The organism is Rhizobium tumorigenes (genome assembly GCF_003240565.2).
Taxonomy (GTDB): domain Bacteria; phylum Pseudomonadota; class Alphaproteobacteria; order Rhizobiales; family Rhizobiaceae; genus Rhizobium; species Rhizobium tumorigenes.
Map to the genome: position 1 here is coordinate 173,015 of NZ_CP117257.1, position 115,343 is coordinate 288,357.

The following is a 115,343-nucleotide window of genomic DNA, read 5'->3' on the forward strand; positions in this document are numbered from 1 at the left end:
ATCGGGAACACGATTCTCCTAAACTGGAGAACTGTGGACATGCCGACAGCGCGCGCCGCTTCGATCTGCCCGAGAGGAACCGCCTGTATGCCGCCCCGGATGATTTCGCTGGTATAGGCCGCGGTATTGAGGGCCAGAGCGAGGATCGCACAAAACCACGGTTCGCGGAACGACGACCACAGACCAATTTCCGTGAGAAACCCTCTGAACTGAGCCGACCCGTAGTAAATCAGGAACATCTGCACCAGAAGTGGGGTCGATCGGATCAGGTAGACGTAGCCGTATGCTACCGAAGAAACGATGCGGTTTTTCGAAAGCCGCATAAGCGCGACAGGTACCGAAACAACAAATCCGATGAGGAGCGATATGAACGCGAGCGCCAGCGTCGTGGGGACGGCAGCAATGAGTTTGGGGAACGACTCGATGATGAGTTGAATATCCATATTATTGGCTCCTCACACCGCGGTTCGCCCACTTTTCAGCTTTAAGAAAGCCCCGATTTGACACGGAGGAAAGAAGAAGGAAGATCACGAAGGCGGTGATATAGAAGGTAAAGGGCTGCTTCGTCGAACCTGCCCCCATCGCTGCTGTCCGCATGATTTCGACCAGGCCGACAACGGAAATTAGCGACGTGTCCTTGAGCGTGAACTGCCAGACATTTCCAAGGCCTGGGAGGGCGAACCTAGCCGCTTGTGGGATCAGCACCCGCCGCAGCCGCAGCCACGGACCCATCCCAATGGACTTCGCCGCTTCGATCTGGCCGGGGGGAACAGCGAGAACGGCAGCGCGAATGACCTCGGTGGCATACGCTCCGGCACTCACGCTGATGCAGAGGACGCCGATCACGAAGATTGGAGGCTCAATGTACCCCTCGTATCCGAACAGTCCATTGGCGACGGTGCGCAGGAGTGTGCCGCCACCGAAGAATACCAGAAAGATGATAAGCAGTTCAGGCACCCCGCGAACGACCGTCGTATAGACGTCACCGAGTAGGCGTAGCGACCAGAAACGGGATAGCTTTGCGGCAGCAAAAAGCGAACCAAAGATGATTCCGAAAAAGTACGAACAGGCTGCGACGACAACAGTCATCATCGCCCCGCGCACCAATTCATCGCCCCAGCCGGCATCTCCCCATTGCAATAGTGTCAAGTCCATCGACCACGCCTCAAGCTTGCTAAACAGATAGAGCGCCGGCCACACGAGTGCCGACGCTCCTATTGAAAGTAATTACTGCTTGGGAGACGCGTCGTAACCGAACCACTGTTGAGACAGCTTCTGAACGGTCCCATCGGCAATCGCGGAATCAATTGCTTTGTCGAACAAGGCTTTGAGATCGGTATCCTCTTTGCGGATGCCAACGCCGACACCCTTGCCGAACACTCCCCCCGTCATCCTCGGACCAAACATCTTCAGGTCCTTGTTGTCAGGCTTGTCCGTTAGCGGCTTCAGGAAGCTGACCGAAGCCAGGCTCGCGTCGATACGGCCGGCCTTCAGATCCATTACGACATTGTCGATGGTGTCATAGGTGGAAATCTGCACGCTCGGCATCATTTGTTTCATGAACGCTTCATGAGATGTACCGGCTTGAACGCCAAACTTCACGCCCTCGAAGACCTTGGTGAACTTATCCAACTCGGCTTTCTGTTCGGGGGTGATATTGTCTAGCGGAAGGTTCTCGATTGCCGCTTGGGTTTTCAGAAGCGGGCTGTCCGCTGTCGTCAGGAACATCATCGGCGTGAGGAGATACGGGCGGGAGAACGAAATGACCTTTTCGCGCGCCGGCTGGATGCCCATCGCTGCCATAATGGCATCGTAACGACCCGCGGTAAGGGAAGGTATGATCCCGTCCCAAGCCTGCTCGACGAATTTGCATTCGATGTTCATGCGCTTGCAAAGGTCGTTTCCTAGATCGATGTCGAAGCCGATCAGTTTTCCGCCCGCATCCTTGAAGTTGTACGGCGCGTAGGATCCTTCGGTTGCAATCGTAATGCTCTTGTAGTCCTTGGCCTGTGAGGGGCCTGCCGCGACGAGGACGCCGGTCACAACTGCCGCAAGCGCATTTAAGTTGAAGAATTTCATAACGTTCACCTCTGTTGCTGTTATTTTTTATTTCGAGTGTTGACTCTTCTGCGCGCTTGCGCGCTCACAGAACGCTGGAGAGAAAGGCCCGACACCTTGGTGACGTCGGGTTCTGGAACACTTCTTGCGGCGTTCCCTGCTCTTCGATTTGCCCCTTTTCGAGGAAGAGAACCTTGCTCGATACGTCGCGAGCAAAACCCATTTCGTGCGTCACCACGACCATCGTCCGCCCCTCCTCGGCGAGCTTCCTGATCACCTTCAGGACTTCACCCACCAATTCCGGATCGAGGGCAGAGGTTGGTTCGTCGAAGAGAAGCGCGCTCGGCTGCATAGCCAGTGCGCGTGCGATGCTGACGCGCTGTTGTTGCCCACCTGACAATTGAGACGGGTAGGCGTCGTGCTTGTCGGCAATACCGACCTTGTCCAGGAAATCCATTGCACGGTCGCGCACGTCGCCCTTGGGCTGCTTGAGAACGTGTACGGGGCCTTCCATGACGTTCTGCAGGACAGTCATATGCCCCCACAGATTGAAGCTCTGGAACACCATCCCGAGTTGCATCCGCATGCGTTCGATCTTTTTGCGATCGACTCCGACCAATCGGCCGGCCGCATCGGTTTTGACGACAACCTCCTCCTGCCCGACCGCGATACGGCCCTTATTCGGCGTTTCGAGGAAATTCATACAGCGAAGGAAAGTACTCTTACCGGAGCCGGAGCTGCCAATTATCGAAACGACGTCACCCTTATTGGCCGTGAGTGAAATCCCCTTCAGAACTTCGAGCGTTCCGAAGTTTTTATGCACGTCTTCTGCCACCAAGGTGGGTTGAGTAGCGTCCATTCGCGTTCCCTTGTTTTTCATTCCTAATCTCTTGCAATGCAGCGGAAACTCTCACGGCAGGACAGCCGAGAATGACGCCGCTGGCATCTGCCAGCATTTATTTTCAACGATGCAGCACGTGTTAACATGCCCGCCGAAGTGCAATTCGAGATTAGGACCCAGTTTTCTATTGTTACTAAAAGCTTGCCTTCCATATCGCAAGGGCAGTAATAAGTATGCGCCCATGCGCATATGTTATGGAGGGGACAATGATTCAATCGCGTCAGTTGGAAGCGTTCCGGGCTGTGATGCTGACGGGAGGTATGACGTCTGCAGCTGATCTTGTGAGGATCACACAGCCCGCAATTAGCCGGCTGATCAGGGATCTCGAAGACGAAATAGGGATCAGCCTGTTCGAGAGAACGGGCAACCGCTTACGACCCACTCGTGAGGCCGGTATTCTGTTCAAAGAAGTGTCACGACACTTCAACGGGATTCAGCACATCGATAAAGTCGCTTCCGAATTAAGGAAATCTCACATGGGCTCGTTGAGGGTGGCCTGTTACACCGCGCCGGCCCTGAGTTTCATGTCTGGTGTCATTCAGTCATTCATCGCCGATCGACCCGATGTATCCGTCTACCTGGACACGGTCCCCTCGCAGACGGTCTTGGAACTGGTCTCGCTACAACATTACGATCTTGGAATATCGATACTAGCCGGCGACTATCCCGGACTTACCGTCGAACCCGTCCCTTCGTTTCGCGCCGTCTGCCTACTGCCGCCAGGCCATCGTCTCGAAGAGAAGGAAACGGTTCATGCGACGGATCTTGAAGGAGAGTCGTTGATTTGCCTCTCTCCAGTGAGCCTCCTGCGCATGCAAACAGACGCGGCGCTTGATAGCTTCAATGTTCATTGCACCCGAAGAATAGAGAGTAGTTTGGCGCTGAACCTCTGTGATCTGGTGAGCAGGGGGTTGGGGATTGGCATCGTCGACCCGTTCACTGCCGACTACTACAGTGCCAATCCGATTGTTCAGCGTTCCTTTGATCCAGTCGTTCCCTATCATTTCGCTATCGTCCTTCCGACCGACAGCCCGCCGCCTCGTTTGGTTAGCGAATTCCGGGCAGCGTTGCTCGACGCTTTGAAAGCCTTGCCCTATGAAACCATTTGATCGTCAGCTTTGACGCCATTGATCAGTCATCTGGGGTCTTAGCCCGGCATCGTGGTCGAAAGCCTGCGAAGATCGCTGTGGCCGCTTCCGGTGTTGCCGGCAGCGAAGAGGATGCTCAGACGTCCGCATATCTCATAGATAAGCTCCAGGAAAGACGATGTCCTGATCGACAAGGACATTGAACTTATAGCCAGGGCGAATTTCAAGCGTCGGCTGAACATCCATGTTCCGTTGGATGGTACGATCAGCTACCCGCCCGAACGTCTCGGCGAAATTCCGCCGCGCCGCATCCGAGGCCGTGTCCTGGGTCGCGAGGGTCGAGCTTTCCGGAACGGCCATGTCGATCCCTGTTCCGATCAGGGCAATCATCACCGCCGAGCCGAACGTTTTCAAATAATGGTTGTTCACCTTGTCGCTGAAACCGCCATATCCTTGCGCATCCGTCCCCGACATGCCGCCGATCTGTAAAGTCGAGCCGTTCGGGAAGATGATGTCGGTCCACACGACGAGAACGCGTTTCTGTCCGAAGGAAACCTTGCTGTCATAACGGCCAAACAGCTTCGTTCCTTGCGGAATGAGCAGATGATGCCCTGTCGCGCTGTCGTAAACGCTCTGGCTCACCTGGGCGGTGATCCGGCCGGGAAGATCGGAATTGATACCCGTGATCAGTGTTGCCGGAATGACCGAACCGCGCTTTAGCTCGAAGGGCGATTGTTGGGGCACGACACGGTTCGGCAAGTAGCCAAGCTCTTTCAAGTCCGCGTTGAAGAAGTCCTCCTTGGCGCCTTGGGCAGTGGGATCAACGTTTTGACCACCGAGCCCGGCGCGCAACGCGGCCGCATAGAGATCGGGACCACTTGCCGTGTTTGTCGACGTCGTTGCGGCTCTTGCTTTCGTGTCCGCGGTCGCATCATGCGTTTCAGCACGCCCATCCAGTTTGCCGCGATCGATGGCAAGCGGCGCATCATAGGCAGCGTTGTTTGCCTGCAGGCGGGCCATCCGCTGGCGCTGCTGCTCACGCAGAAGCTGCTCCTGTTGTTCTCGCTGAAGACGGGCACGCCAGACCCCTTCCGCTTCGAGATCCTGACCGCGCTGCTGCACCTCGTGTTGCCCCGGCTGCGGCGTGAAGGGATTGCTGGCCTTTTCATCGACCTGTTTTGTTTCGACCGGCGTCGGCTGGAAGGTGGTCTGCTGCTGTGGCTCGCCGATGATACCGTCGGTGACGCCGCGTTTGATCTGGTCGGCAAACGTCGAGGCGGGGTTTCCCGAACTTGTCTCCGGGCCGCCTTTACGTGTGGCCGCACACGACCACTGGCCAAGATGGTTTCCGCAACTCGTGTTCCTAACAGACTTGCGACCCTTGACGGCCACCGGGCAATGCGGAGTTTCACGCGTCTTGGATCGATCGATCACACCATCTGCTTTCTCTTGCAAGTTCAGAGCATTAGATCAGCACGGTAGCATTCATATCATGCTCACCGAGATGGCCAATCTCCTAAACCGCCTGTGTCTGTCCTTCTGCCCGTCTGTACCTTTCGCCGCTCACCATGAGCTTCCAGGCGATGCGGGCGATCTTATTGGCGAGCGCTACAGCCACCAGCTTTGGTTTCTTGCGTTGCAGGAGTTCAAGCAGCCACTGGGTGGTATGTCTGCTTCGACCTGCCCTGACATATTGAAGAAGGGCGGTTGCTCCAACCACCAATATGCTCCTGAGCATTTCGTCGCCAGCTCGGGTGATCACCCCGAGCCTACAGGTTCAGGTGGTGCAAGAGGGTGCACGTTGCGCACCCTCGTGCACTTAGATTCCATGAGCATCACCGCGGACGCGAACACGCTCGTCAAAATCCCGTGTCAGCCGATCCATGTCATTTGCGACCTTCGGCAAAATCTCTCGTAGCGTTGCGTTACTCACTTTCGGTAAATCGGATTGGGTGCTCCGCGCCTCGCTGCCTGCAGTTCCTTGCTCTTCCGTCGAGATTGCGTCAAGTTCCGGAGTTTTCTCGCGATTGGTTTTTATCCGTTCGGACAAACGGATGATTGAGGTCTCACCATCGACGGTGGCTTGGACGTGCAATGGTTCGGGCGATTTCAATAAGTCTTCCTGCTCAGCGTGGCTCGCTTCCGTACTCTGGTGAAGTTCGAGCGCTTCGGTCTGCACGATCGGCTTGACCTCGCCACGTGCTGCTCGAACTTCCTGACGCTTTGCGATCCGGTCGAGCGTGGCTGCATAATCCGGCAAAGCCGGGAATTTGTCCTGGTAGAGCTCGCTACCGGACTTGCCCAGTTGGCTGGCCAAGATGTCCCTGTCGGCCGTATCCGCACGTGCGGTGAAGAGTTGCGTCCGCTCGTCGGCCTTGCTCAGCAAGGCGCTGTTGGCGTTGATACCATGGGCAGCATTGTGCAAGAGATAGACTTGGTCAACACGTTTGCCATCATCATGTCGGGTGAGTTCATAGGCGGAGCCGATGATTGTCGTCGGGCCTTCGATCTTGTAGCCCTTAACGCCCCTATCGCCCGGCTCGCCGGTGCTGGCCTCGAAGGTCTTGCTCTGACTGCTGCCATCGGGTTTGAAGGTAACGAATTTGCCGTCGACCTTTTCGATCCGGCCAGCTTCGCCCGCAACGAGATTCCTATAACTGCTGGTGACGCTGAGCCTGTCGCCGACCCTGAAACGAATATCCTTGTTGTTAAACGCCTTGAAGGTGACAGGGTCGCCGCTCAGGCGGCCGGATGCGAGACCCCGCTCTTCGATCTCCTTGGCCAGTACATCCACATCGACGCGCCGGTTGGCATAGAGCATGCGGACCTTCCCGGGATCGGCGTTAATGTCTCTTTCGTAAGCATTCGCCATCGCTTTCAGGGCAGACCCTGCATCCGCATTCTCGACAAGCGAGCCGGTTGCGACCAATGTTTCCACGAGCTTCTTGTGATCACCACCCTGCAGGGCTTCGACGACATATTTCTGACTGTCAGGCGTCCAATGACTCGCCTCGGCGGACGTCTGGTGCGCCACCTCTATTTGGATAGCGGGTTTTTCTTCGCCACGCGCCGTCACACGTTCCTGACGTTTCGCGATCCGGTCGAGAGCGGCTGTGTAATCCGGCAAGGCCGGGAATTTGTCCTGATAGAGCTCGCTATCGGACTTGCTCAGCTGGCTCGCCAAGATTTCTCTATTGGCCGTGTCGCTGTGCAAGGTAAAAACCTGTGTTCGCTCGTCAGCCTTGCTCAACAGCGCGCTCGCAGCATTCAAGCCGTAGATGGGATTGTGCAAGAGATAGACCTGGTCAACACGTTTGCCATCATCGTGTCGGGTGAGTTCATAAGCGGAGCCGATGATTGTCGTCGGGCCTTCGATCTTGTAGCCCTTAACGCCCCTATCGCCCGGCTCGCCGGTGTTGGCCTCGAAGGTCTTGCTCTGACTGCTGCCATCGGGTTTGAAGGTAACGAATTTGCCGTCGACCTTTTCGATCCGGCCTGCTTCGCCCGCAACGAGATTCCTATAACTGCTGGTGACGCTGAGCCTGTCGCCGACCCTGAAACGAATATCCTTGTTGTTGAACGTCTTGAAGGTGACAGGGTCGCCGCTCAGGCGGCCGGATGCAAGGCCTTGCTTTTCGATCTCTTCGGCAAGTCGGTCGACATGGTCAAGCTTGTTGGCGTAGAGAGCGCGGACCTTCTCAGGGTCTGCGCTGATGTCTCTTTCATAGCTCTGCGCTATCGCTTTCAACGCTGAAAAAAGGTTTGAGTTCTCGACAAGGGAGCCGGTTGTAGCCAATGTTTCCACCAGCAATTTGTGGTCGCCGGCCTGCAAGGCCTCCAGGATTGATTTCTGATTATTGAGCGTCGCATGGTCAGCATCGAGCGGCGTTTGGGACGCCAGTTCTACCGGGGCGGAGATTTTCTCCTCGCCACGTGCTGCTCGAACTTCCTGACGCTTTGCGATCCGGTCGAGCGTGGCTGCATAATCCGGCAAAGCCGGGAATTTGTCCTGGTAGAGCTCGCTACCGGACTTGCCCAGTTGGCTGGCCAAGATGTCCCTGTCGGCCGTATCCGCACGTGCGGTGAAGAGTTGCGTCCGCTCGTCGGCCTTGCTCAGCAAGGCGCTGTTGGCGTTGATACCATGGGCAGCATTGTGCAAGAGATAGACTTGGTCAACACGTTTGCCATCATCATGTCGGGTGAGTTCATAGGCGGAGCCGATGATTGTCGTCGGGCCTTCGATCTTGTAGCCCTTAACGCCCCTATCGCCCGGCTCGCCGGTGCTGGCCTCGAAGGTCTTGCTCTGACTGCTGCCATCGGGTTTGAAGGTAACGAATTTGCCGTCGACCTTTTCGATCCGGCCAGCTTCGCCCGCAACGAGATTCCTATAACTGCTGGTGACGCTGAGCCTGTCGCCGACCCTGAAACGAATATCCTTGTTGTTAAACGCCTTGAAGGTGACAGGGTCGCCGCTCAGGCGGCCGGATGCGAGACCCCGCTCTTCGATCTCCTTGGCCAGTACATCCACATCGACGCGCCGGTTGGCATAGAGCATGCGGACCTTCCCGGGATCGGCGTTAATGTCTCTTTCGTAAGCATTTGCCATCGCTTTCAGGGCAGACCCTGCATCCGCATTCTCGACAAGCGAGCCGGTTGCGACCAATGTTTCCACGAGCTTCTTGTGATCACCACCCTGCAGGGCTTCGACGACGGATGTTTGTGAAAAATGACGCTCGTTGCCTGTAGAGCCGGCGTCTTGCACGTCTTGGTCATTCGAAGGCATAATTTTTTCTCCTGAGTCTTCGGTCGATCGGTTTTCTGAAAAGTTTGAGAGGGCGTCCGTTGATGACGATTCCCAATTTGGTTCCTGAACATCTTGCTGGTGGGCTATGGAACCAACTCGGGAACCGGCAGCACTGGTGTCGGGATCGAGCCCCGCATAGGTCGGTTGAATTCCGTTCGCGAGGGATCCTCCCAAGTTCAATCGTTCGACTAGGGAGGTGATATCTTCGACAGCCTCGGCAGAACTGATTGAGCGCCGCGCCATTTTTTTGTGAGGTTCAATTTCTTCCTTCGTCGCGACGCGTTTCCTTTTCTCGACCGCAGTCTCCGGTTTTGTATCCGCTGTGATCCAGGGCCGCTGTCCTCGACGGGCTGAGGTGTTAGCCGGCAATCCTGGCCCATAGAATTCCGGCTGCATCCGCTCTTCAGTCGTGATGACGGACGCCTGGGATGCCTCTAAATCAATGGCCCTTTGGTAAAGGGGTGTGCTTTCCGGCATATCCACGTCCGTTATGGATGGCCCGTGAAACTGGTTCTCTCCAACGGAGCTCTCTTGCGTGGCCAGGGATGAACGAGGTGTCGTTGGAAAGATTTCCATCCTGCCGGCCGGCCTCAGCAACTGCTCGTTCGAAATCGAAGAGCGCTCCTCTAGGGCTATGTGTTCGGACACTGGGAATTGAATGGAGTTATTAGGTACGATTTGCTGAGTGAGCTTTTCACTGAGAACTTGAACGTTCTTTGCCACGAGAGGAGACGCAATGACGTCGAGGCGACTGCGATGCCTTGTCAAGCCGACATAGGTCAGCTTATCTGAAAGAGCACCGTCACAGAGGAGGATGGCGTGATCAACTGTGGCCCCTTGGCTCTTGTGAATTGTAGCAGCGTAGCCATAGGTAAAGCCTGCAAACTCATTATCGGTCCAAGTGACCGTGCGCGAAGATCCGTCAAGCCGTGCACTGATACGGACCGTCGCATTTGTGCCAATATCACGTCCGGAAGGTTCTGCGCTATGCAGTCCGACTACAGTTGCAAAAGTACCATTCCGAATATCAGCCTGCAGACGGCTCTCACTGAATAAGATTCTGTCTCCTAAGGCGAGATTGATTTTTTGCTGGACCCGCCTCGACGACCCATCATCTATTTGAAATTCAGAATCTCCCCCATCTATCAGGCTTGACCACACGCTCATTTGCTGGTCTTGCAATCCCGATTTATCGACGAAACTCTGATGGAGAGCGATATTGGCGCGGTTAACACTCCTGTTGGAATGTGCCATGACAAGACGATCATCCACCGGGTATTGATCGCAAACTCTATTCATCTCCCCGAGCATGCGGTCGATGATTTGGTCTGATGCCCTTACGTTTGCGCCGCGAGGGCCAGCAGATACGAAACGGACATGGCCCGTTTGTTGGAGCGCTGTCAGATAGTTCCCGACAGCGCTCTGGGCATCGTTTCGTATGTCACGTCCGAGCTTTTCAGTTTCTAATCGCGACCCAGCATCGAGTTGTCGAAGCGGCTGGACTAGGTCATAGCAACCGGCTTGCTGCATAATGATCGGCAGCAGGTCACCGGGTCCAACCGGAGGCAGCTGACGATCATCCCCCACGCAGATGAGTTTCGGCCTTTCGGTTGGTTGGTAGGAATCTGCACTTGCGATCTTGTCGATTAGCTGCGCAATCTCCTGCGTCTTGACCATTGACATTTCGTCGATGACGACAATGGTATTTTTTCCGACGGTCCGATCTTTGGCCTTAAACGTCGTGGCGACGTCGCGAAGCCCTTTTTTACGAAGCTCCTGAGCGGCACGGTTGGTAGGTACGAAGGCAACCAACTTTATTTGCTCGGCCGGGAGCCTATCTTCGTTGAACCGGTCCACCGCTTCGTTCAGGGCTCCAAGTACACTTGTTTTGGCGGAACCCGCCACGCCCACCATGGTGGCAGCGCGATTAGACCTGGACAGGTAATGCAGCGCTCCTCTGAGTTCCGGTGTGAAAAAGCCTCTGTCGGCGACCATATCAACAATGGTACCTGGAACGGCGAAGCTTTGTTCCGCGGACAGGTTGCTGACATGCCGTATAATATTCTCTTCCGCATTTCTGAGCTCGGTAGAGGTATAGAGAGGTTGGCCATCGGGCGATTCGAGCTGGGTAAGCATGTCGCTTGCGATGACCTGCTGAAAAAGCCGGTCGATTTCTTGTGCCGGTCGCTTGAAGCGCGTGAGCGCCCGGGTCGTTGAAATCTTGAGCTGGTCTTGTCCGAAGACCGCAGTGCGGTTGGTGGCGTGGTTTACGACCCATTCCGCAATATTGCTCCGGTCCAGTGGGTTACTGGACTGGCGGAGTTCCGCCTGCGATCGCGCGGGCACAGACGTGTCAACAGCAGCCATTCCGGGATCGGACATTATAATGTCATCGACTGGCATGCTTACCACTCCTACTCTTCTCACTTTTCAATCCGTTGAGTGATCATTCACCCGAGCATGGGCATTTCGGTAGGTGCTAATTCAAAACGCAACAAGTATCCGCTGCAACCTCAAAGCCGGTTGGAGGGAGCATGGTGATCATCAAAATCCGGAAGCACGGGCTCGCTGTGTCGCGCGGCCTTCAAGTATTCTTGACGAAGGATTGAATTCATTGACCTCAGATGAAAAATCTTTTCTACGATATTATCCATTGGGAGAACTATAACTCGGCATCAAGCAATTTCTACATATCGGCGCAGTCAAAATCGCTACAGATGAAACTTAGGATGTTTACATTTAAAGGCGACGAATTGCAGCTTTCTGAGCGGTAGCGTCTGGATCTGAGCGGCGCGTTGCCGGCGGTGAAGACGATCTGTCCGTCGGCGCGCATGCGCAGGACTTCGTGCGGCTGGATCAGCGGTCGCGCCGCGAGCTGCTTCGAGCGTGTTCGCGACGATCCCCTCGCCTAAGAACTGCGGCTGACCTGATCGATCTCGACCGTGGTCATGCCGCAGCGTTTAGATATGTAGTCGGCGGTCTCCGGATCGTTGATCGCGGCGAACGAGATCCAGCTGGCACTCTCGAACCACTTGCTCGAAGCCTCGCGGTCGCCATAGGTCTCGCGCATCTGGGCGATCGACTGATAGATCATCGCGAGCGTGATCCCGTATTTGCGGCCGGCGTCGCGCGCGGTCTCTATGATCGCATGTAGCCGAGGCGCTCGACCTCATCGAGGAGAAACAGCGCGCGCCCATTGAGCTGTCCGTCGCGATTGTAAATCGCACTCAGAAACGAGCCGATGATGAGTCGCACAAGACCCGAATGGGTCTCCAACGTCTTGAGGTCGATGTTGATGAAGACGTCGGCCTTTCCCGCGTCGATGTCGCTTGTCGAGAATTTTTGGCGGGACACGCGCGCGGCGTAAATTCGGATAGGAAAGCCAGTGCGTTTCCTTGACAGTATTGGCATAAACGCCCGAGAAGGTTTCCGGTGTCATGTTGACGAAGGCAGCGACGTTCTCCTTCACGAACCCTCGCGATCGGCTCGCTGGGTGAGTTCAGGCCACAGACGTGCGAAGGTGGGAAGCCGCAAGCTCGTCAGCATGAGCGGCAGCTTTGCGATGTCGACAGATGCGGTGTTCATTGTACTGTCCCTCCTGTCAGCAACCGGTCGTAGGCCGCGGCTGTGGGTAGAACGGCATCGATGCCCGGAACCTGTTGGTCGGCGACATCGAAGCGCACTTCCAGAGCTGCCAGATCAGGCAGTTGCCTGGCATCGAGGCTGTCTTCCAATGCCAATGCGAGTTCGGCTTCACAGGCGTTCGAGTGGGCAAGCCCGAGCAAACCGACCATGATTTTGCAGGCAGCGCGCTGGTCGAGGGCTCAGATATGACTGCCCAAGTCTGGGCATAGGCCGATCGAGGGAACAACTGGTCGCGATAGACGAGATTGGCGAACGCCTGTGGCTTGCGGCGAAGGCTGTGAATGACGTGCCGATAGTCGACGACGTGGCCGCCTTGACCGTTCCCACGGGAGGAAGGTCGTCCACGCGGAAGCGTGAATACCCGGACTTGCCCCAAGATAGCATTCCAGGCGGTCGTTATAGAGCCGAACCCGCAGGCGATGGCCGATATAGGTGGAGGGTGCGGTATAGAAGACCCGTCGCAAGGTGAAGCCGCCGGAGGAGGTCACCACAACGACGGTCAGTAAAAGCCCCGAATGTTGGTCGCGATCGCACTGGCCAACAAGATGGCGCGCACGGTCTGGGCATTGCTGACAAAAACATGAGGATTATCGAGTGCCGGCACAGCCAGCAACATGATGAAGGTGTTGTAGGTAACCTAATGTCGGAAAAAGGGGTGTGAGAAGGCGACGACCCGAATGGGCAAATGATCGAAAAGATCTGGATCGGGAAAACCAGCCTTGAATCATGAGCAGAAGAGCTCGGGATTCAGATTTGGACCCGACCTGCAGATCACCATACCGGCCAGCGGCTTCTGTAAACGCCGTATCTGCAGGCCTCACAGAAGACCGCACTCGATCACATGACCTTCGGTTCAAAGACTTCTTGCATCACGGGCGGCAACCACAGAAGATTCAAGAATCTGATGGTACAAGCCAGCGATCCTGACATTGCAGTGCTGATGGCGCGGTTGGCGGCAAATGCTGCCGAAATCGCTGCGCTTAACAGCGTGCGGAAAAAGGCCCTTACTGTGAACGGACTGCCGTGATTCCATGCCTGAGTGATTGGTCGGCAGGAGCAGGACATGCGTGGCAGTGATATGCAGACGGCGGGTCTGTTTTCTTATGTGAGCTGCGAAGCCCGCGTTCCGACAAGCCATCCGCTGCGGGCGATCAGCGCCATTGTGGACGAGGCGCTGGAAGTTCTGTCGCCAGATTTCGAGGCGATGTATTCAGCGATCGGCCGCCCGTCGATCCCGCCGGAGAAGCTGCTGCGTGCCCTGTTGTTGCAGGCCTTTTACACGATACGCTCTGAGCGTCAGCTCATGGAGCAGATGGATTACAATCTGCTGTTCCGCTGGTTCGTCGGCCTGTCGATGGACGCGCTGATCTGGAACGTCACGGTGTTTACCAAGAACCGTGAGCGGCTTCTGGCAGGCGACATCGCCGCCAAGTTTCTGGCCGCCTTGCTGGGCCAGCCGCGGGTGAAGGCGCTGCTGTCGGACGAGCACTTCTCGGTGGACGGCACCTTGATCGAAGCCTGGGCCAGCATGAAGAGCTTCAAACCCAAGGACGGCGCAGATGGTAGCGACACTGACGACAGCGGCTCTGGCGCTGGAGGGAAACGGCCGCCAAAGGCCGCAGGCCGCAACTCTGAGCGCGATTTCCACGGCGAGAAGCGCAGCAACGCAACCCATGCGTCGACCACCGACCAGGATGCCAGGCTTTATAAGAAGGCCCGTGGTCAGGCGGCCAGGCTTTGCCATATGGGCCACGTCACCATGGAAAACCGCAATGGTCTGGTTGTCGACGCCACGCTGACCCATGCGACCGGAACCGCCGAGCACGAGGCGGCACTGGATATGGTGGGCCGCATGGATGGTCGTCATCGCATCACATTGGCTGCAGACAAAGCCTACGATACGGCCGACTTCGTCGCCGCCTTGTGGGACGCAAAGGTGACGCCACACGTCGCCTAGAACACGACGAACCGACGCTCGGCCATCGACGGTCGGACCACACATCACTCCGGCTACGCTGTCAGTCAGCGCATTCGCAAGCGTATCGAAGAAGTGTTCGGCTGGGCCAAGACCAGCGGCGGAATGCGCAAGACCCGCCATCGTGGAAAGGATCGCGTCGGCTGAATGTTCACCCTGACAGCGACGGCTTATAATCTGCTGAGGCTGCCGAAGCTGCTGACGACGGCATAATCGCGCCCGGAATGCCGAACCAGGCGGATTACGACAAAATGGGCCGACAAGGCCGCTGAAAAAGCCTCATCACGGCCCGCCTTCCAGCCGTCTAGTGCTACAGTGCGTTTACATTCAAATTGTGATTCACTTCCGATGTTTGATGGGAGGGATTTCGATGTCTGTCGCGGGTTGGTCCGGGCGGCATGGCAGCAGGAACTCGATACACTGAAGCAGCGGCTAGGCCCGGTCTTTGGTCGACGTGAACTTCGGGCATCGGCCAGTGCTTTCCTGGACGGTTTGTTGTCCGGAGTTGAGCGCAAGACCGGCTGGTTGATGGCTGAACAGGCAGGTCTGGAGAGCCCGTATCGAATGCAATCGCTGTTGGGGCGCAGCCAATGGGATGCCGACAAGTTGCGCGACGTCGTTCGCACGTATGCAACAGAGGCACTTGGCGATGAGGACGGCGTCCTTGTGGTCGATGAAACAGGATTCCTGAAAAAAGGCACACACTCGGTCGGCGTCGCACGACAATATTCGGGCACGGCTGGACGTATTGAGAACTGCCAGGTCGGCGTCTTTCTTGCCTATGCAAGCCGTTTTGGTCAAACCCTGATTGATCGGCAGCTTTATTTGCCCAAAGACTGGAGCGAAAGCGAAGCGCGTCGTGCTGCGGCTCATATCCCAAACCTATATCCTCCAGGACCATGGCCTACGCAATTCGCACCAAGATCAAAGCCTAGAGTTGAGGAGTATTCGGGAAACTTAACGTCTGTTCGGCGCGCCTAAGACAGATGGTCAGGCCGAGATAGCTGTGGTTTCTTCCAGTCGCTTTCGGCAGCCTGTTGTGGCGGTCGTTTCCCGAGACCCAAAGGTTGGCGATTGTCTGCTGGGCCTTTCGATACGGTCTTCGGTGAACAAGGCAATATTGTTCACTAAGCTCACACGCAGGATAGTCGCTATGGGCGGACAAACAGCCGTCTATCGAGAACATCTGCATGGCGTAATCACCTAAATGTCTTTGTTCGTTTCGAGCGTCGTAGCGGCTGTCCGACTAAATAAGCGACGGAGTTGCGACAACCCATATGACGACCCCGCTTTGCTTCCCGCGGGTCTGATCAATGTTGTTGTTTCTGGCTTTTTGCAAAGCCGGCTTTTCCGAGCGTTCGGCGCCGAGCGAGTTTAGCGATACGCTCCTGGACAACATCGCTGCTGATATCGGCGGAATCAAACCGGCCGCCATACCAGCGCATGAATTCGCGATGCTGAGGATGCCGCGGTTTGGCCATTTCTTTCAGGAAGTCCGTGAAGCCGGATGTTCGGCCAACATCCTCCGGCGGCGCCCTGAGCTCACCATCGAGGAAGCGCGGATACTCCAGGAACGGATTGCGATCCTTGATGGCTTCGATTGTGATGGCGTGCTGCCAGTTATCACCGAAGTCGTAGGTATAGGTGAAGGTCTACACACCGCGATCGATGAGTGCTGCAATGCAGACGTTGCGAGCGGCATAAGTCTTTGCGGTCGTAGGCGTCTTCAGGATCAGGATCAGGTACATCATATCGTCTACCACCGGCCTTAAACTCGACGAGATGATAATCCTCAAACAGCATCGTGGCCTGAATGACGTCGTGGAGACCCTTGAGGCTCAAGTCAAGTGGCACCTCGATCCTGCGCCAGATCGCTGGTTCCATCCCGTGAGTTGAACGAGCAGGCGAGCTAAAGCGATCGGGCGGGGTCATGGGGCCAAAACCAAGGTTGCGCGTTGATCTTTCCAACTCTGGGGCAGCAATTCCTCGATATGTGTGGTTGGCATGCGCCAGAGCATGCGGAGCAGCCATGCCTGACCGTCGATCTCGTTGAGCTTTGCCGTCACGACTACCTTCGCTACGCAAATGACACTATCGACACCCTGATCGGAATCTGCGAAGAACCACAGTTCATTGAAACCATCTCCCGTCCATTTCGCCCATATCGACCCGATATCGACAGTGAGATCGCAGTTCAACATCGTTGCCGATAACGTTAAGCCGTACGAATTCACAGCTTGTATTGGAGCCACCGCCGTCTAGGCTTGATGGCAAGTTGCATGTCCGGCGAGAATCATCGCCTGCGTGCTGGCAAGGTCGCCAGGAGGCTGATCGGCCAGATCGGTCATGAGAAACGGAACCATATTCCCTCCCATCTTTCCAGTCATATCGCGATCGTACGCTTAAGCCTCGATTTGCTACGTCTGGAATTGCATCGGAAGGCGACCGTCACCCAGCGGTACGGAATTCAACTGCGATGGCATTCCAGATCCTCGCCGTCATCTTGGAGGGCCATCTTTCGCCGGCAGACCTTTGAGCACTTGGAAGGCGATTCCTGCTTCAAATGAAATCGAAAAGTAGAAAACAAAAATCCTGGAGTAACCGATCCTCCCGATAATCATGAACATCAGTTGGCAGCATTTCTTCCGACCGAAGGAGCTGTGTTGGTTATGAGCTTGGGGAGACGAGGAATGCTGAAGGCAACGGGACCGCTGTCGATCGTGTTGCTGGCCTCCGTGTGCCCATCGAGCGACGCCGCCCCACTTTCATCAGCCGAGTTTAACTATTTCGCACGCGAATGCGCCCCATCAGTGGCTCCATCTACGCTTGCTGCGATCGCTCAGGTCGAAAGTCGCTTTGATCCGCTTACTGCGCATGACAATACCACCGGCGAAACACTTCTCTGGCAGAACCAGGCACAAGCAAAGCAAATTGTGACGGACCGTCTCGACGCACGGCATTCGCTGGATGTTGGGCTCATGCAGATCAATTCCAGGAATTTTTCCATGCTCGGTCTGACACCTGAGGAAGCCCTTCAACCGTGCACGTCACTATCTGCTGCAGCAAATTTGCTTGGGAGCCGCTACGCGGGCGGCGACACGGCTGAGGAAGAGCAATTGGCGCTTCGTCGGGCAATCTCTGCCTATAACACCGGTGATTTCACGCACGGCTTTGCGAACGGATACGTGCGAAAAGTCGAAACGGCCGCTCAACAGCTCGTCCCTCCGATAACCGAGCGTCCAAAAGACGATCATGAGAGGCCGAGATCCGAAGAAACTTGGGATGTTTGGGGTTCATACAAGCGCCGTTCTCCGGAGGGCGGGCCCGGCGGTTCATCCGGTCCGCCACCGCCGCCAGACCAGGACAAGCGTAAAGACGACAATCAACCCATATTCGACTTAAATGAAGGAGGTCAGCAATGATGCGATGCTTTGAGAGATACCGTGTACATCTGAATCGCCTTACCCTTTCGAACGCGGTGATGCGCATGGTATCTGGCTATGCGCCGAGCGTGGGTGGTGCAATGGGGTGGAGCATTTTCTCCTCCGGGCCAGCCGCAGCACAATCTGCAGGCGGCGGCACTGACCCGGCCACAATGGTTAACAACATATGCACGTTCATCCTTGGTCCCTTCGGCCAGTCGCTCGCCGTTCTTGGTATCGTGGCCATCGGAATTTCCTGGATGTTCGGGCGTGCTTCGCTCGGCCTCGTTGCCGGTGTTGTCGGCGGCATTGTCATCATGTTTGGAGCTAGCTTCCTCGGCAAAACGCTGACTGGCGGTGGCTGATGAATGATCGGCTAGAAGAAGCGACCCTTTACCTGGCGGCGACACGACCCGCATTGTTTCTTGGGGTGCCACTGACATTGGCAGGGCTATTCATGATGTTTGCGGGCTTTGTCATCGTTATCGTTCAGAACCCGCTGTATGAAGTCGTTCTGGTGCCCTTATGGTTCGGAGCGCGGCTTGTTGTGGAGCGAGACTACAATGCGGCCAGCGTCGTTCTACTGTTTTTGCAGACGGCGGGAAGGAGCGTTGATGGTCTGATTTGGGGCGGCGCAAGCGTTAGCCCAAATCCGATCAAGGTTCCCGCGCGAGGGAGGGGAATGACGTAATGCTCGGCGCAAGTGGCACGACCGAAAGGTCTGGTGAGGTTTATCTACCCTATGTCGGGCACCTCACCGACCATGTTGTCCTTCTAGAAGACGGATCGATCATGACGATGGCGCACGTTAGTGGGATGGCCTTCGAACTCGAAGACCCTGAAATGCGCAATGCACGTTGCCGTGCGCTCAACACGCTCTTGCGCAATATCGCCGATGATCATGTGTCAATATACGCTCACCTCGTACGTCATGATGATGTCACGCCGTCACCTCCGCGACATTTCCGCAGCGAGTTCTCCGCCAATCTGAGCGAAGCTTTTGAGCAGCGCGTTCTCACCGGCAAACTCCTTCGCAATGACCATTTCCTTACGCTGATCGTGTTTCCCCAGACGACGCTTGGCAAAGTGAGGAGGAGGTTCAGTAAACTCTACAGACAAAAGGAAAACGATCTCGCAAGTCAAATCAGGAATCTGGAAGATCTCTGGCATGTTGTCGCTGGCGCTCTCGAAGCGTACGGCCTGCGCCGTCTCGGTATTCGTGAGAAGCAAGATGTGCTTTTCACGGAAGTTGGAGAAGCCCTGCGGCTAATAATGACTGGTCGATTCGCGCCGGTTCCGGTCGTTAGCGGTTCGCTCGGCGCCTCGATTTATACCGACCGAGTTATTTGCGGCAAGCGAGGACTCGAGATCCGAACCCCGAGAGACAGTTACGTTGGATCTATTTACTCGTTTCGCGAATACCCTGCGCGGACGCGACCGGGTATGCTCAACGCGCTACTGTCACTCGATTTTCCGCTTGTTCTGACACAGAGCTTCTCGTTCCTGACTCGCGCTCAAGCCCACGCGAAGCTCAGCCTCAAGTCCAGCCAGATGTTGAGTTCTGGCGACAAAGCCGTCACCCAAATCAGCAAATTATCTGAGGCGGAGGACGCCCTGGCGAGCAACGAATTCGTTATGGGGTCGCATCATTTGAGTCTTTGCCTATATGCAAATGATCTCAATAGTCTGGCCGATAGAGGTGCGCGGGCCCGGACGCGATTGGCGGATGCCGGAGCCGTTGTTGTCCAAGAGGGCATCGGCATGGAGGCGGCTTATTGGTCGCAGCTACCAGGCAACTATAAGTGGCGTACGCGTCCGGGAGCGATCACTTCGCGCAACTTCGCAGGTTTGGTCTCATTCGAGAATTTTCCCGAGGGTTCTGGGTCAGGTCATTGGGGCGAGGCGATTGCACGCTTTCGCACCAATGGTGGAACGCCTTTTGACTACATCCCGCATGAGCACGATGTTGGCATGACGGCAATATTCGGTCCCATCGGGAGGGGTAAGACAACGCTCATGACCTTTATCCTCGCCATGCTCGAGCAGAGCATGGTCGACCGCGCTGGTACGATTGTCTTCTTCGATAAGGACCGCGGCGGTGAGCTGCTGGTTCGCGCGACTGGAGGAACATATTTGGCACTCCGCAGAGGAATGCCGAGCGGATTGGCGCCATTGCGTGGCCTGGAAAATACAGCGACCTCTCATGATTTTCTGCGCGAATGGATCGTGGCGCTCATTGAGAGCGATGGCCGCGGAGGAATATCCCCCGAGGAGAATCGCCGTCTGGTGCGGGGCATCCATCGACAGCTCTCGTTTGATCCACATATGCGCTCAATCGCCGGGTTACGCGAATTTCTGTTGCATGGACCCGCCGAAGGTGCGGGAGCGCGACTCCAACGGTGGTGCCGTGGCAACGCACTGGGCTGGGCCTTCGACGGCGAGCTCGACGAAGTAAAGTTGGATCCCTCGATTACAGGCTTCGATATGACGCATCTTCTCGAATATGAGGAAGTATGCGCGCCCGCCGCGGCATATCTTTTGCACCGCATTGGCGCCATGGTCGACGGCCGTCGCTTTGTGATGAGTTGCGATGAGTTTCGCGCCTATTTGCTAAACCCTAAATTTTCAGCGGTCATCGACAAGTTTCTGCTTACCGTTCGCAAGAACAATGGGATGCTGATACTGGCAACACAGCAGCCTGAGCATGTTCTGGAATCGCAACTAGGCGCCAGTCTCGTCGCGCAATGCATGACGAAGATCTTCTATCCTTCACCGACGGCAGATCGATCGGCTTATATCGACGGACTGAAGTGTACTGAAAAGGAATTTCAGGCGATCCGCGAAGACATGGCAGTAGGTAATCGGAAGTTTTTGCTTAAACGAGAGAGCGGAAGCGTCATCTGCGAATTCGATCTGCGGGAAATGCGCGAATATGTCGCCGTTCTTTCGGGACGCGCCAACACGTTGCGATTTGCAGATCAGCTTCGCGAAGTGCAGGGGGACGACCCGTCCGCGTGGCTCAGCGAATTCATGGCCCGTTACCACGAGGCAAGAGATTGATGAAAGGTGGAAAGCTATGAAGGCCACGCAATTCGCTGCTGCGGCCCTGGCCGTCAGCCTTCTTTCGGTAGGACCTGCGCGAGCGCAGTTCGTTGTTAGTGATCCGGCGACGGAAGCTGAGACGCTGGCGACGGCGCTCGAGACTGCGGCTAATCTTGAACAGACCATAACGATGGTGGCAATGTTAACGTCGGCATATGGCGTCACCGGCCTGCTAACTTCGCTCAACCAGAAAAATCAGTATCCCTCAACCAGAGAGCTGGACAAGGAGATGTTTTCGGCGCGGATGCCTATGTCGACCACGGCTCATACGATCACCGATGATGCAGATCGTGCTGTAGTTGGTGGCGATGCAGAAGGGGAGCTTTTGCGGTCGCAGATAACAGGTTCTGCGAATAGTACCGGTATTGCAGCTGACAACCTGGAGGCGATGGACAAGCGCTTGACGGCGAATGCCGAGACCACAGCACAGCTTTCTCGTTCTCACAACATCATGCAGGCAACTGTCACCAACGGTCTGCTTCTCAAGCAGATTCACGACGCAATGATTCAAAATATCCAGGCGACCAGCTTGTTAACGATGACCACCGCGCAGGCTGGCCTTCATGAGGCGGAAGAGGCGGCCGCTCAACGCAAAGAGCATCAAAAGACCGCTACCATTTTTGGGGTGGTCCCCTGAGACAGGCAATTTATTCGTGCCTCCCATCTGGGCATTTCAGGGTGCGTGTTCATTCAGCGAAGCCAGTCAAGATCAGGTCCAAACGATGAACTTCACGATTCCGGCGCCGTTCACATCCATTCATACGATCTTCGATTTAGCCTTTACAACAAGCCTGGACACGATGCTGGGGACGATTCAGGAGGCGGTAAGCGCGCCATTGATCGCTTGTGTCACCCTTTGGATTATGGTCCAAGGTATTCTAGTCATGCGTGGCGAAATCGAGGTGCGGGGCGGCATCACACGCGTGATCACGGTCACTGTCGTTGTTGCCCTTATAGTCGGGCAGGCAAACTACCACGATTACGTTGTTTCAGTCTTTGAAGAGACTATTCCGAACTTTGTTCAGAAGTTTAGTGGCAGCGGCCTTCCACTGCAGACGATACCCACTCAGCTGGATACAATGTTTGCCCTAACCCAAGCCGCATTTCAGAAAATTGCATCTGAAATTGGGCCGATGAACGATCAGGACATCCTTGCTTTTCAGGGGGCTCAGTGGGTCTTTTACGGCACACTCTGGTCTGCGTTTGGAATCTATGACGCTGTCGGAATTCTGACGAAAGTGCTTTTGGCGATCGGTCCGCTGATCCTTATAGGATATATCTTTGATCGCACTCGCGACATTGCGGCCAAGTGGATCGGGCAACTTGTCACCTATGGTCTCCTGCTCCTCCTGCTAAACCTCGTTGCGACGATAGTCATTCTAACCGAAGCGACTGCGCTCACCCTTATGCTCGGTGTCATTACTCTTGCCGGGACGACCGCGGCTAAGATCATTGGTCTTTACGAACTCGACATGTTCTTTCTCACCGGTGACGCGCTCATTGTCGCTTTGCCGGCGATCGCCGGCAACATTGGAGGCAGCTATTGGAGCGGCGCGACCCAATCTGCCAACAGTGTGTACCGCCGCTTCGCTCACGTAGAGCGACGCTAGGTCGCGCGAAAAAATCGCGTCAATGGAGAAACTTTATGAAATATTGCCTGCTGTGTCTGGCACTCGCTTTAACTGGCTGCCAGACAAACGACAAATTGGCGAGCTGCAAAGGCCCAATATTCCCGCTAAATGTGGGGCGTTGGCAGCCTCTGCCGTCAGATCTTCAGCGCAGCAACGCGGGTGGACGCCATGAAGGGGTCTGAATACGCCTTGCTGGTAGGGCGGGAAACCCTGGCTGAGCACTATAAGGAAGTGGAATCCTTTCAAACTGCGCGTGCCAAATCAGCGCGGCGTCTCTCCAAGGTCATTGCAGCTGTCGCAACCGTAGCTATCTTGGGGAATGTTGCCCAGGCGTTCACCATTGCTACCATGGTGCCGCTGATCAGGCTCGTGCCGGTATACCTATGGGTACGGCCGGACGGAACAGTCGACAGCGAGGTATCCGTCTCCCGACTGCCGGCAACACAAGAGGAGGCCGTCGTTAACGCCTCACTGTGGGAATATGTTCGGTTGCGCGAGAGTTATGATGCCGATAGCGTTCAGTACGCCTATGACCTGGTATCGAACTTCAGCGCCCCGACAGTGCGCCAAGATTATCAGCAATTCTTCAACTATCCTAACCCAAGTTCCCCTCAGGTCATCCTCGGGAAACGCGGTAGGCTGGCGGTCGAACACATCGCTTCAAATGATGTCACCCCGGGTGTGCAGCAAATCCGGTATAAACGAACCCTCGTCGTTGACGGCAAAATGCCGGTCGTGAGTACTTGGACTGCCACAGTTCGCTATGAAAAGGTGACCAGCTTGCCCGGTAGATTGAGGTTGACCAATCCGGGAGGCTTGGTTGTCACCTCCTACCAGACATCGGAAGATACCGTTTTGAACGTAGGCCACGGCGAACCATGACGAAAAAAGCATTTCTCACTTTGGCATGCATACTCCTCGCAGCGATTGGCGCAAAGGCTGAAGACGCGCCAACCGCGGGCAGACTTGATCCGCGCATGCGTTATCTGGCTTACAATCCCGATCAAGTGGTGCGCCTTTCGACGGCGGTTGGAGCAACTTTGGTTGTTACATTCGGGGCTAACGAAACGGTGACCGCAGTTGCCGTTTCCAATAGCAAAGATCTCGCGGCCCTTCCGCGCGGAAATTATCTATTCTTCAAGGCTAGCCAGGTTCTTCCGCCCCAGCCAGTGGTCGTGCTAACCGCGAGCGACGCCGGTATGCGACGCTACGTTTTCAGCATCTCATCCAAGACGCTGCCGCACCTCGATAAAGAGCAGGCCGATCTCTACTACAGCGTACAATTTGCTTACCCTGCCGATGACGCGGCGGCTCGCCGGAAGGAGGCACAAGAGAAGGCTGTTGCAGACCGTCTACGTGCGGACGCACAATATCAACGGAGGGCGGAGGATCTGTTGGATCAGCCTTCCACGACCGTTGGTGCCGGGGACAAGAATTGGCACTATGTCGCCCAAGGCGATCGCTCGTTGTTGCCGCTCGAAATCTTCGACGATGGATTTACGACGGTATTTCACTTCCCAGGCAATGTACGCATGCCGTCCATCTACACGATCAGTCCGGATGGCAAGGAAGCTGTCGCCAACTATTCAGTCAAAGGGAGCTATGTCGAGATTTCTTCGGTTTCCCGTGGTTGGCGTCTGAGGGATGGCCAAACGGTACTATGCATTTGGAATACTGCTTACGATCCCGTCGGCCGCAAGCCGGAGACAGGCACTGTGAGGCCTGATGTGAAGCGCATCCTAAAGGAGGCGAGACGATGAACGACGACAATCAGCAATCGGCGCATGATGTCGATGCGTCCGGGTCGCTGGTCTCCGACACACATCGCCGGCGCCTTTCGGGGTCTCAAAAGTTGATGGTAGGAGGTGTCGTTCTCGCGCTATCCCTTAGCCTCATTTGGCTTGGCGGGCGTCAAAAGAAGGAAAACGGGAACGCACCGCCGTCAACCATGATCGCCACGAACACCCAGCCATTTCATCCGGTTCCGATTGCAGTTACGCCCGATCCTCTGCCTGCCCAGGAAGCTGTTCAGCCGACTCCACAAGCGCGAAGTGAGCCGGAACGGCATGAACCGCGTCCGGAAGAAACACCGATTTTTGCGTACACCAGTGGTGATCAAGGAACCAGCAAGCGCGTTCAACAGGGCGAAATGGATCGAGGACGCGGAGGCAATGGGGAAGACGGCCCTTTGCCCAAGGTTGAAGTGTCCGCCGAGAATGATCTGTCGATACGCATGAAACCCACCGAGCTGCAGCCGACCAGAGCTATGCTCTTGCCTCATCCCGACTTCATGGTGACCGAAGGGACGATTATCCCGTGCATCTTGCAAACGGCAATCGACACCAATTTGGCAGGTTATGTGAAATGCGTGTTACCCCAGGATGTTCGTGGAACAACGAATAACGTTGTGCTTCTCGATCGCGGCACCACCGTCGTCGGCGAGATCCAGCGCGGGCTACAACAGGGGGATGCGCGCGTTTTTGTCCTCTGGGATCGTGCGGAGACACCCGATCATGCCATGATTTCGCTTGCATCACCAAGCGCTGACGAGCTCGGTCGTTCGGGTTTGCCGGGCACGGTCGATAATCACTTCTGGCAGCGCTTTAGCGGGGCCATGCTCTTGAGTGTCGTCCAAGGTGCCTTCCAGGCAGCGAGCACCTACGCTGGCAGCTCGGGCGGAGGGATGAGCTTCAACAGCTTCCAGAATAACGGTGAACAAACGGCCGACACAGCCCTCAAGGCCACCATCAACATACCGCCAACCCTGAAGAAAAATCAGGGCGATACGGTCTCCATTTTTGTCGCACGGGACCTCGATTTCTCAGGCGTATACCAGCTTCATATGACTGGCCGCGCCGTGCATGGGCGGGATCGCCGTCCATAACGAATTCAACTTTTAGATTGCAGATGAGGTACGATACAAATGGAGGTGGACCCACAATTACGCATCCTTCTCAAGCCGATTTTGGAATGGCTCGATGACCCGAGGACCGAAGAAGTGGCGATAAATCGACCAGGAGAGGCATTTGTGCGCCAGGCTGGCGTTTTCACCAAATTTCCTTTGTCTGTCTCCTATGATGATCTGGAAGACATCGCTATTTTAGCAGGCGCGCTGCGAAAACAGGACGTTGGACCACGCAACCCACTTTGCGCCACTGAACTTCCAGATGGCGAGCGGTTGCAAATTTGTTTGCCGCCGACGGTACCGTCGGGCACCGTCAGCTTGACGATTCGACGGCCAAGCTTCCGTGTTTCTGGGCTCAAAGAAGTCTCGTCCCGTTACGATGCTCCAAGGTGGAACCAGTGGCAAACACGAAAAATGCGCCAAGATCAGCATGATGAAGTTATCCTGCGGCACTATGACAACGGGGATCTGGAAGCGTTTCTGCATGCATGCGTCGTTGGGCGGTTGTCGATGCTGCTTTGCGGCCCTACCGGGAGCGGCAAGACAACGATGAGCAAGACCTTGATCAGCGCTATCCCGCCGCAGGAAAGGCTGATCACCATCGAAGACACGCTCGAGCTCGTCATTCCACACGAGAACCACGTGCGGCTGCTTTATTCTAAGAATGGGGCTGGGCTGGGCGCAGTGACCGCTGAGCACCTGCTTCAAGCTAGTCTGCGCATGCGACCGGACCGAATACTGCTCGGCGAGATGCGCGACGATGCCGCGTGGGCATATCTGAGTGAAGTCGTCTCAGGGCATCCGGGATCGATTTCCACAATACATGGCGCCAATCCTGTTCAAGGTTTCAAAAAGCTGTTTTCGCTCGTGAAAAGTAGCGTGCAAGGGGCCAGCTTGGAAGACCGCACGCTGATTGACATGCTCGCAACGGCGATCGATGTCATCATACCCTTCCGTGCCTACGATGACGTTTACGAGGTTGGTGAAATCTGGCTTGCGGCAGATGCGCGCCGGCGCGGTGAGACGATAGCTGATCTTCTCAACCAACGGTAGTTTCAGCTACTGTTTAAAATATCATGGGAATGTTACAAAATTACATTTGTAGCAAAGCTCAGCAATCTTTGTCATCAAGCTGAAACATATTGTTTGCATTTTTGTCCTGCACGGCTTAGCCGGTATTTTGCCGAAGTGCCCGTATAGTGAGAAAAAATTGACGAGTGGGGTCTAACGCATACAGCCTTTGGATGCATAGATTCTGTTAAGCTGCAAAGGGGTGGCCAGGATCCTAGATTGAAAGGTGAACCGTTGAAACACGTTCTTGTCATCGATGACGATGTCGCTATGCGGCATCTTATAGTCGAGTATCTTACCATCCATGCCTTTAAGGTGACGGCGGTAGCCGACAGCAAGCAGTTCAATCGTGTACTTTCCAACGAGACGGTCGATGTCGCGGTTGTCGATCTTAATTTGGGTCGCGAAGATGGGCTTGAAATTGTTCGCACTCTGGCGACAAAATCCGATGTTCCAATGATAATCATTAGCGGTGATCGGCTTGAGGAGGCGGACAAAGTTGTTGCACTCGAGCTGGGAGCAACCGATTTTATCGCCAAACCTTTTGGGACCCGCGAATTTCTGGCGCGGATCCGTGTTGCGTTGCGCGAGCGGCCCAGCGTCGCGCGTACGAAAGACCGACGCTCATTTTATTTCGCAGACTGGACACTGAATATCAGGCAACGCCGTTTGATTTCGGAAGAGGGCGGAGAGATTAAACTCACGGCAGGTGAGTTTAATCTTCTTGTAGCCTTCCTGGAGAAGCCGCGCGACGTTCTATCCCGCGAGCAGCTTCTGATCGCCAGTCGGGTGAGAGAGGAGGAGGTGTATGACAGAAGTATTGACGTCCTCATTTTACGGCTGCGCCGAAAGCTTGAGGGGGATCCGACAAGCCCCCAATTGATCAAGACTGCAAGAGGTGCTGGCTATTTCTTTGACGCGGACGTCAACGTTTCCTACGGGGGTATGATGGCGGCCTGACGCAGAGGTGCATTTCGCCATAAGCAGTCTGTTCCTGGCATCAGCTGATCGATATGTCGCCCGCAAAGCTGCCTTTCGTCGCCCTCTCTTTTGAGAGATCATCTTTTAGTTGTTTTCTCCCCAGCAAAGAAAGATGCAAGCGCGGCGGTAGCTAGCTTGTGGCCAAAAGCTCGGGCAGTCTCCAATCCTAATGGATCAAAGTGATTGCGAGCGACTTCTAGTAGCGGTACCGGGAACATGCGGGAGGTCTGAACGATGATGGATTTTTCGGAAGCTGTCTGAGGGATCGGATAACTCTTCGGAGCTGTGCGAAACGATCCGTCTGCCAGCATCTTTTCGAAATCGCCAAGCGCACGGCGCAAGATCATTTGTAGCGACTTGGAAGGGCTGTATTGAAGGATCAGGTTGTCATAGATTTTCGACACCTGCGGCGCGGGCGGCCGCGCTGAAAGGAAGACCTGGATCTTTTCCGGCGCTGTCGTCGAACTCAGAGCATCCACGGTAAGCATCGATTGCCGATCAGCACTGGGATGACGCTTGGCGACGGCCGGGGCAGGTCGTCGATCTTCCTGGTCGGGATTTTCTGGCGGCTGCGGTAGGGCCGAGTTTTGGGTGGCAACAGGCAAGTGAGCATGGACCATTTCGGGTCGAGCGGCGGCAAGCCGCCTGGCCTCCCCGACAGACAAAGCGGGTTTGCGAATTCCCATCTTCACCTCTCTAAAGCTTCGCCAACCAATTTGGAGATGGTGACGAGTTCCTCCATCGCGATCCTGAGATTCCGTTCGAGGAGGCGCATCGACGGATCGGTTCTCATATTCAGCAATGTGAGATGCAACATTCCACGTTCCTTCATCGCGGCAAATGCGTCTCTCTCGTGCATCGGAGATTGCACAACTGGAAGGCTTGCGAGCATGTCTGACATTGCACGCTGCGATGTGGTCAGCCGACCGACCGGGACACGTTGGCGCAATACGGCTGTCGGAATTGCCAAGTTCTCGCTCAGCAGCAGCTCAATGACATAGCGGTAGGTCGACAATGCTTCGTCGATATCGAGCGGAGTTAACATCGTCGGGATTAGAAGCAGGTTTGAGCTGGCAATGATCGTGTTGTTGAGCTCGCTCGAACCGCCATGCGTATCGGCCAGCGCATAGTCAAATCCCTTGAGCTCGGCATCCTCATAGGCCGCCTCAAGGAGTGACATTTCCTCGGCGGCATAAACTTCGCAGAATGAGTCCCAGGTATTGCTGCGTAGGGCGTTTTCTTTCCATCGCGTTAGTGGTCGGTTTTCATCGGCGTCGAAGAGAGCCACTCGACGACCGTCACTTGCAAGAGCGGCGCAAAGGCCCATGAGTGCCGTGGTTTTGCCGGCACCTCCTTTGAAGGAGCAAAATGTCAGAAGTTTCATGTCCTTATCCTGCTAGTGTTGTGAAATGGAAGTGCGTCTGTATTTTTGTTTGTGTGTAGGATGTTGCGATTATTCATGAATAAGAAAATAATTATCCGAATTATATTTCATTTTTGTTATAGAATAGTTGCAAATGTAACAATTATAGAGGAAATAATCCTTATCTGTTCTTGATTCCAGTTTTTATAGGCGTAGATTTTCGTCTGCCCCGATGGGAAAGTTATGCGACGGGGCAATTTAGATCATTCGCTCTTCTATGGAGGGAGCTATGTCGCAAGGCAGTAAGCCCACCTCAAGTGATATTGCCATCAACCAGCGCGTAGGCGCCACGGTTGAAGGTTTCAGGGTCGTGAGTACACGGTTGCGATCGGCCGAATATGAAAGTTTCTCTCACCAGGCACGCTTGCTGGGGCTCTCCGACAGCATGGCCATCCGAGTTGCGGTGCGCCGCATTGGCGGCTTTCTCGAAATCGATGCAGAGACACGTCACAAAATGGAAGCCATACTTCTGTCCATAGGAACGCTCTCAAGCAACATTGCCGCGCTGCTATCTGCCTATGCTGAAAATCCGACAATGGATTTGGAGGCTCTGCGAGCCGAACGTATCGCTTTCGGTGAATCTTTCGCTGACCTCGACGGCTTGCTTCGTTCCATTTTATCCGTATCACGCCGACGGATCGACGGTTGCTCCATGCTGAAAGACTCCTTGTAGCGCTGCCGTAGCACATGGCGGGGAAGATGTTGGATGCCCGATCGAGCTCAAGTTATCATTCGCATTGTACCGGGAGGCGGGACCAAGACCCTTCAACAGATTATCAATCAGTTGGAATATCTATCCCGGAAGGGCAAGCTGGAGCTGCAGCGTTCGGCTCGGCATCTCGATATTCCCCTTCCACCGGATCAAATCCACGAGCTTGCCCGAGGCTGGGTTCAAGAGACTGGAACTTATGACGAAAGTCAGCCAGACGAGGAAAGGCAGCAGGAGTTGACCACCCATATTATTGTAAGCTTCCCAGCGGGTACCAGCCAGGCGGCAGCTTATGCGGCGAGTCGGGAGTGGGCTGCCGAGATGTTTGGGTCAGGCGCAGGGGGTGGCCGCTACAACTATCTTACAGCCTTCCACATCGATCGCGATCACCCACACCTGCATGTCGTCGTCAATCGTCGCGAACTTTTGGGACACGGGTGGCTGAAGATATCTCGGCGCCACCCACAACTGAATTACGACGCCTTGCGCGTCAATATGGCTGAGATTTCGCTTCGCCACGGCATTGTCCTCGATGCGAGCTCGCGAGCGGAACGTGGTATCTTTGAGCGGCCGATCACCTATGCCCAATTTCGGCGCCTTGAGCGGCAGGCTCGTCAAATCCGTTTCGAAAACGCCGATTTGGAACAGTCGTCATCGCAAGGAGATCATCCAGAATTCAGCCAATCGTCCGATACAGCCCCGTTTGACGCATCCGCGGGCGGATCAGAGAGCATACCTCGGCCCAACAATCGGCAGAACGGGTCGCAAGTTCATCTTCACGAGCCAGCCGGATCGAGCAACGGAGCCAGTGGCAGCGTACGGATTGCATTGGAGACACAGCGCCTTGCCATTTTCGCGGACGACATAGAGAGCGGCTCTCCGCCTGTTTCCGATGTTCGCGCCGGCAACGCAAACGGCACTTCCGATCTTCCTCGCTCAACTGCCGCGCGCGCGACAGACTACAGCCAGCGGTGGTCAAAACGTCCTCGTGACGACGACGAAGGGCCGAGTGGCGCAAAACGTGTGAGATTGGAAGGTATGGCAGTTGGGCCCGAGGCGAACGCCGGCGAACGAGATAGCCGTGGTGATCCCGTCGCACCGCCGGCCGAAACGTCTCGGCCGTCTTCATTGCAGGACATGGCGCGGCCCAGCACCGCGACCGATCCATTGTCTGCTTCAGGCCACCTTGAGCAACGGAGAGGCGCTCCTTCAAAGCGTCCGCGTGAAGAAGATGATGGAGGACCGAACGAACGCAAACGCACGAGAGATGATCGCAGCCAGGACGGGCGCGGTGGAAATAGAAGATAGAGAAGGACAGAGTCATGGCAAATGAAGAGTTCACCGGACACTTTGCGCGTCCCGCTCCTGTGGCGAATGACGAAGGGCGTCGGACCACATCGACCTCCATTCCCGCACACGCAATGGCTGCTCGAGAAGATGGCCGGGACACTTCTGTCGCAGTAACTTTGTCGCGTCCACCAAATTCAGGCATCCCGGACGGCATCCCAGAAACATCGGCGAGCGGCCGACGGCTTGTAGCGGCTCATCCGCAGGATGCCGCAATGCCGCCAGGGTTATCCGGAACCCGCACGGATCTACCTGCAATTTTGCGGAAGAATAACGGCGATTTCCGCACCGCCATGCAGCACTGGCGTGAGCTACTACACGAAAATCCCGATAAGCGCGACAGGGAAGCCAGTGCGTTGCCAGATTTAGGAGCAAGGGGCATAAAGCGACCGCGCGAAATCGAGCATCCCGGCGATGCAAATAGATCAGTCACACGGCGGCAAATCGGCTTAGGCAGAGAGATCGATACGGTCGCGGCATCTTCGCTCGTGAACCGTGATACATGGGTCGCGCATTCGTCGAACGGGCAAGGCGGGCCGCAAGCGGGCGTGTACAATGTCCAGCCATCGGCAGACAGAGCACCGGAGACCTCGCAGGAAAGCTCGACGTTACCCGACGCCACCTCTGTTTCCGCTCTCTATTCGGGTCCACCCTCAGAATGGTTCGGGAGAGATACCGGTTACGAGACCGATAGAAATTCGGGTGACACCATCTCGGCGCCGATCCGAGGGCTAGAGGAACTCGAAGATTCAGCGGACAGCCGGTACTTTGGCCACGAAGCTCCGAGTCTTTCAGAGAACGTGACAACGTCAATTTCGAATGCTGAAGCAAGTTCTCATAGCGAACACACTGAAATTCTCGACGATGTCAGCAGTGCCCGCTCGGGCGAACAGGGGAGGGGTGGCGATGGCGGAGCAATCCTTGGGTTCTCTCATGACCTTTCACCGCATCCGCAGAGGTTACCACAAACAACCCCCGATGACTTCCCCGAGTTGACCAACGCCGCCATGGCAGAAATCGATGCGATATTCGAATCTCTCTCCCAGAAGTCCCTGGCGAGGGAGAGCGCCGCACCGGGCTTGCATGAGCCCGTATCAGGGGACGCTTTCCAGAAAGAAGGTACTTCCGACAGGGCTGATGGCATGCCCTCTAACGGGGAGCCACCGGTTGAGCAGGCTGGCGGACATTTACCGCAAGCGCTGAGGTCCTCGGGAGCGGAGCTCGATGATTTCTCTTGGTTGACCGACGCCGCGCTGGCAGAAATCGATGCACTGATCAAATCTCATTCCAATAGATCCCCATCGGTGCGGAATGCCGCACCGGATTTGCGCGGCGCGGGATTAGACAACGCCGTTGGGAAAGACAGCGTTATCGAACACGCAGAGAAGATCTCGATCGATAGTCCGAGGCCTGCCAGATTGAATGGTGAGCGTTCACCGAAGGCACAGAAGTCATCGCAAGCAAGCCTTGCGGATTTTCCCGATCTAACTGACGCCGAATGGTCACATATAGAAGAAACGGAGCGGATCGCAATAACCGCTATTGAAAAGGGGAAGCAAAAAATCTCGACCAAAGCCGATACGCGGTCTGGTTTCGGCAACTCTTCTGTACCCCAGGTTGCCAACCGATCAGGTACTCCGATGGTTCCCAATACCAATCAGCCAATTCCATTGTGGTACCACAAGGCAGAGAATATTTCTGACGGCTTGGTAGAGGACACTCACATCACGCCGGCCGTTGTGAGTTCTAGGAGGCGAAATGACGCCGAAAACGCCTCTACCAGGTTTGGTGACCCTGCTCCTGCCTTGAGGCATTACAATCTTGGTAGAACTCTCGAGGCGACGCCCGTTCGTGACGTGATATCTGGCACCAGCAGGGACCGAGGGCTGACCGCTCATGCGGCAGATCAATTGGCAATAGACGACAGTCGGAAACGGACTGACCGTGATCGCAAGACACAGCCTTATATAAGGGGACTGGATTCGCGTTCACGTGAAGGTTACGGGCGGTAATTGCTGGATTGTTTGCGGCAACACCCAAATACAAAGCGCGATTTGCGATCGATCGAAGAATCTCGGTGAAGTGATGAATTCGAGCAAGATTACGCCCCAGCGTTTAGCTCTCAGCATCGTATGTTCGCTAGCGGCCGGTTTTTGTGCGGCAAGTCTCTATGCAACATTCCGCCATGGTTTCGATGGCGAAGCGATGATGACGTTTAGCGTCTTCGCCTTTTGGTACGAGACCCCGCTCTATATCGGTCATGCGACCCCCGTCTTCTTTTGCGGCTTATCCATTATCATCGCGACATCTGTGGTTGTGCTGTTAAGCCAACTCATCATATCGCTGCGTAACCGCGAGCATCATGGCACGGCTCGTTGGGCGGCATTTGGCGAAATGCGGCACGCCGGTTACCTGCAGCGTTATAATCGTATCAAGGGGCCCGTCTTTGGGAAGACCTGTGGCCCTCTTTGGTTCGGCAACTATCTGACCAATGGTGAGCAGCCTCACAGTCTTGTTGTCGCGCCAACACGTGCCGGTAAAGGCGTTGGCGTCGTTATTCCGACACTCCTAACCTTCAAGGGTACGGTGATAGCCCTCGACGTCAAAGGCGAGCTTTTTGAGCTGACGTCCAGAGCCCGCAAATCGAGCGGCGACGCCGTTTTCAAGTTCTCACCTCTGGATCCAGAGCGACGAACTCATTGTTACAATCCCGTCCTCGATATTGCAGCTTTACCGCCCGAGCGGCAGTTCACCGAGACTCGCCGTCTCGCCGCGAACCTGATCACCGCCAAAGGCAAGGGTGCGGAAGGCTTCATCGACGGTGCACGGGACCTTTTTGTTGCGGGCATCCTTACCTGTATTGAGCGTGGTGCGCCAACGATTGGTGCGGTCTACGACCTATTTGCCCAACCTGGAGAGAAGTACAAACTTTTTGCGCACCTCGCGGAAGAAAGCCGAAATAAAGAGGCTCAGCGCATTTTCGACAATATGGCGGGCAACGACACGAAAATTTTGACCTCCTATACGTCGGTGCTCGGCGATGGTGGACTTAACCTGTGGGCTGATCCACTCGTCAAAGCAGCCACAAGTCGATCGGATTTTTCCGTCTATGATCTGCGTCGAAAGAGGACCTGCGTTTATCTTTGTGTCAGCCCCAATGACCTTGAGGTCGTGGCGCCATTGATGCGCCTCCTTTTTCAGCAGGTCGTGTCGATTCTGCAGCGATCACTGCCGGGTAAAGATGAGCGGTATGAAGTTTTATTTCTCCTCGACGAATTTAAACACCTGGGCAAACTGGAGGCGATCGAGACCGCGATTACAACCATCGCTGGTTACAAAGGTCGCTTCATGTTTATTATTCAGAGTCTCTCGGCCTTGTCGGGCACCTATGACGAGGCAGGCAAACAAAACTTTCTCAGCAACACTGGCGTGCAAGTGTTTATGGCCACCGCTGACGACGAAACGCCGACCTATATCTCAAAAGCTATCGGCGAATATACCTTCCAGGCGCGTTCGACCTCATACAGTCAAGCCCGTATGTTCGATCATAACATCCAGATTTCCGATCAGGGGGCACCGCTTTTGCGCCCGGAACAGGTGCGCCTGCTCGATGATAAAAGTGAAATCGTCCTTATTAAGGGGCAGCCGCCTCTCAAATTGAGAAAGGTGCGATATTATTCAGATCGTATGCTGAGGCGCCTTTTCGAATGCCAAATTGGCGCCCTCCCTGAGCCCGCATCTTTGATGCTTGCGCAAGATGTCCATCAGGATGGGCAAGATCATCTCAGTCAACAAGCTGCGGTCACGGCGGCGCTGGGCTTAGGTGACATCGATTCTCTAGTGAACAATGGGGAAACTCTTACACAGCAAAACAGTGATATGAATGACGAACAGGATAACCTTGCAATTGGAATAGACGCCCCCCAGGTCTCGGTTGAAATCGATGACGTTGTGGAAGACGCCAATGCCCGTGGTGTGGCGCCAGTTTCCAGTGTTCCCGCTGAAATGGCTCCAGCTCTGAGTGCACAACAGCAGCTGCTGGGGCAGATCATTGCGCTTCAGCAACGATCTAGACCTGTGTCCTCAAATCCCATCGAATAATTTGAGGCTGTTTTTAACATTGGGACCATTCGATGGACGGCGTCGTCACCTGTTGCGGTTCTATCGAATGCGGCGCTAGTCTCCGAGGTTGCCGATTGAGCAGATATCGCCATGAAACCGTCAGGAAACCCGAAAGTCGACCTTAGCGGTTCGGCTACATCGCTTCCCGAAGTTCCCGCCGGAGCTACCCCTGTCCTTTATCCAATCGAGCCCCGGAGCCGTCGGGCTGATGACTCGTTTGAGGATCAAATCGCTCACGGCGAATATACATCTGGACACCTCTAAAAACCTCCCCATTTTCCGCGTTTCATGATTCAATCCGGCCAGTGTGATTTTCTGGGAGCGGATGATGCGTGGGCAACCGGGCTTTTGGGATTTGGATGATCGTTACGAACGGCTGAGTGCCGTCGGCGATCCGCTGGAGAAGCTCAACAGCATCATTCCATGGGCGATATTTGAAAAACCTTTAGCGAAGGCGCTGAAGCGGTCCGACGGATCGAAGGGTGGACGTCCACCATTTCCGTCGGTTCTGATGTTTAAAATCCTGGTGCTGCAAGCGCTTTATAATCTCTCCGACGACCAAGCGGAGTTTGTTATCCAGGACCGGCTGTCGTTTATGCGTTTCCTTGGCCTTTCCCTTTCGCAGAAGGTGCCGGATGCCAAGACGATCTGGCTGTTCCGAGAGAGTTTGGTGCGTGCAGGTGCCATTGATAATCTGTTTGCCCGTTTCGACAAGCATCTCTCACGTTCCGGATATCTGGCCAAAGGCGGGCAGATCGTTGACGCCACGATCATCCAGGCTCCCAAGCAACATAACAGCCAGGACGAGAAAGACGCGATCAAGGCCGGCGAAATCCCTGAGGACTGGAAGGATAAACCCGCCAGGCTGGCCCAGAAGGACCGCGACGCGCGATGGACAGTGAAGTATTCCAAGGCGAAACGGCCAACGGAGACGCCGACGTCGACGACGACTGGCCAGCACGATATTGCCATTCCAATGTTTGGTTACAAAAACCATGCAGGCATCGACCGAGCCCATGGCTTTATCCGGGGATGGACGGTGACGAGTGCGAGCGCCCATGACGGAGCCCAGCTTCGAAACGTAGTGACCAAAGACAATACCGCGTCGACGGTCTGGGCCGATACGGCCTATCGCTCCAAGACCAACGAGGAATGGTTGCAGGACAATGGCCTAAAGTCCGACATCCATCAGAATGCGGGATTACCAACCTGTCAATCGAGATCGCCGCCAACGTCTGGAAGAACTTCGGACTGCGATGGTCGACCGCTCTCAAAACATTTGAAAGCAGAAATATGCAGAGAACTTGATCGCCTCGAATTGTTGCTCACACAGATCAAGGCTGTTGAAGCCGAGCGAGATGCCTTGATCGTTCAGGAGACGCCGGAAACGCCTAAAGAAGCGACCGCGCTTTTAGGCATCAAAGGAATAGGCCCAGAGTTCGCTACGATACTTTACACGGAAGGCTTGTTCCGACACTTCGACAATCGGCGACAAATCGCATCCTATGCGGGCCTTGCGCCCTCCCCTTGGCAAAGCGGCAACGTCAATCGCGAACAAGGCGTCTCGAAAGCGGGAAATCCGCGATTGCGGGCAACGATGGTAGAACTCGCCTGGTTATGGCTGCGCCACCAACCGAGATCGACTTTAACGCTATGGTTTAAGGAACGCATCGCGCATAACGCCGGCCGCCTAAAAACGCCGATGATCGTTGCGCTTGCTCGTAAGTTGCTCGTGGCCCTCTGGAAGTACGTGAGCTCCGGCGTCGTCATCGAAGGTGCAATCATGAAAACCGCCTGAAAGACAAACTGCTGCGAAACACCGTTTCTAATCCTCAGGGCCTGATCAGCCCTGACGGATCCAGGTGAACGGACCGGGAATCCTTTTGGCTTTCAACGCCGACCTTGAGTTTGGTCCCGTTCTCCTGAGCCCGTGCCCGTCGAAAGCGGGATAATGGTGCAGCCGCGTGAGAGCGGCGACCGGATGTGAGGTTGTATAGGCCCGAGAACCGGGCCGGTAATTGCTATGGGCTCAGACCGTGGATCCGCCGACGAAGGAGAAATTCGATGCCACTCGAATGAATAATTGACAAAAATCCTGATGTGAAGGGATTCCATTGGGTGAGGGGGAACTGCAAGCCTATGAAAAATGGCAAGGAGATGCCCAGCCCACTTGGGAACACATTGTTGTTAATGCACGCTTGGCAGAGCTCGGCCATGCTTTTTGGATTGCAGATGAACATAATGCCCTTGAAGAAGCCGTAGAGTCTCGGTCTGATGCATCGAAACACAACCTGGAACGTCCCGTCGATCAGGAAGCGGGTTCTTCTGCGTCCTTTACCTATGATGGCATGAGGCTCGGGGCACCCGAGTACGCTGCGCATAAGCGCTGGAGCAAGCCGAAGCGGCCGACCTGGGAAGATCTCATCCTAGATGCGCGCCAGGCTGCTATAGAAAGCGCCTCGGTTTCGAGTCTGCAGATTGGAAAGGAACCATCGTCAGTCTTTTTATATGAGGGAAAGTGGCTTGGAGATGCGGAACGTCAGGCTCACGGAAGGTGGAGGCAGCTAGCCCAACTGCGATGGCAAAATCTGGTGGTGAATGCGCGTCTGGCAGAGCTCGACCCGTCGGTCTGGATTCCCGATGAGCATGATCCGTTTGAGGAAGGAGAGGTGCCTACTCCCGCCCCGCAAGCGAGTACAGCCAGTAAATCCAACCCCACTTTGGGTGGTCAATCTGAATCAGGCCGGCCCGACCGTGCACATGAGACACAAGAGACGACTCACCTGCAATCGCCGACACGCTCACAATTGGAAACAAGGCGCGCACTATATTTCGGGTCCCCTGGCCGGGATGCAATTCAAACGGAGAGCATAGCCAACTGTGATCGTTCCGATGGCGCGGGCAAAGTTAAGCGGTTGGGCACCAAAGGCCGCCGAGCCGTTAACCCAATTACTCACGGCGTAAATTCCAGTGTGCAAGGGCCGTTGTCCGATGAACGTGGGCATGAGGCTCCGTTCTTATCGTCAGAGCAAGTTGTCCGCTCGAGAGGCGATAACATTGGCACCTATGGAAGTCGGAAAAACGAACGAGCGCGGCTGGCTACGGAGACCGGGAAATACGAATCGGAGCATATTTTCGGATTCAAGGTCGTACATGATACTTTGCGGGCGACAAAGGAACGCCGTCGTCTCGAAAGGCCAATGCCGGCCTACCTCGAATGTAAGGAGCTTCATAGGCAACACGTAGGAACTGGAAGGGGACGGACCCGACTTGTCGGGCGTGGATGGCCAGATGATGCGAGCTATCGCTCAGATCAAAAGGGAACCCTGGCAGACCCTGTCGCGTCCGCGGAAGGTCTGACAGCCTCAAATGGCTACCAGTTGAACCAGCTGGGCTACGCGCATCAGCTCGCCAACGATGGTCTGCAAAGTGAATCGCCCCATGGGCTCACCATGCCAATTCAAGTCGCGACAACCAGCTACAACTATACCGTGAGCCGCGATCCAGTCCTTTCACCACCCAGTAAAGAACAAGCGCTCCAATTGCTACACCTTGGACCTCGCGGGCAAACGGAAGCTGTGCTTGCCCGCGAGACAGCATTGACCGGGAAATGGCCAACTCTCGAGCGTGAGCGTCAAGTGTATCAGCAGTTTTTGGCCCTGTACGAAATCAAACAGGGTCTGGACGCCAAACAACTTGGTGTACGGCAGAAAAAACAGTCTCTCGCTGCCGCGTTGGACCGGACAGCCGCTTTGATAGGCGCGTCACCTTCGAAAGCTCAATCGCAGGCAGCGGAGGGAGCCAACGGCGCCGAACCACCCGAGGAACGACGCGTCTATGACCAGCGAGATCGAAGCCGCGACAATGCATTCAACCGCTGACAAAGTTGTTAAAGATGATGATCGATGGTGTACTCCACGTCGACCCCTGGAAAGTTTGAAGCCCCCCCGCAGGCTCGCCACGAATTGCAGTTGAAACACGATATTCGTTCAACGCATTTCGCTAAGGTGCTAGACTTCGCATATTCTTGATCCGCATTTGGAGTGTGATTTATGCTCGAAGACGGCCAGAAAGCACATGAACACGAGCCCTCGGTCCCTCATGGTGAGGAGACTGCAGTTTCCCTGCCGAATGACCTGTTGGTGGAGGTTGCCAAACATCTACCGACCGACGATCCAGTTGAAACGGCAAGTAATCTCACAAGCTTTAAACTTGCGAGCCACTCGGTTCGGGCATCGCACCCATCCACGTGCAAAAGCGCTCGAGGCAAGAATGCATCTTTGAAGCCGAGGCGCTCCTCGAAAAAGTTGGTATCGCTGGCAAGCGAAATGCGTACCCTTCCGAGCTTTCCGGCGGGCAGCAGCAGCGCGCGGCGATCGCACGCGCATTGGCGCAGAAGCCGAAGGTTTTGCTATTCGATGAGCCGACGTCTGCACTCGATCCGGAACTGGTCGGTGAGGTGCTGACGGTCATGCGTGGCTTGGCAGAGGAGGGGAGAACGATGCTGGTCGTGACGCATGAAATGAGTTTCGCGAGGGAGGTCTCGGACCGAATCCTATTCCTGCATCAAGGCCAGATAGAGGTCGACGGACGCCCTGACGAAATCTTCCAGAAGGGCCTCAACGCCAAGTTTGATCAGTTTACCTCGAGAGTTCATTAACCGTCGATCCTCCGCGGGTAGCTCACTCGAAGAATTGGAAGCGCGCCATAGCTGGCACGCTTCCGAAAGTTCAAGCTGATCGACATCACTGCGTAGCCATGGTTTGCCACAGCGATTTCGTTACAAAATTAACAGAGGAATCACAGGTACGTGAGGGCAGCTGCGCGCTCGTGGTACCAACTCGTTTCGAGACACCGCATTTCACACTTCACTACCGTTCAATGCAATTTGGTATCATTTACTTGCCTCTGTGACTGCCACTACTGTCACTGCTTGATATCGTCAGCAACTGGCAAAGCGAGCTCAGTTAGTGGCGGAGCGCACCTAAAAAATCGCTCTGTTCTGAACGTGACTTTAGCGTGGCGCTACCTTTTGCCATCGCAGACAAGAGCGCCTCAGCGTCCTCCTCGACGAGGAGGATGTTGCGATGGCTTGCTGTCACGAACGCCTCGTCAACAACGTGATCAAGAAAGGATTCGAGCTTTCTATAAAAGCCTGCGGTGTCGAGCAGCCCACAGGGTTTACTATGATAGCCAAGCTGCGCCCATGTCCATACTTCGAACAGTTCTTCAAGCGTTCCCAATCCCCCTGGCAAGGCGATAAAGCCATCCGACAGCGCTGCCATCAGCGCTTTGCGCTCGTGCATGGTCTCGACAATGCGCAGATCAGCGAGACCAGTGTGCGCAACCTCATTCTCGGCCAGTGCACGCGGGATTACCCCAATAACCTCCCCGCCATTGCTTCGGGCTGCATCGGCGATCGTCCCCATCAAACCGATCGAAGCGCCGCCATACACCAATCCGATGCCTGACGTCGCTAGAGCTTTGCCGAGGCGCTTTGCTGCGCTCACATAGTCTGGTTTCCGGCCGTTGTTTGAGCCCGAAAAGACGCAATATCTCAAACGCTCCTCCCATCGACAAATGAACATTACGCAAGATTGGCTTTGAATATTCCAATCCACCAAGATCCGTTTCGAGCGCCCAGACCAGGGCACGGAATAGCGCGGCCAAATCGTCGTAACCAACGTCTCATATTTTTGCTCTGGCGGATTCTGGCAAGCTCAGCTCATCCGCTATGGGCCATTGCGACGGATCCGCATTAAAGGATGCGAGCAGTTCGACTTGCGCGCGACACCATGGCGACACCAGCAAGCGCCCATCCTGTAAGCTTTCGACAAACCATTGCCAATCCACCCATTGCCACGCAGAAACCTCATTCAGATCGGGTGTTACGCTCAAGGTTTGGCAGCGGGCGGTGAACACGGGGCACAATTCATGTTCGGTGATCCCATTCGTCATTGCTGCGCGATAGGAAATCTCGGGTAGCACAAGGCGAATGCCATTTACCTCTATCCCCAATTCCTTTCGAACCCGGCGCTCGATTGCTTCAATCAACGATTCACCCGGCCGCGGGTGCCCACAGCAACTATTGGTGAGAACGCCGGGCCATGTAATCTTGTCCGATGCCCGCCGCGTCACGAGCAGCTTCTTGTCGTCATCAAAAATGTAGACCGAAAAGGCAAGGTGCAACGGTGTATGGGCGTGATGGATTTCGGACTTTGGAGCCGTGCCGATGGCGTCACCATGCTCGTTGCACAAAATGACCTTTTCGGAGAGTGCATTCGTCGAAGTGTTCATCAAACACCTCCAGGGTTGGAAAGCTGCATGCAACCTGATCGGTGGACGGTCATCAGCCTCTTCAGAAATGGCAACGTGTGGAAGTGAACGCATGGCGTCGTTAAACTCAGGGTCAAGCCGTCGTCACACCATATCCATTAAGTTGCCCGAGAAGTTGACTTTCAAGACGCTGCGCTTGCCCTTCGTCCTCGACGTCCGCACTGATCATTCCGAGACGATCGACTAATTTTTCTACTACGGCGTTCCGACGTCCGGAGTCATTGCTTATAAGCGGACCCTCGAAATCGTGTTGCCAAGATCGGAAGTTTGCGGTGTCGCTTTTCCATCGAACCTCCCTTAGAGTTTCGAGCTGCAATCGCTGCGCTGTATCGGAGTCCATCCCGATGTGGCTCCAGATCCGTGCCTCGCCGCTCGGGTCATCAACTTTGAGGTTGAAGCGTTCTGCATCTTGCCAAACAGGCATGGTCTCGTCCTGAAGCATGCAAACGTAAAGAGCGAATTCTCCGGAATACTCGTTGACAAGGAACGCCTTCGTCTCCTCGAACATATCGGGAGTTTCCCCTGGATAACCGACAATAAACGACACGAAATGTTTGATCGTGCTTCCGTCTAGAAGCTCATGAGCTACACGATTTGCTCGCGCCGTGACTTTCTTGTCCATGTTCCTGAGGCTCGCATCGCTCATTGACTCGAAGCCGATGAACAGAGATTTGCAGCCGGCGTCTTCGAGCTGATGGACGAGCTCGGCATCTTTGATTGAATTTGCTCGCGTGTATGCTTCCCATTGAATGTCGATGGCAGCTAGCTTCGGCAAAAGCTCCCTGAGGCGCTTCGGAGGTACGGTAAACGTTGAATCCAACGCTTTGACGTAGCTTGCGCCGTTTTGAACTTTATAGTGCTCCCAATCGCTCGCGATTTTATCTGCGGACTTATATCTCCACAGGGGCGATGCAGCCGGGAATGAGCAAAATTTGCAACTGAACGGACAACCCCGCATCGATTCGTAAGGTACAACCGGTGCATGACCGGTTAGCGCGGGTGACGGGTATTGGTCCAGGTCGATATAGGCGATCGGCGTAAGCCGTGGTCGGCCATTTACATCGCGAAACACGAGATTAGGAACGCTGGTGGGATCACCTCCCTTGAGCTTACTGAGCAAATCCGGCAACGCAAATTCGGCATCTCCGCGAATGATAAAATCGACGCTCCCATGATCTCGCATAATCTGCATGAACTTGAGATTGCTGTATTGACCACCAAGGATCAGGATTGCATCGGGGAATCGCAGCTCAATCCAACTTATCGCCTGAAGCAAGCTGCGCCGGTCCCAGATGAAGGTGGTTGAGAGGAGAACGACATCGTAAGAACCAGCGGGTTCGCCTCCAACCCCCTTCCAGATATTTTCAGTTGGCATTGCGTCGAACTCAACTCCCCCCTCAGTGAGAATGGACTGCAGCGTGAAGGTCGTGAGGTGGAACGTTCGAGCCGGTTGGGACGCGCCTTTGGCAGCAGAGCTATTGCTCATAGCCCTTGCCCCGCCGCCATCTCGACGTGCACGAAGCAACGGCACGACCCCCCCATCGTCGGCTTTATACTGAAGGCGCGAGAGATCAAATCTGGCCCTACCAGAGCCGACGGCAGCCATTTCAGGATTGATAAGGAGCTCGAAGGATGAACCACGCAGCAGCCTGTTATCGGGAAATTCCGGCCCCATTCCGGAGATGAGCAAGATAGTCATTTTACCTCACGGTTGGCAAAGTTTCAGATTGACGCGTAGCTCGAAAGTAAGCTTTTGCTGAATCTCATGAGTAGACCTAGCCCAACGATCTAAGGTCCCGGGGGCTCCCAGTATCATGTGAAGCCGGGAGAGGAGTGAGCCCAACATTCCCGCCTTCTTGCCAGTCAGGGAACTCGCGCTCTTGCCACCGCGCGTGTTCAAGATATTCCTCGGCAATGGCCGCTATCAGCGCCTCCCGCCGCATCGGATCGAGATGTAACAACTCGCCGATTTCGATGTTATTTTCCCTGGCGAACTGTATCGCGCAGCGATATCCGTCGATGTCCTCCAATACTGGCCGGAGAACTTCCTGGTTCCAGAGATCCGCCAATTCCTCCAGCAGGGATGGGCGCTCGTCCTTGATGGCAAACATTTCCGTAACTCGAAGTCTTGCCCGCGGCAGGAAAACATCCGGAGTCGGAAGACGCAGGCGCCTTACGTGCCACCTGAAACCGGCATTCCAATAGGAGTCCTTGGCCATGCAGTTCAGAAGGGAAATCGAACCGCCTTCGAGGATGAGGCCAGGGGAAGATTTGCGATCCTCTATTGCCGATATGAGCTGGAGATGAGCGGCCTCTGCTTCCATCACGCCTTCGGTGAGTGGGCGCGAATCTAGGTAGATTCGCTGGGTAGATTGCAGCTCCGACTCTAAAGGACGCCCGCTGCCGGTGGCGATTTGAGGGCAGCATTGTACTCGATCCAGCGCGATAACCGGCCATCCGGTCTCTCGTGCAATTTGGATTGCCAAGTCTGTTTTTCCGCTGCAGGTGGGTCCATAAATGAGATAGATTAGCATTCGCATCTCGCTCTTTTTTGGTAACTGGTGCCATCGGGCGTGACGCGGCACGATCTGATAACCGTGCCGCTTGATCGGCTATTGAAAAGTATGCGCCGCGCACAGTATAAAAAGAACAAATGTCCGAATTAGAAGTCTAGAATCCAGAAATTATGATAGTATTTGTTCCGGATTCAACCTTAGCAACAGAGATTGGTGTTCGCAATACGGATGGAAACATTAAATATATACATTAATAATGTAAATATACTGATTGTAATGCCAGAATCCCAATGCTTGTACTAGAAGTTTCGTTTCAATTGACATCGATTCCCCAACCGACCCCGCGGGTGATCAACTTGCTGCTCGCAAGATTGGACACCTCTAAAAACCTCCCCATTTTCCGCGTTTCATGATTCAATCCGGCCAGTGTGATTTTCTGGGAGCGGATGATGCGTGGGCAACCGGGCTTTTGGGATTTGGATGATCGTTACGAACGGCTGAGTGCCGTCGGCGATCCGCTGGAGAAGCTCAACAGCATCATTCCATGGGCGATATTTGAAAAACCTTTAGCGAAGGCGCTGAAGCGGTCCGACGGATCGAAGGGTGGACGTCCACCATTTCCGTCGGTTCTGATGTTTAAAATCCTGGTGCTGCAAGCGCTTTATAATCTCTCCGACGACCAAGCGGAGTTTGTTATCCAGGACCGGCTGTCGTTTATGCGTTTCCTTGGCCTTTCCCTTTCGCAGAAGGTGCCGGATGCCAAGACGATCTGGCTGTTCCGAGAGAGTTTGGTGCGTGCAGGTGCCATTGATAATCTGTTTGCCCGTTTCGACAAGCATCTCTCACGTTCCGGATATCTGGCCAAAGGCGGGCAGATCGTTGACGCCACGATCATCCAGGCTCCCAAGCAACATAACAGCCAGGACGAGAAAGACGCGATCAAGGCCGGCGAAATCCCTGAGGACTGGAAGGATAAACCCGCCAGGCTGGCCCAGAAGGACCGCGACGCGCGATGGACAGTGAAGTATTCCAAGGCGAAACGGCCAACGGAGACGCCGACGTCGACGACGACTGACCAGCACGATATTGCCATTCCAATGTTTGGTTACAAAAACCATGCAGGCATCGACCGAGCCCATGGCTTTATCCGGGGATGGACGGTGACGAGTGCGAGCGCCCATGACGGAGCCCAGCTTCGAAACGTAGTGACCAAAGACAATACCGCGTCGACGGTCTGGGCCGATACGGCCTATCGCTCCAAGACCAACGAGGAATGGTTGCAGGACAATGGCCTAAAGTCCGACATCCATCAGAAGAAGCCAAAGGGCAAACCCATGCCGGAGGCGATGTCGCGCGCCAACGGCCGTCGTTCGAAGGTCCGCTCCGCCATCGAACATGTCTTTGCGCGGCAGAAGGACAAGATGAAGCTCTTCGTGCGCACCATCGGAATCAGCCGAGCGAGGGTGAAGATCGGCATGGCCAATATCACCTACAACATGCTTCGCTATGTCTGGCTGACTGGAAAACCACGGACCGCATAACGCGCAGCTGGCCGGAAGGCCGAAATGCATGCCGCAGATGCGGCAATCATCACAAAAAATGGGCGATCATCCGCGCGAGTTCATCGCGGAAATACATCCACGGCACCATCTTGCCAACTGCGACCGGTAAATCGAGGTGTCCGATTGCGATCAACCAGCAGAGCGAAGTGGTCATCCACCGTCCCAACGGTCAAATCCGGGACAAGGATTCCTACGGTCGCGACCCGTTCCCGCCACGTGGTTAAAACCTGAGGCCGCCTGGAGTGAGGCGGCCTCTTCATCAAAGGAGAGAAGAAATGCAGTTTGAAGGCGCATTAGTTCGCGAGCAGGGCGTCACATTCGCCATCGTCATTGTTAAGCCGCACGTTCTCAACAGCGGCCCTCAAGCCGATGAGGTTGCTTATAGCTTCCAGCCAGCATTCCCCGGCGTGCCGATTGTTCTCATGGCGCAAAACAGCCGGGGCATCCCGACATATCGTGGTCGACGTGATCTCGTTAATTTTCTGGGCATCCAGGGTCCTCTTCTTGGCAGATGAAGATCCAGACGTACGGCAATCGGTACGGCCGCGGGCGCGGAAAAAATCCGCGCCCGCGAGGGGACAACCTATGGTCGGGCTGCGCCCTCCCAAGTCGGAGGTCTCGCCGCCCGTCAGGACGAAGCATGGAGGGCTGCTGCGCGACATTGAACTTGACTGGTCAGCGACATCGCTGGTGACGCGAGGGGACCTATCCAGCTCTGGAGCTATTGTTTCTCGAGCGATCGGTTGAATAGAGTTCCTGGCGCAAACGTTGATAGCTTTCTGCTAGTCTCTCGCTTACTTTTTCCACCTCGCCCAACTTACCGTCGGATACGATATTGGATGATGTTATGCGTAATACGGCTGCTTCGAGTTCACCTAACTCGGTGTCATTTCGAGTTGCCGGATTGTTCGATGAACGTGTCTCTTGTGATAGAGAATTTTTGAAATCGTGTTCTATGTTCCAATACAAGTCTTCGTGGTTGCCATCACCACTTCGAAGCTCCTCAATACGACTACGATGTACATCTGATAGGAAATTCTGCGCACACACGAGAAATTCGGCGGCACTTCCCTGATCGTCAGAATGGTCAGCTCTGTCAAACAGATGGAGCGCGTGATCAATTAAACGATTTTTATCATTCGCATCGAATAAGTCGAGCTTCTCTTTGAGCAATTGCAGAGCCTCAGCTTGCTTTTGCTGTTCGGGGAGATGGAGTACTTGGTCAACGAGTGTCGTTCTACGCTGTGACGTCTGGAAATCGATGATCGGAGTGACACTCTTGAGCCTTGGCGGCGTCACAGCCTGGTCATCGCGCGGGACCACGTTTTCAAACAGCCTGCTTGCAGACGTCCCGAGACGATTAAGCTTACGTTTAAATTCGCCGGTAGGCCCATCTTTCAGCATTTGCCTCGCTTCACGGCCAGCCTTTTCGAACCTTCCGAGCTCGGCGGCTGTTTTTACTGGATCGGGAGTAACCAGCCTGGAGAATATCTCTGCGACTGAATCTGTGTTCATATTCTTATGGAGTCCGGAACTTTCGCTACTATAGATCTTACCGGGGTTTTCCGCATTCAATCGCTTCATCGTCATATTTCCTTTCGAGCCGCGTCACCGAAAGCACACGTGAACTTTGATTTTAGAGACAGGCATGGTTATCGACCGAAGTACGAATTTCAACCAATTTTGCCTTACAATCGTAAGAGGGATTGAGTGCCGAAGATCGAGAAGGGAAACCTTGGTCAACGGTTGAGGTCGACTATGGTCGACATACGCTTGACGATCAGGACGGGTCTCAATCCTACATTTTAGCTACAGTTGCCCGGATGACAGGACGGTGCCGCAATGACTATCCCCATCGAGACGGCCGCTCTTCGGAGCACGTTTGAGCACGCGGTAATCAATCTCACTTTCAGTGGAGATGAAATTTGCATAATTGATGATAAATAGTATGCGGCGTCCACGCCCCATTGATTTTTCAGTTGCAGCGGCTTGATAGTATTGCCTTTGGGGTCGGATGTGAGCTCACCGACGAGTATCTGACGAGCTCATTGTGAGGACTTGATGCGGGCGGCATAGGCCCAAGGCATTAGGGCATCGATGTCTTTGGCGAGGTGGCCGTTTGCGAGGCGGGTGAAGAGGTCGCACAGATAGGCGTAAGGCTCAATTCCATTCATTTTACATGTGCCGATCAAGCTGGCAAACCGGGCCCAATTTCGGCCCCCTTCATCGTGGCCGGCGAAGAGCGCATTGCGGCGGTTCATGGCCGGGCGACGGATCGCGTTTTCCACCAGGTTGGAGTCAATATCGACATGGCCGTCGTCTAAGAACAATCTGAAGCCGTCTTGCCGCGTCAGCAGTATGCCAAGGCTTTTCCAAGATCTGACTTGCGTGAGACACGTGCAGCCTGAGCCGCGATCCATGTGAAGAACTTGTCCACCAGCGGGAGCGACAACTCCTGTCGGACTGCCCGACGATGTTCGGGCTCATTGCCTCGAATACTGTCTTCGATCTTGTAGAGCGCGGCGATGCGAATGAGCGCCTCATCAACGATGGGTGATCCGCTCTTCGGCGTGGCCTTGATCAGCTTTCTGCGCCCGTGTGCCCAACAGAAAGCCAGTTTCAAGGGATCGCCGCCCACACGCTCCGACGTGGCAAGGTGAGAGTAACCACCGTAGGCGGTGGAGTGGACGCCCCCCGACGGCATCAAATGTGCCATAGTGCGGGTGCTTAGACCTACAAGGAGGACGTCCATGAATGAGATTAGCATCATCGGCCTGGATCTGGCAAAGAACGTGTTCCAGATCCATGGCTCAGGTTCCGACGGGAGCGTCGCTCTTCGTAAGAAGCTGAACCGTGGAAGATTGCTTGAGTTCTTCGCCCAGCTTCCCATCTGTGTTGTCGCAATGGAAGCCTGCGCCAGCGCCCATTATTGGGGACGAGAAATCGGCAAATTCGGTCATGAGATTAGACTGATCAACCCGTCTTACGTGAAGCCCTTCGTCAAACGCCAAAAGAATGATGCCGCCGACGCCGAAGCTATCGCAGAGGCGGCTTCGCGACCGACGATGCGGTTCGTGAGCGTCAAAAGTGCCGAGAAGCAGGCTTCATCCATGGCGTTCAAGGTTCGCGACCTGGACACCTCTAAAAACCTCCCCATTTTCCGCGTTTCATGATTCAATCCGGCCAGTGTGATTTTCTGGGAGCGGATGATGCGTGGGCAACCGGGCTTTTGGGATTTGGATGATCGTTACGAACGGCTGAGTGCCGTCGGCGATCCGCTGGAGAAGCTCAACAGCATCATTCCATGGGCGATATTTGAAAAACCTTTAGCGAAGGCGCTGAAGCGGTCCGACGGATCGAAGGGTGGACGTCCACCATTTCCGTCGGTTCTGATGTTTAAAATCCTGGTGCTGCAAGCGCTTTATAATCTCTCCGACGACCAAGCGGAGTTTGTTATCCAGGACCGGCTGTCGTTTATGCGTTTCCTTGGCCTTTCCCTTTCGCAGAAGGTGCCGGATGCCAAGACGATCTGGCTGTTCCGAGAGAGTTTGGTGCGTGCAGGTGCCATTGATAATCTGTTTGCCCGTTTCGACAAGCATCTCTCACGTTCCGGATATCTGGCCAAAGGCGGGCAGATCGTTGACGCCACGATCATCCAGGCTCCCAAGCAACATAACAGCCAGGACGAGAAAGACGCGATCAAGGCCGGCGAAATCCCTGAGGACTGGAAGGATAAACCCGCCAGGCTGGCCCAGAAGGACCGCGACGCGCGATGGACAGTGAAGTATTCCAAGGCGAAACGGCCAACGGAGACGCCGACGTCGACGACGACTGACCAGCACGATATTGCCATTCCAATGTTTGGTTACAAAAACCATGCAGGCATCGACCGAGCCCATGGCTTTATCCGGGGATGGACGGTGACGAGTGCGAGCGCCCATGACGGAGCCCAGCTTCGAAACGTAGTGACCAAAGACAATACCGCGTCGACGGTCTGGGCCGATACGGCCTATCGCTCCAAGACCAACGAGGAATGGTTGCAGGACAATGGCCTAAAGTCCGACATCCATCAGAAGAAGCCAAAGGGCAAACCCATGCCGGAGGCGATGTCGCGCGCCAACGGCCGTCGTTCGAAGGTCCGCTCCGCCATCGAACATGTCTTTGCGCGGCAGAAGGACAAGATGAAGCTCTTCGTGCGCACCATCGGAATCAGCCGAGCGAGGGTGAAGATCGGCATGGCCAATATCACCTACAACATGCTTCGCTATGTCTGGCTGACTGGAAAACCACGGACCGCATAACGCGCAGCTGGCCGGAAGGCCGAAATGCATGCCGCAGATGCGGCAATCATCACAAAAAATGGGCGATCATCCGCGCGAGTTCATCGCGGAAATACATCCACGGCACCATCTTGCCAACTGCGACCGGTAAATCGAGGTGTCCACCTGTTGGTCCGACAGCGGACGCAGACGATAAATGCGTTACGCGGATATCTTATGGAATATGGCCTGATCATTCCTCAGGGCATCAAGCACATTCCCCTCCCACATGAGCAGATCACAACGAATTCCGATCTGCCTGAGGTTGCGCGGGTACTTTGTAAAGGTTTGTTGGAACAAGTGGTGTTCCTCTCCGAACAGATCGCCGTCCTGGAAAAGGAGCTCCGCACACGCGCCCGGCAGGATGAACTTGCCTCGCGGCTGATGACTATTCCGGGAGTCGGCCCGATTTGCGCCACCGCGATCGAAGCATTGGCACCGGCCGCGGAGACCTTCTCAAGGGGGCGAGATTTTGGAGCATGGATCGGCCTTTGTCGCCTAAACAAAACTCCTCCGGCGGCAAGGACCGTCTCGGCAAAGTTTCCAAGATGGGGCAGCGCGATCTTCGCCGTCTCCTCGTTCTCGGAGCAACGGCGGTTGTCCGCTGGGCAAGACGATACGGAGCGCCTGCCGGTTCATGGTTGGCAAGAATGCTTTTGAAGAAGCCGCCGAAGCTTGTTGCCGTGGCTCTGGCGAATAAATTGGCGCGGACCGCCTGGGCTCTGATGGCTCACGGCGGCGTCTACCAAGCTCCGGCATCCGGTACTGTCTAGGGCAGAACAGAACCGCGAGAGGTCGGGAATGTGGTGAGGTCAACGGAGGATTATGGGCAATCGGTCAGAAGCAGGATCGGAAGAATCATTAGGTCGATGAGTGCCCAGAGCACGCCTAAGCGAATTGGATCTGATCCACGTATTCCATAAGGGCCCGCGACGTGTTGAAGTCGCTTTACGAGGCCGAACACACGTCAGCACCCGACCACATGCCCGTACCGAAGAAAGATTTTGCTTGCATTTACCGGGGCGTCCACACACATCGACCTGGATCGTGCCGTTGAACCCGTCGAGGATTTCAGCGGCATATTCGCCTTTACGCCCAGGCCGATAATGGAACACCACGCCTGATGGCGCAGAGCCATTCCAGCCGCGGTCGTCACGCAGCACGGCCCAGAGATAACCCGTCTTCGTCTTGCCTCGCCCCGGATCAAGAACCGGGGCGGTCGTCTCATCGACATAGAGGCGCGTGCTTTCCCACAGCAGCTGTTTAGCCATATGGTCGACCACCGGCCGGATTTCGCTGCCCGTGCGCCCCATCCAATCGGCCAGGACCGTGCGGTCTATCGGCACTCCGTGTCGTGCCATGACCTCGGCCTGCCGGTTGAGCGGCATATGTTCGGAATGCTTGGAGACGGCAATCTCCGCCAGAAGGGCTTCGGTCGGCCAGCTCCCTTCCAGCAAATGTGCAGGCGCTTTGGCCTGGACAACGCCAGTTCGCCCCTTGGGACATGCGTATTTCGGGCGGATCGTGACGATCACCTCGTAGCGTGCCGGGACCCGGTCGAGCCGTTCCGTCCGATCCTCGCCGATCCGCACCATGTTGCCGCAACCGCAGGGGCAAACGATGCTCTCGGGCTCGATCACGCGCTCGACCCGAGGCAGGTGTTCAGGCAGTGCACGGGCCTTACGCTCCTTGAGAGAAACGGCCTTGTCCGGATCGCCAACCTCTCCAGGATTGATTGCGCTGGCTTCGATCTTCTTCTCGACGGCGGCGATCCGCGCCTGTGTTTCGGCAATCGCCGTTTCAAGGTCTTCCAGTGCCAGTTCCATCTGCCCCGGATCAAGCTTTTCCGATTTCGGCCCGAACTTCGCGCGCCGATATTCATGAACCTGACCCTCGAGTGTCTCGATCAGCTCCTTCAACTCGGCGATGAACACATCCTTTTCGGCCACAACTGCCTGCTCGTGCTGACGTGCTGCACGCTCGACCGACAGCTCGAACTGCATCTGCGCGAAGGCTTTGGCGACCTCTGGTGGAAGGTCCGGAGACAAGCTGAGATCAAAGGATTGCGACATGCCGCTTTATAGCAAAATGGCATCAAAAATCCAAATAAAACAATGCGAGAGCCGCGAGAATTTACCCCGCTGCAGACGGCGCACTCACCCGTTGCGCCATCACCCGTCGCCAGTCCAGACCTTCGAACATGGCCTCATACTGACCCCTGGAAAGACGCATCGTTCCATCCTGAACCTTGGGCCAAGCAAAGCTGCCTTGTTCCAGAATTTTGTACCTTATCCCAGAATGCAGCCACGACCAGCGCAGATCAGCAGCTAGTGCTGGTTACGCATCAGTTTCATCCTCTTTTCGGGCGGCAGCTGCGCTGCGTTGGCAAGCGAAGTAACTTGCAAGGCGACCGGCTGCTGCTGCAGACCGACGATGGCGCCATATGGCCGCTTCCCCCTCAATGGACTGATCTTGTGAGCATCGATCCAGAAGTTGTCGTGAGCAACGGGCGTGCGCTCTTGCTCGTTTCGAACTTGATGGATCTAGCGAGCATGGTGGAACACCTTTGCTGCAGGCTGGCAACGCGGCCGCGCGCGGAGTGTAAGGATAATTATGCCGCACATGTAAAGGGGATTATGCCGCTTGGGGATCTAGAATGAGCAATTATAGCTGTTTTATCGGCCTAAATCCGCGCCACAAGTGTGATCCTATCCTTGATATAACCGAGATATGCGGTATAATTATAATTACATTCATACTCGACCTCATATCCGGAGCCTGCAATGCTCGCGAAGTACGGCGGCAAGCGATCAAAGATGGATGCCCTCATCGACGAGGGCACCTTCAATCCAAATTCCGAGAAGGTGCGCGATCCAAAGTTTCGCGGCAGCGAGTTTTTCGATCCGCACGACGCGGTCCAGGTCAAATACGAGATGCTGCGACGCGTCTCCGTCGACAACGTCTCGGTAACAGACGCTTCCGACGAGTATGGGGTTTCCAGACCGACTTACTATCAGGCCAAGTCAAACTTCGACGCGACGGGGATCGCCGGACTGGTGCCGGCAAAGCCGGGACCCCGTGGACCCCACAAGGTCGACGACGAAGTCCTGGCATTTCTGCAGGCGAGACTGGTCCCGGGCGAACCCGTTCATGCCCGCGATCTCGCCAAGCTGGTTCGCACCGAATTCGATATCGCACTACATCCCCGGACGATCGAGCGGGTGTTAAAAAAAACGATCCGCTAGACGTTACCGTGGGACCGGCATGTTCATTGCCCGACATCGCGGACCAGTACGAGGTACTGCGCGGCGCAGCTCTCGGTGAAGCTCTGCCGCTCAAGGCTCGTAGCGGGCTCATGCTTTTTCTGCGCCGCGGCATGTGGGGATGGGCCCGCACACTGACTGCAGCGGCAAGCCCAGACCAGAGGCAGTTTTACCCATCATCGGCCACCCGACCGGCGCACGGCGAACTCAGCGCCGTCGTTCATGTCCTGGCGACCATCGCCATGAGCATCCATCAACGGAGAGCACCATGAATGTACACCTCAAAGTCCAGCCCCATCACCGTGAACGCAGCGCATACCTCTACGTCCGCCAATCTTCGATGCGGCAAGTCATCGACAATACCGAGAGCGCCATGCGGCAATATGCGCTTCGCGGGCGCGCTATCGCCCTTGGTTGGCGCGAGGAGCAGATTATCGTCATCGATAACGATCAGGGTGAATCCGGCGCATCGGCGGTCTGGCGCGAAGGATTTCAGCGGCTGGTCAGCGATGTCGGTATGGGGCATGCCGGGATCGTCATGGGCCTGGAGGTCTCCCGTCTGGCGCGCAACAATGCCGACTGGCAGCGTCTGCTCGAGATCTGCGCCCTTGCTGACACCCTGATCCTCGACGAGGACGGTGTCTATGACCCGGCAAGTTTCAACGACCGGCTCCTGCTCGGCCTGAAGGGAACAATGAGTGAGGCCGAACTCCATGTGATCAAGGCACGGCTGCGCGGCGGCATCCTCAATAAGGCCCGGCGTGGCGAGTTTCGTTGCCCACTGCCAACCGGCATGGTCTACGATCATTCCGGCAATGTGACCCTTGATCCAGACATCCAGGTCAGAGAGACGATCGCCCATTTCTTCGAGACGTTCTCTCGCGTCGGATCCGCTTCCCAGACCGTCAAGGCCTTTCGTCAGGAAGGCATTCTCTTTCCCTCCCGCTTCCACGACAGCCAGACGGTTTTCCGGCCACTGACGCCTTCGACGGCGATGCGCGTGCTGCACAATCCACGTTACGCCGGAGCTTATGCCTATGGCCGCCGTCGCTATCGGCGAACGATCGATGGCAAAAAGCTCGTGCGCAAACAAGGTAGTGACGACTGGACGGCATGTATTCCAGATGCTCATCCCGGCTACATCAGTTGGGAGCAGCATCAGGAGAACCTGAGGATTCTGAAGTCGAACATCTGCCATAAATGGAACGCGGCGGTCGCATCACCTCCGCGCGAAGGCCCGGCGCTGCTGCAGGGGCGGGCCGTGTGTGGGCAATGCGGCAGGCATTTTCACATGCGCTATGCTGCGCGGCGTGGCCGGCAGGAAGCCTGGTACGTTTGTGATCGCGCCCGTACCAATCGCGGTGAACCCCTATGCCAGGCAATCGCTGCACCTCCCGTCGACGAAGCCATCGGCATGCTGATCGCCGAGCAGATGACGCCGGCGGCCGTCGAACTGGCAATCGAAGTCCGCAAGGAGATCGAAGCGCGACATGAAGAGGCGGACCGGCTGCGCTGTCGCGCGATCGAGCGGGCCCAAACGGAAGCCGATCTCGCCCAGCGCCGTTTCATGCTCGTCGACCCCAATAACCGTCTCGTCGCCGACACGCTCGAAGGCGAATGGAACGGAAAGCTCCGCATCTTGGCTAACGCCCGCGAAGAGCGCGAGCGCAGCCGGGAGCACGATCAATTCATCCTCGATAAGGCCGTACGCGAGCGGTTGATCGCAATGACGGCGGACTTCAAACAGCTCTGGACCAACCCTGAGACCCCCAACCGCGAACGAAAGCGGCTGCTTGCCCACATCATTGAGGACGTCACCCTCCTCAAACTACCCAAGAGAGGCACCACCAAGGCTCATATTCGCTTCAAGGGCGGCAAAACCCAGACGCTCGTCACCATCAGCCCAAGATCTCCCAGCCAGCAGGTCAAGACGAACCCCGACATCATCGTGTTGATCGATAAACTCCTCGATGATCATATCTTTTCCGAGATCGCAGAGATTCTCAACAATCAGGGATACCGTCCCGGCTCGGTGACGCGCCGCGACCAGCGCAACGCCCGCTTCACAACCAAACGCGTCACCTATCTCGTTCGCGAGTACAAGCTGAGATCACGCTATGACCGCCTCCGGGATCGTGGGATGTTGACAAAAAAAGAGGCGGCTGCACACCTCAATATCCATGAGCATACCCTCGCCAGATGGGCTGAACATGGCCTCGTCACCAGCCATGCCTACAACGGACACTATTACCTATACGAGCTTCCAAAGACAGATTTACCGCAAAAGCAATGCAGTCGATGGAACCAACTCGTTGATCGCGTCGCCGCGCTTAACCAGTGCGGAAGCCAGGTCAAAACCTTCAACTGAAGCCAGAAGAGTGATGCAATATGAATTCAAATCGTTATATATTAACACCATTCCGCTGCCATCCCACACCAGGATCTTCAGACAATCTCCGCGCTTCGACCGGAAGATGACCGTAATCCCGGAATGTGGATCGAGCTTCAACTCGGTCTGCACCATCAGAGCCAGCGCCTGATGCCCACAGCGGAAGTCCACCGGACGCGTTGCGATCAGGATCGGCAGTCGTTGGCCCGCGACAATCATGGCGCTCCTCGCACAGCGCGAACCAGAGCGGCGACCCGTTCAACGGGCACGTCGTTCGGAACCCGCATCACAACGTCTGAGCCAATCTCCAACGTCAAAACCTGCACCTTCGGCCCGTCGGAGGCCAGCTTCGGCAGCGGCAACCGATTGACAGGCTCAGGCGCATCCGCAGCGATTGCCAGAGGCACGAATGCCGGCTCGATACCATCGTGCTCCAACGACGTCGTTGTCGCCGCAAACGGCAGCACCAGAATGCCGTCGCGCACTTGACGTGTATGCATTCGCCGAGGACCGCAGGTTCAGCTTTTCTTTCGCGATCGGCGCTTCCATTTTGCAGCTAAGGCCTCGACGTTTTTGCGGAGATTGGCGGCGTCGACATCGCCAGGATCGTAGTGCGCATCGCCCCACCATTCCACTAGTTCGTGGTGACGCTCATGGTTGGTGTCCGCAATGGCCTCGCGGAACTCTTCATAACCCCACGGACCGCCGACATCCTCCGGTGGACATCGTCCGACAACGTCAAGCAGGAAGGGATCGTCGAAGCCGGCGGTCGCCGGTAAAACCTTTTCGATTTTCACGGTGTGCGTCCAGCCGTCGCCGAAGTCATAGAGATACTTGAATGATTTCGCGCCGATATCTTCGATGGCAGCAAGAAGCGTTTCTTTGCGTGCATCGATGGGACCATCAAAGCCGCCATCAGGCACGCCGAACCCGATGTCACGGATCCTGAACTCATACAGATGGCTGTTGGTCCAGCCGAAAGCCTCTTGAAGAACCTCATGAAGCCGGTCAAGCCGAATGCGGAATGGGACGACAACGCGCCGCATCACCAAGGGATCAACGTCATCGAGCGTGATCTTTAAGCGAACGAGAGGACCTGCCATCAGGCCGCCTGCCTCAGTGGCGATGTTGTGGTTTCCCGCCAATTCCAGGGGAGAAGCTCATCAAGACGGCTGACTGGATGGTCGGCGATGCGGGCAAGGACATCGGCAAGCCAGGCCTGTGGGTCAATGCGATTCATTTTCGCGGTGACGATCAGGCTGTACATGGCCGCCGCCCGCTGGCCCCCTCGATCGGAACCGGCAAATAGCCAGGCTTTCCGACCGAGCGCCACACCGCGCAGAGATCGCTCCGCACAATTGTTCGACAGGCAAATGCGCCCGTCGTCGAGGAAACGAATGAAGGATTCCCAGCGGTTCAGCATGTAGTCAAACGCCTTTGCCAAGTCATTGTCGCGCGACAACCTGGCGCGGTGTTCGCGTATCCATATCTCCATGTCGTCGATCAGCGGTTTTGACAACTGCTGGCGGATTACTTTTCTCTCATCGGCCGTACGGCCATTGATATGGCGCTCGATTTCGAACAGTGCGTCGATCCGCTGCACCATGTTCAAGGCGACCGGCGAGATGACGGCGGCATTTTTACCCTGCGCTTTTCGGCGCGCGTTGGCCTCCAAATCGGCTTGCGCAAAGAATGGTCGCCTCGCATGCGCCCAACACGCTGCCTCATGAATCGGGCCCGGACTTCGATCAGGAAGATAGAGCTGGCCATAGCCCGTATAGGCATCCGCCTGAAGGATGCCGCTATAATTGGCCAGATGCGCCTGTGGATGTTCGCCGGCCCGGTCCCGGGAATAATAGAACATCGCCGACGGAGGCGCCGTTCCGCCAAACGGAGCATCGTCCTTGACGTAGCTCCATATCCGACCGGTGACGGTCTTGCCGAGAGCGAGAACCGGCACGGTCGTGTCATCACCGTGGATCCGTTCAGACGCGAACGTATGGCTTTCAATCCGCCTCACAAGCGGGTCAAGGACTTGGCAGCACGCGCCAATCGCGTCTGCTGCTGTCGACAGACTGACTGGCACACCTTCCAGGGCAAAACGTTCGACCTGGCGATTGAGGGGAATGTGCTGGCCGAACTTGTCGCAGAGCAAAGGCTCGGACCCGCCCATCCTCTCGGTATGACATGGAAGGGTGCAGGTGCCTGGCTGATCTTCTCGCAGTCACGGCAGGTGAACTTTTCCCGCACCGTCTGAATGACCTTCCAGCTACGCGGTACGCTCTCCATCGTTTCGGTGATGTCTTCGCCGAGCTTGCGAAGCCGTTCACCGCCACAGCAGCTGCAGGCAACCGGACCAGGCACCACGACACGCTCACGCGGAAGATGTTCCGGGAAAGGCTTCTTGACGGGCCGCTTGCGCGTAAAGCCGGTGACCGCAATCGCAGCAGCTGCAGCAACGGCCATTTCGGCGGCAAGCTCATCTTCAGTCGCCGCCGCTTCGGCGTCCTCAAGCATCAGCTCCATCTGCGCGATCAGCCGCGCTGTCCGTTCCGACTTCTGACCGCGCAGTTCCCGTTGCAGCTTTTCGATATAGACTTTCTGGCGAAGAATGATGGCCTGATCGTCGGCCTCCTTGGCCTTGGCAACAGCCAATTCGGCCAAAGCAGTAGCCCGTTCCGACCGCGCAATCGCTAGCTCTGCTTCCAGGGCTGCAGCATGATCACGGTGATTTCCCGAGCCGGTTTCCATGCTCGAAGTGAATCACAAAACCACTGATTTGTATAGCTTTTCTTGGTGCTGCCGCACGCAATCCCGCCAAAAAAACGCTATCCCGCGCTCGTCGGGCGCCATGTCTGCTGCGGGTTTCGCCAGTCAATTCCCTCAAGCAGATAGGACATCTGGCCAGCCGTCAGCGCAATCGCTCCACCCTCCGTCGCCGGCCAAATGAAACGGCCGCGCTCAAGCCGCTTTGCGTATAGCGAAAGGCCAATTCCGTCATGCCAAAGAGCCTTGATCAGCCGGCCACTTTTCCCCCGGAAGACAAAAACGTCCCCCTTGAACGGATCACGGCCCAGACCTTCCTGCACGATCAGAGCAAGACCCTGCATCCCTTTGCGCATATCGCAATGGCCGCTCGCAATCCAAACACGCACGCTCGAACTGATCGGGATCATTTGAGCGCTCGCATTACTGCTGCGGCAAGATCACAAGGTGCCCCGGACGCAATCCTCACCTTGGTACCGTTCGCAAAGTCCACAGCGATCGTCGCCGCAACGACATCGCCACCGCCCGCGGCACCCACGACCGTCGCGGGCACGAAGGCAGGACCATCCGTCACCTCAACCGACAGCGCCTGGCGGCGCCACGTGTAGAGCAGCCCCGTCGAAACATCAAAACGACGCGCTACCTCCGACACATTTGCACCCGGCGCGAATGCTGCCTCCAGAATTTCCAGCCGATCAGCCGGTGACCAACGACGACGCCGTTCTTGACCCGTCAGCAAAATGGCCTGTGCCATAGTTCCTCATTGCGCTCTTAATTCCACTCTCAAGAGCGCAAAATCACGATATCGCAAAAAACTCGCAAGGCGGTCCACGCCGTAGGGATACCTTGACGTCGCCAATCGGAAAGCTGGTTTGCTATAACGCCGTGACGGCGCGCGACATCCACAACGCGAACACCAGGCTCAAAGCTTTCCGCCACGATCCGCGCCTTCACATCATCCGGCCAACGCCGGTTTCCGCGGCGCGGCTCGACAACTTCGTAGCGACCAACAAATCCATCATCTGCCATGAAAATCTCCAGATACAACTGGAAACCTTCTCGCATATGCAGCAAGCCTCAAAATACACCCAATCCAATGGGGCGGAGACGGCGCTTACGATAAATAGCGTGTTAGAGAGCGGAATCTTATCTACAGAAATATTTGAAAAAATCTCGATGTTAACGTTCGATAGAGTCGTCACGCTTTCGTTTTGAAAGCGCATCGCGTGGCGTCTCCCTTATCTTTGACACGTCCGATCCGGTGGCGCGGTTCCGCTGCCCAATTTCATGCCTAAAGAAAGGACTAGGATCGGAGATCGATGACCTACGCGCATCCGTAAGTCTTTCATCGTTAGCCAGCGATTTCGTCCCCGTTGGTTTGAATGTGAGTTTGGTCTGGCCAGCCGCACATCCCGCCCTCTCGATTCCTCGCCGAACAGGCGATATTTGAGGTTTTTTCAATCCGGTAGATTTATCTGCTTTACTCGCTCCCGCGAGCACCAAGTGCCGCTGGGGCACTGTGAGAAGCCGGCACGTCCATGCTTCATGAAAATCGTGCAGATCGCGCACAAGATCGTTGAATTGGTCAGGACTTTTTGTCTTAAGCGTGTGTAGCTGGCCGCTGCCGACAAACGCCGCGAGTTCCGGGCGATCATTTATATCCACCATCCCCGGAGCCAACCAGAAGTCTCTGTTGTCGGAGACGGTTTTAAGAAAACAAATACGGCTGTAGAAGTTACCGCGGCTAGGAGGAATAACTGCATCAAGGGATTTTGCGACGTAACCTGCCATTTCTGCTGCAACGGGATTTGTCCTTGCTCGATGCGGGTTGTCATAGAGGACGGCCGCAAACATGTCGTATGCTAGATACGGGTGAGGTTGATAGGATATTGGGCGGTGGGCTGCTTCTGTGGCCCCATTTGCAGCATAGGAAGAATCCGAGCCGAAACGGTATTGCGCTATTAAACGAGCAACATCTTTAACTTCGTCGGGCGCAAGTTTGCGCACATTCTTATTATCAGCTAGCTGCAGCAGCTTTTGCCGTTCTGGACGAATTATTTTCTCTACGGCGTCCGTCACTTCCTTCATGCGATAATGAAATTGATTTGGAATGAAATCCCGGGTTTCAGCACCGCGCGTCTCGGCGATGGTCCTTTGCCTCTTGAGCCAGTTCTGAATAGAATTGGAATGCGTTACGATCTCATCAATCACCCGCTGACGCACCTCATTGTAGCTTGCACCATCTGGGATTATCGTGTCGAGGAGCTTTTTAATTTCACGCAGGTCGGCGTTATACCGATCTCTGTGTTTGATATTACCACTAGTGTAAACGGAGGTGTGCTTTTCCGGTAATCTGAGATCAGCGCGATGCCCAACAACAGCTGTCTCAGGGAATTCGACGGGGCTGACCCAGTGTGGAATCTGTCCGTGTCGCTGCAGGTACTCCGACAGATGACCGATCGTAGCTGCCTGGACTGGATTGGCAAAGCGCGGTTTCATTGAGTCGATGGTGCGGATGACTTCATCTACTTTCGCCGCATTGTTTATCGTCGCCAAATCGGAAGTACCGATTATTCCGGCGTCGCTGATGAGCCGCAAGGTGCCCAAGCGCTGTCTGTTGAACTGCGGCAGGGCAGGAATGGAGCGGCTCAGGATCGCGTCCACTTGGCGGCCGAGCGAACCGGCGTCTGATTGTAAATTTTCTGTCCTTGAGCCAGAGGGCGGTGGACCATTTAATCTACCACCTGCATAGGCAGGAATTCTGCTGCGGATGGAGTCCGTCAGATATGTAATCGCTGATGCTTCCAGCTCGGACTTGCGCACGGTGCATATCCACTGCAAAGAGGTTCTATTCCGTCGATTTTGCGCCTTTCATCGCATTAGGCAATCCCAACGATTGAGCGTTCATCACAAAAATCAATTCATCTGTAATACGCCAACTCGCTGACCTCGACTCTTTGGCCTTCCCAAAACGCGGTGAATCTTCTGTGGTTGCCGCCCGTGATGCAAGAAGTCTTTGAACCGAAGGTCATGTGATCGAGTGCGGTCTTCTGTGAGGCCTGTAGATACGGCGTTTACAGAAGCCGCTGGCCGGTATGGTGGTCTGCGGGTCGGGTCCAAATCTGAATCCCGAGCTCTTCTGCTCATGATTCAAGGCTGGTTTTCCCGATCCAGATCTTTTCGATCATTTGCCCATTCGGGTCGTCGCCTTCTCACACCCCTTTTTCCGACATTAGGTTACCTGCAACACCTTCATCATGTTGCTGGCGCCTGTGCCGGAACTCGATAATCCTCATGTTTTGTCAGCAATGCCCAGACCGTGCGCGCCATCTTGTTGGCCAGTGCGATCGCGACCAACATTCGGGGCTTTCGCGCGAGCATGCGCGCCAACCACGATCCTTCCGGTATGGATTTCCGGCCCAGCCAGTTCAGGGGTGTCATTGCCCCAATAATCAGCAGCCTGCGGATATCAGACTGCCCAGACTTGGAAATGCGTCCCAGTCGTTGTTTGCCGCCCGACGAGAACTGACGTGGCACAAGGCCGAGCCATGCGGCGAAGTCACGGCCACGCCGGAAGTTCTCCATTTGCGGGGCAAAGGCTTCGATCGCCAAGGCTGTCAAAGGGCCAACGCCAGGAATGGTCTGCAAGCGCCGCGCCGTGTCAGCTTCAGCCGACAATGCCTTGATCTTTGCGGTCCGCTCGTCGATGCGAGCCGTCTTCTGTCGCGGCAGTCGAAGGACGCAGCCCAGGTACGACGCTTGTCGGCGCTCGCATTGATCTACGACGGCTGCTCGCGGTCAGATGCAGCCCGGCTCGGCAATGTCACGCTCCAGATCATCCGGGACTGGGTCATGCGTTTCAACGAACGGGGTCCCCAGGGGCTGATCGACGGCAAGGCTCCCGGTCAGCAGTCGAGGTTGAACGATCAGCAGCGTGCGGCCTTGGTGCAGGCCATCGAGCGTGGGCCGACACCCTATCTTGACGGCGTTGTTCGCTGGCGTCTGTGCGATTTGGCTCAATGGCTTTGGGAAGAGTTCCGCGTTTCTGTGAGCGAGCAAACACTGAGCCGCGAGGTCCGAGCCATGGGTTATCACAAGCTTGCTGCAAGGCCCAAACATCACGCGCAAGACCCTCAAGCCATCGAGGATTTTAAAAAAGTTTCCCCGCCGCAGTGGCAGAAATCGCCGCCGGAGCAGCGCAAGGAAAACGGGTAGAGATTTGGTTCGAAGACGAGGCCCGTATCGGGCAGAAGAACAAGATCACGCGCCGCCGGGCTAGGCGGGGAACGCGGCCTTCCGCGCCGCACGATCAAAGCACAAGATCGGCCTATATCTTCGGTGCCATCTGCCCGAAGCTTGGCAAGGCGGCAGCTCTCGTCATGCCGTGGTGCGACACCCACGCGATGACGCAGCACCTGGCGGAAATCGCCCGCCATGTTGACGAGGATGCGCACGCCATCCTCATCATGGATCAGGCAGGCTGGCACATGTCCAATCATCTCGTCGTGCCTGAAAACATTACCATCCTATCACTCCCGCCGAAATCGCCGGAGCTAAACCCAGTGGAAAACCTCTGGCACTTCATGCGCGAAAACTGGCTCTCGAACCGAGTCTTCAAATCATACGACGAAATTGTCGATCACTGCTGTGATGCTTGGCGAAAGCTCGAAAGCCAGCCATGGCGGATAATGTCCATCGGTCGAAGAGAATGGACGAATGGGTTTTGATCAGTGAGGATGCGTATAAGACAGTGCGCGTTTGAAATTCGAAGAGTTTTGAATCTGCGCAATTGACGTGCGCACCTCAATTAACGGAAATCGCGAACCGAGTAGGCAGAATTTAAAGGTTTTCTTTTAAAAGAATTTCGATTCTGATCTTCTCTTGCGCCGCCAACGGCTCCTTGGCATCGGCGCGTGCTCGCATGATGCGTACTGCGCTGCGAACGGCGTGGCCCGGATCCTGCGCGATCACAGCGTCAATGCGGTCGTCGCGCAGTGCCTCTTCAGTAAAGATCGTGCGTTCGTGGACCACTACCGTGAGGTTAGAAAGATCTGAATGTGCGGCGATCGCCGAAAGCGGCACCCGGGCCTCCGCACTCAGGACGTAGACTGCGATAATGTCTTTGTTGTTCTCAAGAACGCGCGCGATGATCTGGTTTGCGCGACGCTCATCGGCGTGGGTTTCGATGGAAGGGAGGGCTCTGAGGTGGGGGAAATGCTGATTTATGACGCTGTCGAAGCCGTGGCGCCGCTGGATGCTGTCCAGAGATTGCATCCTCTCAGCAACAACCATCACCTTGCCCTGCCTGTGAAAGGAAAGCCTGCCAATCAATTTTCCGGCCGTGGCTCCTGCTGCAAAGTTGTCCACACCGACAAAATCGGCTGTGGCGAGTTTCTCTTGCCCCGGATAGGAACTGAATGACCTTGATGTTACGCTTGAGGAGACGGGCGACCGCATCGCGGACCTGGGGCGACTCCGGCGCCATCAGTGCCAAGCCGTCAATATCGACTTCCTCGGCTCTGCTAAGATACTTTGCCACGCCATGTGCGTCGTCAGTCGCAATCTGGACGTAATCGATGCCGGTGAGATCGCCCTTGAGGGCTAATTTCAGTTCCTCCACGCGCTGTATGAGCTCTCGTAGGTACAGATCGCCTGAGTTTGGCAGGACGAAACGGAATCTATAACTCTTGTTGCGTGCGAGGCTGACGGCTGCGGGGTTTCGCACAAAACCGATCCGATCGATTGCTTCGTTGACCTGCCGTACGGCTTTTCTGCTGACATTGGGGCGGTCGTTTAACACGCGATCTACTGTCGCGAGGCTGACGCCCGCGGCCTCTGCGAGGTCTTTTGCTGTCGGCCGCATCCCGGCTCCTAAAACGATTTGATCACATACATTTCCCTCAGAACGGAGAAAAATGCAAGAATTGAAGTGCGGACCTCAAAATTCGCTTGCAGTGAGGTGCGCACCTCAGTTATTAAGGTATTGCCTAGTGACGGCAGGGTTTGTTACTTTGGGGGCTCCTTCAGGCCGCTGATATCAACTTTGGCCAATGCTTTTGCCTTCATCTCCAGGTCCACCTCGGCGTAAATGTTGGTGGTATCCAACGAGACGTGGCCCAACCAGGCGCGGATTGTGTTGATGTCGACGCCCGCGCGCAGGAGGTGGACTGCTGTCGTGTGCCTAATCGTATGGGGGCTGACGCGCTTTGTGGCCAGGGACGGCACCATTTTGCTCGCCGCGGCGGCATATTGCGTGATGATGCGGTGTATTCCGAACCGTGTCAAAGGAGACGTGCCCAGCTGAAGACTACCGATCGTCAACCTGGCAGCCTCATCGGCGCGTGCACCGCTGTTGTACAGGAATAAAAACGGGGTGTGGTCGCGCACTCCAAGGTTCGTACGTCTGTCGGGTTGCCCGAGAAGCGCATCCATCTCGGCCTTTTCGAGGTAGCCGATCGAGGCTTTTGCCGTCTTCTTGAACGGTATTGCCCTTACGTCGGAACACCAAGCCAAGTGGACCGGCGAACGCATGCCGATGTAGCGCGCCAATGAATGAATGGTCGCGAGCCGTTGGTTACGGGTTGCTTCGCTGCATCGGCGATCGTGTTCTAGATGGTCCAGGAATTTGCGGACAACTGCCGGCGTCAGCGCTTCAACTGTCATACGATCAATGGCGCAACCTCCTTGCTTGCTTGCAAACGGCAACAGCAGTTTAACAGATAGGATATTCGGCTTGAGTCCCTGCCTCGACATCACAGGTTTGATGAAGAGGCGCTGCGCTTCGAGTTGATGATAAACGTGGTCATGTGAGAACAGCCACAAGCATCAATGAAAGGAAGCGCAGCATGAAATATTTTGCAGGCCTTGACGTCTCGTTGCAAGAGACATCCGTATGTGTCGTTGATGAGACCGGTCGGATTTGCCGGGAGATGAAAGTCGTCACGCACCCGGACGATCTGGTCCTGGCGTTAAAGAACCTGGGCCGGGAATTTGTCCGCATCGGGCTGGAAGCCGGCCCGATGTCGCAGTGGCTATATAGTGGCCTGGTTGAGGCGGAGCTGCCGACAGTCTGCATCGAAACCCGTCATGCGAAAGCCTTTCTCAAAGCGCAGGTCAACAAGACGGACCGCAACGATGCTCGCGGTATTGCCCAGATGATGCGGGTGAACCTCTTTCGTCCCGTGCACGTCAAGACGGTGACCAGTCAGAAACGCCGCGCTCTTCTGACCGCACGTAAGCTGCTCCAGGAGAAGGCGCTCGCATTTGAGAACGATATTCGCGGGCTGCTGCGTAACTTCGGCCTTAAGGTGGGCATTGCCAGGGTGGGTAAATTCGAAAACCGCATTACCGAACTCTGGAGGCTATTCCCGATCTCAAGGAGATCATCGCTCCCTTGCTTGACGCCCGCCAAAAACTCCGGGAGGAGTTCTCGCGGCTGCACCGGAAGGTTCTCGACATCGCCCGGGATGATGTCACCTGCAAGCGGTTAATGACGATACCCGGAATAGGTCCAGTGATCTCACTCGCCTACATCTGCACCATCGACAGTCCCGCTCGGTTTGTGCACTCACGAGCGGTGGGACCTGCTTTGGGGCTAACACCGGTTGTCAATCAATCGGGAGAAAGCAAGAGGATCGGCCGGGTCTCATCCGCCGGCGATGCGATCATGCGCGGGCTACTTTACGAGGCGGCACAGGTCTTGCTGACACGGGTGAAGAAATGGTCCTGGCTGAAGGCTTGGGCGATGAATGTTGCCAAACGCCGCGGTCTTCGAAAGGCCATTGTCGCTCTTGCACGGAGACTTGCGGTGATCATGCATCGGATGTGGAGCGATGGCACGGAGTTCCGGTGGACCCGCGACAACGACGTGGCGAAAGCCGCATGATCGGAAACAACGGGAGACAATAAAGTTCTGCCAGCCGGTGGAAAGATGTCCTTCGCGGACGGTGGACAAGGTGAGTTCGGCCGCAGCCTTGCTTCAACTGCAGCACATCGCAGGAAGTGCGCTTAACAGATTGAACCGCCTTGTTCTTCTAATCCTATGGTGGGAGGGCCGATGGGCCGATCCCGGAGAGAAGCGTGGACCGCGAAAGACTGAACGCCACGGCAGGAAAAATAGCTCGAAGTGCTTGACCTCAACACGCCGAATAGAGAAGGATGCGGAAAAAGGCCCTTGCTGTAAGCGGACTGCCGTGATTCCATGCCTGGGTGATTGATTGGCGGGAGCAGAACATGCGCGGCAGTGATGACCAGACGGCGGGTCTGTTTTCTTATGTAAGCTGCGAAGCCCGCGTTCCGGCAAACCATCCGCTGCGGCCGATCCGTGCCATCGTAGACGAGGCGCTGGAAGTTCTGTCCCCGGATTTCGAGGGGATGTATTCAGCGATCGGCCGGCCGTCGATCCCGTCGGAGAAGCTGCTGCGCGCTCTGTTGTTGCAGGCCTTCTACACGATCCGCTCGGAGCGTCAGCTTATGGAGCAGATGGACTACAATCTGCTGTTCCGCTGGTTCGTCGGCTTATCGATGGACGCGCCGATCTGGGACGTCACCGTATTCACCAAGACCCGTGAGCGGCTCTTGGCTGGCGACATCGCCGCCAAGTTTCTGGCGGCGTTGCTGAGCCAGCCGCGGGTTAAGGCATTGCTGTCAGACGACCACTTCTCGGTGGACGGCACTTTGATCGAAGCGTGGGCCAGCATGAAGAGCTTCAAACGCAAGGACGGCGCAGATGGTAGCGACACTGACGACAGCGGCTCTGGCGCCGGAGAGAAGCAGCCGCCAAAGGCCGCACCGCAACTCTGAGCGTGATTTCCCCGGCGAGAAGCGCAGCAACGCAACCCACGCCTCGACCACCGATCCTGATGCCAGGTTTTACAAGAAGGCCCGTGGCCAGGCGGCCAAGCTTTGCCACATGGGTCACGTCACAATGGAAAACCGCAACGGCCTGGTTGTCGACGCCACGCTGACCCATGCGAGTGGAACCGCAGAGCGCGAGGCAGCTCTGGATATGGTGGGCCGCATGGATGGTCGTCACCGCATCACATTGGCCGCAGACAAAGCCTACGATACGGCCGATTTCGTTGCTGCCTTGCGGGACGCAAAGGTGACGCCACACGTCGCCCAGAACACGACGAACCGACGCTCGGCAATTGATGGTAGGACCACCCATCATCCCGGCTACGATGTCAGTCAGCGTATCCGCAAGCGTATCGAAGAAGTGTTCGGCTGGGCCAAGACCAGCGGCGGAATGCGTAAGACCCGCCATCGTGGAAAAGATCGCGTCGGCTGGATGTTCACCCTGACAGCCACCGCTTATAATCTGCTGAGGCTGCCGAAGCTGCTGGCGACGGCATAATCGCGCCCGGAATCCGCCGAACCAGGCGGATTATGACAAAACCGGCCGACAAGGCCGCTGAAAAAGCTCATCACGGTCCGTCTTCCAGCAGTATAACCTGGATCGGTGAAAAATTGGCGCTATTTCCGCATCCTTCTCTATTCGGCGTGTTGAGGTCAAGCACTTCGAGCTATTTTTCCTGCCGTGGCGTTCAGTCTTTCGCGGTCCACGCTTCTCTCCGGGATCGGCCCATCGGCCCTCCCACCATAGGATTAGAAGAACAAGGCGGTTCAATCTGTTAAGCGCACTTCCTGCGATGTGCTGCAGTTGAAGCAAGGCTGCGGCCGAACTCACCTTGTCCACCGTCCGCGAAGGACATCTTTCCACCGGCTGGCAGAACTTTATTGTCTCCCGTTGTTTCCGATCATGCGGCTTTCGCCACGTCGTTGTCGCGGGTCCACCGGAACTCCGTGCCATCGCTCCACATCCGATGCATGATCACCGCAAGTCTCCGTGCAAGAGCGACAATGGCCTTTCGAAGACCGCGGCGTTTGGCAACATTCATCGCCCAAGCCTTCAGCCAGGACCATTTCTTCACCCGTGTCAGCAAGACCTGTGCCGCCTCGTAAAGTAGCCCGCGCATGATCGCATCGCCGGCGGATGAGACCCGGCCGATCCTCTTGCTTTCTCCCGATTGATTGACAACCGGTGTTAGCCCCAAAGCAGGTCCCACCGCTCGTGAGTGCACAAACCGAGCGGGACTGTCGATGGTGCAGATGTAGGCGAGTGAGATCACTGGACCTATTCCGGGTATCGTCATTAACCGCTTGCAGGTGACATCATCCCGGGCGATGTCGAGAACCTTCCGGTGCAGCCGCGAGAACTCCTCCCGGAGTTTTTGGCGGGCGTCAAGCAAGGGAGCGATGATCTCCTTGAGATCGGGAATAGCCTCCAGAGTTCGGTAATGCGGTTTTCGAATTTACCCACCCTGGCAATGCCCACCTTAAGGCCGAAGTTACGCAGCAGCCCGCGAATATCGTTCTCAAATGCGAGCGCCTTCTCCTGGAGCAGCTTACGTGCGGTCAGAAGAGCGCGGCGTTTCTGACTGGTCACCGTCTTGACGTGCACGGGACGAAAGAGGTTCACCCGCATCATCTGGGCAATACCGCGAGCATCGTTGCGGTCCGTCTTGTTGACCTGCGCTTTGAGAAAGGCTTTCGCATGACGGGTTTCGATGCAGACTGTCGGCAGCTCCGCCTCAACCAGGCCACTATATAGCCACTGCGACATCGGGCCGGCTTCCAGCCCGATGCGGACAAATTCCCGGCCCAGGTTCTTTAACGCCAGGACCAGATCGTCCGGGTGCGTGACGACTTTCATCTCCCGGCAAATCCGACCGGTCTCATCAACGACACATACGGATGTCTCTTGCAACGAGACGTCAAGGCCTGCAAAATATTTCATGCTGCGCTTCCTTTCATTGATGCTTGTGGCTGTTCTCACATGACCACGTTTATCATCAACTCGAAGCGCAGCGCCTCTTCATCAAACCTGTGATGTCGAGGCAGGGACTCAAGCCGAATATCCTATCTGTTAAAGGCCGGCCTCTATAGGATGCAGGAGATTGGTGGCGCGCGGCTTGGCGACCGGACAATGGTCGATGCTCTCTTGCCTGCACTCGACGCACTCGAACAAGGTTTCGCCCCCGCAGCTAAAGCAGCACGTGCAGGAGCTGACCTGACGGCAACACTTATCCACGCAAAGGCGGGACGTGCTGCATATGTCAACGCAAAGCAATTGGAAGGTCATGTCGATCCCGGAGCAGAGGCCGTTGCCCGACTGTTCGAGTACCTGGCGGTGCGGCCCGACTTCGAAGGCCAGTCAGCTGGCGAAAAGACCGTCGCTATGAGCGTGACAGGGTGATAATCGTCGCAGACGCAGACGCACACGCACACGCACATGGAATTTGGCACCTGTTTGGATCAGAGTCGGACTCGAAAAGGCTTCAATGATATCGATACCTTGCGAGCCGCCGGGTTATCAGGCGAATGTGGGCGATCATAATCCATGCCTCTGAGGAGGCGATGGATTTTTCGACGTCCTTTGCTAGCCTGCGGCATCTGCCAAGCCACGCGAAGGTCCGCTCGACGACCCAGCGTCGTGGCAGAACTTCAAAGCCTTTCGCTTTGTCCGAGCGCTTGATGATCTCGACCGTCCAGCGTCCGATCTTCTTCAATCGCCGCTTCAACTTATCGCCTGCATAGCCGCCATCAGCGAAGACATGCAGCAACCATGGCCACCTGTGGCGGATGGATTTCAGAAGATCAGGAGCACCATCGCGATCCTGGATGTCGGCGCTGTGCACCATGAGACCGACCATCAGGCCAAGCGTATCGACGATGATATGGCGCTTTCTCCCTTTCGTCTTCTTACCTGCATCATAGCCTCGTATGCCACCGCTTTCCGTAGTTTTCACGCTCTGACTATCGATCACACCAGCCGTCGGACTTGCCTCTCTGCCCTCCAACTCGCGTGCCTCCATCACGAGATGATGGTTGATGCGTGTCCAAAGTCCCAGTGCCCGCCATTCATAAAAATAGCGCTGGACCGTTGAACAGGGCGGAAAATCCTTCGGCAGCATCCGCCACTGGCAACCGGTGGTGGCGATGTAAAGCAGAGCATTTACGACCTCGCGCAAATCAGTGGTGCGAGGTCGACCCAAGCGGCGGGGCATCGGCAAAAAAGGCGCAACCAGTTCCCATTCCCGATCCGTCATGTCACTTGCATAGCGAGCCGTTCGCCGGGCATATTGCCGACGGGTGATTTCAGTCCAGGCCATCGTGAACTCCATCGAATCTTTGCAAATCCGAAGGAATCATAACCTGTTGAAATCACCCACCTCTTTTTGAGGCAGCCAATCAGAAAAAATCGATCCTATCATCGGGCTCCAGCAATTGCTTCTACTGGCAGGATATATTGATATGTCGCATCCGTGCGCCTCCCCAGAGGTATGGATTCTGATTGCCCGCAGTCGCCTGATAACCCAGACACTTGCAAGGTATCGAGATCATAGACGACTTTTCGAGTCCGACTCTGACATCGGTTCGCCTGCCTGCCTTGCCGATCGCTTCGACCGACAGGCAGGCGAACCGATGTCAAATGAAACAAAATTGTAAAAGGAAATCTCTTGAATTAAGGATAAAAATCAATAAGCTTATATTAATGATGCATAAATATCAATATTTTTATTCGTATTGCAACCCAGTACGCCCTCTGAGATGGTGTCTGAGAGACAAATTGCTATATTTAATTCCACATATACTGTATTTTCTAGTTCGAATACGTCTACTCTTACGATTGCGACTGATCAATACATGCGCTGTGGCAACTTCGGTTAGCGAGATCCGCTATCGCTAAGTAGGCAAGGGGGCAAGCTTCTTCCTGGAAATACGTCGCTGATTGTGACGCCGTATGAGCAGCCACCTTTAAGCTGTAACCGCGGCGTACCGATTTAAGGGGCAGGCATTCCGAGGCGAAACTGGCTTTCGAGAAAACATTGTCATCATCGGAGAGCAATATGCTGAACAGTACCATCCCAGTAGCTTCATTACCGAGTATCGATCTTCTTTATGATTATGGATCGTTTTTGCGATTGAGGGATTTTGAAGGTCGTATTGGGAGCGTTGCCCAAAACAGCCGCCGTCCCCGAGTCGGCATTGTGGGCGCTGGCATCAGTGGCTTGGTGGCGGCGACTGAACTTTTGCGGGCCGGGGTAACAGATCTCGTGCTGTTTGAGGCGCGAGATCGCATGGGTGGAAGGGCTTGGTCACAAATCTTCGACCCGCTCGAACCGAATCTCATTGCCGAGATGGGTGCTATGCGCTTTCCTTCCAGCGCGACCTGTCTGTTTTATTATCTGGACAAATTCAGGATAGATACCGCAGCTTCATTTCCCGATCCGGGCATCGTGGATACTGAGATACATTACCGAGGTGAGCGTTACCTATGGCAGGCTGGCGGGCCTCCGCCGCCTTTGTTCAGGCGCGTTGATCAAGGATGGCAAGCTTTGATAAACGACGGTTACGTGCACGAAGGTATTCAACTGCTTGCGCCGGCTAAAATCACAAAGTTGCTTCGGTCGCGCCGCTTTGACGAGGCTCGTGAGGCTTGGCAGGCTTGGCTGGATTCGTTTCGCGACGCCTCCTTTTATTCAGCCTTGGTCACCATCTTTACCGGACCGCGGCCGCCAGGGCGCGTTCCCTGGAAAAGGCCAGAAGACTTTGAGCTTTTCGGATCTCTGGGGATTGGATCTGGAGGCTTTTTACCTGTGTACCAAGCCGCCTTTACCGAGATACTGCGTCTGGTGATCAACGGGTACGAGGACGACCAGCGCATGATTATTGGAGGGATTTCCCTTTTAGTGAAACGGTTTGCTGAACAGGAATTTCACGGTCTGAGTTTGCGGCAGCGTGTGCGCAACGGTCATGTCAGCGGTATTTCCAAACAGGGTGGCCAGATACTTGTGACATGCTCAGGAGGGCAGGTCGAGCCCTTTGACCGCGTCATCGTCACCACAAGCAATCGGACCATGGAACTGGCCCATCGTCTTACGACGGATGAAACATTTCTTAACAATGAGGTTTTGCGAGCGGTCAGACGGACCCACCTTACCGGATCTTCCAAGCTGTTTATGCTTACGGAAAACAAGTTCTGGTTAAAAGAGGGCTTGCCGACAACTATCCTGTCTGACGGCCTTGCTAGGGGGGTCTACTGCTTAGACTATCAGCCAGATAAACCTGATGGTAAGGGCGTGGTCCTGTTAAGCTACACATGGGAAGATGATGCAAACAAAATGCTTTCCATCCTGGACAAAAAAGAAAGGTGCCAGCGTCTAGTCGACGATCTGGCCACAGTTTGCGGTGATTTCGCCCGCCATTTAGTTCCGGCGAAAGGTGACTATGAACGTCACGTCCTGCAGCACGATTGGCTAATGGATCCCTATGCAGTAGGTGCTTTTAAGCTCAATTATCCTGGGGAAGACATCTTTTCACAGCGGCTATTTTTCCAATTTGCTACCGCAAAAAGACCGGAAGAAGACACGGGCCTTTATCTAGCAGGATGTGGATGCTCCTTTACCGGCGGCTGGGTTGAGGGCGCAGTACAAACGGGCTTGAATGCCGCGTGTGCTGTCATACGCAGCTGTGGCGGCCAACTCTTACAGGGGAACCCTATTGATGAGATGGATTCCGCTTATCGATATTGAGAACCGGTAGATTTATCTTCCTTTAAATAAGGCTACTTAAATGTTTGCAACGTCTAATATCGAGAAGATTTGCCATCAAATACACGCCAGGGAAACTTCGGTGTTGGAAATCAGAGAATCGACATTAGCAGCGATGCTGCGACACAGTCAGCTCAATTGTTTCATCCAAGAACGTGGCATTGAGCAATCTTTTACCAAGCCGGATGCGGCCTGTGTGGACGCTCCACTTTTTGGGATACCGGTCTCTTTCAAAGATAACATCTGTGTTGAAGGGCAACCGGTCACCGTCGGGACGTCAGCAATGGCGGCCTGCATCGCTCCGCGTGATGCTGAAATTGTCAGGCAGCTGAAAGCCTTGGGAGCGGTGGTCTCCGGCAAGAACAACATGCACGAGCTGAGTTTTGGTATCACGTCGGTAAATGCCCAATGGGGAACCGTAGGAAACCCGGCAGCGCCTGGCTATTGCGCTGGAGGTAGCAGTGGTGGGGGTGCCGCCGCTGTGGCTGCAGGAATTGTGTTGTTGGCAGTTGGTACCGATACTGGTGGTTCGGTAAGGATACCTGCATCTTTTTGCGGCATCACCGGTTTCAGGCCCACAAGCGGGAGATGGTCATCGTCCGGCATCATTCCGGTATCGAGAACCAAAGATTCGCCCGGTTTGCTGACTCGAAGTGCGGCAGATGCCCTTTTTGTCTATAGCCATCTCTCATCGGACGAACCGATGACGGCTCCTGATAAGTCGCCTTTGCGAATAGGCCTGCCGTCTTCACTATGGACCGGGCTCGACGCCGACGTCAAGTCGGTTTGCCGTGCAGCAATTGATAGCTTAAAGTCTGTCGAACATCAATGCGTGGAGGTAGACGATACCTCGATACTTGAACTGAGCCGGACGATCACCTTTACGGTCCCGCTCTACGAATTCTTCTTGGACTTCCCAAGGACATTAGTCTCGCTAGGTTGGGAAGAAAAAATTTCTGAGGTTTTCGAGGATATTCGCGACGAGAACGTTCGCGGTATAATTCATGCGCACTTGGGTGGTGGGCTAATTACGCCCGCGAATTATGCTGAGGCAATTTCCAATGTCGGACGATTGCGGCGGAAAATTAATGCGCTTTTTGACTTGGGCGATATTGATCTGCTAGCTTATCCGACGGTCCCCCAAGCGGTACCGCTTGTTTCTGAGGCCGCGCACCCAGACATCTTTGCTGAGTGCATCAGAAACACCGACCTCGCCAGTAACGCGGCGCTTCCGTCGATTACTATCCCGGTTGCTCCTAAAGGCGCTCTCCCAGTAGGGTTAAGCTTTGATGCTGCATGTGGGAAAGATCGATACCTCTTGGAAGCTGCCACGGGTCTCGAGAAAGTGATAAGCTATAAGTAAGGCTTGAAGAATTAGAGCACATGCTGTGATCAATGAATCGATTGTGATGTGACGTCGCCGGCCTAAGCTGATTCAACATCCGCAACGGAGAGGTGGATGATGGGACAGGCCTTGAGCGATGATCTGCGAATACGAGTATTGAAAGCGTCGGCGTCGGGCATGTCGGCCCGACAGGCTGCGGCTCGTTTCGGCGTTGGAATTTCGACCGCGATCCGCTGGATCGCGAGAGCGCGACAGGGCGAGTTAAGGCCTCGGCCACAAGGCTGGCGACGACCATCGGCCGTTGATGCCCACGAGGAATTCGTTATCGCGTTGATCGATGACCGTAAGGATGTGACGCTCGATGAGATGGTTGGGCGCTTGTTCGCGGCGATGATCCTGTTTGAGAAGTTCGCCCAGCACCAGCCGCTCAATCGTACGCATCCGAGGAAGGCCGGTATCCCTACGGCGTGGACCGCCTTGCGAATTTTTTGCGATATCGTGATTTTGCGCTCTTGAGAGTGGAATTAAGAGCGCAATGAGGAACTATGGCACAGGCCATTTTGCTGACGGGTCAAGAACGGCGTCGTCGTTGGTCACCGGCTGATCGGCTGGAAATTCTGGAGGCAGCATTCGCGCCGGGTGCAAATGTGTCGGAGGTAGCGCGTCGTTTTGATGTTTCGACGGGGCTGCTCTACACGTGGCGCCGCCAGGCGCTGTCGGCTGCGGTGACGGATGGTCCTGCCTTCGTGCCCGCGACGGTCGTGGGTGCCGCGGGCGGTGGCGATGTCGTTGCGGCGACGATCGCTGTGGACTTTGCGAACGGTACCAAGGTGAGGATTTCGTCCGGGGCACCTTGTGATCTTGCCGCAGCAGTAATGCGAGCGCTCAAATGATCCCGATCAGTTCGAGCGTGCGTGTTTGGATTGCGAGCGGCCATTGCGATATGCGCAAAGGGATGCAGGGTCTTGCTCTGATCGTGCAGGAAGGTCTGGGCCGTGATCCGTTCAAGGGGGACGTTTTTGTCTTCCGGGGGAAAAGTGGCCGGCTGATCAAGGCTCTTTGGCATGACGGAATTGGCCTTTCGCTATACGCAAAGCGGCTTGAGCGCGGCCGTTTCATTTGGCCGGCGACGGAGGGTGGAGCGATTGCGCTGACGGCTGGCCAGATGTCCTATCTGCTTGAGGGAATTGACTGGCGAAACCCGCAGCAGACATGGCGCCCGACGAGCGCGGGATAGCGTTTTTTTGGCGGGATTGCGTGCGGCAGCACCAAGAAAAGCTATACAAATCAGTGGTTTTGTGATTCACTTCGAGCATGGAAACCGGCTCGGGAAATCACCGTGATCATGCTGCAGCCCTGGAAGCAGAGCTAGCGATTGCGCGGTCGGAACGGGCTACTGCTTTGGCCGAATTGGCTGTTGCCAAGGCCAAGGAGGCCGACGATCAGGCCATCATTCTTCGCCAGAAAGTCTATATCGAAAAGCTGCAACGGGAACTGCGCGGTCAGAAGTCGGAACGGACAGCGCGGCTGATCGCGCAGATGGAGCTGATGCTTGAGGACGCCGAAGCGGCGGCGACTGAAGATGAGCTTGCCGCCGAAATGGCCGTTGCTGCAGCTGCTGCGATTGCGGTCACCGGCTTTACGCGCAAGCGGCCCGTCAAGAAGCCTTTCCCGGAACATCTTCCGCGTGAGCGTGTCGTGGTGCCTGGTCCGGTTGCCTGCAGCTGCTGTGGCGGTGAACGGCTTCGCAAGCTCGGCGAAGACATCACCGAAACGATGGAGAGCGTACCGCGTAGCTGGAAGGTCATTCAGACGGTGCGGGAAAAGTTCACCTGCCGTGACTGCGAGAAGATCAGCCAGGCACCTGCACCCTTCCATGTCATACCGAGAGGATGGGCGGGTCCGAGCCTTTGCTCTGCGACAAGTTCGGCCAGCACATTCCCCTCAATCGCCAGGTCGAACGTTTTGCCCTGGAAGGTGTGCCAGTCAGTCTGTCGACAGCAGCAGACGCGATTGGCGCGTGCTGCCAAGTCCTTGACCCGCTTGTGAGGCGGATTGAAAGCCATACGTTCGCGTCTGAACGGATCCACGGTGATGACACGACCGTGCCGGTTCTCGCTCTCGGCAAGACCGTCACCGGTCGGATATGGAGCTACGTCAAGGACGATGCTCCGTTTGGCGGAACGGCGCCTCCGTCGGCGATGTTCTATTATTCCCGGGACCGGGCCGGCGAACATCCACAGGCGCATCTGGCCAATTATAGCGGCATCCTTCAGGCGGATGCCTATACGGGCTATGGCCAGCTCTATCTTCCTGATCGAAGTCCGGGCCCGATTCATGAGGCAGCGTGTTGGGCGCATGCGAGGCGACCATTCTTTGCGCAAGCCGATTTGGAGGCCAACGCGCGCCGAAAAGCGCAGGGTAAAAATGCCGCCGTCATCTCGCCGGTCGCCTTGAACATGGTGCAGCGGATCGACGCACTGTTCGAAATCGAGCGCCATATCAATGGCCGTACGGCCGATGAGAGAAAAGTAATCCGCCAGCAGTTGTCAAAACCGCTGATCGACGACATGGAGATATGGATACGCGAACACCGCGCCAGGTTGTCGCGCGACAATGACTTGGCAAAGGCGTTTGACTACATGCTGAACCGCTGGGAATCCTTCATTCGTTTCCTCGACGACGGGCGCATTTGCCTGTCGAACAATTGTGCGGAGCGATCTCTGCGCGGTGTGGCGCTCGGTCGGAAAGCCTGGCTATTTGCCGGTTCCGATCGAGGGGGCCAGCGGGCGGCGGCCATGTACAGCCTGATCGTCACCGCGAAAATGAATCGCATTGACCCACAGGCCTGGCTTGCCGATGTCCTTGCCCGCATCGCCGACCATCCAGTCAGCCGTCTTGATGAGCTTCTCCCCTGGAATTGGCGGGAAACCACAACATCGCCACTGAGGCAGGCGGCCTGATGGCAGGTCCTCTCGTTCGCTTAAAGATCACGCTCGATGACGTTGATCCCTTGGTGATGCGGCGCGTTGTCGTCCCATTCCGCATTCGGCTTGACCGGCTTCATGAGGTTCTTCAAGAGGCTTTCGGCTGGACCAACAGCCATCTGTATGAGTTCAGGATCCGTGACATCGGGTTCGGCGTGCCTGATGGCGGCTTTGATGGTCCCATCGATGCACGCAAAGAAACGCTTCTTGCTGCCATCGAAGATATCGGCGCGAAATCATTCAAGTATCTCTATGACTTCGGCGACGGCTGGACGCACACCGTGAAAATCGAAAAGGTTTTACCGGCGACCGCCGGCTTCGACGATCCCTTCCTGCTTGACGTTGTCGGACGATGTCCACCGGAGGATGTCGGCGGTCCGTGGGGTTATGAAGAGTTCCGCGAGGCCATTGCGGACACCAACCATGAGCGTCACCACGAACTAGTGGAATGGTGGGGCGATGCGCACTACGATCCTGGCGATGTCGACGCCGCCAATCTCCGCAAAAACGTCGAGGCCTTAGCTGCAAAATGGAAGCGCCGATCGCGAAAGAAAAGCTGAACCTGCGGTCCTCGGCGAATGCATACGAAGGCCGTCTTGTACGGGTGAGGAATATGGAAGAGCACTGGCTATATCGACGTCAATATAGCCGGTGTTGTAGCCATGGACATTATCAGAGACCGTAAACAGGTGAGCCGCCTTGAGATTGTGGACAGCGGTCGGCGCCGCCGATTCAGTGACGAAGCCAAGCTTGCGATTGTAGCAGAGAGCCTCTCTGCTCCCCGGCAGGTGACGGTTACAGCCCAGCGCCATGGGATCACCCGCTTTCAGTTGAATAGCTGGCGCAAGGCGGCGCGGGAAGGAAGACTTGGCAATGGTTCATCGGAAGGGTTTGTTCCAGCCCTGGTCGTTCCGGAACGCACCGTGCCAGGTGGACACCTCTAAAAACCTCCCCATTTTCCGCGTTTCATGATTCAATCCGGCCAGTGTGATTTTCTGGGAGCGGATGATGCGTGGGCAACCGGGCTTTTGGGATTTGGATGATCGTTACGAACGGCTGAGTGCCGTCGGCGATCCGCTGGAGAAGCTCAACAGCATCATTCCATGGGCGATATTTGAAAAACCTTTAGCGAAGGCGCTGAAGCGGTCCGACGGATCGAAGGGTGGACGTCCACCATTTCCGTCGGTTCTGATGTTTAAAATCCTGGTGCTGCAAGCGCTTTATAATCTCTCCGACGACCAAGCGGAGTTTGTTATCCAGGACCGGCTGTCGTTTATGCGTTTCCTTGGCCTTTCCCTTTCGCAGAAGGTGCCGGATGCCAAGACGATCTGGCTGTTCCGAGAGAGTTTGGTGCGTGCAGGTGCCATTGATAATCTGTTTGCCCGTTTCGACAAGCATCTCTCACGTTCCGGATATCTGGCCAAAGGCGGGCAGATCGTTGACGCCACGATCATCCAGGCTCCCAAGCAACATAACAGCCAGGACGAGAAAGACGCGATCAAGGCCGGCGAAATCCCTGAGGACTGGAAGGATAAACCCGCCAGGCTGGCCCAGAAGGACCGCGACGCGCGATGGACAGTGAAGTATTCCAAGGCGAAACGGCCAACGGAGACGCCGACGTCGACGACGACTGACCAGCACGATATTGCCATTCCAATGTTTGGTTACAAAAACCATGCAGGCATCGACCGAGCCCATGGCTTTATCCGGGGATGGACGGTGACGAGTGCGAGCGCCCATGACGGAGCCCAGCTTCGAAACGTAGTGACCAAAGACAATACCGCGTCGACGGTCTGGGCCGATACGGCCTATCGCTCCAAGACCAACGAGGAATGGTTGCAGGACAATGGCCTAAAGTCCGACATCCATCAGAAGAAGCCAAAGGGCAAACCCATGCCGGAGGCGATGTCGCGCGCCAACGGCCGTCGTTCGAAGGTCCGCTCCGCCATCGAACATGTCTTTGCGCGGCAGAAGGACAAGATGAAGCTCTTCGTGCGCACCATCGGAATCAGCCGAGCGAGGGTGAAGATCGGCATGGCCAATATCACCTACAACATGCTTCGCTATGTCTGGCTGACTGGAAAACCACGGACCGCATAACGCGCAGCTGGCCGGAAGGCCGAAATGCATGCCGCAGATGCGGCAATCATCACAAAAAATGGGCGATCATCCGCGCGAGTTCATCGCGGAAATACATCCACGGCACCATCTTGCCAACTGCGACCGGTAAATCGAGGTGTCCAGGTGAAGATGCTGCGCAGATAGCTCCCACAGAATGCCGGATGCCGAATAGCAGCCGTATGGAGGTGGTGATCGCAAACGGTCGGCGCGTCGTCGTTGATCAGACGGTCGATGTGAAAGCGTTGTTGCGGATCATCCGCGGCTTGGAGACACTTTAACTATGAACCCGTTTCCGATGGGCACAACCGTGAAGGTTTGGCTGGCGACTGGCTATACGGACATGCGGCGCGGCTTTCCATCTTTGGCCCTTCAAGTGCAGGAAATCTTGAAGCATGACCCGCTGAGTGGTCACCTTTTCTGCTTTAGGGGTCGTCGTTCTGACGTGATCAAGATCATCTGGCATGACGGATTGGGCGCCTGCCTGTTTACCCGGCGGCTGGAACGAGGGCGGTTCATTTGGCCAAACGTGGAAGGTGGGGCGGTAACAATCTCGACAGCGCAGCTGGGCTCAAACCACTCCAAGCGGCTGCGTTAAGAGACGTGGTCGTGAGCGTTGGAGGTAAGTCCAGGGCAACCCCTGGGCCGGTACGCATCCGAGAGACGAATGAAAATGAACCTTCCGATGAAGCGTCGTAACGTGGAACCTGTCGTCAAAACCAGAGGTGTGTCGTCTCTTTGGGATCAGCTTGTCAGATGCCTGGTGACCGGGCAAGCGGCGACCGGCGTTGAGGGGGCGTGAAGCGGATGCAGGCATTGTCGCGGAACTGCAGGAACCAGTCGCTCCGATGCAAAGGGAGAAGCACAAGCGGAGAAAACCGTGAGGCGAGAGTACCGATGCGGAGCACTGGGACGGACCGATCTGTAGTAGCGATGAAGGCTCGTAATGGAGCTGGAGCGAAGAGGTCGGATCAGGTGGGCGTATCATCAACACAACTGGCAACAGGAGGACGTTGATGGATACGCAAGGCAAACCGTTCAATATCAGTAAGCAGAAGGTGTACGAAGCTTATCTTCAGGTGCGATCCAACGGAGGCGCAGCTGGTGTGGATGGAGTAACGATTGAGCAGTTCGAGGCCGATCTGAAGGGGAATCTCTATAAGATCTGGAACAGGATGAGCTCAGGCACTTACTTTCCTCCGCCAGTTCGCGCCGTTTCCATTCCTAAGAAGAGTGGAGGCCAGCGGATCCTCGGGGTGCCAACAGTGGCAGATCGCGTGGCCCAAAGTGTGGTCAAGCAGATGATTGAGCCGGATCTAGATGCAATCTTTCTGGCAGATTCCTATGGCTATCGGCCCGAAAAGTCGGCGCTGGATGCCATCGGCGTTACGCGCAAGCGGTGCTGGAAATATGATTGGGTCCTGGAATTCGATATCAAAGGACTGTTTGACAATATCGACCACGACCTTCTGCTACGGGCTGTACGCAAACACATAACGTGTGCCTGGGCGCTGCTCTACATCGAAAGATGGCTGACAGCACCAATGCGGAAGGAGGATGGGGCAACCGTCGAGCGAAACTGCGGCACGCCACAAGGCGGTGTCGTTAGCCCGATACTTGCCAACCTCTTCCTGCATTATGCATTCGACGTGTGGATGGGCAGACAGTTCCCTGACCTGCCATGGTGTCGTTACGCGGATGATGGACTGGTGCATTGCGAGCGAGAGTGAAGCGCGGATCGTCAGAGAAGCGCTTGCAGCTCGTCTTTTGGAATGTCGCTTGGAAATGCATCCCGCGAAAACGAAAATCGTCTACTGCAAAGATGATCGACGGAGGGGTAGGCACGAGACCGTCAAGTTCGACTTTCTCGGGTATTGCTTTCGTCCGCGATCCGTCCGGGGTCCAGTTACGCAGAAAACATTCTGCGGATTTACCCCGGCCGTCAGCATATCATCGCTGAATTCGATGCGGGAGAGGATTCGAAACCTGAAACCCCGCAAACGAACAGAGGTGACGTTGGATGACATTGCCCGCGAGATAAACCCGATCGTTCGGGGATGGATCGCATACTATGGGCAATACTCGCGCTCGGCACTTTATCCGATGGCGAGATACATCAACGAAACGCTCTATGTTTGGTTTAAACGGAAATATAAGCGCTTTCGCAAACGCCTGGGGCAAGCGCGTCTCTTTGTTGCAAAGATTGCGCGTGAAAACCGGAAGCTGTTCGTACACTGGCAACTTGGTAATGGCATGGAGCTCGCTTGATGGGAGCCGGGTGAGGTGAGAGCCTCACGCCCGGTTCTGAGAGAGGCTGGAGGTGAAATTCCTCCGGCCTACTCGCCCGACGATCCCAATCCTCGCCAAGGGGCAATGCACGACAGGGCGGATCTGGACCTATGTTCGGGACGACAAACCTTTTGCTGGTCCTGCGCCGCCTGCTGCGGTGTTTTATGCCACCAGCAACCGACGCGGCGAGCACCCGCAAACACATCTGGCTGAGTTTGGCGGGATACTTCAGGCCGACTGTTACAACGGCTTCAATCCACTGTTCGACCGGACAAAGAAACAGATGCCGGTGACACCAGCCTTCTGCTTCGCCCATGCGCGCCGAAAGTTCTTCGAACTCGCTGACGTCTCTCGTCGTGCGCGCCGGGGCCATCCTCAGCCGCGGTCGCGCGGATGAGGCGCTGGCGTGGACGAAGGCGGTGATGACGAATCTGGGGCTGACGCTCAACGAGGCGAAGACCTCGGTGAAGGATGCCCGGCGCGAAAGCTTTGACTTCCTTGGGTACACCCTGGGACCGCGCCACCTGCCCAACGGAGGGCGCTGGTATCTGGGAGCAAGCCCGTCCAAGAAGAGTGTGCAGAGGGTCAAACTGAAGGTTGGCGAACTGTTGGTGCCGGGTAACAAGGGTGCATGGGATGAGGTCAGGGCACGATTGAACCGCGTCTTGCGCGGATGGTCGGCCTACTTTTCCTACGGCGCTCTGGCGTCCGCATACGAGGCCGTCGATCAGCATGTCTATGATCGGACGCGGCACTTCCTCCGACAACGACACAAAGTGCAAGGGCGTGGGACGGACCGGTTTTCCCGTGAGCATGTCTACGGGGAACTGGCCGTTCTGAGCCTTCGACGCGAGCGCGGGCGGTCGTCGCCGTGGGCCTTACGATGAAGCCAGTCGGAAAGCCGGATGCGGGAAATCCGCACGTCCGGTTTGATGAGCGGGGACGGGAAACGGGGCTTCGCCACCGCGCCCGTCCTCGACTCTACAGATCAAGGGCCGCAAGCGGCACATTCTGGTCGACACTCTTGGCATGCTTCTGAAAGCCGAGGTCCACTCGGCAGGAATTCAGGATCGTGATGGAGCAGCACTTGTTTTCGACAGGCTCGCCAACCGTTTTCCCTTTATCGAGAAAATCTGTGGCGACGGCGGCTATCAGGGCACAACGGTAGAAGAGGCCAGCCCGCGACCGATGGAGATTATCAAACGAAACCAGGCCGGTTTCCAGGTGCTACCGAAGCGATGGATTGTCGAACGAAAGCTGGCTTGGCTCGGCATAAACCGCCGAATGGCAAAGGATTTCGAGCGTTTCCCGGCCACAAGCCTAGCCTTCATCCAAACAGCAATGATCAAGCTCATGACAAGAAGGCTCGCTCGATACCCGCTTTCTTGAACAGATGGGGTGATTGGGGTCTGCGCCGCGGGTGTGGCTGCTCCCCTTGAGGATGTTAGAACGTGGTCCGTGTTGATCGGCCACAAGCATCGAAAGGAAGCAGCCATGATGTACTATGCTGGAATGGACGTGTCTTTGGAAGAAACATCGATCTGTATCGTCGACGAGACCGGCCGGATCGTGAAGGAGACGCGGGCGGCGAGTGAGCCGCAGGCGTTGATCGCAGCACTTGAGGATATTGGTCTGCCAATGGAGCGCATTGGCCTTGAAGCGTGCTCGCTGACGGCCTGGCTGCATGACGGGTTGCGGGGCGCGGGATTGGCAGCGATTTGCATCGAGACGCGCCAGGCCAATGCGGCAATGACGACGATGCCCAACAAGACCGATCGCAATGATGCACGCGCCTTGGCACAGATCATGCGCCCCGGTTGGTTCCAGCAGGTGCATGTCAAGAGCCGCCAATGCCGGCTGTGGCGCTCGCTTCTGGTCGCACGCCGGACGGTGATGAACGAGATGCGCTCGATCGAGAATGTGGTGCGCGCCATTCTGCGGGAGGGCGGCATCAAGCTTGGGACGCCAAGTCGGGCAGACTTTGCAGGAAAGGCGCGCCAGATAGCGAACAGCGATCCGCTGGTGATGGCGCTGGTCGAGCCGCTATTGGCCGTGCTTGCCACGATGCTGGAACAGTTCGCCCAACTGACGAAACAGGTGCTCGACGTTGCCAAAGGTGAGATGACATGCCGTCGGCTGATGAGTGTGCCCGGCGTAGGACCGATCACCGCGTTGGCCTTCCGTGCCACCATCGATCGCCCAGACCGGTTCCGTCGGTCGCGCGATGTCGGTGCCAATCTCGGCCTGACGCCGTCGCGCTATCAATCCGGCGAGACCGACATCCAGGGTCGGATCAGCCGATGTGGTGACGAAATCGCTCGAACCGCGCTTTATGAAGCAGCTCATTCGCTGCTGGTGCGGTCGAAAAAATGGTCGAGCCTCAGGGCCTGGGGCATGAGCATTGCCAAGCGCCGCGGCATGGCGCGGGCACGCGTCGCAGTCGCCCGAAAACTTGCGGTGATCCTGCATCGCATGTGGTGCGACGGTTCCGCATTCCGTTTCGGAAAGCAGGCCGACCTCGCAGCAGCCTGATGATGAACAACCGGAGGGAAAAGGCACAAACAGCAAGTTCTGCTTGAAAGGCAAATCGGATCGTTCCCGTGGGGACGATGGGCAAGGTGATCTCGTTTAGAGTCTCGAACCTGAGGGCGAAAACCCCAAGGTCGTGAAACAGATTGGGACACCTTGCCTTCCTGACCCCATCATGCGGCGGCCACGCGCCGACCGCGAAGAGAAGCGAGTGACCCGCGGGGCGGTATGATCCGAAATTTAGATCGGGAGCAGCTTGACTTCAACGATCCCAATCAGAGAAGACTCTAAGGACGCAGCCGGCTCATAAAAACCGGCGCAATCCGATCAGACTAGCCCGGCTCCGATACGCGCGCGAGGCCCTATCCCGCGGCCTTCCTCGGATGCTTACTGAGCAGCAATGGAACGTGTCGCCAAGGCAGTGAGGCATGGCAGGATATATTCTGATGTAAACCATGCACGTTTACAATACGTCACCACGGAACGGGGCGGTGACGGAAACCTATAGAAATACTCCGTTTTCGTTGCTTGCAGATGCATTTTGCATGATCAGGTAAGTCGGTGCGGTGTCTACTGAAGCTAAGGTTCGACGTAAGTGGCACCTCTGGGCAATAAGTCGTAAAGATGAGGGGGCAATTTATCCTTGACATATTCATAATTTCACGTGAAGATCAAACATGATTTGTTGGAATCTGTCAAAGTAAACGGCGAAGTAATGAATGGGTTTAAAACTCGCCTAAAGTCGTGGTAAAGCGATGATGTGATAGGTAGGTAGCAAATAGACCCGTCAAACGTCTCAAGCTGACACCGACAAAAGACTATGTGAAGAAAATACATGGCGAAATTGGTGCAAACTAATCGAACCGCTGTACTTTATACAATTTTTTGTGGAGCATAACCTCGATCGGAATGGCCAACGTACTATTTATAGATACGGTGGAGTTTACCATTTGCGCTAACTGCACTGTCTGCGAAATGCACGACTTCCGAAATATTCCCGTACAGTACCACGACCTTGAGGCAGCTGCTAATGCGTTCAAAGCCGAGCGTGGAACCGAACCTTGTGTAGGTCCCGAACTCATACTCACAGCTCGCGCGCACGTCTTTGTTTACGGAGGTCAATCCCTTCTTGAAGAACTTCTCGCCAGGACAATTATTCTTCCAAATGGCGTGACCAGGTGGTTCTGCTCTTATAGTCCCTCGCAGGTGGTTTCATCTGGCCTTGCCGCCGACAATGGGTGGACGCATTATGTAGCTTTGTTTCCTAGCAACAAATTTATCCTTGCTCAGGGCACAATGGATGGATGGCTTCACAGGACTGATGCACGTTACACCTTATATCCGGTGATTGCGGTCGGGACGCTCCTGTAAGGAGAGATGGCTCAAATTACATGAATCCGGATTTCACATCCTAATTCAGTATTCTGCTTTTTGAGATGGAAAAACTTCTATATTGCTTAAGAGCGCTATATATAGCAATATATGATATGTATCAATAACCTTTTAGATGAATGGATTATATCCATCTATTATATATAAAAAAGTTTGTATTTAAATAGCGCGTCGGTAGAGGATGATTGAATTTATGTGGCACGATTTTATACAATTGAGTTTTGAGTGAAATTGCTCCCCGTGTAAAATTTTGGGTCACAAGGCCCAGCGGACGCCCGCTTCTCTTTATATATTCCGCAAAGCCTCCGTACCGAGCGCTAAGAGTCGGACTCGAAAAGGCTTCAATGATATCGATACCTTGCGAGCCGCCGGGTTATCAGGCGAATGTGGGCGATCATAATCCATGCCTCTGAGGAGGCGATGGATTTTTCGACGTCCTTTGCTAGCCTGCGGCATCTGCCAAGCCACGCGAAGGTCCGCTCGACGACCCAGCGTCGTGGCAGAACTTCAAAGCCTTTCGCTTTGTCCGAGCGCTTGATGATCTCGACCGTCCAGCGTCCGATCTTCTTCAATCGCCGCTTCAACTTATCGCCTGCATAGCCGCCATCAGCGAAGACATGCAGCAACCATGGCCACCTGTGGCGGATGGATTTCAGAAGATCAGGAGCACCATCGCGATCCTGGATGTCGGCGCTGTGCACCATGAGACCGACCATCAGGCCAAGCGTATCGACGATGATATGGCGCTTTCTCCCTTTCGTCTTCTTACCTGCATCATAGCCTCGTATGCCACCGCTTTCCGTAGTTTTCACGCTCTGACTATCGATCACACCAGCCGTCGGACTTGCCTCTCTGCCCTCCAACTCGCGTGCCTCCATCACGAGATGATGGTTGATGCGTGTCCAAAGTCCCAGTGCCCGCCATTCATAAAAATAGCGCTGGACCGTTGAACAGGGCGGAAAATCCTTCGGCAGCATCCGCCACTGGCAACCGGTGGTGGCGATGTAAAGCAGAGCATTTACGACCTCGCGCAAATCAGTGGTGCGAGGTCGACCCAAGCGGCGGGGCATCGGCAAAAAAGGCGCAACCAGTTCCCATTCCCGATCCGTCATGTCACTTGCATAGCGAGCCGTTCGCCGGGCATATTGCCGACGGGTGATTTCAGTCCAGGCCATCGTGAACTCCATCGAATCTTTGCAAATCCGAAGGAATCATAACCTGTTGAAATCACCCACCTCTTTTTGAGGCAGCCAATAAGATCGTGTCCTGTAGCGTAGTGTAGTTTTTTACATCCACGGCATATCCCGGTCTTGGCCGGAGGGAATATCGGTCCCGGTAGGGACGATGGTTGCCCATCGCCCCCCGGCCAGATCCGTACGTGCGGCATTGTTTCCAGCGTCATATAGCGGAACCGCTGGACGGCCCATTTGATGGCATGGACCGCTCCCTCTCCCTCAGCAAAGATGGCGGCTGCAATATAGAGTATAGGTGGCGCTACGATTCAAATTAAAGTTGGCCTAAAACCAGTATTGATAGAATACTGATTATGAATGGAACCACATAGAGCAATCGAAAGATTCACGCAAATCAACAGATTACGTGTTGTGAATAAAAAAATAAAAAAATTGAACAAGCAATAGAAAAACAATATTGTATTAAATATATTAAAGTCGAAAAAGGAAATAGATAAATAGAAAACACACAGAGGCAGATGCTTTACACAAGCGCTTTGCACATTATTTAGACATTTTATTCCGATATCATCGAATTTATTTGATAGTAGCGCCAAGGGTCAGCGACTAGTCGCTGCGCGCTCCAAAGATTGACAGTTTTGTTACATCGAAGGGAAGGTCTCCTAGTGAGGACAGGGTACCAGGAGCGTCTCCCCTTGCCGCTTTTATCAGGGACATGATGCTCTTTGTGACGGGAATTTTTATGCGGCACGATTTAGCGATTGCGCAAACCATTTGCATAGTGCGAATCTCCTCTGAGAAATAACGATGCCTCAAGGTGTCTGGACAAGCAAAGTTGACGTTGTAAGGGAATGGTGCCAAGCTAAACTCCCTCATGTTGACATAGTCAGTATTTGACTGGGTATTGCACTCTGCTAAAACAGTGTCCAGTGTGAGCCCCAAGGCCTTCGCCACTTCAAGACGCTCCTTGTCTACAGCATCTATCACATTACAAACGTACGTATTGGTGCCTTGGCCGTAGAAATAAAAGAGATGACCCCCGCCCACACGAGTTTCTAGCTCCATGCGCCAACTCTCGGCACGCTGAGTAAGAGAGCCTTCTGGATCGCGAAGCCTGCCAATGTTGAGCGTTGCGGAAACTGCATGAATGACATAGTTGGAGAAAAAAAGCGAGTGAAGCGGCGAAATGGCAGTTATCGTGGTGCCAAAGCACTTCTGTAGAGTTGCACTAGTTGAATTTGGAAGTGCAAAGTTGCCATTTGCATCGTACTTCACTGGGTAAGAGGAGACACCAAACGAAGGCAGGATCGCTTTGATGTGAACTTCGTTGCCTTGCCCGCCAGTCAGCTTTGCTGTTACGGGAGAGTCGTCAGTTTCCAGAATTCGTGTGGACATCAAGCGAGATGCGTAGTTAACAGTGAAGCCATGCCCGCAGATGACGAGCAAGCTTTTTTTCAGTACGAACCTTTCAAGATCCCTAACGAATCCCTCGTGCACATCAGCACGGGTCGCAAGGATCAGAAATTTCGCTGAAGCAAGCAGGTCGGACAATTCCTCGTATACCGTGACCTCATACTTTCCTTCGATGAGGCCGCTGGCTACGATTCCACCATTCTGGCGGATCGAAGGCAGTGAACCGGTATGATTCGCAGGTGCCCACATCAATGTCGGAATTTTCCGGCTCGACAACCAGGCCGCCAATGCTGTTCCGGCGTGACCGGCTCCAAGAACACCAACAGTAAGTTCAGATGCCATTAATCAATTGATAAGACTAAGATGGAAGGCTTATTTGATTGGAGTGGATAAAAACGTGGTTGAAGATCAATTTATAGAGCGTATTTCCCTAGGGCTTAAGCACACAATATTCTCGAAGAACAACGTGAAGCAACCATAAAGAAGGTCGCAGCCCTTACGCTAACAATATCCTAAAGGCATATTGCTCATGAAGGCAGGTTACGTACGAAGCGTGCGATACTTTACGTGCCGCTCAAATGAAACGTAGGAATGACGCATTTCCTTAAGGCACATATGCGTACCCCCGGTTAAACGTTGCCGCATCAATTAGGGATGCAGATGGCCAAGCCCGACAAAATGCGATTGTGGAGGATAAATGCAATAACAGGTGTATTCATGAGTAGGGGACTTTTAGAAGGTGCATATTTAGCTAACACAATGCGGCCGAACAGAATGCGATACGACAAACGTTGGAAATCCCAGACACCTATGTCGATGCCGATCGTGAATACAGTGAAAACATCATAGATCTGAATGAAATATAGCCGTAGAATTAATCCGCGCGAATTAAAGGCGCTTTTATAATTGGATGTGCGATACAATACGGACTGCCGATAGTCCCGATAGAGCAGTGCTAGTTATCCCATAATTTGAAAAATGAAAAGTTCGTGTCAACAATAAGAGGGATATACGCTATTAATAATATAATATTTTCGTCAAAACTGGGATTTGAAGCAGTAGTGCATAAGTGAGATTTATAATTGCAGTTGATAACATTTTACTCTGAAATAATATATTTAAAATTAAGTATTAGTCTTTATTTAAATGTCTTAATTCTCAATTGAGCGAATAGACAATAAAAATATTGTCGCTCTAAAAATTCCATATTGTTTGCCTGGAAGGTGGGGCAGGCTCAGCTAGCTAAAGTGTGGCTGTTGAATGGAGAATCCGCTCAAAGATTCACTTATACGCGTCCTCATTGATCAGAGCCCATGGGCCCATTCTCGCGCATGAAGAGCCAGAGATTTTCAACCAGGTTCAGCTTGGGTGATTTAGTACTACAGTTGCGTCTGCCTCAAAATCATGATTCACTTCTGTTGTTTGACGGGAGGGTATACGATGTCGGTTTCGTGTTGGTCTGGATCAGTGGTCACTATACGTTGGCTTCCCAAGAGCGACGTAAGCGTGTCGTCGCCACCATAGGTAGCAAGACATCGTTAATCTGTTTTCGCCACCATTATTGGAATTTCAACAATATGTTATCGTTCGTGCAGTAATTCCAAGTTTTATCATATAAGATATACTGTTGATTACATATCAAAAAATTCGCTTAAAAAAGGTTGGCTTGGAAGTCTTAGAGTCGGACTCGAAAAGGCTTCAATGATATCGATACCTTGCGAGCCGCCGGGTTATCAGGCGAATGTGGGCGATCATAATCCATGCCTCTGAGGAGGCGATGGATTTTTCGACGTCCTTTGCTAGCCTGCGGCATCTGCCAAGCCACGCGAAGGTCCGCTCGACGACCCAGCGTCGTGGCAGAACTTCAAAGCCTTTCGCTTTGTCCGAGCGCTTGATGATCTCGACCGTCCAGCGTCCGATCTTCTTCAATCGCCGCTTCAACTTATCGCCTGCATAGCCGCCATCAGCGAAGACATGCAGCAACCATGGCCACCTGTGGCGGATGGATTTCAGAAGATCAGGAGCACCATCGCGATCCTGGATGTCGGCGCTGTGCACCATGAGACCGACCATCAGGCCAAGCGTATCGACGATGATATGGCGCTTTCTCCCTTTCGTCTTCTTACCTGCATCATAGCCTCGTATGCCACCGCTTTCCGTAGTTTTCACGCTCTGACTATCGATCACACCAGCCGTCGGACTTGCCTCTCTGCCCTCCAACTCGCGTGCCTCCATCACGAGATGATGGTTGATGCGTGTCCAAAGTCCCAGTGCCCGCCATTCATAAAAATAGCGCTGGACCGTTGAACAGGGCGGAAAATCCTTCGGCAGCATCCGCCACTGGCAACCGGTGGTGGCGATGTAAAGCAGAGCATTTACGACCTCGCGCAAATCAGTGGTGCGAGGTCGACCCAAGCGGCGGGGCATCGGCAAAAAAGGCGCAACCAGTTCCCATTCCCGATCCGTCATGTCACTTGCATAGCGAGCCGTTCGCCGGGCATATTGCCGACGGGTGATTTCAGTCCAGGCCATCGTGAACTCCATCGAATCTTTGCAAATCCGAAGGAATCATAACCTGTTGAAATCACCCACCTCTTTTTGAGGCAGCCAATTAGTCAATTAAATCGGTGCTAACGGTCTTAAGGTGGACGTCACCCATGACGTGATAACATCCGCATGTAGATATAAGGGTTTGCTATTCCACTCCGATTTAAGCATAATAAACTCGCTAGAAGGTTTTCTAGCTATGGCAGTCTCAAGTTGGGCAGTTCGTGATTTTTCTCTTATCTCCAGAGAGGCCGAACTGAAAGTTCGTCTAGAGCAGGCACGTACAGATTTCAGGGCTATGCTCACTGATATTGTGTATTTCAATCGTTCCAGTGAAAACCCAAATGAGTTCGATGATGAATATATTTTGACCAATCAAGCCATCACTTTTGTTTATGTTAATCAAGCTACTGCCATGGCCTGTGCATTCAATCGCTTCCTCCCTTCCAGTTCCTCTAACTGTGGGGCTGTGGCTACCCAAATTCCGCCGTGGCTTTTAAGCTCTCAACAGTTGAACCACATACTGCAGGAGCGTTGCGATCAAGGCGGGCTGGTCAATTACTACAACGGCCCACAGGCAAATACTTCCTTTTTGGCAATTTTTACGAGCTCAGTTTTTGTGCGATTCGGAACAGAACGCATTAATGGTGAAAGCTACGGCTTCTACTCTAGGCACGGAAACTACACGGAGGAAGGAGAGGATGATGAAGACGAGGACACGCAGATCTATGAGGAGCATGAAGATCACGAAGTGCAGGCAAGAGAGGTCCAAATTGGTAATCTGATCCATTATCCAATTTTTGCCTTTGGAACGGGCCACTTTTCTCTATAGACCCTTCAAATGAACAAAAGTATCTCGGCCATAAAAAGACAAGAGGAGCGATGGAGCATCGGCGTCAGAATGGGAAATTGTGAAAAGCTATTCCTGTTCTGTGGAGACTAATATTAATGAAATCTGGGAAAGGTTTTATTAGGATGCTTAGTTATAAATACAAATCAATATCATTGAGTGTATAAAAAAATATATATTCGATTAATTCTCCTGACGGGAGTTTATGTTATCGTATCTCGCATAAAATTATGACTGCCATAAAAATAAATGTTTAAGCATATATTATTTTGGAAAATAATATATTTAATTTATAGACAGTAATTCTGTATCCCGTTGAATGGCGCTGCTGATAGATAATGGCGTCGAAGGACTGAGGAGACGCTGAAAACTCGAGACAGATCCCATTCGATCATAAAATATGTCCATTTTTTACTTACTACACGTATTGGCGTCCTGTGGCATATTACGAGAAGATCACAATATTAATTTTTAAATTGATAAAAGTATTATCGATATCCAGTGTCTTATCTCCATTCAGTCCTCAAATCGATTGCCTATTAGACCCGAACCATTTATTAGCTATGACGTGTAAATGCCTCGCGAATCTCCTGCCGAAGTGCCTAAGCAAGTGTCCCAATTATGTCGATGTGCGGAATGGAAATTGTCTTTTTAAATGACTGCTTTGTCCAAACAAGATTGAAATGTGTGATCTGAAGTCACTTTCGTCAGTGAAGACCGTGTTAGTTGCCCGTGCCCGCAATTTACGGGATATAGATGCAGAGCGGATGGATTTGATGAATCTGAACTCCTTTCAAGCTTTTTGAAAAAGAGGCGCGACACTTTCATCGCCGTTGTCAAGGAGATCACTTGAATAACTGTTAACGTTTTCGGGTTGATAAATTTACCCTCGTGATGCCGACTGAAATGTGGGACCATGACAATGGTTGACTTTCGGTGCTAAAGTAAACAGCGATAGATTGACGTAATATATTTCGGAGTGAACCGAAAGCAAGTCGTGCCTTTGCGTAAGTGTGATGCATATGATGTTTAGTACGCCGAAGGGTTGTCGATGCGATCCAGGTCGGAGCTTTCAGCCACATTGGATATGCGCCATCTGCGGCGAATTTGTTGTTTTACTGCAAATTCGCAAATTTGAATTAGGGATTGGTCTATAAAGTGGTGGGTAAGATATTGGGGTCTCGGGAAGAGTTATGCCGAGAAGTCAGACGTGCTTGGAGAACCGAGTTTATACAAAAAAATCTTAAGGCATTAACTTGAATTCTCTGCCCGGGGTCGTGGGCCAAGTTTTAAAAACTATTGCGTAATGCGGAAATTCGGGCGCTTATTACGCTAGGATGCCTATTTAACCAGAAAAAACTGCGATATACCCTTACAAGAAAAAAACCACGATGAACTTCACAGACATTCCTTCGGCTTCCCACGATCTAGCTTGGGCAAAGCAGAACTTTATCACCGACCACGGTCAGTTCCCGGTTTTGAATTCTGGTGAGAAAATCTCCACCAACAAGCCACTTCTATATAGGTACGGAGGAGCCGAACTGATATCCCAAATCGAGGACGGATATTTCAAACTCGCAGCGAAACGGGAGATAACATTTGTTGCCAATGCGCCAAATGTGGTGAAATCATCAGACAGCACTGCGACCTACTACGTCGCTATATTCCCAAGCACCTACTTTTTGCATCTGAGGCAGCCTGTTCCCTACTTCGCAAGATGCCATGACTCAGAGACTTTGTATCCTGTTGTCGCGTATGGAGCAATGTGAAAATTTAAGAAGTGCGCGGCTTAGTGCCCGTGCTAGCCTTAAAGATATTCGCTGCTCACCGTCGCCAAAATGTATTGTATGACCTTTGGTCAAAATTTACTATTTTCAATAAATCAGTACTTGATACGATGTTTCGGATATTAATAATATGTAATCTAATTAAATGTTTAATGAAAGAAATTCTGTTATCATGTGCGCCTGATGAAACGAGTAAGGGCCGGATAGATGTTCAGACAGAATATCCTACTTAGCAAATAGGCTAGTTAATCGGCTCGCTAGGACTAGTTACGGCCAAAGATGTAAGCCTAGGCCAGATCCGCAGCGCCGCTGGCAACGGCAGAGAAGCCTGCCATGATCCAAGAGCCTATGAATCGGACGCTATATACACCGTAGCTTCTTCCATGGCATACAACCGAACCAGTTGTTTACTTGCGTAGGTTGTTGACCAAAGGGCCGCTCATGCTTCTTCAGGTAGTGACGTCATGGCGTTCCATAGTTTGCAAAAATTGGTAAATTTGCAAAACAACACCCTTCGTGCGGATAGGCGCCTGATGAATGGTCTAAGCCCATTTTTCCACGGGCCAGACCAGACGGCAACTCACTAATGTACTCATTTAAAATGCAAAGCGAAGTCAGCGTTGCCACGCAAGGTTGAATTATGAGTTGTTGTAAGTTTGTGCCGTCGCCACCCGTGACATTAGGAAAACCTGACAAGATTTATTGTCGGTAATGCCCACTCCTGTATTTGTTGGTAGGTTTGTCCACGAAATGAGAGAACTTGTTGAAGTATCCCATCGGGTGATTTAAGGCATTGAAGTTGGACATATTTTTGGGACTCGTAGCCGCCACGTGGTCCAAGATTTTCATATTGTGGCAGGCTTTTTGCAGCCTTTGATGACTTTAGAGTCCATTCAAGAAAGCGGGTAGCGAGCGAGCCTTCTGGTCATGAGCTTTATCATTGCGGTTTGGATGAAGGCGAGGCTTGTGGCTGAGAAACGTTCAAAATCCTTTGCCATTCTGGGGTTTGTGCCGAGCCACGCCAGCGTTTGCTCGACGATCCATCGCTTTGGGAGCACCTGGAAACCGACCTGGTTACGTTTGACAATTTGCATCGGGCGCGGACTTGCCTCTTCGACCTTGGGGCCCTGATAGCCGCCATCGCCGCAGATTTGCTCGATGAATGGAAACCGGTTGGCGAGCCTGTTGAAAACAAGTGCCGCTCCGTCGCGATACTGAATTCCTGCTGAGTGGACTTCGGCTTTCAGGAGCATGCCCAAGGTATCGACCAGAATGTGCGCTTGCGGCCTTTTATCTTTTTGCCTGCGTCATAACCGATATCAAAACGGGCGTCCGGGCCAGTCTTCACCGACTGGCTGTCGATGATCGCAAATGATGGTTGCTCGTCGCGCCCCTCAAGCTGCCGCGTTCGGCAATAAAGCGCATCATGGATACGACGCCAGGTTCCGTCCCGGCAGAACCGTTCGAAATAGTTCCGGTGCGTAATTAACGTGACCTAAATAAGGAAATTAGATAAATTCATTCAAACAATAAAAAGTGGCGCAGCCTTCGATGCATGCTAGAATGATAATGTTTAACGTTACTATGATACTATGTAATTCCGAAGATGGCGGAATATTTTAAACAGAGATTCGGCACTTCTCTATGATTTGATATCTCGTTGAGAGAGATCTGCCACGAGCACGAACACGTGAAGCGTCTTCCTGAGATCCACGTTAGCTGTGTTATCAGTAGCAAAGTCAAATTGGTCGGGCTGCCGCCTTAGGAGACTTTTAGCGCACATGAATGCGACCCGACCGGCGCGAAAGTTGGGGTCACACCGTGTTTTTGAGGTGATGCTGCAATAAGTGCGCTGGTTGACTCGTGCGATACAAGTAGGGTTCTCTAATCACGTGGTTTAGCCGAAACTCGCGCCAATCTCTCGCGGGGCAAATGATTTACGGAACCATGTGAGGATGAGAGAAAGCCTCGCCCCATTTCGGGCGTTAACAGGCTGGCATCAGGTGTTTCCGTTTCTATAAATAGAAGCGCGCTAAGGGTGTTCCCCACAGCAGAAATTTGATAGTCGAATTATTCAGTACATTTCGATCTCCACCTTAAGAAGATGGCAGGCCTTTCTGACGCTGTAGATCTCACTGGTTTTTACAATCCGAACGAGGTTGAAACGGCTCTGGACAACGCTGTGGCACTCTACAGGACACTTCGCGAACCGGCTCGTAGTATTCGCGGTGGACACAGAGCCAATGTGGACGGCCGAAATTTGTACGTCTACTCACGAACTGAGGACATCGACCTTGAGGGACAGGTGCTCTATATCTACATTAACGCATCCACTATGAATATGTGCGTTGCTGGTCAGCAGTTGCATTCCAATGCTGCGAGTGGTGCCGTCAGGGCAACGACGCTGCCACCATTTCAGGTGAATGTCACTGCCGCGGCAGTTTGTCAAGCCTTAAGAGGACTCGGAGACGGTGGGGTTATCTCTTACATCGATCAGGTTTATTGCTCACACTATGTGGCAATTCTTCCGAGCAATCGTTTCGTGCATACTGTCAATATGCAGCTGCAGGACTTGGAAGGAAACGAGCTGACCTACGCGGTCCACGAGCGTCCCCATGACTCCCACATAGTCCGTTATGATATCATTGCATATGGCGTGGCGCTCTTCGTTTAAGAGGGCTGTGCGCGATCAATGTGCCAGAGCGGTTTTTTTTAAGTACAAATAAGCCGAATCCTCCGCTCCGTAGAGCGGTAGGTGCCGTTGTTGCGATGTTGTTTCGCGTGTCTGTTATCGCTTTCTTGTTTATGGCGTCGGCTTATGGCCGCGCTTCACCTTGTACCAACTACCTGCCGTGCAGTAATAAATACGCAATACGCGTAATTAAAAATATATTTCGATTTTAATCGATAAACACTAATTATACTTCTGTCTTAATTTGATTTTCGATTATCTTAAGAGCCTTCCATTAACGTAATACGCGCCCTCGCTGATTTCGACTCTTGGGCTTCCCAAAAGGTGATGAATCTGAATCTCTGACACAAACTGGAGGTTTGCGATGGGAGCAGCGATTTCATTACGTGCAGATTTTGACGCTCAAGGTCTTCGGCGTCTGGCCCGCCAGAGCAAGCATGCTGCTCAAGCGCGTCGTCTTTTGGCACTCGCCGCGATCTATGAGGGAGGCTCACGCTCGGATGCGGCGCGGCTGGGCAATGTGACGCTGCAGATCGTGCGCGACTGGGTACTGCGGTTCAATGCCAATGGCCCCGAGGTGCTGATCGATGGCAAGGCCCCAGGACCCCGGTCACGGTTGAACGATGTTCAGCGGGCCGCACTGGCGAAGGCCATTGAGCGGGGTCCGACACCCTATCTCGACGGGGTCGTGCGCTGGCGGCTGTGTGATCTGGCCCAATGCCTCTGGGAAGATTTTCGTGTCTCGGTGAGCCAACAGACGCTGAGCCGGGAGGTGCGTGCCCTTGGTTATCGCAAGCTGGCTGCGCGACCGAAGCATCATGAGCAGGACCCTCAAGCCATTGAGGAGTTTGAAAAAACTTCCCCGCCGCAGTGGCAGAAATTGCCGCCGGATCGGCCCAAGGAAAGCGCCTAGAGATTTGGTTTCAGGACGAAGCCCGGATCGGGCAGAAGAACAAGATCACGCGCCGCTGGGCCAAGCGCGGAACGAGGCCATCCGCGCCACATGATCAACGCACAAGGTCGGCCTATATCTTCGGTGCGATCTGCCCCAAGCTCGATAAAGCGGCAGCTCTCATCATGCCGTGGTGCGACACCCACGCGATGACGCAGCACCTGGCTGAAATCGCCCGCCATGTCGACGAGGATGCCCACGCCGTCCTCATCATGGATCAAGCAGGCTGGCACATGTCCAACAATCTCGTCGTGCCTGAAAACATCACCATCCTGCCACTCCCGCCGAAATCACCCGAGCTGAACCCGGTCGAAAACCTCTGGCTATTCATGCGCGAGAACTGGCCCTCGAACCGCATCTTTAAGTCGTACGAAGACATCGTCGCTCACTGCTGCGATGCCTGGCGAAAGCTCGAAAGCCAGCCTTGGCGCATCATGTCCATCGGACGCAGAGAGTGGGCAAATGAGTTTTGATCAGTGAGAACCCGTATAAGAGCTGGCGCGGTTCGTCGAGACAGTTTGCGACGATCGCTAAGCGGATTTCCGCCGTTTTTACGCTGCGGCCTTCATTGGGATCAGCGCGTTGAAGTAAGCCTGATCCAGCGTCTGCCGGTCAAGCAATGAATGTGGACGTCGTGAGTTGTACAACAGGGCGACGAACCCACGGGACCGAGGTTCGGGAGCTTTTATATCCGTGGCACCCCTGGTCTGGGCGGCTCGTCCGCATCCATGGACTGGTGGACAAGGGGTCTACCGTGTTCCGCTGTAGCCTATCGGGTTCGACGTCATGCCGGTTGCTCGAAGTCCCGGTGTGGATATTTGACCGCACATTGAGTGCACGGTTGTTGGCCTTGCCAATTGCGTATGCTGATTTTGCTTGCCTTCTTGCTTTGGCAAAGTTGCTAAGAGGCAGGCACTCCGTCACAAGGCTCGTCTATCTTGAATGCCGCGTTCTCGAAGAGACCTGAGATGGGACTGGCTCCTGTGCCCCATCTCCCGCATTGCACGGGGTGGAGCTCACCGCGTAAAGGCAGAAGGTTGGAAATCGGAACACGGGAACTTGGATCGTTTGCCCGGTCGGCAGGTGGTAGGTTTACGCATGTTTTCGTGTGTGCCATCTTAATAGTGGATTGGCAGGATATATATTGATGTTTAAATCGTGCATTCGTGCATTCGTGCATTCGTGCATTCGTGCATTCATGGCTTTGTTCGATAAAGAAAAGCGGATCAATCTGAGGTTGTAACTCTATGCTGTAAGATGCCATGCTTGCATTTGTCTGTGCCGAAACCATACTGCGCTTGTCGCAAACTTCCGCAGAGGCCGCAACTATTCCTTGAGCGATGCCATTTTCATGTTTTGTTAACCTTTATAAGTCCGAAAAGGCGCAACCAAATCGTTCTGATCATTGACTGTCCAGCCGCCGATCTTTGGTATCCGTCCGAGCAAGCTTGCAATTAGATGCCGGCATCGTCAATTTAACGACCACGAAGGTAGACCGTGAGGCCGGCCGAGTTCATCGGTCATGCTCAGGCGATTTTTGTCCACAGGCTCATCGCCGCTGAATGCAATTCGCGATGATGGCTTGAGGGGATGTCGTGGCGGGGGAGTTGGAACAGGTGTAAGCGCTCTTTTCTACGCGCGTTGACGTTTTGTGCTGACCGTGCCGCTCTGCGTTGTAAGCGTCGGGGCGTTCAGGCCGCTTTGGCTTGAGTAAAGTTGAAGGGCAATAGGTCGCCAAGATCTGCGTCTGCGGGGTGCTGAGGCAGCTCAATGAGGACGTGACGAAGCCACGCTAGGCTCAGGACGCGTTAAATCAGAGCCAGAAGATAACGGCGGCCGCGATGCATATGCTTGAGAAGAAGGTGTGAGCGCAACGGTCGTATCGGGTGTGAATTCGCCTCCAGTCCTTGAGCCTGCCGAACATGTTTTCGATCTTGTGCCGCTTTTTGTAGAGCGCTGGATCGTGCGGGATCGGCACCTTGCGGTTTGCCCGTGATGGAATGCAGGCCGTTATCTTGCGTTGCGCCAAGGCGTCTCGAAACCAGTCGGCGTCATATCCCTTGTCGGCAAGAAGCGTCTTTGCCTTGGGAAAAGCATGCAGCATCCGCGCGGCACCTTTGTAGTCGCTCATCTGCCCTTCGCTCAAAAGCAGGATCGGTGGCCGACCGTGACCATCGCAAACAGCATGCAGCTTGGAGTTCAACCCGCCTTTGGTGCGTCCGATACGTCGGGGAACATCCCCTTTTTTAGCAGGCTGGCTGCGGTGCGATGGGCTTTCAAATGGGTCGCGTCGATCATCAATTGCTCAGGCATGCCCCGCTTTGCTGTCAGTTCGGCCAGTATGCGATTGAACACCCCGAGCCTGCTCCACCGGATGAAGCGGTTGTAGATCGTCTTGTGCGGCCCATACTCTTTGGGAGCGTCACGCCATCGCAACCCATTGCGCAGAACGAAGATGATGCCGCTCAAGACACGCCTGTCATCCACGCGCGGAACGCCATGCGATAGCGGAAAATAAGGCTCGATACGGCGCATTTGCGCGTCTGACAAAAACATCAAATCACTCATGGCGGTCCCTCCGTTCGATCCCAGTGAATTAGAACCGAGGAAACCCCGCAAGCTATTTAATAGGTCCTGAGCCTAGCATTACAGTTGCGTATTTTTACAAGTTCTGAATCTATAGGCCTCCATGATTCGGAGGTCATGGATGATGGGTGCATCGATCGAGACAACGTTGGAACTTTGGGCATCGTCGCTGCGTGAAGTTAAGGCGCGTATGCGCGGATTGTTTACGCAGGAGCGCGTTGCAGCATCTGCGAACCTTTTCCTGGACGGCTTGTTAGGTGATGAGCGCCGTAAGACAGGTTGGATGCGCGCTGAGGCGGCTGGCGATCCTGGTCCGTGGCGACAGCAAGCCATCTTGGGTCGTGGACGCTGGGACGCAGACGGACTTCGCGACATTGTGCGCGAGTATGTTGTGGAGCACCTTGCCACAGATGATGCGGTCCTGGTCATTGATGAGACCGGCTTCCTCAAGCAGGGCAAGACATCTTGCGGTGTTTCACGTCAATATACAGGGTCAGCGGGCAAGGTAACGAACTGCCAAATCGGTGTGTTCACCGCCTATGTTTCCGATCGTGGTCATGCCTTTATCGATCGAGCCTTGTACTTGCCAAAGAGTTGGACCAGCGATCCGGCAAGGCTTGCCGCCGCTCATGTTCCTGAAGCTGTAGCCTTCGCTACCAAGCCTGCCCTCGCTGTCGATATGATTCGGCGGGCGCTGACAGCCAAAGTGCCGTTTTCATGGGTGGCAGCAGATGCGGTGTATGGCGTCGGAGACGTCGAAGGAGCGCTGCGCCGAGCCTGCAAAGGTTACGTTCTTGGGGTTAAATCCGACCATCATTTTGGCGCTTGGTCTGGTAAGCCTTTCGTCGCAGGAACCGCTCTTGAGATTGCCCGTGATCTCGATCCGGCTGCATGGCATCGCCTTTCCGCTGGCGATGGCACAAAAGGCGCGCGGCTTCATGACTGGGCCTACTGCGAACTGGCCGATATCGATGCCGACGAATACAGTGATACGCAAACCGGGCTTTGGACGCGTGGCTTGTTGATCCGGCGCAATATCAGCGATGGCGACCTCGCATTCTTCACGACTTGGTGCCCGGCCGGAACAGGCATTCAGACGCTCGTATCCGTCGAAGGTCACCGTTGGGCAATCGAGGATAGCTTCGAGACAGCCAAGAACGAACTCGGCCTCGATCATAACGAGACCCGCTCGTGGCATGGCTGGCATCGCCATGTCTCGCTCGTCATGCTCGCCTTCGCAATGATGGCTGTGATCCGATATCGCGCCAATAATGCGGCACCCCAAAAAAGACCGAGGATGCCGACCATCACGATCTGATCCGCTGGTCCATCCAAGAGGTCCGACGCATTGCGAATAAGCTTGCCCAGCGGCGTATAAAGCCCGCCCACATCATCGCATGGTCATGTTGGAGACGAGCGCATCAAGCTGCCGCCCAACGCGCTCACCTGAAATCAAAATTGCAACTGTAATGCTAGCATAATTGCCGAAAAAATAATGCCGAGAGCGACGTTGATGATAATGGCGTGGGTCGCAAGTTGATTTGCGTCCGCGTTTCGACCTCCGCCGAGCGCTCGCGCAATCCCTGACGAAATTGCTCCGCCGAATGCACCGGCAGACATCATCTGCATCAGCATGACTGCAGGGAACACGAGCGCCATTCCGGCGAGTACATCGGTACCCAGATGGGATAGCCACCAAGTCTCTATGAGCCCAGTCGACGCCTGTACCAGCATGATAAGGACGTTTGGCCAGGCTAGGCGAACAAGCATGGGCAGGATCGGATCTGTGAGCATGCGCCGGATGCGTGGATTCATAGGTGGCGGTTGGGCAATGGCGTCCGTTGCATGTGTCATCGGGTTCCCTCGTCCTTACGCGTAAAACTCTAAATCTATCAATAGATGGCGCCCTTAATTTATTGCCCATGCAAGCCCAAGTCACGCTCATCGGATCAGCGCCCTTCAAACGTTTCGAAGTTAGGACGCATCTGAGCTTCGAGCCGTTTGGAAATCAGAACTGCCACGCTATGACCCTGGAATCAATATGCGAGTGAGCTCTTCACCGTGCGAAATCCGGTATCACTTTTATCTCTGGTCGTGCACAACACCCATGATATCGCCAGACCGCGATACGCTCACAAGCAGGTTGTCGCCGCCACGGGTTGCCTTGACCAGATAACGTTTGCCGACATCCTGGACATTCCTCACTCGGTAGCCGCGACCTTCAAGCAACGTGATGACGTCACCCGGTCCAAAGCTAGACTGTTGGCCGAACCAGCGGTTCTGATCGTCATGATGGCGGTTCCAAGAATCTAGAAAGTTGGATTCCGTGTTCCCGTCGACCGAGTAGGGATCTGAAGGCTCGCCATCGTAGATTACGACCTGCGGGAAGGCCGGTACGGCGGCGATAGCGGTTAGAGCAGCGGCCGCGGTGAACGCGATGACATAACGTGTCATGAATTTTCCCTTTGACTAAAACGCTCTACCCCGTCCTATTTGGCGACCAAGTTAGATCGATGTTTGGAGGCGATGCGTAGCTCAACGACATTGTGCGCCTTGGTACTGTTGCAGTGTGTCGTTTGTTGTTACAAAATGTTGGAGCCACTTTTACGGATCAAACTGCGGCAGTACGGCAGTGGCCCCTTGTCGACTGTCGTTCGAATCACGAGGACAGGAGGTGCGAATTGCGGTGGCGCACATGCATGGCATCGAGCACCTGCCATATAGTGTTCTTACGGTAAATTGGTATTGAACATAGAGCTATCGCTGGAACTGAAAGTTCCATAATAATGATTACGTAGTTTCCGCTAAGTAACTGATACAAGACGGGTTTCGTCTGTCTTCCGGCTCTTAGCGTGAGGTTCCGTCCGTTGGCCGGGAGGCATTTAGGCTTGTCTGTTCTGGCTCGGGGCTTCTCAGCTCGACTTCAGGCGAAATCGGCTTGGATTGAGCATTGAGAGAAAGCAACTGCTCAAGGCGGGCTCGCGAAATGGCTTGGGCAGGGAAACGCATTATGTATCTCTCGATTAACGAGCCTTGATCCTGGCCAACTCTTGTTGATGGTGCAAGCACCCAGACCTTCTGTCCCCAGCGAATTGAGGGGGTTATCGAACCTTACCTTGGAGGTTGGTTGCATGATCTTGACATGCAACTATTGATTTATGATCCCCCGGCGGTAGATACTCAGGATGAAACGCTATTTTTTCCACGTCCGGAACGGGCCAATCTTCTTCCAGGATTTGGAAGGAAGTATAGTGAAGGATCTTGAAGCAGCTATCGACGAGGCGCAACGATCCGTAAAGGAGATCGTTGCGGACAGTACCGCCTCCGGAAAACCCATCGGCGGTCAGCAGTTTGAGATTGTCGATGAAGCTGGCATCGTTTGGGCTATCATCCAGTTTAAGGCCTTCATCCCCCATTCTGGTGCCGAGGCACTTGAGTGGATCTGAACGGCGTACGTCTTACCAAGTCGCTCAAAATTGCGCGCGTAACGCAATTAGCATAAGGCTCACCTGGCAAGGGTCCTGTCTTTTCGAGCGTCATTCAATCTTCTTAGGAAACACAGCTCTCAGCGAGGGTCAGCGGTTTGGCAGCGCTGATTTTCGGTGCGTTGAAACTTAGATGAGCTATGAGTTTTTGACGATTGCCGCACGGAGCTTCCTTTCGTCTGTGATTCAGCATACAGCTTCCCTAAGCCGAATAACACTGTTGACGCAAAGGCGGCAGTTGGGCACCCTTGTGAATGACCAATCTCTGCTAATTCACTCCTAGTGGTTACCGCCTGACATAAGAGTCCCGTATGGGATTCCATTTGCTGGGTTGGCATGCGAGTCTGGCGCATGCGCACAGGAATATCGTTCACCGTTTCGCCAACAGATCACCAACGCCTGATGGCCTTGACCAGGGATCGCAATGCGCCCCAAAAGCACGTCTGGCGGGCCGAGATCATCCTGCTGAGTGCCGATGGCGTCGGGACTGTCGAGATTATGCGCCAGACCGGCAAATCGAAGACCTGCGTATGGCGCTGGCAAGAGCGCTTCGCCACAGAAGGCGTCGAGGGTCTCCTGCGCGACAAGACGCGGCCGTCGCGTATTGTGCGGCTCGGACCCGATGTCGCCGAGCGTGTGGTGGCCCTGACGCTGGCTGATCCGCCGGGCGAGACGACGCACTGGACGGCCGACATGATGGCGACGGCCGCCGGCATCAGCGCCAGCGCAGTCAGGCGTATCTGGAAAGCGCATGGCCTCGCACCTCATCGGTGGCGGCAGTTCAAATTGTCCAACGACCCGAAATTCGTCGACAAGCTGCGAGACGTTGTCGGCCTCTATGTTGATCCGCCAGCCCACGCCGTCGTGTTGTCGGTCGATGAGAAAAGCCAAATCCAGGCGCTCGACCGCACCCAGCCGGGCCTGCCGATGAAGAAGGGTCGGCTCGGCACCATGACCCACGACTACAAGCGGCACGGCACAACCACGCTGTTTGCCGCCCTCAACGTGCTCGACGGCACCGTCATCGGCCGCAACATGCAGCGTCATCGTCATCAGGAGTTCATCCGCTTCCTCAACGCCATTAACGCCCAGGTGCCGGACGACAAGGCCGTCCACGTCATCCTCGACAACTATGCTGCCCACAAGCATCCCAAGGTGAGAGCCTGGCTCGACCGTCACGAGCGTTTCACCTTCCACTTCACTCCGACTTCAAGCTCATGGCTCAACGCGGTGGAGGGTTTCTTCGCCAGGCTGTCGAAGCGGCGTCTGAAACGCGGCGTTTTCCATTCCGTCGTCGATCTCCAGGCCGCCATCAACCGTTTCCTCGTTGAGCACAACAAAAAGCCAAAGCCCTTCACTTGGACCGCCGATCCCGACAAAATCATCGCCGCCGTTAAACGCGGGCACCAAGCGTTAGATTCCATCCACTAGTTAGTCGGAAGGAAGCACGGCAGCCGCGAGCGTGCAAGGCAGCTCGCTCTTTGCGTTGGCAGCCACCTCTTTTCCGCACAGGTCGTGAACGCCTGCTGATTGGCACGCACGAGAGCACTGGCATCGGCAATAACACGCATCCTTCGGGCTTGCCGACTGCGGCAATCCCCTCATCCCAGCGAGCGGCGTTCATGACAGCGGCGGCAACCGCCTTGTCGATCGATCCCCGTGGCGCACCCTGGTTCTTGTGGATTGTCGTCGCATAGCCATGATCAAGACTTTGATAAGAATTTGTGTCTATCTTGACCAAGCCAACTCCATCCCCCGGCGACAGCATACTGCCGTCGAGCTCCACATGTAGTGCGTCGGGCTCGACGGCCTTCACAGTCCCTAGCGTGCCATTCTTAACGCCGAGATCGCGATCGTTCTCCAGGAAGACCATCCGGTCTCGGCGGTGTCGCTGATGTACTTGTGCGGATCGCTATATCCTGCTTGTCTATTGCACGATCGACATGATGTCGGTCGGCGCGATGGCTCCGTGAATGTTTCAAGATCTCTGCGCGGTAGGACATGGCGTGCTCGACTTCGACTATGTCGCGTGTCGAATACCGCGCAAGTGTGATCTCCCCGTTGCCAAGTCCGTCCGCTTCGCTTGCAACTCGACCAGAACAGTTGAGGCTATGACGGATGCAAACGCGTTTAAGATGCTTGGCGGATCCTCGTTGATATATTTCATCAGGATCCCCCGACTGCTGCGTTGAGGTGCCTCGCTCGACTGGATTCAGGTGAGTTCGCAGAAGGCGCCCAAGGCATCGAGTTAGGTGCTCGTGCGCGTAGGGATCGTGATTTTCGTTGTGACGTTCTCATCGGCCGTAACAGTGAAGGTGATGTTATCTTTGTCGCAAATTTCTCCATAAACTTTCGCGGCAGCGGTTGCTTCATCATCCGCCTCGACCAGCGCGGTGTGAGAGACCAGGAAATACGGCATTCATCATCCTTGAAACCTACTTTGAGGGATACATGCGTTAGGCAGAATTGTCGGTCGCTACGAAATGACCGTCTGTATCTAGTCCCTCCCAAGCCGGCGCAAGCTATGGCTCGAGCGCTGTCACAGCGGCGGACTCTTGAAGACCTTCTCCAATGCGCCAAACAAGACTGCACTGCGACACGGCTTCAACTTGCCCCTGAGGCTATTCCAAAACGTTCCAACATTTGCCTAAGCTGTGCATTCTGGTGCCGCAGGTGTTCCGCAACGAGCCGCTTTAGGCGGAGGTTTTCGGCAGAGACCAATGCCAAGTCATCCGAGTGGGTCCCGGCTACATCGATCGCCATCACGACAGAAGGCGCTGCGAGGACATCCTCGTCAATAGACCGGCGGCGTCTTTGAAGACGCTTTAGAGCCTTTACTGTCTGGCGTGTCGGCTCACTGGCGGGCACCTTCACGGCCTGACTATCGTTGGAAACCGCATCTTGCTGATTCTGCTCATTTTTGTCGGGATCAACTGGCGGCATCGCGCGAGGCGTTTCTCCACCGGCCTCGCTGACCTCGGCGACTTCGATCTGCTTTTTCAGGTCGCTTGCCACGTTTTCACGACTGACCAGGGTTTCCGAGTCGGCGTTGTGCATAAACGGAAGGGTTGCCTCGGTATCCCTCACCAGAGCCGCGAAATCGGTATTGCCCCAGATGGATTTCGGCTGTGTTTTTAGTCGCCGGCGTGCCGATTTGATTTCGACGACGAAACTGCGCTGCTGTGTTCTCATTTTCTTCTCTGATTATAGTCTGCGTACTCAGGTGCGTTCGAAGCGCTTGAGCATTTCTCTGAGCTGGGCATTTTTGAATACGTAGCTTTTGCGCCAGCAGATCCTTGAGGTGTTTGATGTCTTCATCCAGGCTTGTCGCGTTTTCAAAGAACGGGTCCCTATTCGAAGATGCGGCAGAAATGGGCAAGTCCGCGATGGCGCCAGGAATTTCGAATGCGAGGACTGTTTTTGCGATCTTCGACCTCGCCTGCCGAAGTTTCGGCAAATGAGCAGCAGCCTCTACCTCTGGCCGCTCCTCTAACAGATCGGAGTTGGATTGCGCTTTTTCCTTTGTCACCTCGGCCTTAGCTGCTTCAGGGTAGTCCAGTGGCAGATTGGGCGTCTCGGGAACGATTTCGTTCTCGATCGACGCCGACGCCGGTGCGAGGTCTTCAGACTCCTCCCCGTCGACTCGCTCGGTTCCAGAGATAGCCTCCTGGGACGAGAGCAGGATAGTCGCAGCTGGCCGCAGTTCTATTTCGACAAGCTTTTGAGCGCTGGCAGGCGCGCCTGCTTCGTCCGCCGTCCCGGAGGATCTTTGCCGGGACAGCAGCTGCGCTAGATATTTCCAAGGTGGTTTCATAGGACGTCTTTCTGAGCGGCAGATGTGTAACGATTCTAACAGCTCCGTCCCGGCTCGAAACCGAGCCAGGATATTTTAAAAGCTAAGCTGTTCGCTAGTAACGGAGATCGATTGCGCGAGCAGCGAACAACGCTGCAGCCAGCTCAAACGCCGAGGCGTTTGCGCAGATCAGCATTTTCCGCGCGCAACTTTTCGGCCAAAGCCTGACGAAGCTTCTTGTTTTCTTCCTCAAGCTGAAGAAGATCAGCCATCTCATCAGCGGCGTTGAGAGGCGCTGGCGGTGTTGCCGGCTGACTAACAGGCTTGGCATTTGCAGGACCCTTGGCCACCGTTTTCTTCGTGGCAGCCGCTACGGTCGTTGTTCCGCTCACTGGTGCGGCTTCAGCCTTGCCAATCCGTTTCTGGCGAACCTTTGGTGTCTTTGCAGCTGCAGCGGCTTCAATCTCGGCCTTAGAACGACGAGGCGCGCGCTGTTTTTTAGACGCAGGCGCCTCAGTTGGAGTCTCTGGTGCTACAACATCAATTTGGGCGCCTGTTTCGGTCTCGTCTGCCATTGCTATCTCTATGTGCGGGTGAGATTCTTTTCGACTTCAGAACGGCTAGTGTCAACAGAACTGCCCTTTATTGCCGTCGGTTTCAATCAATGCGGCTGAAAATCTCGCGAAATTTCCTATCTACAGGACTTATACGGATCCATTCTGCAAACTTTGCCTCAGGCAACGGTTGCTCCCTGCTCCGCTGGGCGTGGTCCTGCTGACTGACGGATCACACAATCGCATCCCATTCGCTTGCACGCCACTGCGGAAGTGATGCGTGTTGGAGGTGCTTACAATTTAATTCGCGCAGCGAGCCTAGTCTTATACCCCCTGGCTCGCTTTTGCCGGACGATGGCTAGAAACAGCTCCACAGCTTGACTTTCATTCTCGAAGCAATGGATTTTCTGCCGCCCGGTTGATCCGATCCGGCCCCACCGTCGCAACAGCGACGCGTCGCCGAACAATGTTGGCTCTATCGACATTGCATAAAAGCGTGCTTTGTTCTCTGCCTTCTCCGTCCGCTCGATGTAGACGCTGTAGGGTTGGGTGATCATCATGAGGCTAGATTGGCTGGCACAGGCTCCTACGTCCAACGACACTATTGAATCAGACGAACTCCATTGATTCAATTTGTTGATGGTCTGACCGTGGCATCAGCACGCTGCGCGAAGGACCGAAAGTTAGCCACGAGATTGGCCAAGATGGCAAGACAGGGAAATCAAACGCCGAGAACATCCGGCATATCGCACTCGGAGGTCGACGGCATTATCAAATCAGGAAAATGTTGTCCTGGTCCGAAACCTGATGTATTCTCTGGCGATGAAAAAACACTCCACTCTATCCAGTCAGGTTATCCAACCCAGCAAGCTCACCAGCTCACGCGGTGAAAAAATCAGTGCGGTCGAAGGGATGAACCTGTCGCCAAGAATGCGTGCTATTCTCGCACAGTCCCAGGGCAAGAGTGGTGACGAACGTCGTGCGCTGGTCCGGGCGCAATTTACCAAAATCAAAGTCTAAGAGTGGTCTATACGGCCACGCAGGATCCCGCCTGCTATCCCGGCACTACGGTGCTGGTTAACAAGCTCGATCTCGTTGACCAGGACGAACTCGACGAAGCCGAATTAGGCCTGTTTTTAATTCGCGCCGACGAAGATCCACCAGCCGGCCGCCTGGATTATCCCCACTACATGGCGTTGCACCACCATCTATTCCAGGATGTCTATGAATGGGCAGGCCAAGCCCGCACCATCCGGATCGGGAAGGGTAGAAACTGGTTCTGTTATCCCGAATATATCGATCAGGAAATGAGGCGCGCCTTCGGCTCCCTTGAAGGTCATCACTTTCTGTCAGACAAGGAGCCAGCCGAATTTGCCCGCATCGCTGCCAATATCCTCGCCTGGATCAACGCTATTCACCCGTTCCGCGAAGGCAACGGTCGTACCCAGCTCGCGTTCTTGTCACTGCTGGCTGAAAACGCCGGCCTGCCGTTCGACGACGACCAACTCGTCCGTGAACGTGTCATTTCCGCCATGATCGACAGCTTCGATGGTAACGAGGAGCCTCTGCGGCAGCTGATTTTCGATCTGGTCAGCGCCTGACGCATCAAAATAATGCTGGTACTGCCTCTCTGTGCTGTGAGGATCGTTTGAGGGTCTCCGGCATCATCCATCGCAGCGCGTATCGGAATTGCCAAATCCGTTGCTTCCCGTTGCCAGTCAGCAGGCGAGTCCTCGAGTCAGTCAAGTGGTGGGTGAGAGGTGCTTTATCCCCGAGTGTGGCTGACATCCCCGGCGCACCAAATCTTATACCGGGAAAGGGACTCCTGGCCGCTGGGTGTGTATACCTGCCTGCACCCGCAGTGCCATGCATCGCATTAGCCACGATTGGCGGGCGTAGTTTACCATCCAATCTCCCACGGGCGCGGCTTACCGTGAAAGACCACAACACGCGCGTTGTCGGGGGTCGAACCATTGCCACTCTCATCGTCAGCAAGTGCCCGCCTCACCTGCGACTTCCACGAAACAATCTGGCCAGGCAATATATCCTGCCAGCGGTCGGCGGCATTGATCCAACAGTGTTCCAATACCGCCTGGTCGCCACCCTTCCGACAAATCTCCATCCAACGCTCGGGTGAACTGATCCATTCGGACCAAACCGGACGGCGAACTGCTTCCGGCAGATACATGATGGACGATTGCAGTCCCTCTGGACGATAAATGTCGCGCATCAGAGCGAGGCGGCCGACGGAGACGATATCGTCGAGGCGCCCCACTATTGAGGTGTCGAGGTCCATGAAAAGAATGTCTCCGGAGAATTCAGGTCGAAACAACTCCATCTTCGACCACCAGCCCGGCCAATCGTAGGTCAGCGGCAGAGTCTGGACACCCCTGATCCCAATGTCGCAAAGACAGCGAAAGTCGGCATTCGGCAGATGATTCATCACCTGGGCTCGAAGCCGCAAGACGTGGTGGGCGGTGTATTCCCCGCCAGATCTCAGAACGCAAAAGATGGAAGTCACGTCGCGTGGATCCTGTTTACTACCTTCACATCAAGGAAGACGCATGACGCGCCGTCTGGCTGCGGACCATGTAGCGGTGCGACCGGAGGGACTTGATATTTGACCTCCCATTCCATGATAGCTGGCTGGAGATGATGGTCTCCTATCGCCTATCAACCAAAACGCGGCAAAAATTATGCATAAGCGTAATACGTTAATTTCTGCCAATATGTCCTATTTTTAGTCGTATGATTCCAAATACGGGATATATCCGAGCGTATCAAGCTCAAATCACAACACAGATGAATAAAATTTAGGTATGGAATTTGGGAGATTTGGCAGCTATCACCCGATCTCGACCCAGCCTTACTATAGCTCGTGATTTGCATGATATTTTTGAAATTGCCCTCAACCTGCCGCCGAGAGAGCTGCATAGAACCGAAGAGAATGTCTAAGGCGACGATGTCTGCCGTTTTGGCGACGGTTGGCTTGATGCTGAATATACCTGCGGCAGGTGCGACCGCTCTGACCGCCAACGGATGCAAAAAAGGCGTCTTCCTGACGATCAGCGGCAGGATTGGCAAAATTACAAACAATATCGACAAAACCTATGAATTGTCAGAGCGTGAATTTCTTGCCTTGCCGACATCCACTGTAACGACATCAACACCCTGGACCCCCAAAAGCGAGTTTGTCGGGCCCTTATTCAGCGATTTGCTCCAAGTAGTCGCGGCGAAGGGAAATAAGATGCGCCTCATGGCGCTCGATAATTTCAGCGTCGAAGTAGATGGTGATTTCCTTGCCAGGTATGGCACTATACTGGCCACCACCAAGGACGGAGTACGCATGACTGTGAGAGATTTCGGGCCGATCTTCGTCATGTTTCCTCGTGATCGCTTTAGGACGGAGTTGGACACACCGGTCAGGGCATCCAACATGGTCTGGCAATTATGCGGGATCGAGGTGGAATGAGGTCTCTTCATCTGGCGTGGTTCGGTTTCCCAGCAGCGATCGTCGCGGTATGCATCGGCATAGTCGCTTCTCACTGGAGCATACTGAGAACCGAATACATGCCGTGGTCCGACATCAGCACCCGGAACCCAATATATTTCTACTGGCCGACAGCGCAAGTCATGAGGGAGCTTGAAACCGTCAGGCTAGATTTGAAGTCAATTGCCGACGGATCTGGCGTCGACCCGGAAGGGCTATCATTTCACATCGACGTCCTCATATCCGGCATCGATATCATCGTACGGCCGTCTGAACTAAACGACGGATACAAGCGCATCTCGGGATTTTCACGCGATGGCCCGCTTCTAGTGGAGTTCGCGACAAACGTTCTGCCTTCGATTAAGCCGGGAATATCGGCATCGGCTACTAAAGCATTGATGCCAACGTTTGAGGATGTGGGCAATCTTTTGCTGAGATTGTCCACGGAAGCCTGGGACCAAGACAGCCGGTTAAAGGAAAAGTCCCTCGAAACCATCCGGACCGCAAATTCGATTATTCTCGTTATCGCCGCACTGCTGGCTTGCGCCGTTTTGTCCTCTCTCATCACCTCAATATTCTACTGGCGGGCGATCTTGGCAAAGACGCGCGCGGCAGAGGCAGCGGAAGCCGCTGTCGAGGACAAGATGAGCTTCCTCGCAATGATCAGCCACGAGCTTCGAACACCGCTTCAGGTTATCGTCTCGGCGTTGGATGTTCTCGACAGACCTCAAGACGGCAGAACCCGGAACGAAACGACTGCGCGCATTCGTCGGGCGGCAAACAGCCTGACTATCCAGCTTCGTGACATGCTGACGCTAGCCCGTGCCCAAACTGGTTATATCGAGCTGCAGCCGGCCGTATTTGAGATACGGGAACTCGTTCGAGGGGTAGTCGGGGATTATCAGGCCGCTGCAACAGCCAAGCACCTCGAGTTGCGGATAAACTTTCCCGATGAGGCCTATTTCGTCGTGGCCGACAGTGAGCGCATCGCACAACTGCTGCATAACCTCATATCAAATGCAGTTAAATACACGCCGTCCGGCTATGTTCAGGTTGATCTCGCCCCTTTCGACAAGAAGGTAGGCAAGCTGATATTGCGATTGATGGATACCGGGCCTGGATTGCCACCAACAGTCCTTGAGAGCAACCTCTATGCAAAGGGACTGCTGAGCCTTGGCGGCGGGAGAGGGATCGGTCTGTCGGTTGTCCAGACTTTGTTGCGACAGCTCGGTGCATGCATGGCAATCAAAGGCCTGCCGGGTGGCGGCACGGGCTTCGATCTGGAAATACCTGCCGTGGAAGCGTCTGAACATTCCAACGAGGCATCTGAGACCCAGAAACGGGTTCTGATTGTCGACGATCATCCTGACGTTTTGAAAGGGCTTTCAAGCGTATTTGAAGACCATGGTTTCTCGGCCAACACTGCCGCTTCCGGCATGGTGGCATTAAATTTTTTTGCCGCACACAGTTATTCAATTATCTTGATCGATCTCGACATGCCGGTCATGACAGGATGTGAGCTGGCATCGCATATTCGCAAGTTAGATCCGAACCGTCGGACCAGATTGGTCGCAATAACAGCGGCAAGACATCGCCCCCAGCATGACCTGTCACTGTTCGACGCCGCATTGGATAAACCGGTACGTGACCAGCAGTTGCTGGCGATCATGCACTCTTGAAACTGGCATTCAAGGCGGCGACAAGAATCGGCATACTCGCAGGCTTCGTGAAGAATTTCAGATCGTGCCGCGCCAGAGCCGCGGCTATATTTGCTTCATCGGCATTGCCTGTCCTGATCTGCCCCGTCAATATGATGATTGGGCAGCGGGCGTTACGCGTGCGAATTTTTTCGACCAACTCGAGCACCGTCTGGCGGCGTGCATCACGCTCGATGATCCAATCAAGCACATAGGCGTCGAACCCGCTCTGATCGCACAAATCTTGAGGGTCGTTGAAAGCCACCGCATCAAGACCTGACGTCTCCATATAGCGGACAATTGTTTCTGCGGTGTCGACGTGATCGTCGAGAACCGCCACCCGACGACGTGAGTTGGTCGGCTCGATCAACAGACGCGTCACAGCGTGTGCCGGTATAGTCGATTTGGCATCTGATGGCATGACGCGCCACGCACCATCGATCTCGGTTGCGATCAGAGTGCCTGGAGGCACCTGCCCCACAGCATTTCCCAATCGGATCCGGCAGGGCACGATGTGACTGTTGATAACAATCGAAGCGTCAATCAGTGCGTCTGTGGTGTCGAGACTGATGAGCTCTTCCAATGTTTCCCCGAAGTGCGCGGCAATTTGTGTCAATTCCTCCAAGGAGCAGGAAGCGTTCATAGTCAGGCGGCGATTGGCGGCTGAATAGGACAGCCCTAGAATTTCTGAAACTGTAACCGCATGGCGATATTTTGGAATGCCGTGACGAACCAACAGGGCGGCAATACACCGCGCGGCAAGACCGGGCTCGCCGTCGAGCCCATCTGAGCGTTTTTCGGTAACATCTATATCATTCGAGACATTTTCGCTCATATGCAACTATTCCACTCTTGCGAACGCGTGCTTCACGGATATATATATGTAGCACAACGCAATGCCATTACTTTCGGATGTTGGAGCGCATTTGTTCAACCCGTGGGGACGGGATCCTGGCGGTCTCAAGACAGCATTTAAATCAACTGGCGCGCAGGCGAAGTGGGCCAGACGTTGACGTCTTGTCCGGCAATCACAGCTCTCTAGTCCTGGACCGTTCGACGGCCACCACAAATCGGCGATCACCCCGGCTGCTTTGCCTCAGCCTATCAATGACGACGAAGGAAATGAGTTCGAATGGAAGACGCCGGTAACAACATCGTCGTGAGTGTTCCCCATGTCGGTTTGGGCAAGCACAGCGCGCGGGGCTTTGCGCTCGATCAATTTGCTAGACAGCAGGGCTATCAATCATTTGCAGAATGGTCGGTTCACTGCTTCGATCAGGCGTTGCAGATCTCTGGTGAAGTCCGTGAAAGCGACTCTATCAACGTCACCATTCCCTCAGACGAACCGGCGGGGATACTGCTCAAAACATTTGGCTACGAGGTCGTTCTCCGGCTTCAAAAGGCAGAGAGCTAAGAGTAGGCCTTTCATCTGGCCTACAAAGCGATCCCGGCGAATTTGCGTACGATCCGCCTCGAGTCGCGGGAACGCCTCGCGGCTCTTACGAATGTACCCTCCGCCCTGCTGCGGCCATCCCGAAGAGCGATCGGCTTAATCTGAGTGTCCCCCGCCTGCTCCGCTTGACCAGTTCCCGCAGATATCCACCCGCATTGGAAACCGAGCCATTCGCACTTCGTTCAGCGGTCAGTGCCAGCGCCACGATCGCGAGATCTTGCCCAAGCGCGCCTACCGCCTCCTGATAGACTAACGGATTGACGTGACAAAGGCGGCAAAGTAGCCCGCCTGACGAACGGAACACCGCCCAATGGCTGAACACTTCGGGCACCATCTCCGATAGTTGCAAAAATGCCGACCGCAAGAGCGGCAATGAAACGCAGACGATGTCGTCATCCCGGCCCACCGGCCGCCTTCCTTGCTCTATTAGCGCCGCTGCTTCCGAAGGGTTTTCCTCAAAAGCCTTCGCGCCAATGTCGCCGGCCTCACTGATGCGGTTCGCGTCGGAGCAATTCCTCAGCTCACTACAAGATTCAGAATCTAGAGTTTCGGCTGTAGTTTGTAGGGGCCGAAATTTCACCAGCACGGTGTTAGCATCTCGGCTCTGATAGAGAGCCTCCAGGAGCTCGGACGCTTCAATGCGCAGGGCCTCGAGCGCGCCCACGACCTCGATCAATTCCGGGGATCCCTGGGCGCGACGCTCGCGTAGTCGGTCACGGCGGGCCAACAGCAAATTCCACGTCTCGTTCAGCGATCCCAATTCCCGTCTCGCCGCCTCGACGATTGCCGCAATGGACCGCCTGAGCGACGTGCGCCGATAAGAAAGAACCTTGCACTGCCTTGCTTCAAACTCCGCCGCATCCGCGAGATCGAGCAATTCGCGGTAACGAGCAGCAATTGGCGATAAATTGATACCATAGGCCTCGACGATATGGCCGTCCTCACCGCGCCGGCCGCGCCGTTGATATGTCGGATGGTCCGAGTAACAAATCAGACCGACGTCGACCAAACCAGCAAGGTGATATTTCAGCGTCGATATCTTGATGCCGAGGCGTCGGGCCAACAATTCATTTGACGGCCAGACGACAGGGTCTATGCCAATGTCGGACCAATCCACCGCCTTGGTGAAAGCAAACAACTGGTCGATCAGGGCAATCTTTGCGGCTTTCAACCCTATTGCCGATGCAAAGCGCTTGGCCACCTGCAGGGCCTGTGTTCGCGACGGATGGCTCTTGCTGCAC

The 115,343-nt window shown here is 54.8% G+C and carries 92 protein-coding genes and 28 pseudogenes (2 of these 120 running past the window's edge); 69 read left to right on the top strand and 51 right to left on the bottom strand.

Features of this window, described 5'->3' with window-relative positions; translation table 11 throughout:
- The 4 genes from nocM to nocP all read right to left on the bottom strand — a co-directional run.
- On the bottom strand, positions 1 to 443 hold the 5' portion of the coding sequence (nocM, locus tag PR017_RS22295) for a nopaline ABC transporter permease NocM (protein WP_012654956.1). The gene continues 283 nt to the left of window position 1, outside the view; 443 of the gene's 726 nt are visible here — the first part of the coding sequence; it begins with the start codon at positions 441 to 443; its stop codon lies beyond the left edge, outside the window.
- A gap of 1 nt (position 444) precedes the next feature.
- Complete coding sequence (nocQ, locus tag PR017_RS22300) at positions 445 to 1,155, bottom strand: nopaline ABC transporter permease NocQ (protein WP_111221729.1); 711 nt, start codon at positions 1,153 to 1,155, stop codon at positions 445 to 447.
- A gap of 72 nt (positions 1,156 to 1,227) precedes the next feature.
- On the bottom strand, positions 1,228 to 2,079 hold the full coding sequence (gene nocT / locus PR017_RS22305; RefSeq protein ID WP_111221711.1) for a nopaline ABC transporter substrate-binding protein NocT: 852 nt from the start codon (positions 2,077 to 2,079) through the stop codon (positions 1,228 to 1,230).
- 64 nt (positions 2,080 to 2,143) lie between these two features.
- Positions 2,144 to 2,917 (bottom strand): nopaline ABC transporter ATP-binding protein NocP, encoded by a 774-nt coding sequence (gene nocP, locus PR017_RS22310; RefSeq protein ID WP_111221710.1) that lies wholly within the window; start codon positions 2,915 to 2,917, stop codon positions 2,144 to 2,146.
- Between the two features lie 248 nt (positions 2,918 to 3,165).
- Between nocP and PR017_RS22315 the strand changes: the two genes are divergently transcribed.
- Complete coding sequence (locus PR017_RS22315) at positions 3,166 to 4,068, top strand: LysR family transcriptional regulator (RefSeq protein WP_111221709.1); 903 nt, start codon at positions 3,166 to 3,168, stop codon at positions 4,066 to 4,068.
- 132 nt (positions 4,069 to 4,200) lie between these two features.
- Here the strand turns inward: PR017_RS22315 and trbI are convergent, their stop codons facing one another.
- The 5 genes and pseudogenes from trbI to PR017_RS28555 all read right to left on the bottom strand — a co-directional run bounded on the left by trbI (position 4,201) and on the right by PR017_RS28555 (position 12,645).
- Positions 4,201 to 5,481 (bottom strand): IncP-type conjugal transfer protein TrbI, encoded by a 1,281-nt coding sequence (gene trbI / locus PR017_RS22320; protein ID WP_240539097.1) that lies wholly within the window; start codon positions 5,479 to 5,481, stop codon positions 4,201 to 4,203.
- 82 nt (positions 5,482 to 5,563) lie between these two features.
- Positions 5,564 to 5,818: pseudogene (locus PR017_RS22325) on the bottom strand (IS110 family transposase); the annotation flags it as partial.
- Between the two features lie 48 nt (positions 5,819 to 5,866).
- Positions 5,867 to 11,254 carry an ATP-dependent DNA helicase gene (locus tag PR017_RS22330; protein WP_111221708.1) on the bottom strand — a complete coding sequence of 1,796 codons (5,388 nt, stop codon included), beginning with the start codon at positions 11,252 to 11,254 and terminating at the stop codon, positions 5,867 to 5,869.
- Positions 11,255 to 11,537: 283 nt separating this feature from the next.
- A pseudogene (locus PR017_RS22335) lies at positions 11,538 to 12,323 on the bottom strand (type IV secretory system conjugative DNA transfer family protein); the annotation flags it as partial.
- Positions 12,324 to 12,432: 109 nt separating this feature from the next.
- Entirely contained in the window at positions 12,433 to 12,645 is a 213-nt protein-coding gene (locus PR017_RS28555; RefSeq protein WP_111221707.1) for a hypothetical protein, read from the bottom strand.
- A gap of 357 nt (positions 12,646 to 13,002) precedes the next feature.
- Here PR017_RS28555 and PR017_RS22345 point away from each other — a divergent pair.
- The 4 genes and pseudogenes from PR017_RS22345 to PR017_RS22360 all read left to right on the top strand — a co-directional run.
- Positions 13,003 to 13,114: pseudogene (locus PR017_RS22345) on the top strand (IS110 family RNA-guided transposase); the annotation flags it as partial.
- Between the two features lie 223 nt (positions 13,115 to 13,337).
- Complete coding sequence (locus PR017_RS22350; protein WP_111221706.1) at positions 13,338 to 13,523, top strand: hypothetical protein; 186 nt, start codon at positions 13,338 to 13,340, stop codon at positions 13,521 to 13,523.
- Positions 13,524 to 13,559: 36 nt separating this feature from the next.
- A pseudogene (locus PR017_RS22355) lies at positions 13,560 to 14,684 on the top strand (IS5 family transposase).
- Positions 14,685 to 14,841: 157 nt separating this feature from the next.
- Positions 14,842 to 15,350 (top strand): annotated as a pseudogene (locus PR017_RS22360) (IS701 family transposase); the annotation flags it as partial.
- A 431-nt stretch (positions 15,351 to 15,781) separates the two neighbouring features.
- Here the strand turns inward: PR017_RS22360 and PR017_RS22365 are convergent.
- Together PR017_RS22365 and PR017_RS28375 are read right to left on the bottom strand one after the other, a co-directional pair.
- Positions 15,782 to 16,078: an IS1096 element passenger TnpR family protein gene (locus PR017_RS22365; RefSeq protein WP_341356163.1), complete on the bottom strand. Its 297-nt coding sequence runs from the start codon at positions 16,076 to 16,078 to the stop codon at positions 15,782 to 15,784.
- Positions 16,079 to 16,094: 16 nt separating this feature from the next.
- Positions 16,095 to 16,502, bottom strand: coding sequence for an IS1096 element passenger TnpR family protein (locus tag PR017_RS28375; protein ID WP_341356162.1), 408 nt, complete (start codon positions 16,500 to 16,502; stop codon positions 16,095 to 16,097).
- Between the two features lie 248 nt (positions 16,503 to 16,750).
- Between PR017_RS28375 and PR017_RS22375 the strand changes: the two genes are divergently transcribed.
- From PR017_RS22375 to virG, 13 genes are all read left to right on the top strand, one after another.
- Positions 16,751 to 17,038, top strand: a complete 288-nt coding sequence (locus PR017_RS22375; protein WP_133255646.1) for a hypothetical protein — start codon at positions 16,751 to 16,753, stop codon at positions 17,036 to 17,038.
- 123 nt (positions 17,039 to 17,161) lie between these two features.
- Positions 17,162 to 17,893, top strand: a complete 732-nt coding sequence (locus tag PR017_RS22380) for a type IV secretion system lytic transglycosylase VirB1 (protein WP_111221704.1) — start codon at positions 17,162 to 17,164, stop codon at positions 17,891 to 17,893.
- Between the two features lie 59 nt (positions 17,894 to 17,952).
- Positions 17,953 to 18,258: a pilin major subunit VirB2 gene (gene virB2 / locus PR017_RS22385; protein ID WP_374108329.1), complete on the top strand. Its 306-nt coding sequence runs from the start codon at positions 17,953 to 17,955 to the stop codon at positions 18,256 to 18,258.
- Entirely contained in the window at positions 18,258 to 18,584 is a 327-nt protein-coding gene (locus PR017_RS22390; RefSeq protein ID WP_111222028.1) for a type IV secretion system protein VirB3, read from the top strand. The genes virB2 and PR017_RS22390 overlap by 1 nt, the downstream gene beginning before the upstream one ends.
- Positions 18,584 to 20,953, top strand: a complete 2,370-nt coding sequence (gene virB4, locus PR017_RS22395) for a type IV secretion/conjugal transfer ATPase VirB4 (RefSeq protein WP_219259425.1) — start codon at positions 18,584 to 18,586, stop codon at positions 20,951 to 20,953. Before PR017_RS22390 ends, virB4 begins: the two co-directional genes overlap by 1 nt.
- A 16-nt stretch (positions 20,954 to 20,969) precedes the next feature.
- Positions 20,970 to 21,632 (top strand): pilin minor subunit VirB5, encoded by a 663-nt coding sequence (gene virB5, locus PR017_RS22400; protein WP_111222010.1) that lies wholly within the window; start codon positions 20,970 to 20,972, stop codon positions 21,630 to 21,632.
- Between the two features lie 85 nt (positions 21,633 to 21,717).
- Positions 21,718 to 22,605, top strand: a complete 888-nt coding sequence (locus tag PR017_RS22405) for a type IV secretion system protein (protein ID WP_111222012.1) — start codon at positions 21,718 to 21,720, stop codon at positions 22,603 to 22,605.
- Positions 22,606 to 22,640: 35 nt separating this feature from the next.
- Positions 22,641 to 22,808 carry a type IV secretion system lipoprotein VirB7 gene (locus PR017_RS22410; RefSeq protein WP_111222009.1) on the top strand — a complete coding sequence of 56 codons (168 nt, stop codon included), beginning with the start codon at positions 22,641 to 22,643 and terminating at the stop codon, positions 22,806 to 22,808.
- Positions 22,795 to 23,508, top strand: a complete 714-nt coding sequence (locus tag PR017_RS22415) for a type IV secretion system protein VirB8 (RefSeq protein ID WP_111222008.1) — start codon at positions 22,795 to 22,797, stop codon at positions 23,506 to 23,508. Before PR017_RS22410 ends, PR017_RS22415 begins: the two co-directional genes overlap by 14 nt.
- Complete coding sequence (gene virB9, locus PR017_RS22420) at positions 23,505 to 24,386, top strand: P-type conjugative transfer protein VirB9 (protein ID WP_111222007.1); 882 nt, start codon at positions 23,505 to 23,507, stop codon at positions 24,384 to 24,386. Before PR017_RS22415 ends, virB9 begins: the two co-directional genes overlap by 4 nt.
- Complete coding sequence (gene virB10 / locus PR017_RS22425; RefSeq protein WP_278333146.1) at positions 24,383 to 25,510, top strand: type IV secretion system protein VirB10; 1,128 nt, start codon at positions 24,383 to 24,385, stop codon at positions 25,508 to 25,510. Before virB9 ends, virB10 begins: the two co-directional genes overlap by 4 nt.
- A 39-nt stretch (positions 25,511 to 25,549) precedes the next feature.
- Positions 25,550 to 26,584, top strand: coding sequence for a P-type DNA transfer ATPase VirB11 (gene virB11 / locus PR017_RS22430; protein ID WP_111218202.1), 1,035 nt, complete (start codon positions 25,550 to 25,552; stop codon positions 26,582 to 26,584).
- Positions 26,585 to 26,836: 252 nt separating this feature from the next.
- Positions 26,837 to 27,562, top strand: coding sequence for a two-component system response regulator VirG (gene virG, locus PR017_RS22435; protein WP_111218204.1), 726 nt, complete (start codon positions 26,837 to 26,839; stop codon positions 27,560 to 27,562).
- Between the two features lie 98 nt (positions 27,563 to 27,660).
- On the opposite strand, the gene PR017_RS22440 is transcribed toward virG, so the two are convergent.
- Together PR017_RS22440 and PR017_RS22445 are read right to left on the bottom strand one after the other, a co-directional pair.
- Positions 27,661 to 28,269, bottom strand: a complete 609-nt coding sequence (locus tag PR017_RS22440; protein ID WP_111218205.1) for a conjugal transfer protein VirC2 — start codon at positions 28,267 to 28,269, stop codon at positions 27,661 to 27,663.
- 2 nt (positions 28,270 to 28,271) lie between these two features.
- Entirely contained in the window at positions 28,272 to 28,967 is a 696-nt protein-coding gene (locus tag PR017_RS22445) for a conjugal transfer ATPase VirC1 (RefSeq protein WP_111218207.1), read from the bottom strand.
- Positions 28,968 to 29,235: 268 nt separating this feature from the next.
- Between PR017_RS22445 and virD1 the strand changes: the two genes are divergently transcribed.
- From virD1 to PR017_RS22485, 8 genes and pseudogenes are all read left to right on the top strand, one after another.
- The gene (virD1, locus tag PR017_RS22450; protein WP_032488281.1) at positions 29,236 to 29,679 is read left to right on the top strand and encodes a T-DNA border endonuclease subunit VirD1; all 444 of its coding nucleotides are present in this window, start codon (positions 29,236 to 29,238) and stop codon (positions 29,677 to 29,679) included.
- Between the two features lie 33 nt (positions 29,680 to 29,712).
- Complete coding sequence (locus PR017_RS22455) at positions 29,713 to 31,023, top strand: T-DNA border endonuclease VirD2 (RefSeq protein ID WP_111218208.1); 1,311 nt, start codon at positions 29,713 to 29,715, stop codon at positions 31,021 to 31,023.
- Positions 31,024 to 31,037: 14 nt separating this feature from the next.
- Positions 31,038 to 33,074 (top strand): protein virD3, encoded by a 2,037-nt coding sequence (locus tag PR017_RS22460; protein WP_111218210.1) that lies wholly within the window; start codon positions 31,038 to 31,040, stop codon positions 33,072 to 33,074.
- Positions 33,075 to 33,147: 73 nt separating this feature from the next.
- The gene (virD4, locus tag PR017_RS22465) at positions 33,148 to 35,163 is read left to right on the top strand and encodes a type IV secretion system ATPase VirD4 (RefSeq protein WP_111218212.1); all 2,016 of its coding nucleotides are present in this window, start codon (positions 33,148 to 33,150) and stop codon (positions 35,161 to 35,163) included.
- A 349-nt stretch (positions 35,164 to 35,512) separates the two neighbouring features.
- Positions 35,513 to 36,376 (top strand): annotated as a pseudogene (locus PR017_RS22470) (transposase); the annotation flags it as partial.
- Positions 36,377 to 36,386: 10 nt separating this feature from the next.
- Positions 36,387 to 36,982, top strand: a pseudogene (locus PR017_RS22475) (transposase); the annotation flags it as partial.
- 316 nt (positions 36,983 to 37,298) lie between these two features.
- Positions 37,299 to 39,065: a hypothetical protein gene (locus PR017_RS22480; protein WP_240539092.1), complete on the top strand. Its 1,767-nt coding sequence runs from the start codon at positions 37,299 to 37,301 to the stop codon at positions 39,063 to 39,065.
- A 356-nt stretch (positions 39,066 to 39,421) separates the two neighbouring features.
- Positions 39,422 to 39,844, top strand: a pseudogene (locus PR017_RS22485) (ATP-binding cassette domain-containing protein); the annotation flags it as partial.
- 307 nt (positions 39,845 to 40,151) lie between these two features.
- On the opposite strand, the gene PR017_RS22490 reads toward PR017_RS22485, so the two are convergent.
- The 4 genes from PR017_RS22490 to PR017_RS22505 form a co-directional block, all read right to left on the bottom strand.
- Complete coding sequence (locus tag PR017_RS22490; protein WP_111221640.1) at positions 40,152 to 40,745, bottom strand: LOG family protein; 594 nt, start codon at positions 40,743 to 40,745, stop codon at positions 40,152 to 40,154.
- Positions 40,746 to 40,872: 127 nt separating this feature from the next.
- Positions 40,873 to 41,481, bottom strand: coding sequence for an isopentenyl-diphosphate Delta-isomerase (gene idi, locus PR017_RS22495; protein WP_111221637.1), 609 nt, complete (start codon positions 41,479 to 41,481; stop codon positions 40,873 to 40,875).
- 112 nt (positions 41,482 to 41,593) lie between these two features.
- Positions 41,594 to 43,219, bottom strand: coding sequence for a B12-binding domain-containing radical SAM protein (locus tag PR017_RS22500; RefSeq protein ID WP_111221636.1), 1,626 nt, complete (start codon positions 43,217 to 43,219; stop codon positions 41,594 to 41,596).
- A 76-nt stretch (positions 43,220 to 43,295) separates the two neighbouring features.
- Positions 43,296 to 44,054, bottom strand: a complete 759-nt coding sequence (locus tag PR017_RS22505; protein ID WP_111221635.1) for an isopentenyl transferase family protein — start codon at positions 44,052 to 44,054, stop codon at positions 43,296 to 43,298.
- 431 nt (positions 44,055 to 44,485) lie between these two features.
- On the opposite strand from PR017_RS22505, the gene PR017_RS22510 reads away from it, so the two are divergent.
- The 3 genes from PR017_RS22510 to PR017_RS22525 are packed head-to-tail and all read left to right on the top strand — an operon-like array spanning position 44,486 to position 46,113.
- Positions 44,486 to 45,577, top strand: coding sequence for an IS5 family transposase (locus PR017_RS22510; RefSeq protein ID WP_209187069.1), 1,092 nt, complete (start codon positions 44,486 to 44,488; stop codon positions 45,575 to 45,577).
- Complete coding sequence (locus tag PR017_RS28560) at positions 45,574 to 45,822, top strand: DUF2188 domain-containing protein (protein ID WP_374108339.1); 249 nt, start codon at positions 45,574 to 45,576, stop codon at positions 45,820 to 45,822. The genes PR017_RS22510 and PR017_RS28560 overlap by 4 nt, the downstream gene beginning before the upstream one ends.
- Before the next feature lie 51 nt (positions 45,823 to 45,873).
- Positions 45,874 to 46,113, top strand: coding sequence for a hypothetical protein (locus PR017_RS22525; RefSeq protein ID WP_164498236.1), 240 nt, complete (start codon positions 45,874 to 45,876; stop codon positions 46,111 to 46,113).
- Positions 46,114 to 46,303: 190 nt separating this feature from the next.
- Here the strand turns inward: PR017_RS22525 and PR017_RS22530 are convergent, their stop codons facing one another.
- Together PR017_RS22530 and tnpC (PR017_RS22535) are read right to left on the bottom strand one after the other, a co-directional pair.
- On the bottom strand, positions 46,304 to 47,182 hold the full coding sequence (locus PR017_RS22530; RefSeq protein ID WP_111219129.1) for a hypothetical protein: 879 nt from the start codon (positions 47,180 to 47,182) through the stop codon (positions 46,304 to 46,306).
- A 461-nt stretch (positions 47,183 to 47,643) separates the two neighbouring features.
- Positions 47,644 to 48,278 (bottom strand): annotated as a pseudogene (gene tnpC / locus PR017_RS22535) (IS66 family transposase); the annotation flags it as partial.
- Between the two features lie 70 nt (positions 48,279 to 48,348).
- Between tnpC (PR017_RS22535) and PR017_RS22540 the strand changes: the two are divergent.
- The 4 genes and pseudogenes from PR017_RS22540 to PR017_RS22555 all read left to right on the top strand — a co-directional run.
- Positions 48,349 to 48,732, top strand: a pseudogene (locus PR017_RS22540) (transposase); the annotation flags it as partial.
- A 75-nt stretch (positions 48,733 to 48,807) separates the two neighbouring features.
- Positions 48,808 to 49,899 carry an IS5 family transposase gene (locus tag PR017_RS22545; RefSeq protein WP_209187069.1) on the top strand — a complete coding sequence of 364 codons (1,092 nt, stop codon included), beginning with the start codon at positions 48,808 to 48,810 and terminating at the stop codon, positions 49,897 to 49,899.
- A 402-nt stretch (positions 49,900 to 50,301) separates the two neighbouring features.
- Positions 50,302 to 50,352 (top strand): annotated as a pseudogene (locus PR017_RS22550) (hypothetical protein); the annotation flags it as partial.
- A gap of 113 nt (positions 50,353 to 50,465) precedes the next feature.
- Entirely contained in the window at positions 50,466 to 50,690 is a 225-nt protein-coding gene (locus tag PR017_RS22555) for a hypothetical protein (protein ID WP_240539020.1), read from the top strand.
- A 252-nt stretch (positions 50,691 to 50,942) separates the two neighbouring features.
- Here the strand turns inward: PR017_RS22555 and tnpC (PR017_RS22560) are convergent.
- Positions 50,943 to 51,989 (bottom strand): annotated as a pseudogene (tnpC, locus tag PR017_RS22560) (IS66 family transposase); the annotation flags it as partial.
- Between the two features lie 61 nt (positions 51,990 to 52,050).
- Entirely contained in the window at positions 52,051 to 52,236 is a 186-nt protein-coding gene (gene tnpB / locus PR017_RS28565; RefSeq protein ID WP_111220951.1) for an IS66 family insertion sequence element accessory protein TnpB, read from the bottom strand.
- Positions 52,237 to 52,247: 11 nt separating this feature from the next.
- Between tnpB (PR017_RS28565) and PR017_RS28570 the strand changes: the two genes are divergently transcribed.
- The 4 genes from PR017_RS28570 to PR017_RS22575 all read left to right on the top strand — a co-directional run bounded on the left by PR017_RS28570 (position 52,248) and on the right by PR017_RS22575 (position 55,548).
- Positions 52,248 to 52,577, top strand: coding sequence for a DUF5372 family protein (locus PR017_RS28570; protein WP_161959338.1), 330 nt, complete (start codon positions 52,248 to 52,250; stop codon positions 52,575 to 52,577).
- Positions 52,578 to 52,700: 123 nt separating this feature from the next.
- Positions 52,701 to 53,162: a helix-turn-helix domain-containing protein gene (locus PR017_RS22565; RefSeq protein WP_111220949.1), complete on the top strand. Its 462-nt coding sequence runs from the start codon at positions 52,701 to 52,703 to the stop codon at positions 53,160 to 53,162.
- A gap of 26 nt (positions 53,163 to 53,188) precedes the next feature.
- Positions 53,189 to 53,452: a hypothetical protein gene (locus PR017_RS22570; RefSeq protein ID WP_111220948.1), complete on the top strand. Its 264-nt coding sequence runs from the start codon at positions 53,189 to 53,191 to the stop codon at positions 53,450 to 53,452.
- Positions 53,449 to 55,548, top strand: coding sequence for a recombinase family protein (locus PR017_RS22575; protein ID WP_111220947.1), 2,100 nt, complete (start codon positions 53,449 to 53,451; stop codon positions 55,546 to 55,548). Before PR017_RS22570 ends, PR017_RS22575 begins: the two co-directional genes overlap by 4 nt.
- On the opposite strand, the gene tnpB (PR017_RS28575) is transcribed toward PR017_RS22575, so the two are convergent.
- The 9 genes and pseudogenes from tnpB (PR017_RS28575) to PR017_RS22615 all read right to left on the bottom strand — a co-directional run.
- Positions 55,456 to 55,788: an IS66 family insertion sequence element accessory protein TnpB gene (gene tnpB / locus PR017_RS28575; RefSeq protein ID WP_111220946.1), complete on the bottom strand. Its 333-nt coding sequence runs from the start codon at positions 55,786 to 55,788 to the stop codon at positions 55,456 to 55,458. The two genes, PR017_RS22575 and tnpB (PR017_RS28575), sit on opposite strands and share 93 nt — an antisense overlap.
- A pseudogene (locus PR017_RS22580) lies at positions 55,785 to 56,060 on the bottom strand (IS66-like element accessory protein TnpA); the annotation flags it as partial. The pseudogene PR017_RS22580 and the gene tnpB (PR017_RS28575), both read right to left, overlap by 4 nt.
- A gap of 27 nt (positions 56,061 to 56,087) precedes the next feature.
- Positions 56,088 to 56,672 carry a plasmid pRiA4b ORF-3 family protein gene (locus PR017_RS22585; RefSeq protein WP_111217016.1) on the bottom strand — a complete coding sequence of 195 codons (585 nt, stop codon included), beginning with the start codon at positions 56,670 to 56,672 and terminating at the stop codon, positions 56,088 to 56,090.
- Positions 56,672 to 58,320, bottom strand: a pseudogene (gene tnpC, locus PR017_RS22590) (IS66 family transposase). The gene PR017_RS22585 and the pseudogene tnpC (PR017_RS22590) overlap by 1 nt, the downstream one beginning before the upstream one ends.
- A 77-nt stretch (positions 58,321 to 58,397) precedes the next feature.
- Complete coding sequence (gene tnpB / locus PR017_RS22595) at positions 58,398 to 58,745, bottom strand: IS66 family insertion sequence element accessory protein TnpB (protein WP_046119556.1); 348 nt, start codon at positions 58,743 to 58,745, stop codon at positions 58,398 to 58,400.
- Positions 58,742 to 59,089 carry an IS66-like element accessory protein TnpA gene (gene tnpA / locus PR017_RS22600; protein ID WP_278333024.1) on the bottom strand — a complete coding sequence of 116 codons (348 nt, stop codon included), beginning with the start codon at positions 59,087 to 59,089 and terminating at the stop codon, positions 58,742 to 58,744. The genes tnpB (PR017_RS22595) and tnpA (PR017_RS22600) overlap by 4 nt, the downstream gene beginning before the upstream one ends.
- Positions 59,090 to 59,181: 92 nt before the next feature.
- A pseudogene (locus PR017_RS28580) lies at positions 59,182 to 59,364 on the bottom strand (transposase); the annotation flags it as partial.
- A gap of 150 nt (positions 59,365 to 59,514) precedes the next feature.
- Positions 59,515 to 61,158 carry a hypothetical protein gene (locus PR017_RS22610; protein WP_133255561.1) on the bottom strand — a complete coding sequence of 548 codons (1,644 nt, stop codon included), beginning with the start codon at positions 61,156 to 61,158 and terminating at the stop codon, positions 59,515 to 59,517.
- Between the two features lie 432 nt (positions 61,159 to 61,590).
- Positions 61,591 to 62,061: pseudogene (locus tag PR017_RS22615) on the bottom strand (transposase); the annotation flags it as partial.
- Here PR017_RS22615 and PR017_RS22620 point away from each other — a divergent pair.
- Positions 62,056 to 63,062 (top strand): IS630 family transposase gene (locus tag PR017_RS22620; protein ID WP_111218198.1). Its coding sequence is split into 2 segments (ribosomal slippage): positions 62,056 to 62,494 and positions 62,494 to 63,062, totalling 1,008 coding nucleotides; the frame shifts between segments, so codons are not numbered across the junction. The pseudogene PR017_RS22615 and the gene PR017_RS22620 overlap by 6 nt on opposite strands.
- A gap of 112 nt (positions 63,063 to 63,174) precedes the next feature.
- Here the strand turns inward: PR017_RS22620 and PR017_RS22625 are convergent.
- Positions 63,175 to 64,198, bottom strand: a pseudogene (locus tag PR017_RS22625) (LacI family DNA-binding transcriptional regulator).
- Between the two features lie 143 nt (positions 64,199 to 64,341).
- Positions 64,342 to 65,100 (bottom strand): tyrosine-type recombinase/integrase, encoded by a 759-nt coding sequence (locus PR017_RS22630; protein ID WP_423228438.1) that lies wholly within the window; start codon positions 65,098 to 65,100, stop codon positions 64,342 to 64,344.
- A gap of 80 nt (positions 65,101 to 65,180) precedes the next feature.
- Here PR017_RS22630 and PR017_RS22635 point away from each other — a divergent pair.
- Together PR017_RS22635 and PR017_RS22640 are read left to right on the top strand one after the other, a co-directional pair.
- Positions 65,181 to 66,220, top strand: a pseudogene (locus tag PR017_RS22635) (IS110 family RNA-guided transposase).
- A gap of 347 nt (positions 66,221 to 66,567) precedes the next feature.
- Positions 66,568 to 67,690: pseudogene (locus tag PR017_RS22640) on the top strand (IS5 family transposase).
- A gap of 403 nt (positions 67,691 to 68,093) precedes the next feature.
- On the opposite strand, the pseudogene PR017_RS22645 reads toward PR017_RS22640, so the two are convergent.
- Positions 68,094 to 69,133, bottom strand: a pseudogene (locus PR017_RS22645) (IS110 family RNA-guided transposase).
- A gap of 129 nt (positions 69,134 to 69,262) precedes the next feature.
- Between PR017_RS22645 and PR017_RS22650 the strand changes: the two are divergent.
- A pseudogene (locus tag PR017_RS22650) lies at positions 69,263 to 69,592 on the top strand (DAK2 domain-containing protein); the annotation flags it as partial.
- Positions 69,593 to 69,674: 82 nt separating this feature from the next.
- Here the strand turns inward: PR017_RS22650 and PR017_RS22655 are convergent.
- A complete protein-coding gene (locus PR017_RS22655) occupies positions 69,675 to 70,508 on the bottom strand; it encodes an IS5 family transposase (RefSeq protein WP_111218080.1) in 834 nt (277 codons plus the stop codon).
- Between the two features lie 738 nt (positions 70,509 to 71,246).
- Here PR017_RS22655 and PR017_RS22660 point away from each other — a divergent pair.
- The 16 genes and pseudogenes from PR017_RS22660 to PR017_RS22735 all read left to right on the top strand — a co-directional run bounded on the left by PR017_RS22660 (position 71,247) and on the right by PR017_RS22735 (position 84,221).
- A complete protein-coding gene (locus PR017_RS22660; RefSeq protein WP_111220955.1) occupies positions 71,247 to 72,932 on the top strand; it encodes an NAD(P)/FAD-dependent oxidoreductase in 1,686 nt (561 codons plus the stop codon).
- 40 nt (positions 72,933 to 72,972) lie between these two features.
- Positions 72,973 to 74,313: an amidase family protein gene (locus PR017_RS22665; RefSeq protein WP_111220954.1), complete on the top strand. Its 1,341-nt coding sequence runs from the start codon at positions 72,973 to 72,975 to the stop codon at positions 74,311 to 74,313.
- A gap of 99 nt (positions 74,314 to 74,412) precedes the next feature.
- A pseudogene (locus PR017_RS22670) lies at positions 74,413 to 74,676 on the top strand (helix-turn-helix domain-containing protein); the annotation flags it as partial.
- A 164-nt stretch (positions 74,677 to 74,840) separates the two neighbouring features.
- Positions 74,841 to 75,188, top strand: coding sequence for an IS66-like element accessory protein TnpA (gene tnpA, locus PR017_RS22675; RefSeq protein WP_111217014.1), 348 nt, complete (start codon positions 74,841 to 74,843; stop codon positions 75,186 to 75,188).
- On the top strand, positions 75,185 to 75,532 hold the full coding sequence (gene tnpB / locus PR017_RS22680; protein ID WP_046119556.1) for an IS66 family insertion sequence element accessory protein TnpB: 348 nt from the start codon (positions 75,185 to 75,187) through the stop codon (positions 75,530 to 75,532). Before tnpA (PR017_RS22675) ends, tnpB (PR017_RS22680) begins: the two co-directional genes overlap by 4 nt.
- Before the next feature lie 77 nt (positions 75,533 to 75,609).
- A pseudogene (tnpC, locus tag PR017_RS22685) lies at positions 75,610 to 77,258 on the top strand (IS66 family transposase).
- A complete protein-coding gene (locus PR017_RS22690; protein WP_111217016.1) occupies positions 77,258 to 77,842 on the top strand; it encodes a plasmid pRiA4b ORF-3 family protein in 585 nt (194 codons plus the stop codon). Before tnpC (PR017_RS22685) ends, PR017_RS22690 begins: the two are co-directional and overlap by 1 nt.
- Before the next feature lie 102 nt (positions 77,843 to 77,944).
- Positions 77,945 to 78,226 carry a transposase gene (locus tag PR017_RS22695; RefSeq protein ID WP_111218078.1) on the top strand — a complete coding sequence of 94 codons (282 nt, stop codon included), beginning with the start codon at positions 77,945 to 77,947 and terminating at the stop codon, positions 78,224 to 78,226.
- 64 nt (positions 78,227 to 78,290) lie between these two features.
- Entirely contained in the window at positions 78,291 to 79,382 is a 1,092-nt protein-coding gene (locus PR017_RS22700; RefSeq protein WP_209187069.1) for an IS5 family transposase, read from the top strand.
- Positions 79,383 to 79,573: 191 nt separating this feature from the next.
- A pseudogene (locus tag PR017_RS22705) lies at positions 79,574 to 79,681 on the top strand (IS66-like element accessory protein TnpA); the annotation flags it as partial.
- 2 nt (positions 79,682 to 79,683) lie between these two features.
- Positions 79,684 to 79,998, top strand: coding sequence for an IS66 family insertion sequence element accessory protein TnpB (tnpB, locus tag PR017_RS22710; protein ID WP_161959318.1), 315 nt, complete (start codon positions 79,684 to 79,686; stop codon positions 79,996 to 79,998).
- A gap of 418 nt (positions 79,999 to 80,416) precedes the next feature.
- Positions 80,417 to 81,668 (top strand): annotated as a pseudogene (gene ltrA / locus PR017_RS22715) (group II intron reverse transcriptase/maturase).
- Positions 81,669 to 81,747: 79 nt separating this feature from the next.
- Positions 81,748 to 82,059 (top strand): annotated as a pseudogene (locus PR017_RS22720) (IS66 family transposase); the annotation flags it as partial.
- 52 nt (positions 82,060 to 82,111) lie between these two features.
- A complete protein-coding gene (locus tag PR017_RS22725) occupies positions 82,112 to 82,576 on the top strand; it encodes a group II intron maturase-specific domain-containing protein (RefSeq protein ID WP_240538949.1) in 465 nt (154 codons plus the stop codon).
- A 100-nt stretch (positions 82,577 to 82,676) separates the two neighbouring features.
- Complete coding sequence (locus PR017_RS22730; protein ID WP_279619568.1) at positions 82,677 to 83,078, top strand: transposase; 402 nt, start codon at positions 82,677 to 82,679, stop codon at positions 83,076 to 83,078.
- A gap of 105 nt (positions 83,079 to 83,183) precedes the next feature.
- Complete coding sequence (locus PR017_RS22735) at positions 83,184 to 84,221, top strand: IS110 family RNA-guided transposase (RefSeq protein ID WP_279619559.1); 1,038 nt, start codon at positions 83,184 to 83,186, stop codon at positions 84,219 to 84,221.
- Positions 84,222 to 85,951: 1,730 nt separating this feature from the next.
- Here PR017_RS22735 and PR017_RS22740 read toward each other — a convergent pair.
- The 3 genes from PR017_RS22740 to PR017_RS22750 all read right to left on the bottom strand — a co-directional run bounded on the left by PR017_RS22740 (position 85,952) and on the right by PR017_RS22750 (position 90,748).
- The gene (locus tag PR017_RS22740; RefSeq protein WP_111218080.1) at positions 85,952 to 86,785 is read right to left on the bottom strand and encodes an IS5 family transposase; all 834 of its coding nucleotides are present in this window, start codon (positions 86,783 to 86,785) and stop codon (positions 85,952 to 85,954) included.
- A gap of 624 nt (positions 86,786 to 87,409) precedes the next feature.
- On the bottom strand, positions 87,410 to 88,558 hold the full coding sequence (locus PR017_RS22745) for an NAD/NADP-dependent octopine/nopaline dehydrogenase family protein (RefSeq protein WP_111217018.1): 1,149 nt from the start codon (positions 88,556 to 88,558) through the stop codon (positions 87,410 to 87,412).
- Between the two features lie 1,356 nt (positions 88,559 to 89,914).
- A complete protein-coding gene (locus tag PR017_RS22750; RefSeq protein ID WP_111218080.1) occupies positions 89,915 to 90,748 on the bottom strand; it encodes an IS5 family transposase in 834 nt (277 codons plus the stop codon).
- 214 nt (positions 90,749 to 90,962) lie between these two features.
- On the opposite strand from PR017_RS22750, the gene PR017_RS22755 reads away from it, so the two are divergent.
- Together PR017_RS22755 and PR017_RS22760 are read left to right on the top strand one after the other, a co-directional pair.
- On the top strand, positions 90,963 to 91,595 hold the full coding sequence (locus PR017_RS22755; protein WP_111219456.1) for a RolB family protein: 633 nt from the start codon (positions 90,963 to 90,965) through the stop codon (positions 91,593 to 91,595).
- A 1,409-nt stretch (positions 91,596 to 93,004) separates the two neighbouring features.
- Positions 93,005 to 93,382 (top strand): hypothetical protein, encoded by a 378-nt coding sequence (locus PR017_RS22760; RefSeq protein ID WP_111219446.1) that lies wholly within the window; start codon positions 93,005 to 93,007, stop codon positions 93,380 to 93,382.
- A gap of 911 nt (positions 93,383 to 94,293) precedes the next feature.
- Here PR017_RS22760 and PR017_RS22765 read toward each other — a convergent pair.
- Positions 94,294 to 94,653, bottom strand: a complete 360-nt coding sequence (locus PR017_RS22765) for a transposase (RefSeq protein ID WP_111219448.1) — start codon at positions 94,651 to 94,653, stop codon at positions 94,294 to 94,296.
- A gap of 851 nt (positions 94,654 to 95,504) precedes the next feature.
- On the opposite strand from PR017_RS22765, the gene PR017_RS22770 reads away from it, so the two are divergent.
- Together PR017_RS22770 and PR017_RS22775 are read left to right on the top strand one after the other, a co-directional pair.
- On the top strand, positions 95,505 to 96,074 hold the full coding sequence (locus tag PR017_RS22770) for a RolB family protein (protein ID WP_111219450.1): 570 nt from the start codon (positions 95,505 to 95,507) through the stop codon (positions 96,072 to 96,074).
- A 382-nt stretch (positions 96,075 to 96,456) separates the two neighbouring features.
- Positions 96,457 to 97,517 (top strand): IS630 family transposase gene (locus tag PR017_RS22775; RefSeq protein ID WP_206423162.1). Its coding sequence is split into 2 segments (ribosomal slippage): positions 96,457 to 96,943 and positions 96,943 to 97,517, totalling 1,062 coding nucleotides; the frame shifts between segments, so codons are not numbered across the junction.
- Positions 97,518 to 98,570: 1,053 nt separating this feature from the next.
- Here the strand turns inward: PR017_RS22775 and PR017_RS28585 are convergent.
- Both PR017_RS28585 and PR017_RS22780 read right to left on the bottom strand, forming a co-directional pair.
- Positions 98,571 to 98,660 (bottom strand): annotated as a pseudogene (locus PR017_RS28585) (IS6 family transposase); the annotation flags it as partial.
- Positions 98,661 to 98,857: 197 nt separating this feature from the next.
- Positions 98,858 to 99,612, bottom strand: a protein-coding gene (locus PR017_RS22780) for an IS5 family transposase (RefSeq protein WP_111219454.1) whose coding sequence is annotated in 2 segments (ribosomal slippage) — positions 98,858 to 99,279 and positions 99,279 to 99,612 — 756 coding nt in all. Because the reading frame shifts where the segments join, the coding sequence is not laid out codon by codon here.
- A gap of 121 nt (positions 99,613 to 99,733) precedes the next feature.
- Here PR017_RS22780 and PR017_RS22785 point away from each other — a divergent pair.
- A complete protein-coding gene (locus PR017_RS22785) occupies positions 99,734 to 100,948 on the top strand; it encodes an IS701 family transposase (RefSeq protein WP_142832624.1) in 1,215 nt (404 codons plus the stop codon).
- Positions 100,949 to 101,082: 134 nt separating this feature from the next.
- Here PR017_RS22785 and PR017_RS22790 read toward each other — a convergent pair whose 3' ends face one another.
- Complete coding sequence (locus PR017_RS22790; protein WP_247750636.1) at positions 101,083 to 101,484, bottom strand: MATE family efflux transporter; 402 nt, start codon at positions 101,482 to 101,484, stop codon at positions 101,083 to 101,085.
- Positions 101,485 to 101,712: 228 nt separating this feature from the next.
- Positions 101,713 to 102,084, bottom strand: coding sequence for a hypothetical protein (locus PR017_RS22795; protein ID WP_209187080.1), 372 nt, complete (start codon positions 102,082 to 102,084; stop codon positions 101,713 to 101,715).
- Positions 102,085 to 102,815: 731 nt separating this feature from the next.
- Between PR017_RS22795 and PR017_RS22800 the strand changes: the two genes are divergently transcribed.
- Both PR017_RS22800 and PR017_RS22805 read left to right on the top strand, forming a co-directional pair.
- Positions 102,816 to 103,076 carry a DUF6894 family protein gene (locus PR017_RS22800; protein WP_111223090.1) on the top strand — a complete coding sequence of 87 codons (261 nt, stop codon included), beginning with the start codon at positions 102,816 to 102,818 and terminating at the stop codon, positions 103,074 to 103,076.
- A gap of 390 nt (positions 103,077 to 103,466) precedes the next feature.
- Complete coding sequence (locus tag PR017_RS22805; RefSeq protein WP_111223089.1) at positions 103,467 to 104,546, top strand: IS630 family transposase; 1,080 nt, start codon at positions 103,467 to 103,469, stop codon at positions 104,544 to 104,546.
- 196 nt (positions 104,547 to 104,742) lie between these two features.
- Here PR017_RS22805 and PR017_RS22810 read toward each other — a convergent pair.
- From PR017_RS22810 to PR017_RS22835, 6 genes and pseudogenes are all read right to left on the bottom strand, one after another.
- Positions 104,743 to 105,000, bottom strand: a pseudogene (locus PR017_RS22810) (hypothetical protein); the annotation flags it as partial.
- A gap of 363 nt (positions 105,001 to 105,363) precedes the next feature.
- Positions 105,364 to 105,534, bottom strand: a complete 171-nt coding sequence (locus PR017_RS22815) for a hypothetical protein (protein WP_154677490.1) — start codon at positions 105,532 to 105,534, stop codon at positions 105,364 to 105,366.
- Positions 105,535 to 105,719: 185 nt separating this feature from the next.
- Positions 105,720 to 106,172: a hypothetical protein gene (locus PR017_RS22820; RefSeq protein WP_111223088.1), complete on the bottom strand. Its 453-nt coding sequence runs from the start codon at positions 106,170 to 106,172 to the stop codon at positions 105,720 to 105,722.
- The gene (locus PR017_RS22825) at positions 106,135 to 106,929 is read right to left on the bottom strand and encodes a hypothetical protein (RefSeq protein WP_111223087.1); all 795 of its coding nucleotides are present in this window, start codon (positions 106,927 to 106,929) and stop codon (positions 106,135 to 106,137) included. The genes PR017_RS22820 and PR017_RS22825 overlap by 38 nt, the downstream gene beginning before the upstream one ends.
- Positions 106,930 to 107,072: 143 nt before the next feature.
- Positions 107,073 to 107,483, bottom strand: coding sequence for a SyrB-like regulator (locus PR017_RS22830; RefSeq protein ID WP_111223086.1), 411 nt, complete (start codon positions 107,481 to 107,483; stop codon positions 107,073 to 107,075).
- A 272-nt stretch (positions 107,484 to 107,755) separates the two neighbouring features.
- On the bottom strand, positions 107,756 to 108,022 hold the full coding sequence (locus tag PR017_RS22835; protein ID WP_240539181.1) for a WGR domain-containing protein: 267 nt from the start codon (positions 108,020 to 108,022) through the stop codon (positions 107,756 to 107,758).
- A 247-nt stretch (positions 108,023 to 108,269) separates the two neighbouring features.
- Between PR017_RS22835 and PR017_RS22845 the strand changes: the two genes are divergently transcribed.
- Positions 108,270 to 108,482: a hypothetical protein gene (locus PR017_RS22845; protein ID WP_240539180.1), complete on the top strand. Its 213-nt coding sequence runs from the start codon at positions 108,270 to 108,272 to the stop codon at positions 108,480 to 108,482.
- A 2-nt stretch (positions 108,483 to 108,484) separates the two neighbouring features.
- Positions 108,485 to 109,063, top strand: a complete 579-nt coding sequence (locus PR017_RS22850) for a Fic/DOC family protein (protein ID WP_111223085.1) — start codon at positions 108,485 to 108,487, stop codon at positions 109,061 to 109,063.
- A gap of 299 nt (positions 109,064 to 109,362) precedes the next feature.
- On the opposite strand, the gene PR017_RS22855 is transcribed toward PR017_RS22850, so the two are convergent.
- On the bottom strand, positions 109,363 to 109,905 hold the full coding sequence (locus PR017_RS22855; protein ID WP_240539179.1) for a hypothetical protein: 543 nt from the start codon (positions 109,903 to 109,905) through the stop codon (positions 109,363 to 109,365).
- Positions 109,906 to 110,409: 504 nt separating this feature from the next.
- On the opposite strand from PR017_RS22855, the gene PR017_RS22860 reads away from it, so the two are divergent.
- Together PR017_RS22860 and PR017_RS22865 are read left to right on the top strand one after the other, a co-directional pair.
- Positions 110,410 to 110,934 carry a putative pterin-binding protein gene (locus tag PR017_RS22860; RefSeq protein WP_111223083.1) on the top strand — a complete coding sequence of 175 codons (525 nt, stop codon included), beginning with the start codon at positions 110,410 to 110,412 and terminating at the stop codon, positions 110,932 to 110,934.
- A gap of 161 nt (positions 110,935 to 111,095) precedes the next feature.
- Entirely contained in the window at positions 111,096 to 112,631 is a 1,536-nt protein-coding gene (locus PR017_RS22865; RefSeq protein ID WP_161959402.1) for a hybrid sensor histidine kinase/response regulator, read from the top strand.
- On the opposite strand, the gene PR017_RS22870 is transcribed toward PR017_RS22865, so the two are convergent.
- The gene (locus PR017_RS22870; RefSeq protein ID WP_111223081.1) at positions 112,618 to 113,484 is read right to left on the bottom strand and encodes a helix-turn-helix domain-containing protein; all 867 of its coding nucleotides are present in this window, start codon (positions 113,482 to 113,484) and stop codon (positions 112,618 to 112,620) included. The two genes, PR017_RS22865 and PR017_RS22870, sit on opposite strands and share 14 nt — an antisense overlap.
- Positions 113,485 to 113,781: 297 nt before the next feature.
- Here PR017_RS22870 and PR017_RS22875 point away from each other — a divergent pair, with 297 nt between their 5' ends.
- Positions 113,782 to 114,063: a hypothetical protein gene (locus PR017_RS22875; protein ID WP_111223080.1), complete on the top strand. Its 282-nt coding sequence runs from the start codon at positions 113,782 to 113,784 to the stop codon at positions 114,061 to 114,063.
- A gap of 85 nt (positions 114,064 to 114,148) precedes the next feature.
- Here PR017_RS22875 and repC read toward each other — a convergent pair whose 3' ends face one another.
- On the bottom strand, positions 114,149 to 115,343 hold the 3' portion of the coding sequence (gene repC / locus PR017_RS22880; RefSeq protein ID WP_240539178.1) for a plasmid replication protein RepC. 221 nt of this gene lie beyond the right edge of the window; 1,195 of the gene's 1,416 nt are visible here — the last part of the coding sequence; its start codon lies beyond the right edge, outside the window; it ends in the stop codon at positions 114,149 to 114,151.

Excerpts from the sequence above, each read along its gene's own strand:
- PR017_RS22410 (WP_111222009.1), top strand. The coding sequence starts at position 22,641 with ATGAAATATTGCCTGCTGTGTCTGGCACTCGCTTTAACTGGCTGCCAG.
- virB11 (WP_111218202.1), top strand. The coding sequence starts at position 25,550 with ATGGAGGTGGACCCACAATTACGCATCCTTCTCAAGCCGATTTTGGAA.
- tnpA (WP_111217014.1), top strand. The coding sequence starts at position 74,841 with ATGGCACAGGCCATTTTGCTGACGGGTCAAGAACGGCGTCGTCGTTGG.
- PR017_RS22870 (WP_111223081.1), bottom strand. The coding sequence starts at position 113,484 with ATGAGCGAAAATGTCTCGAATGATATAGATGTTACCGAAAAACGCTCA.
- PR017_RS22835 (WP_240539181.1), bottom strand. The coding sequence starts at position 108,022 with ATGATGATCACCCAACCCTACAGCGTCTACATCGAGCGGACGGAGAAG.
- PR017_RS22725 (WP_240538949.1), top strand. The coding sequence starts at position 82,112 with ATGACGAATCTGGGGCTGACGCTCAACGAGGCGAAGACCTCGGTGAAG.
- tnpA (WP_278333024.1), bottom strand. The coding sequence starts at position 59,089 with ATGGCACAGGCCATTTTGCTGACGGGTCAAGAACGGCGTCGTCGTTGG.
- virB5 (WP_111222010.1), top strand. The coding sequence starts at position 20,970 with ATGAAGGCCACGCAATTCGCTGCTGCGGCCCTGGCCGTCAGCCTTCTT.
- PR017_RS22415 (WP_111222008.1), top strand. The coding sequence starts at position 22,795 with ATGAAGGGGTCTGAATACGCCTTGCTGGTAGGGCGGGAAACCCTGGCT.
- PR017_RS22455 (WP_111218208.1), top strand. The coding sequence starts at position 29,713 with ATGCCCGATCGAGCTCAAGTTATCATTCGCATTGTACCGGGAGGCGGG.
- PR017_RS22755 (WP_111219456.1), top strand. The coding sequence starts at position 90,963 with ATGGCAGTCTCAAGTTGGGCAGTTCGTGATTTTTCTCTTATCTCCAGA.
- PR017_RS22865 (WP_161959402.1), top strand. The coding sequence starts at position 111,096 with ATGAGGGAGCTTGAAACCGTCAGGCTAGATTTGAAGTCAATTGCCGAC.
- PR017_RS22760 (WP_111219446.1), top strand. The coding sequence starts at position 93,005 with ATGAACTTCACAGACATTCCTTCGGCTTCCCACGATCTAGCTTGGGCA.
- PR017_RS22875 (WP_111223080.1), top strand. The coding sequence starts at position 113,782 with ATGGAAGACGCCGGTAACAACATCGTCGTGAGTGTTCCCCATGTCGGT.
- PR017_RS22505 (WP_111221635.1), bottom strand. The coding sequence starts at position 44,054 with ATGCTAATCTATCTCATTTATGGACCCACCTGCAGCGGAAAAACAGAC.
- PR017_RS22510 (WP_209187069.1), top strand. The coding sequence starts at position 44,486 with ATGCGTGGGCAACCGGGCTTTTGGGATTTGGATGATCGTTACGAACGG.
- virB10 (WP_278333146.1), top strand. The coding sequence starts at position 24,383 with ATGAACGACGACAATCAGCAATCGGCGCATGATGTCGATGCGTCCGGG.
- PR017_RS22785 (WP_142832624.1), top strand. The coding sequence starts at position 99,734 with ATGATTCGGAGGTCATGGATGATGGGTGCATCGATCGAGACAACGTTG.
- PR017_RS22750 (WP_111218080.1), bottom strand. The coding sequence starts at position 90,748 with ATGGCCTGGACTGAAATCACCCGTCGGCAATATGCCCGGCGAACGGCT.
- PR017_RS22815 (WP_154677490.1), bottom strand. The coding sequence starts at position 105,534 with ATGCCGTATTTCCTGGTCTCTCACACCGCGCTGGTCGAGGCGGATGAT.
- virB2 (WP_374108329.1), top strand. The coding sequence starts at position 17,953 with ATGCGCATGGTATCTGGCTATGCGCCGAGCGTGGGTGGTGCAATGGGG.
- virD1 (WP_032488281.1), top strand. The coding sequence starts at position 29,236 with ATGTCGCAAGGCAGTAAGCCCACCTCAAGTGATATTGCCATCAACCAG.
- PR017_RS22440 (WP_111218205.1), bottom strand. The coding sequence starts at position 28,269 with ATGGGAATTCGCAAACCCGCTTTGTCTGTCGGGGAGGCCAGGCGGCTT.
- PR017_RS22445 (WP_111218207.1), bottom strand. The coding sequence starts at position 28,967 with ATGAAACTTCTGACATTTTGCTCCTTCAAAGGAGGTGCCGGCAAAACC.
- PR017_RS22575 (WP_111220947.1), top strand. The coding sequence starts at position 53,449 with ATGAATGTACACCTCAAAGTCCAGCCCCATCACCGTGAACGCAGCGCA.
- PR017_RS22770 (WP_111219450.1), top strand. The coding sequence starts at position 95,505 with ATGGCAGGCCTTTCTGACGCTGTAGATCTCACTGGTTTTTACAATCCG.
- PR017_RS22765 (WP_111219448.1), bottom strand. The coding sequence starts at position 94,653 with ATGCTCCTGAAAGCCGAAGTCCACTCAGCAGGAATTCAGTATCGCGAC.
- PR017_RS22695 (WP_111218078.1), top strand. The coding sequence starts at position 77,945 with ATGGACATTATCAGAGACCGTAAACAGGTGAGCCGCCTTGAGATTGTG.
- nocT (WP_111221711.1), bottom strand. The coding sequence starts at position 2,079 with ATGAAATTCTTCAACTTAAATGCGCTTGCGGCAGTTGTGACCGGCGTC.
- PR017_RS22655 (WP_111218080.1), bottom strand. The coding sequence starts at position 70,508 with ATGGCCTGGACTGAAATCACCCGTCGGCAATATGCCCGGCGAACGGCT.
- PR017_RS22565 (WP_111220949.1), top strand. The coding sequence starts at position 52,701 with ATGCTCGCGAAGTACGGCGGCAAGCGATCAAAGATGGATGCCCTCATC.
- PR017_RS22855 (WP_240539179.1), bottom strand. The coding sequence starts at position 109,905 with ATGAATCATCTGCCGAATGCCGACTTTCGCTGTCTTTGCGACATTGGG.
- PR017_RS22330 (WP_111221708.1), bottom strand. The coding sequence starts at position 11,254 with ATGCCAGTCGATGACATTATAATGTCCGATCCCGGAATGGCTGCTGTT.
- PR017_RS22795 (WP_209187080.1), bottom strand. The coding sequence starts at position 102,084 with ATGACACGTTATGTCATCGCGTTCACCGCGGCCGCTGCTCTAACCGCT.
- PR017_RS22405 (WP_111222012.1), top strand. The coding sequence starts at position 21,718 with ATGAACTTCACGATTCCGGCGCCGTTCACATCCATTCATACGATCTTC.
- PR017_RS22820 (WP_111223088.1), bottom strand. The coding sequence starts at position 106,172 with ATGCACAACGCCGACTCGGAAACCCTGGTCAGTCGTGAAAACGTGGCA.
- virD4 (WP_111218212.1), top strand. The coding sequence starts at position 33,148 with ATGAATTCGAGCAAGATTACGCCCCAGCGTTTAGCTCTCAGCATCGTA.
- PR017_RS22500 (WP_111221636.1), bottom strand. The coding sequence starts at position 43,219 with ATGACTATCTTGCTCATCTCCGGAATGGGGCCGGAATTTCCCGATAAC.
- PR017_RS22390 (WP_111222028.1), top strand. The coding sequence starts at position 18,258 with ATGAATGATCGGCTAGAAGAAGCGACCCTTTACCTGGCGGCGACACGA.
- virB4 (WP_219259425.1), top strand. The coding sequence starts at position 18,584 with ATGCTCGGCGCAAGTGGCACGACCGAAAGGTCTGGTGAGGTTTATCTA.
- tnpB (WP_046119556.1), top strand. The coding sequence starts at position 75,185 with ATGATCCCGATCAGTTCGAGCGTGCGTGTTTGGATTGCGAGCGGCCAT.
- PR017_RS22735 (WP_279619559.1), top strand. The coding sequence starts at position 83,184 with ATGATGTACTATGCTGGAATGGACGTGTCTTTGGAAGAAACATCGATC.
- PR017_RS22805 (WP_111223089.1), top strand. The coding sequence starts at position 103,467 with ATGCGCACAGGAATATCGTTCACCGTTTCGCCAACAGATCACCAACGC.
- tnpB (WP_046119556.1), bottom strand. The coding sequence starts at position 58,745 with ATGATCCCGATCAGTTCGAGCGTGCGTGTTTGGATTGCGAGCGGCCAT.
- PR017_RS22555 (WP_240539020.1), top strand. The coding sequence starts at position 50,466 with ATGGGGCAGCGCGATCTTCGCCGTCTCCTCGTTCTCGGAGCAACGGCG.
- PR017_RS22830 (WP_111223086.1), bottom strand. The coding sequence starts at position 107,483 with ATGGCAGACGAGACCGAAACAGGCGCCCAAATTGATGTTGTAGCACCA.
- PR017_RS22790 (WP_247750636.1), bottom strand. The coding sequence starts at position 101,484 with ATGACACATGCAACGGACGCCATTGCCCAACCGCCACCTATGAATCCA.
- PR017_RS28555 (WP_111221707.1), bottom strand. The coding sequence starts at position 12,645 with ATGGTCGGTTTGCTCGGGCTTGCCCACTCGAACGCCTGTGAAGCCGAA.
- PR017_RS22745 (WP_111217018.1), bottom strand. The coding sequence starts at position 88,558 with ATGGCATCTGAACTTACTGTTGGTGTTCTTGGAGCCGGTCACGCCGGA.
- PR017_RS22375 (WP_133255646.1), top strand. The coding sequence starts at position 16,751 with ATGTCCGGCGAGAATCATCGCCTGCGTGCTGGCAAGGTCGCCAGGAGG.
- nocQ (WP_111221729.1), bottom strand. The coding sequence starts at position 1,155 with ATGGACTTGACACTATTGCAATGGGGAGATGCCGGCTGGGGCGATGAA.
- PR017_RS22860 (WP_111223083.1), top strand. The coding sequence starts at position 110,410 with ATGTCTAAGGCGACGATGTCTGCCGTTTTGGCGACGGTTGGCTTGATG.
- PR017_RS22530 (WP_111219129.1), bottom strand. The coding sequence starts at position 47,182 with ATGAAGCGATTGAATGCGGAAAACCCCGGTAAGATCTATAGTAGCGAA.
- tnpB (WP_111220946.1), bottom strand. The coding sequence starts at position 55,788 with ATGATTGTCGCGGGCCAACGACTGCCGATCCTGATCGCAACGCGTCCG.
- virB9 (WP_111222007.1), top strand. The coding sequence starts at position 23,505 with ATGACGAAAAAAGCATTTCTCACTTTGGCATGCATACTCCTCGCAGCG.
- PR017_RS22460 (WP_111218210.1), top strand. The coding sequence starts at position 31,038 with ATGGCAAATGAAGAGTTCACCGGACACTTTGCGCGTCCCGCTCCTGTG.
- PR017_RS22315 (WP_111221709.1), top strand. The coding sequence starts at position 3,166 with ATGATTCAATCGCGTCAGTTGGAAGCGTTCCGGGCTGTGATGCTGACG.
- PR017_RS22660 (WP_111220955.1), top strand. The coding sequence starts at position 71,247 with ATGCTGAACAGTACCATCCCAGTAGCTTCATTACCGAGTATCGATCTT.
- idi (WP_111221637.1), bottom strand. The coding sequence starts at position 41,481 with ATGAACACTTCGACGAATGCACTCTCCGAAAAGGTCATTTTGTGCAAC.
- PR017_RS28375 (WP_341356162.1), bottom strand. The coding sequence starts at position 16,502 with ATGGCTGCTCCGCATGCTCTGGCGCATGCCAACCACACATATCGAGGA.
- tnpB (WP_161959318.1), top strand. The coding sequence starts at position 79,684 with ATGAACCCGTTTCCGATGGGCACAACCGTGAAGGTTTGGCTGGCGACT.
- PR017_RS22800 (WP_111223090.1), top strand. The coding sequence starts at position 102,816 with ATGAAACGCTATTTTTTCCACGTCCGGAACGGGCCAATCTTCTTCCAG.
- PR017_RS22700 (WP_209187069.1), top strand. The coding sequence starts at position 78,291 with ATGCGTGGGCAACCGGGCTTTTGGGATTTGGATGATCGTTACGAACGG.
- PR017_RS22845 (WP_240539180.1), top strand. The coding sequence starts at position 108,270 with ATGTATTCTCTGGCGATGAAAAAACACTCCACTCTATCCAGTCAGGTT.
- PR017_RS22585 (WP_111217016.1), bottom strand. The coding sequence starts at position 56,672 with ATGGCAGGTCCTCTCGTTCGCTTAAAGATCACGCTCGATGACGTTGAT.
- nocP (WP_111221710.1), bottom strand. The coding sequence starts at position 2,917 with ATGGACGCTACTCAACCCACCTTGGTGGCAGAAGACGTGCATAAAAAC.
- PR017_RS22665 (WP_111220954.1), top strand. The coding sequence starts at position 72,973 with ATGTTTGCAACGTCTAATATCGAGAAGATTTGCCATCAAATACACGCC.
- PR017_RS22350 (WP_111221706.1), top strand. The coding sequence starts at position 13,338 with ATGACCTTCGGTTCAAAGACTTCTTGCATCACGGGCGGCAACCACAGA.
- PR017_RS22825 (WP_111223087.1), bottom strand. The coding sequence starts at position 106,929 with ATGAAACCACCTTGGAAATATCTAGCGCAGCTGCTGTCCCGGCAAAGA.
- PR017_RS22525 (WP_164498236.1), top strand. The coding sequence starts at position 45,874 with ATGCAGTTTGAAGGCGCATTAGTTCGCGAGCAGGGCGTCACATTCGCC.
- PR017_RS22545 (WP_209187069.1), top strand. The coding sequence starts at position 48,808 with ATGCGTGGGCAACCGGGCTTTTGGGATTTGGATGATCGTTACGAACGG.
- PR017_RS22740 (WP_111218080.1), bottom strand. The coding sequence starts at position 86,785 with ATGGCCTGGACTGAAATCACCCGTCGGCAATATGCCCGGCGAACGGCT.
- PR017_RS22380 (WP_111221704.1), top strand. The coding sequence starts at position 17,162 with ATGCTGAAGGCAACGGGACCGCTGTCGATCGTGTTGCTGGCCTCCGTG.
- PR017_RS22690 (WP_111217016.1), top strand. The coding sequence starts at position 77,258 with ATGGCAGGTCCTCTCGTTCGCTTAAAGATCACGCTCGATGACGTTGAT.